The organism is Dictyobacter formicarum, assembly GCF_016587435.1.
The window spans coordinates 1-107,750 of sequence record NZ_BNJJ01000027.1; the positions used below are offsets into that span (position 1 = coordinate 1).

The window sequence follows — 107,750 nt, forward strand, 5'->3', positions numbered from 1 at the left end:
ACGTGACGGGCTATGACTTCGCGTTGGCAAACTATCAACAGGATTTTGTGACACGTGCGCGTAAACAGTCAACCGTGTACGGGCCTGATACCGTGAACCTGGATAGCCGCATACCCTCCTATATGCGCTTTAGCTCCGGTGCCTCGCCGATCTCCTGCCGTATTTATAACAAGACATTAGAAATTGTCCAGAAGTCGCATAAAACCTGGATGTACGATCTCTGGAAGAAAGGGACAGTCGGTCCCTATGGTGGGAAGTGGGACGGCTCCTCTCCTGTCTGGCGCAATGAGTTTCATATCACGCGCTCATTTCTGCATAACCTGGCGGTGCCTATCGAGGGTGCTTATGATCTCCTCAATCATTTCCCTTCGCTGTGGTCGTATGCAGCTGGCCGGGCCGATGGTGACGCTGATGGTGATGCTGACGGCTGGCTGCGCTATGTGATGCCAACAGAAGATAGTAACCGCTCTCGCTGGCCGACACATCCGGCCTGGGTAGTTCTTCAGTCGGCGTTTTCTGAACCATCTGAGCCTGACCTGGGTCCGGTGGTTCGTCGGCGCATACGTGAGAAAAATCTTGAGCGTGGCCTGGCCGGGATTATTGGCTATACATCAACGTTGTCGGCCTGGCTCGGCGGTGAATATGCTGCGCCTGGCGCTGATATGTCTTTGACCTTCCAATGGCTCTATGATCATGGTCAAGAATACCTGGATGAAAAAGGCCGTGATTTCCTGGCAGAAGTTCGGAGGAAACAGCAGATTTATAACTCTGAGGATATTCAGTAGCAAAACCAACCGTTAGGAATGCTTCCCAGGATGGCATCGTATCTAGGCCGGCTAGGACTCGAACCTAACCTACTGGAGCTTCTTTTCACACACGGCTATTACACGAAGCTGTCCTGGGAAGTCACAATGGTTACCCCTTTAGTATAGCTTGTAGCACGATTAAAATCTAGTACATGTACAGAGGTAACTTTATGCTCATACGAGAAGCAATAAAACTGTTTATTGAGTCCCGTGAATTAGACAACTGCACAGCAAAGGGCATAAGAACGTATGATGAGCGGCTACGCTACTTTGTTGGCTGGCTGGAAGCCAATCATGGTATCGAGGATCTTGATGATCTGCGCCTGGATCATCTGCGAGGCTGGATAGCTCATCTGAAAAAACATCCTTCGGAACGAACAAAACAGCCTCTCAGTGATCGGACTATACACAGTTATGGCAAAGCTCTCCTTGTATTCTGCCACTGGATCGAACAAGAGGAAATGATTGACAAGCCAATTAGCACGCGTTTCAAACTGCCGAAGTTCGAAAAGAAATTTATTCCTACATTTAACACAGATGACGTTGAGAAGCTTCTAGCGGCATGCGAAGAGGGAGACGAGACTAAACCGTCGCTGCGTAAGGCATTGACCGCTAGAAACCGGGCTATTGTCAGTCTGTTCCTCGATACCGGGATACGCCTGAAAGAATTGGCGGGTTTGAGGTTGCGGGATATTGATAAAAACGCCTATGTGCTCCTGGTGCATCGCAAGGGGAACAAGTGGCAACAGGTTCCGGTGTCGAGGGATGGCTTTAAACCGCTCCATGTCTACCTGACTAAGCATCGTCCCTTCCTGGCTCAAAGTGATGTCGCTCATAAAGATGATTCTGTCTTCTTGAATAGTGAGGGCGGTGCTCTCAGTTATGGTGGTATTGAGTCTCTTTTTAAGCGACTAAAGACGAGAACGGGTATTGATGGGAAGCGGGTATCTCCGCATAATTGTAGGCGGTATATGGCGACGACCCAGCTGCGCCTGGGCCGCAGTCCTTTGGATGTTCAACGTCAGATGGGACATACCACTTTGTCGATGACGAATGAATATGCATCGCTGACTGTGGAGCACCTGAAAAAGTCCCATGAAATGTATTCTCCACTCCGGGCAAAAGATCAGGATGAGGAGGAAAATATTGATGATGGATACTGGAATGCAGACTAAAAATAGTGCATTTTTGAGACTGCTGACTACGCAAAAAGGCAGTTGTCTCTAGTGTTGTGAACCAGCTTGAGAAGCCGATTTATGGGGTATCTGAAAGCTACTTACTCTGGATCAGTTAATTGGGGTTCGAATCCCTGTACCCCAGCCAGCAGAGGTAGTGAATAACTACCTCTTTTTTTGTTTTTTTTATCTCCCCACCTTTTTCTTCTCGTTAATTTTCTGGCAGCAATGCGTTTATGTAGCATAATGCTTAGTAATAATAACTGAGATGAAATTGAGGTGTATACTGTGGCAAGAGAAACCCGGCTTCTTCCAGAAACAAAAAAATCGGATGTGCAGGCTGCTAAGTGGGCTCGGCGTCTCTATATTCCTCTGGCGCTCCTCGCCTGGATCGCTCTGGCTGCCGTAATTCTATGGGGAGCCAGCCATATTGCGCGTGCTTTGCTATTGCTCATTATTGCTGCCATCCTGGCCTATGCTATCGCGCCAGCTGTCAAACTTCTTGAGCGCATTATGCCGCGCTTTGCGGCTATCGCCATTGTCTATCTGGTCGTACTTGGTGCCATCAGCACCTTCACTTACTTTGCGATTGCGACGACTATCCATCAGGCCGGTTCGCTTTCAAGGGAGTTGATGGATCTGCTCTCCCCTCAGAAGGGACATACTACGCCCCTGGAGCAGACGCTAATTCACTATGGCATTTCGGCCGATCAGATTGCTGAAGCGCGCCGCCAGTTGACTACGTATATTGGCGAGTTTTCTAAGCAGGCGCTTCCATTACTACAAAGTGTTCTGGATTTTGCCATTGACATTATTGTGGTCGCGGTACTGAGCATCTATCTCTTAATTGATGGTTCACGGGTTGCAAAATGGGCCCGCAACAATACTCCAACAGCGACACGGGCCAGTTTCTTTCTGGATACACTACAACGCGTTGTCGGTGGCTACATTCGTGGACAGGTGACGCTGGCTGCCTTGATCGGGATACTGGTATGGATTGGTATGCTACTCCTGCATGTACCTTATTCCGTTCTGCTGGGTGTGCTCGCCTTTGCGATGGCTTTTGTACCGGTCCTGGGAACGCTGGTTTCTGGCGCGGTGTGCGTCCTGCTAGCTTTGACGCAAGGCTGGATCATTGCTATGGGGGTGTTGGTTTACTTTATTGTCATCCATGTTATTGAAGGTGAATTAGTTGGTCCACGCATCGTTGGTAAGGCTATTGGCCTGCATCCTGTTGTGTCTCTCTTTGCATTGATCGCTGGTGGCGAACTCTTTGGTGTCTGGGGAGCGCTTTTTGCTTCTCCGCTCGCTGGCATTATTCAAGCGCTGATTATTACGTTCTGGACCGAGTGGCGTCAGTCTCATCCTGAACAATTTCAGACCGAAGAGGAGCAACTTGAAGATGAGGTGGCAGACGTAGCAACTGAGATTGACGCTCATCCCACAGAAGATATTGAGCAACCTGCCAGATAAATTGCACAATCTTTGTACATACTTTGGACTTAGTATTGCTCTGTTTTTTCCGCCGTTATGTATCATTGAAATGGCTGTGATAACATATCTCAGATATGGTTGAGATAGCCCTAAAAGCCGTTCTATATTAGCAATGCTTACTCTAGAGTAAGCATTGCTATATATCCACCTTCTCATCCTTCCTTCCTGATTCTGTCCTATCTACTAGCTGCCACAGGTCAATAGATGAGCTGGCTATTGCGAAAAACACTGGCGCGTTAACTCTCCTGGATTACAAAATCAAGGCACAAACAATTGCTTTAACTGACTTCTAAAGCCACTTTAGCGCTTGTTAAAATTGTGGGCGGCGGCATTGTTACCTCCTACTAATTTGCTTGCCAAACTGCTCGTATCAGGTTCTGTTTTGTAGATTTGAATAGAGCGACACATGTAAAAATTAGTGAGCATGCACACCTTGTTCACATGTATACCTTATGTTATATTTCTGTATATGGTTTGCACAATAATCTCTACAGGAGGATAAATTCACATGAGCACTGCCCCAGCCCAGCTCGAAATTCAAGAGACAATTTTGGTGATGGATGAGGTGCCCGAATTGGCCACCGTGGAAAATGATGAAAATGAGGCTGACAATCAGGATGCTGAGGATACCAGCGATGCTGAGGATGTTGAGGATCCACTGGACAAATCCGAACTCCTGAAGCAGGAAGCATTGGTGACTCGCGCTATCCTGGGCGATCATGAGGCTTTTGGCGAAATTGTTGATCAGTATAGTACACTTATGTTGCGCACGGCTTCTATGATCGTTGGCGATCGCGATATTGCAGAAGATGTGGTTCAGGATGCACTTATTCAGGCCTGGCATCATCTGGCTGATCTGCGTAAAGCTGGTGCTCTCCGTCCATGGCTCATGCGTATTGTTGTCAATCAGTGTATTAGCTTCAAGCGGCGCCTGGCCCGTACCAGTGCTTTTATGCGTCAGGCTTTATCAGAACAAGAAGCCGATTTGATTGCTCAGGCTGCGGATGATCACAAAGGCCGCATGGAGAGAGATTGGGATCTGGCACGAGCAATCGAAAGCTTGCCGTTGAAGCAACGTGTGGTGATTGTATTGCACTACTATAATAGCATGACGCTTCCCGAAATGTCGCAGACATTGCAAACGTCTGAAAATACTCTTAAGAAACGTATTCAGGCGGCTTTGACAAACCTGCGCCGCATCTTACGCTCTTCTAATATGGAGGATGAGGCAGACTCAGCACGACGCATACCCGGCTTCGTAACTTCTGCAGCGTAAGGATGGTGAAAATACAATGGATAAACAGATCAGGGGCGATTTACATCGCGCATTTTATTTTCCTTGCCGGCGCGATGTCTATAATTGCCCCTTCGTTTTTCTTTAGCGCATACATGTTCTCTGCCAGTATTGTAAAATATCCTCGATTATACTAATTTCACAGTGTACTTGAAAAATATTGCGCCTCACAGCCTTCCGTAAAAGCCCTACTATATCCGCTTCTAATCGCTGCTGCGTTGCCAGCGTGAGAATTCCCCGCTCAGTTCCAATTGGTACACAACGATAACGACAGGCTAATTCATATGGAAATAGCTGTAGTAGGCGTTTCGTTGGGTAGCGGTTTAAAAAAGCCAGGTATGGCCATGGTTCGGATTGGTATCCCAGGCATGTGTTGCTATTGATCCCTGGTGTATTATTCTTCTCTGCTGTTTCTAGCTGGCTGGCTTCGATCATAACCGCCTGCGCTACCTCCCAATCATCTCGAATGCGCTGTATGAGAGCCTGGGCCGCCTCTGCATAAACGATTTGGACATCAACCTGCAGATGGACTAATAAAGCTGAAATACGCTGCGCTACTGCTTGCGCTCCCTCTAAAGGGGTCATAGGTAAGAGTATGGCACAGCTGTGCATGGCTTCAAGTAGAATGATGCTATCATTGCACCGAATAATGCGTCGGATTCCCTGTGCAGCACGCTGCAGCACGTGTTGAGACTGATTCTCTGTTTGAATATAGATCAATGCCGTGCAATTTTTTTGTATATACGCGAGATCAGCCTCGCCGACCTTCTCCACCATCCTGTCCCCTCTACTATAACGATACAAAATTATGCAGTGAAAATCAGATATATGCTAACATCATACAGATCAGCCTGGTCAGCCATACTCATGATCACGGTTGCAATTAGGTTAAAAGCTAATAATACAGGTAGAGAATTTTTTCATATCTTTTTTCTTCAATTCTTAACAATACTCATCTAATATCAACGTGTTCATAACCACACCAGTACCATAAATTCATGGACATACGGCATAATTTGATGCATTATGGTACAATTATAACCGTTTGTAAGCTTTCTGGGTAAAAGAGGTGTAAAAGTTATCTACCCGGAAATGGTCGCCCGCGATGGACCACATATGCTCAGTCGACGAAAGGAGGCGCGCTCCCTCTCCTGTCTGCAGGTAGGGTCTGCGCATGATTTTTATGATGACAGAAACAGATTGGACAATTACCTGGCTGGCACCTTTGATGCCCGAAGCAGCTATGATTCCGGGGGGCGATGTATTTCTTAAGTCGAGTCAACAATCTTCTTTAGTGGCTTTGCATGATCATACGCCAGGACTGCTATTTTCAACCCCGGGTACACTGGTCACCGTTGCGCAGCAGATGGTAGCACGCCAGACTATAGAAGGCGGTGAAGAGACAATCCAGAAGGCTGATACAGTGGCGGAGTCAACAGAAGCGGACTCACAACCAGTGAACGAGGATTTTGTGGCCTCCGGTCCACACATAGATCAGGATTTTGTGGCCTTCCTGGATATGGAGGCGGAATCTTTTATATTATAAAGAGTACATCTGTTGGTAAAGAGTAGCGGGCCGGGAAAAACTATATCTTTCTGTATCTGCAAGGAGTTGCGACATAAGGAAGCATATATATGGTGGGTGGAAGGGATACGTCATTGGCACAATCGCGTACAAATATTGGACAACAGGCATCTACGACGAATCTGCATAATTCTCGTATCTGGCAAAATGTTATCCTCACTGGCTCTACTTTAATTAATATTATTATTTATATGATCATTGCCCACGCATTGGGGCCTCGTTTGTTCGGTAGCTATCTTTTCACACAGTGGTTGGCAACGGTGACGATTCCGGTGATTGGTACTGGGATGTCAACGCTCTCCAGTCGACAAATTGCTGCTACTCAGAGTCGCGAATCTCCACGTTTAATGGCGGGCATTTTTTACTTTTTATGGTATCGCCAGCATCGAAGCATTCTGCTCTATTGCCTGGTCTATGTGGTGCTCTCATTTGCTTTGACGCATATCTTCCATGACTTTACACCGGGATTGTTGTTGCTCTCTAGTCTGGCTACTCTCCCTTTGCTCTTGAGTAGTGTGGCAGGTATCACTTTGAGGAGCCTGCGGCGCTCTGATTTGCTGACAATGTTGCATCTTTTCGGCAATTTGTTGACATTGCTCTTTATTATTATTTCAACCCAGGTAAATGGCGAACCAGTTGAGGCTTTTATCCTGGCGTTTGCGCTGTCGAACACTATTACTCTGGTTCTGGCTGTCGTTTGTGTGATGCATTTGCTGCCCCTGGACCAGGCATTGGCCCCGGGTATTTTTTTGCGCGAGCGGCTGGCGCGTAATATGCACCAATCGCGCTTTCATTTCGCGCTGGATGCGATTGTCTGGCAGAGAAGTGAGTTGCTGTTGCTGGCGTGCTGGTATCATCCAGAAGAGCTGGGATTTTATGCTTTGAGCGCGATCATCAGTACCAGGATTATTGGGCTGGCCCCTTCGCTCTTTTCCCAATGGATATTTCCTCTATTTGTACGCTATTTGCCCCGCCATCGCTATCTCAATCAATATGATGCTTTTGTGCGCACATCATGCTATATCATTTTTCTGGCGGTTCCGATCTGCACCTTGCTGATCCTGCTCAGCCCGGCTATGGTATCCGCTTGCCTGGGTAGCGCCTACCTTCAAATGGTTAAACCATTGCGCATTTTGTTGATTGCGGCTGTCTTTGGCAGCATAGCCACTGTCGGGCTTACCCATATGGCTAGCCATGAACAATACGATTCTCGCCACTTGCAACATGTTCAGCGTGAGTTCAATATCGGAGTGGCAGCCCTCAAAATTCTGCTGGCCATTCCGCTGATAATTTTTTTTGGGATGACAGGAGCGGCGCTCGCCAGCGCGCTGGCACAGATTATTTCTGCATTGATCTCTATTCTGCTCTGCAAAAAATTACTGCTGCGACATAATACCTTGCTCTGATCAAAGAGGAGAGAGTATGACTATCCACCATCCTTTAGCGCATTCCGCCCATATCTCTATACGTACCAGGTCAACAGGAGCTTTTCGGGCCAGTTCTAAGGAGCAGTCTCAAACTGGACAGCATATGCTTAAACCACCTCGCTTTAGTGTGGTGATCTGCACTTATAATCGTCGCAATATGATGCTGTCGTTACTGGCTAGCCTGCGTCGGCAATCACTGCCATTTAAGTATTTTGAAGTCATTGTGGTTGATAATGGGTCGGTTGATGGTACATTTAATGCCGTTCAAACGTACCTCAGTACGGATGCGCTACACCGCCGTTCGTTTGAGGAGCAGTGGAGCGTGCAGTGCCTGCTGGAAAAGCGCAATGGCCTGGCGTATGCGCGCAATACGGCGTTAGCGGCGGCTTGTGGCGAGGTCATCGTCTTTCTCGATGATGATGTGCTGGTCGATCAGTATTTTTTGGAGCAGCTCTGGAGTGCTTATGAGGAAACTCAGGCCGATGCCATTGGGGGACGTGTAGACCTCTATTGGGAATCTCCACGGCCTTACTGGCTTACCAACGATCTGCTGGAGGTCGTTGGCTATTATATGCCGTTTCGCTCACGCACTCGTTTGCCAGATACGCTGAGCTTTAGTAATAGTTGTTTCTCTATTAAACGTACGGCCCTGCAACAGGTTGGTGGCTTCTCGCCATTTTTAACCAAACGGCTGAATAATCCTGTCAATATGGAGACGGCGGATCTGTGCCGGCGGCTACGTCAGCAGCACTATACACTCTGGTATGAACCGGCGGCCCTGGTTCTACATCGCGTGTCCCGGGCACGCCTGAGCCGTCCTTTTCTGGTGGGGCGTGCTTACTGGCAGGGACGTTCTGAAATTCTGGCTCAATATGCCGATGCAAAACATGATCAAGATGCCGGGGGTGGCTCTTTCTTGCAAACGCTACTCTCGCTCTGGCCAGAAACAAAGATACTGCTGCAGATTTTCTTTGCCCATCGTTTACTGCTGGCGCTGGCCCACCAACCTACGAGCGAGCGGCTCATAGCCGCGATGGCCCAGGCACATAGCTGGGGGCGCATCCAGCAGCAATTTATGCTAAGTAACCATGCACCTGCCATGCTACATACACCGTGTGTTCTGTTTGTTCAGGCGCAACCTCAAGATGCGGTCTGGCCAATTCAGGCCTTGCACAAACAGGGTATTCAGTGCTCGAGCAGCATCGCAAGTATTCCTTTCTCCTGGATCTGGCGTCATCGGGCCTATCAGGAAACTGCTCTGGGTATCATCCATTTCTATCAGCCCGGCGCCCTTTCTTTGCACTGGTGGCAGCGTCAGCAGTTGTTCTTCAAATTGTGGTTAGCTCGTAGACTGGGCATAGGGATCGTCAGTACTGATGCGGGCGGCTACTGGCACAATGCGCATGGTCTGCAAGCTGCTGCCAGGCGTGCGTTTGAGAATAAAATATTTGATTGCAGCCATCTTGTGCTTACTTTTACCCGTCACGCGGACCAGTTCTATCAGACACAATCCTGGTGGACGCGCTCTACCTATCTGGCTCACCCGGGTATGCGCGAGATATTACCACAGATAAGCGATATCGCTACGGTACGGCAGCAATTGGGCATTCAATCTGAAGCCAATTATGTGTATCTCTGCCTGGCTTATTTGCATACGGAGCGCGAGGTTATTCAGTGCATGGAGGCCTTTAGCAAATTACGTATCCAGTTACTGAAATCAGAGGAGACGGCCTCGTTTAATCCCCAACTGTTGCTGGTGGGAACACCTGTCGATAAAAAGCAGTCATTCAAAATATTGAAGCGTGCTGCGTTAAATTCGGCTATCCATGTGTTTTTGGAATATCGGCCGGACGACCTTGCGACCTATGTAGCTGCCACCAACGCGCTGGTATTGCCCTATACTACAGTGAAGAGGGCAGGTGTGCCTGAACTGGCCATGCTCTTTTATTCTTATGAATGCATCGTTATCTCCCCTAACCTCCCCCGCTTTCATGGCCTGCTCCCCCACCATGGCGGTATCCTCTACACATCTGGAAGCCAATCTTCATTAGTCCAGGCTATGTTGCTGGCACCAAAACGGGCGTTCAAACATACTGAGAAAGAGGCGGCGGTCCTTCACCATCAATATGGCTGGAGAAATTATGCTTTGCTTCTCCTGGATACCTACAAAACTCTTCTCTCTGGCCTGATCAAAAGAAAAAGCTAAGCTTTTGCCTTAGTACTATATAACCATGAGCTTTGCTTGACTTCATTACATGCTATAAACAATATAGTTACTTTCCATTTTGTCTATTCCTATCTCTAGCCGCTGGTTGCTCTTCACAGCTCACCCATGCTCATTGCAAAAACTCTGCCAAACAGGCTTGTATGGGTGAAAGCAGCATGGTAATCAGCTATAATGGGAACAATATAAAAAACAAGGCAAAGTGGCAATAACCTGGCTGCCGCTGATATTATCTGGGCCAATCAAAAAATAAGAGAGGTTTTGAGTTGAAACGTTCACAATGGATACGTGAGTTAGTCGAAATATTAGCGCTAACGCTATTAATATTTCTGGTTGTTCGCTTTGTAATTCAGAGCTATCGCGTAGATGGACCCAGTATGGAACCTGGACTTGTCAATAACGAATTTGTTATGGTTAATAAAGTCTCCTATCTCTTTCATGAACCCGCTCGTGGAGATGTGATTGTTTTCCACTGGCCGCAGGATACGACAAAAGATTTTATTAAGCGCATCATTGGTGTGCCCGGAGACACAATAGCCACTGATCGCGAACATGTTATGGTGAATGGCAAGGTTTTGAATGAGCCATATATCAGTACCCCCAGTAATCCTGAAGGTCGCACCTGGAAAGTACCTGCCGGTGAGTATTTTGTGATGGGAGATAATCGGCCCGTTAGTGACGACTCGCGTTCCTGGGGATTTGTGCCTAAAGACTATATTGTCGGCAAAGCATCTATTGTCTTCTGGCCGCTTCAAAATCTACATTTCATTAATACCTACCCGGATGTCTTTAAGGACATACCAGCACCAAAGTAAGAGGAAACATAGCATAATGTCAAACTCGGAGCAACACGATCCAGATTCCGTTACATCTAATGATGACTATATTGATGAGAGAGAGTATGTTGAGCCTCCTTCTCTGCCGCCAAATGGCCTGGCGGTAACTTTGGGAGTCGGCTGCGTCGGTGGCGTGGTGGCTGCCCTTATTTCGATTGCTACTACCCTCTTGAATGCATCAGTTTTTCAGGATGTGGCGCGTCTGGGAGATAAGATTTCTTATGGGACTGCCCAGTATGTAGCTGGCCTGACCTGCCTTACCTATACGGTGACATTGATCCTGGCTTTTGTGGCTGGTTTTGTGGTTGGTAAACGAGCGGTACGCCGCCTCTACGGCTTTTATGCCGGTGCCCTGGTTGGCGCTATCTCGTATCTGGGTAGTTCGCTGGTTCAATATATTCCAAATTATCCCGGACACATCAGCAGCACAGCTGTCGCTGCATCTCCGCTAGGGGGCATTTTTGCCCTACTTCTGTTTGCGCTGATCTGGGCTGTTGTGGACGCTTTAATCGGCCTGTGGGGGCCTTTACGGCAACCAAAAGGCATCCCTATTATCTGGCCAGGCAGGCTGCGGCTGAAGAGCAGGCTGCGGTTGAAGAGTAATCAGGAAAAAGCAGGGCGGTTCTGTCCCTGCTTTTTAAGCAAACAGATGTTTCTGATAAGCTCTAATGCGCGTTGATGTTTCTGCTCATCTGTAACCTCACCGTTATTCCTAAGGTTTGTTGATCTCATCGCGCAATAGCGGAATCTCTGAACCAAGCTGCTGCAATAATCCTACCAGACCTCCTCCAGTTATGTTTTCGAATTCGAGTCGGCTGAGCTGGCCATGCTCGACGTGACAGATAAGGTTTGTTTGGGGCAGCACTACGCTGACGCCGGTGGCGGGAATACTTTCTAGCCCGAATAGGGGCAGTGATAGGTCGCGCGTATGGGTTCCGGTCAATGTTACTGAGGCGCGTACAGTATTTGCTTCTTCCGTACGTACAACGTTACCGAGGTTATAAGAGAGATCTGGCATTGCCGCCAGTAATTCATATTGCAGGCTAAGGAACTGGGCCTTATTCAAGCCCTTAGAGGCAAATCCAGTCATTGTAAAGCTATCATTGATTCGCTCGGCGGCAACTTCGAACTCGTTCCCTTGCAGGGCTGTGATAACAGTCCGAACAATCTCAACTCTATTTGTACTCATACATGACACCTCCCATCAACGCTCACAGTATAAAAGGCTGCTTCTCCCCAATTCACCATAGATTTCCTACAACCTCTCTCTATACTTCGTTCTCTCTTCCTATACGTGTGAGACAATCAAGCGGACGTGCATTGATGCGCCCGTATCCTGTTTTTGTGGTAAGTTGCAGGCAATACGCAGTCTTCTCACAGAACATTTTTCACATTAATAATGCAAAAGTGCGCACGCCCCCGGTCGGGAGTGTGCGCACTTTTGCATTATTAATGCTCTTAGCTTTCGACGATTTCGATGAAATGTAGCGTATCGCCGGGATTGCGGTCACGCATTGGATCACGCTCACGCAACGAACGCAATACATCCAGCCCCTTGGAAACCTTGCCGAAAACCGCATGCTTACCATTCAGGTGAGGCTGGCTATCGTATGTGATGAAGAACTGAGAACCATTGGTGTTGGGACCCGCGTTCGCCATTGATAAGATGCCAGGGCCTTCGTGGCGTAAGCGCAGGGCGCTCTTTTCGTCGTCAAAACGGTAGCCGGGGCCACCACGACCGGAACCCTCGGGATCACCACCCTGGGCCATGAAACCACCAATGACACGGTGGAAAGTGGTGTTGTTGTAAAAACCGTCTCGGGCAAGAAAGACAAAGTTGTTAACTGTGTTTGGTGCCTCGGCAGCAAACAGGTCTATGGTGATGTCACCTTTGTCTGTATGGAAAATCGCCGTGTATTTCTTGCTGGGATCGATTTGCATTGCTGGGGGAGTACTATATTGCTTAGCCAAGAATATTTCTCCTTCCATTACTTAAGAGCGACTCGTCAATAAAGCTGCCCTTACAGTTTAAGGGCTCCCTACACTCATAGGAAGCCCTTAACATTTTATTGTATGTTGTCAAGTTATGCGTATGCGTTGCTCTTGCTCAACTTATCAGGAGGCGGCTTTGACTACGACATAGTTCATGGTGTCGGGTTTCGCGCTGCCATTCTCAACCAGTGTGAGCGATTTGGCGACGTTCAGCCCTTGTACGACATGACCAAAGAGGTTGTATTGTTTTCCTAGCTTGGACGAGTTGTCTGCGATATCGATGAAAAATTGGCTGCCGTTAGTGTTAGGACCCGAGTTAGCCATGGCGACGGTGCCATCGGTATATGAGCCCTGAACTGGTTCGTCGGCGAATTGATAGCCGGGGCCACCACTGCCTGTACCGGTTGGGTCTCCACCCTGGGCGACAAAGTCTTTGACAACGCGATGGAAGGTAAGTCCATCATAGAAGTGATTCTGGGCCAGGAAGACAAAGTTGTTGACTGTCTTGGGAGCAATCTTGGGATCGAGCTCTAGCACGATGAGTCCGCGATTGGTGTTGATGCCGGCACAATAAATTTTATTGTTGTCAATTACGTTTTGCGCACTGCTGTATTTGTGATTGATTTTTTTGATGCCGTCCGCACTTGGCGCTCCTGCCTTGGTGACCGCGCTGACCATGGCTGGTTTGGCGCAGACCGATGCGGCATCATTTATTGTGCTCTTCACTGCAGTGGTCGCGGTGGCTGCAGGAGCAGTGGAAGCGGTGGATGTAGCGGCTGGCGTGGCTGTTACCGCTGGTTTGGCGGGTGTGCTATTCTTTGCCTGCGCAAACGGTGGATAGTGGTTAACATAAAGAACAAGAAAAATGCCAGCTACCACCAGACATAAAATAATAACAGAGGCCCAAGGATACCGAGCAATTCCACGAGCCGGGGCCTTGTAACCTGCATCAGTACGTCGATGCTCTGGGCCTTTGTTTCCCAGATCTGGTAGGTGGGTAGAATGTGCCCGCGCTATTTTGGCAGCACGCCTGCTCTCGGCGCGTTTAGTTGTCTTTGGCATGAGATGTTTTTAAATGCTCCTTCTTCATTACGTGACCGACACGGACTCGCGTATTTATTGGTCTATAATAAACCTTACTGTATTTTATGGTCAAGTCCCGCTATGCTGAAGATTCGCACAAATGGACTTGCGTATCTAAAAAAATGGTCGAAGGTCCTTCTTTAATCGCTCCATTTTGATTCTCCATTATAGCGAAAATAGTAGCCCGCCTGGTGCTCGACCATATTTTCGCTAGCCCATGATTCCCCCCTCCTTCCTTGCAATGTATATGAACTTATCCACATCTTTCGACAATTTTGGTGGATAACTCTGTGGATAACTGGGGAAAACTCCCCGTTCTTTGTGGATAAGTTCATAAAACACGTGTGTAAGTCGCTTTTCCGTGCAAAATCAGGCAAATTTTATCCACATATCCACATAATATGCCCATTGGCGTCATTTGATTTCACTCGGATTATTCGTTACACTTTGAACACCGAGATCACCAGATACTAACCTAACACTGCAGCCAGGGATATGGTTTATGACCCTGTGTTTTGCTGTGCTTATGGCATGGAAGAGTGCATTGGAAAGGTCTCGATATGACGGAAAAACCATCAGTTTGTTTATCAGATCAAATGTTCTTGTATATGCTATAATGCTTGTTGCTGCAGTCTAAAATTATTCATACCATGTATATGGAGAGGTCAGTTTCTCTGGTTTTGCTGACCGCTTTTTCTAGTTTGCAGCCGTCTGCTTAAACATTCAGCCGTGTGAGCATAAGCTGCCTGTGCGTGGTGTTCTGATTACTTGTTTCAATTTGTGAAGATACGTAGATGCTGGAGTCGAAGACGTGGAAAAATTGTTACCGCAAAATATAGAGGCCGAGAGTGGCGTCCTCGGAAGTATTATTATCGATCCGGAAGCGATCGTGCAAGTTGCTGATTTCTTGACTGCCGAGGATTTTTATCGCGATGCTCATCGTACTATTTATGAAACGATTATCCAGCTCTATGAACAACGCGAGGCCGCTGACTTTATTACTATTTGCGATGAACTTGAACGCAAAAACAAGTTGGAAGAGGTGGGGGGCGCCAGCTATATTACTTCGCTCATTAATCAGGTGCCAACCAGCGGTAACATTGAGTATTATGGCCGTATCGTTGAGCGCACCGCTATTTTGCGCCGCCTGATTCATGCGGCGGGCGAGATTGCGGCGACCGCTTATGAGGAAGGCGATGCGGCTATTGCACTGGATAAAGCAGAAAAACTTATTTTTGGCATTAGCCAGCGCCATGCACGCGCAGATTTTTCTTCGCTGAGCGAGTTGCTCGGTGACTATATGGCCAAGCTGGATCAGCTTCACGAACGTCGTGGGACCGTTGTGGGCGTTCCTACTGGCTTTACAGATCTGGATCGTCTGACTGGTGGCTTGCAGAAGTCAGATCTAATTATTTTGGCCGCCCGACCTGCGGTCGGTAAGACCAGTCTTTGTTTGAGTCTGGCTTATAATGCGGCCGTCAAGCATAAAAAGTCTATTGCCATCTTCAGCCTTGAAATGAGTAAAGAGCAGCTGGTGCAACGTTTGTTGTCGATGGATGCAGGAATCGATCAGCAGCGTCTACGTACCGGCTGGATCGAGGATGACGAGTGGGAGCGTATCGTTTTTGCTATGGGCACCCTGGCCGAAGCCAGTATCTGGCTGGACGATACGGCTGGTATTTCGACGATGGAGATGCGCAGTAAGGCTCGGCGACTACAGGCTGAACATGGCGTCGACATGATTATTGTTGACTACCTCCAGTTGATGCAATCATCGGCTGGCAAGCGCAATGATAATCGTGTGCAGGAAATTTCCGAGATCAGTCGTAATCTCAAAGGTCTGGCCCGTGAACTGGATGTTCCGGTTATGGCTCTAGCTCAGCTCTCGCGTGCCGTCGAAAGCCGCCAATCCAAAGTCCCGCAACTTTCAGACCTACGCGAAAGTGGATCGATCGAACAGGATGCGGACGTTGTTATGTTTATTTATAGAGACGATGTATATAATCCCGATAGCGAACGTAAAAATATTGCCGATATTATCATAGCTAAACATCGTAATGGACCCGTCGGCGAAGTCAGCCTTTATTTCCAGGCAAGCCAGACCCGCTTTAGTGATCTGGAAGTTTCACCACCAGCAGAAGAATAATTTGGGGGTGGTTTTTGATGTCAACGTTTACCGAATCCTCTGGATTCGCGGGTTTTCCTACGGGCAAAAACCCTTTTGTGCCCATACCAGAGGTCTTTTTTACACAATTGTTGCCCGATATAGAGGATAGCGCAGAACTTAAAGTAACACTGCATATCTTCTATCTGCTGGCAAAGCAGCGTGGTAATCCTCGTTGCGTTAGCGAGAGCGATCTGTTACATGATCGACTCTTGCTGCGTAGCTTGAAGCGTCGTGGCGATCCGCGTCCATCCGAGGAACGCTTACGACTGGGCCTGGAACAAGCCGTTGCTCGCAATACGCTGCTTAAAGTACATCTACACCTGGCCGGTGAAAACGAGGATATTCTGATCGGCTGGTACTTTTTTAATACCGCTCGCAGCCGTAAGGTCGTCGCTGAACTACAGGGAGGTGAAATGATTTCTGCCCATCTGCTCACCCGCGATGAACAGCCTGAACAACAGGTCAATCAAATGGCCGTTGGAGCAGGGGTGTATGCTAGTTCTATAGGCTACAATAATACTATTCGCCCGATGCATGTTGAGGTGGAACGTCCAAATATTTTTGTATTATATGAGCAAAATATTGGCTTATTATCACCAATGATAGCGGATGAGTTAAAAGACGCAGCCGATCAGTATCCTCGAGATTGGATTGAAGCAGCTTTTCGTGAGGCTGTCGAGCAAAACAAACGTAAATGGAGTTATATTCGCGCCATTCTCAGGCGCTGGAAAACGGAAGGCAGGCAGTAATGGAGCGCCTCAATGAAATATTCGATCGCACCGGGCGGCGTCAACCTCTTTCCGAGCAACGAGCACAGCAACGCACGCCACACACACAGGGTTCTTTGACACGTCGTTTTAATACAGAACCTCAGTCTCGCTCTGGCCAAAAATATAATAATACATCGGGAACACCATCTCAGCCCGCTTCTTATTCCAATCATAATTATCCTTCACGGGCTCGGCATTATTCAAATTTTCATCAGGATGCAGGCAATGGCGATGGGCGTTCTTATGTGGAACCTGTCTCGCGCGCGGAACCTATCTCGCGTGCAGATCATCCAACCTATCCATCGTTATATTCACGAAGGAACGTTAGCGATGCGGGCTCGACCTATCAGCCACAACCACACCATGATCAACAGCGTATCCAGCCGTTGCAACCACGGCCAACCAGCGATTATCATCCTATGCATACGTCCGATACCTATACACCTGATTCGCGCGCTGATGTGGTTGAGGAGTGGGAAGAAAATGGACTGACCTATGGCGATTGGGAGCAGGAAGGCGGTGATTATATTTATGAGGATGAGGAGGCGGAGGCCTATGAGGAGCCGGCTCCCAGCACCTATCAACCGCCAACGTATCGCCAACGTTCTCAGTCTGATATAGAGCCGCCTGCACGCGGTCTGCGTAACCTGCATGATAGCCGCCTGGCTTCGGCCATTGCTAGCCAGCAGGCTCGTTCGCAAGAACTGCCTGCGTCGCAGCGCATTACGCAGCCGCTTAATCCGCATGCTGTTTCGGGTATGACAAGAGAACGCAGTCCGCTGTCACGTCCTGGACTCTCAACCTCTTCGCGCCACCTTAGACCGTTGCGACAAGAGACGGCTCCGCCACCACAAGATGTTGCGCAGCCTGCCGCTACCAATATGGTGCCGGATAGAAGTATTTGTCCTAGATGTAAAGGCGCCGGTTTTTTACGGGCCGATGTGCCCTTTGGACATCCTAACTTTGGGAAACCCATTGCCTGTGAGTGTAAGGAGTCCGAGCGCAAAGAGAAACGCCGCCTGCAGTTGCGCGACATGTCAAATATGGATGCCTTTCGCCATCAGAGTTTCCGCTCCTTCAGCCTCCATACGCCGGGTGTGCAGGAGGCTTATGATGCGGCGACTAACTTTGCGAAGAATCCCGAGGGTTGGCTGGTGCTGGTCGGACCCAATGGCTGTGGTAAAACGCATCTGGCGGCCGCGATCGCTAATCTGAGCCTGGATAATGGTGCAGTAGTTCTGTTTGAGGCGGTTCCTGATTTGCTTGATCATTTGCGGGCAGCCTTCGCTCCTACCGCCACCGAAGTCTATGATCAACTCTTCTCAAAGATGCGCGAGGCCGAGTTGCTGGTGCTCGATGATCTGGGTTCACAGCAGAGTTCGCCCTGGGCTAACGAGAAGCTCTTCCAGTTGCTCAACTATCGCTATAATTTATCGATGCCGACGGTGATCACCGCTAATCCCAAAGGCTTGCAGGGAATCGATGAGCGCATTCGCTCACGCCTACGCGATACTTATCTGGTCACTGAGATCATCATGGATCGCGCGCGCGATCATCGGCCACTCAACGGGCGCAAACGCTGAAATATCCTGGGGCTTTTCAATACTAGAGTAGGAGGACGGTCGTCCTCCTACTCTAGTATTGAAAAGCCCCAACTCTTACCCGCCATTTCTTGCACTCGCATCTTGTAAGTGCTATCATAACGTTAAACGTCCCCCATTTGTGGGTTTCCTCTGCACATTCATTTTTTACCAACGGCTTATTTCTAATTGTGAAGAGAAATGACCGTTATAGATAAGAAGGAGCGCACATGACCAAATACGATCCGCGCGATCCAAAATGGATCAAAGAAACTCGTGAGTTTATGGAGCCAAGGGGTATTATCCCAAATGTCATTGAGACGACACCTCGTGGTACCTATGGCTCGGATCTTTTTTCGCGCTTGTTAAAAGAACGTATCGTATTCATTGGTACACCTATCGATGATATGGTCGCCAATAGTGTTGTCGGACAGTTGCTCTACCTGCAAAGCGAAGATTCAACTAAAGACATCAATATGTATATTAATTCCCCAGGCGGAAGCATTTATGCTGGTCTGGCTATCTATGACACTATGCAGTGGTTACGCCCGGATGTCTCTACTGTGTGTATGGGCATGGCGATGAGTATGGGTGCTGTCCTGCTGGCCGGTGGTGCTAAAGAGAAGCGCTTCTGCTTGCCCAACTCGACGATGCTGATTCACCAGCCTCTCGGTGGTGCCGAAGGTCAGGCGGCCGATATTGAAATCACTGCTCGTGAGATCTTACGTCTGCGCCGTAGCCTGTATGAGATCCTTGCTTATCACACCGGTCAAACAACCGAGCGTATTCTGCAAGACTCCGACCGTAACTACTATCTGACCGCACAGCAGGCGGTTGAGTATGGGCTGGTCGATGATATCCTTTCTTCTACCAAGGAGTAAGGTTGCCTCTCTGAGGCAGACGCATCATTGATTACTCTCTATAGTAGATATATAGGTGCTGTATGAAAAGGGCCGGGTAGGTTGCTCTTGTTGCTCCCGTCAGGGTGTATGCAAGTGAAACTACCTGGCCCTTTTATGTGTGCGTAAGCAGGACGCGTTTACACGCCAGCAACGCTTTTATCTTCCGGCCTGGCCTACGAGCAGCAGCGGCGTCATCACCAGTTGAACGTTGCTCCACCAGACCATACTATTGAACAATTGAGTGAGTTGTTGTCTATTTTTACCATAGCAGCCGAGGCTATATCTCATGACACCCAATCTGCGTAAACTGCTCTTTGAAACATTGTACAAAAATCGCTATCTTTATCGCTTTGCCAGTACGGTGCCGTTCGCGGGTCAGTGGCGCACCTGGCAAAATTTGGTCCTTCCACGCCTGCATGGACATGATATTCTGGAATTAGGCTGTGGCCTGGGGGATTTGCTGGCCGACTTGCTGGAGGCTGGCTATATGTGTCGGGCGGTAGAGCATTCGCCCGCCATGGTAGCCGCGGCCCGTACTACGCTGCAGAGACGCCATGCGGGTCCGGCATCCTGGGTCATCCAGGGTTCGGCGCAAAAATTACCTTTCTCGGCCAATTCCTTTGATACGGTGGTTAGCACGTTTCCATCTGAATATATCTATGATCCCGATACTATTTCGGAAATTGAGCGAGTTTTGCGGCCCGGTGGCCGTTTGATTATTGTTGAGGGAGCACACCTGCAGCCCGTTGGCTATCTGCAGCCTTTCCTGCTCCTCATCCATCTCCTGGTTTATGGTTCGCGCTCACTTTCATCCAGTGCGCGCACCTATAAACAGCCTATCTCAACTACGACGACAGTGGATGATGAGGTATTTACCACCGAAGAGTTACCCGGTATGCCATTTGGCGGTCTCATTCCATTAGAACAGTTTGGCTTGCGGCGTCGTTCTCAACGTGTGCGTAGCCGTCGCTGGCAGGTCTTTATTACGTTAGGGGAAAAAGCGGGGATGGACGATAACGATCAATAAGACGATCCTCTGGTAAAATAGCGTATACTGACACGACAACTATTTGACGAGGAGACGATGTAGATATGTCACACTGGTTTGAAGGTCTTGTTTTAGCGAATGATGTACAGCTACACTATTACCGCACCGGAGGAACTGCGAAGCCGCCGCTGCTGCTACTGCATGGTTTCACCGATGCTGGCTTGTGCTGGACATCTGTGGCCAGAGATTTAGAGGCTGATTATGACATTGTAATGCTGGATGCCCGGGGACACGGCTGCTCGGGGGCAGCGGTCAGTGGTTTTACTACCGAGATGCTGGTTGCGGATGTTGTGGCGGTTATTCAGGCCCTACAATTGCCACCGGTAACCTTGCTGGGCCATTCAATGGGTGGACATATGGCAGCTCATGTCACCAAAAAACATCCTGAACTGGTACGCGCGGTGATGCTCGAAGATCCTCCCTGGCGCGGTTTAGAGGCCGAGCCGTTGTCTGGTGAAGAAGAGAACGGCCTGGAGCAGTGGGCGACCAACATGCGCGAACTGCAAAAACAGCCGCTGGCGGAGCGCCTTGAGGATGCGGCTGATTTTAATCCGCACTGGTTGCCAGATGATGTCAGAACATGGGCAGAAGCACAGGGCCAGTTCCAGGTTGAGGTATTTACTCAGGGTCTGTATCAGGTCAGCCGCGATTGGAAAGCCATTGTCCCAGAGCTGGCACGTCCAGGACTACTGATTACTGGCGATCCGATTCGGGGTGCTATTGTGACGCCCGAAGTGGCTCAGCAGGCGCTCGCTACCTGGCCAGAGGGAAGGCTGGCCTACATTGAAGGTACTGGCCATAGCATTCGCCGGGATCAACATGAAGCCTTTGTAACTGCCGTCCGTCAATTTTTAAAAGAAAATTAACGTGTGCAAACGTCTATTGAGCAGTTGGTCGATCAATATCCGCATCTTGCGCAGGCCTTCGCCAGCATTCCACAGGGCGAGCTACACCTGAAGCGTCTGCTAGATCTAAATGCGAGCTGGCAAAATATGCTCCTCTCGGGAGCCAGGCGCAACTATACTGAGGTCGTTGTGGCTGAGGAGCGGCCCCTGGCCGCTGCTAGCCATACGTTTGATATCATCTATGCTGGCGGTGGTTTGAATCTGCTGCATGCTGCTGTGATGACGCAGCGCTATGGTTTTCGAGTCCTTGTCTTTGATCGCTTTACGGTCGGAGCAGTGCACCGCGAATGGAATATTTCGCGAGAAGAGCTACAGGAACTGCTCGATAGTGGTTTGCTAACCCCAGCTGAGCTGGAGTCGGTGATTCAGCGTGAATATCAGGATGGTGTGATTCGTTTCCACGCCCAACATATTCAGGTCGCTCCAGCCGAGCTGCGCCTAAAAGATGTGCTGAATGTTGCCATTGATGCGGAAAAACTTACCGCTCTCTGTGTGCAAAAAATTCAAGAGCATTGTCCCCGCTATGGAGCGCCCAATCTGATCCTGCACAATACAACTTTTGTGCGCTGCGCCGTTCAGCCAGCACGCAATGTGACGGTCGATGTCACCGATAATCAGGGAGCACCCGCTTGCTATCAGGCCCACTTGCTGATTGATGGGATGGGTTCGACCTCTCCCATTGCCTGCCAGCTTAACTGCGGTCGTCCCTATTCCCTGGTCTGCCCCACTGTAGGTACTGTGGCGCACGGCTATAAGCAGGGGCTGGCGCCAGATGCCATTGATCAAGCTAGCGGTGAGGTGCTGATCTCTACGGAAGATAGTCGCAAGGGTCGCCAGTTGATCTGGGAGGCGTTTCCAGGCAAAGAAGATCAGGTGGCCATTTATCTGCTGAGTCCGGCAGCCATGTCGATCTCCTTGAGCTTTTTGATGACTTTTTCGCCTTGCTGCCGGATTATAAAGATACCAGCGCGGTAGAGATTCTGAAACCGGTCTATGGCTTTATTCCAGCTGGCTATAATATCACGCTACCCTGGCAGCCGGAGGCCAAGGTGCTGGCCTATGACCGGGTCCTCTCGCTGGGAGATGCCGCGGCCTTTCAATCGCCGTTGACGTTTTGTGGCTTTGGCTCCTATGTGCGCAATCTGCAGCGTATTACGACCCTGCTCGCCCAGGCCTTGAAGAGCAATTGCTTGAGTGCTGCGGAACTTAACCAGATCCGCGCCTCCGAGGCCGTGCCGGCTGTTGCCAGGGCATTTAGTAAATTTATGATCGCTAAACCTGAGCATGTCGAAACCGCCTGGCAGGTCAATGAGACGCTGAATGTTTTTTGTCGTGTGTTGCAGCAACTGGGCCCCCGCGTTACCAACGATTTTTTTAAAGACCGTGTGGGCTGGCTGGACTATACACGCATTGTATTACATACGCCCCACTATTATCCCAGGATCTATGCCCTGGCGCTCAAGACACTGACGCCGACTGAAATTGTGGGCTGGATCATTGCCTGGTTGCAATTAGGTCGCCAGAGTGCTTCCTACCAGCTTTATTGCTTCCTGCGTCCCTGGCTATATTCACCGCTGGATCAGCTATTGCGAGCAGCTCTGATGCGCTTTCATCCGGCCCTGGCGCTGCGTGGCGCTATCTGGCGCGAGACCATGGCCCAACTGGCACGCAGTCGCAAGGATACGTGGCCGGCCCGCCAGTCCGATCACATTGAACATATCAGGGGCTCCTGGTTCGGCAGGCGCTGGCCCCAGAGCTAAAGAACCGCTATCCTGCATGTTATCACTGGACAAACGAAATTGAAAAACACTTACACCTTTGAGAGGCCGTTATAAACCACCAGAAGCCCAACGTCAAACATCCTCTGACATACCTGGTACTGGTTCTCACAAAAATTTGCAACCAGGGTCCCGATGCTACGTATTACAGTCGAGTAATCATAATAACCAGTCAATGTGTATCACAAATATTGTCCTGGTACATCTAATGCACCAAACAATCACTTATATATAGAAATATAAGAAAGTGTCAGATTCCCGTAGCATCCGCATGCACTATGCATGGGTTTGCACACCTCCCGTGCTCAGGATATCCTTTCATGACTGGTGCAGCAGGTGCGCGAATGCGCACCTGCTGCACCAGTCATGAAAAAGAGAGTGGGGACGCCTGCGTTCCCCAGGCCCAGGGGCGCTCTGATTCCCAGTATGTTGGGAGTCTGACACTTTCTAAGCCGGAGGGGAGGACATTAGTCCTCCTGCCTGGGTGCGAGGACGCCCCACCTCCCCCTTTCTTTCATCGGCCTCCAGCGCCGGTCGGCAAAAGAAAAAAAATTCTAAGTGATGCATTTCCATTAACAGTGAGATATAATATGGGGTGTTACCAAAAAAGGCCTATAGTATTCTCCTTATGCATACAAAAAAACAGTGGTATTGCATGTCAAGGGCCAAGAAAGCAGGTAATTTGCAATGAAAAAACCGCCGGAGAATGTGTACTGGCTACAAAACGGCAACGATAGGCAACAGCAAACGCGTCCTGGCCCTACAGGTCGACCGAACGGGCAAACGCCTCAGCAACGACCATCGAATAATCTCAATAAGTGGCTACTTGCTCTTGTTGGTATTATGCTTGCCTTGTACATATATAGCATCTTCAGCAATAACTTTGGTAGCGGTGGCAACACACAACGTCTGGATGTGTCGTACACCGATTTCATTAATCAGATTCAAGCTAATAATGTAAAAGATGTTACCATTATTGGTAATTCTGATATTGTTGGTACGTTCCAACAGCCGGTAAAAGGTCAGAAGCAGTTCCATACTTACCAACTGCCAAATAGCGATCCTCAATTGTCACAGGTGCTCTATAACCATAATGTGACCTTTAAGTATCAGCCTCCACAGGATAATTCTATCTGGCTTAGCCTGGCGATCAATATTCTGCCATGGGTCTTCTTAATTGGACTCTTCTTCTTCTTTACACGCCGGTCGTCGCAAGGCCAGCAGGGCATTTTCAGCTTTGGCAAGAGCCGCGCGAAAGTGATCCTTGAGGATCGCCCGAGTACGACGTTTGCGGATGTTGCCGGTGTCGATGAGTCAAAATATGAGTTACAGGAAGTCGTTGAGTTCTTGAAGACACCCCAGAAGTTCCAGCGCCTGGGTGGTAAAATTCCCCGTGGTGTGCTTCTGGTGGGACCTCCGGGAACTGGTAAAACGTTGCTGGCTCGCGCAGTAGCCGGTGAAGCGGGAGTGCCTTTCTTCTCGATGTCTGGCTCTGAGTTTGTTGAGGTACTGGTTGGTGTTGGTGCCAGCCGTGTGCGCGATCTGTTCGAGCAGGCTAAGAAGGCTTCACCTAGCATCATCTTTATCGATGAGATTGATGCGGTCGGTCGTCAGCGCGGCTCCAGCATCAATACTAATGATGAGCGTGAACAGACTCTGAACCAGTTACTGGTTGAGATGGATGGCTTTGATGCCCGTCAGGCAGTGGTGGTGATTGCCGCGACCAACCGTCCTGACGGATTAGATCAGGCGCTGTTGCGTCCCGGCCGTTTCGATCGCCGTGTGACCGTCGATCGACCTGACTGGAATGGGCGCCTGGCGATCTTGAAAATTCATAGCCGCAAGGTTCCGCTGGCGAGCGATGTCAATCTGGTCACGGTGGCACGTTCTACCACGGGTATGGTGGGTGCCGACCTGGCTAACCTCGTTAATGAGGCGGCCTTGCTGGCAGCACGCCGAAACCGCGATAATGTGGATCAGCGCTGCTTTGATGAGGCACTGGATAAAATCCTACTGGGTGCTGAGCGTCCATTGGTACTCAGTGATGAAGATTTGAATGTCACTGCCTACCATGAAGGTGGACATGCTCTGACCGGCCTCTTGCTTGAAGGTACCGATCCTGTTACGAAAGTAACAATTGTGCCTCGAGGACAGGCGCTGGGTGTTACCATGTATACGCCCCTGGACGATCGCTACAATTACTCGAAGGAGTATCTGTTAGCACGTATTGTGACCGCGCTGGGTGGTCGTGCCGCCGAGAAAGTGATCTTTAATCGCGTCACAACCGGTGCGGAAAACGATCTGCAGCGTGTGACACAGATTGCGCGTCAGATGGTTACACGCTGGGGCATGAGCGAACGCCTGGGTACGGTCTCTTTTAGCGAACGCGAGAATCCGTTTTCGAGCGGCGGCGATACCGGCGCTCCAACCGATTATAGCGAAGAGACGGCTCAGTTGATCGATGAGGAAGTAGATCGCATTGTACGTACCTCTTACGATGAGGCAATCAATCTGCTTACTACGTATCGCACGACCCTGGATCGTATCGCTCAGGATCTGCGCCGCTACGAAACTATCGATATTAAACAACTGCACACCATTATGGAAGAGACTGGCGCCCCCATTGCTAAGTCTCAATTCCAGGCAGGGCAACAGGCTGTTACAACCCTGGCCCCACCGCCTCCTCCAATCGAGCCGGTGGTCCCGCCCGAAGTCCAATAAGCAGCTTTGATAAAAAGAGAGTCGGCCTACTCACCAGTTACATGGTGAGCGGCCGACTCTCTTTTCTTCTGCTGACTATACGGTGGCGATCTGCATGCACATTTATTCTGCTTTGCTCTCAAAAAAAGCGCGCATCCCCGGGTAATCCTGCATGACTGTGTCTAGTATTTCTGGAGTCAAGGCCATAAATGTTCCCTGCGCTTCTGCCAGCACAACGCTTTCATCTTCCGCCAGCGTTAATTTTCCGCTGGCCTGCACCATGCGACCACGTTGTGAGCTCAAAGAGGCCCGAACACGCAGTAAAGGACCATAGGGAACATAACGTCGATAGCGCACCTCTAGACGTCCTGTCATGGTCCAGGTGGGCTTGTCAGCCAGCACAGACGTTCGATTTAAGGCTTCGTCCAGGACGGTTGCGATAATACCACCATGAATAACGCCTGGGAAGCCCTGATGCTCCTCACGAGGTTGAAAATCGGATACTACTGTATCATTCTCAGTACGAAACATCATGTGCAAGCCGGAAGGATTATTCTGTCCACAGGCAAAACAGCGTTGATAATCTGTCGTATCATTGACATCCATAATATTAAAATTAGCTCCTCTTTATATAGCTTTTCTGAGTCTATCACAAAAATATAACTATGCGAACTCTGAAAGATAGTTTTGCAGAATTGTTACAATGAAATAATAATAATTAGAAAATCATTATTTATAGCACTTGATATTGTATACTGATAAAATATATTTGCCTCTCAGGTCTGACAAATCCAGGCGTCTCCATCCCTACAATTATACGTATCAAAAGTCCTACGTTTAAGGATAGGAATGAGACGGAACCGAGATTTCGTTCGTGTCGTATAAGAGATATTGAGCATATCTTCTATTGCAATTCAAGCACCGTAGCTAGATAAGGACAAGACTATGGCAAAGACATATACTCAGGATGCAACAACACCATCTCAAGATGATGCCCTGAAGAAGCGTAAAAAATTGGCCAAAAAAGAGGCCAAACTGATGCTCAAAGTTGAGCAAGCTAAGAAAGATGTGCAAAAAGGTGAGCAAAAAATTCACAAGGCCCAGGATAATTTAAAGACCCGTACCGACCGTCTTCACGACCTTGAAGATGCACTATCTCAACTTCAGACGTCGATCTCAGCCAGGTCTGGTAAGGCCGGCAAAACCGGCAAGACTAGCAAAGCTAACCAAGTTAGCAAAATCTCCAAAGGCGGCAAGCCAGAAAAAGCGACACAGCCCACTGCTGCTGACGTTATCCAGGCGATAGACATCGGTGATTCTTATCAAGATAATGAGGCAGTCGAGGCGTTTCATTTATCTTCATTAGAACCAGCTGAAGGTAGTAGCGAGTTGACCGATACGGCTGCTACCGTGAACAACCAGCCTGGATCCAATCAGTCAAACGGATATCTATCTGAAGCGCATCATACACCAGCGGTTTCTGAAGAAAAGCATGATAGCAAACCAGAACAGTTGGAATCGACCACCAGCCCTGCAGTTGAAGATGTGACCATCCAATCTGGCGAGGGCAAGATGCCAATCGAGACAACTGATGAGCATGCGTGGCCGCCCCCTCTAATACGCGAAGAAGTGGCAGAAGCGATCGAGGAAGAAGCTAAAAACAAACCATCTACAGTAGAGAGCCATACCCAACCATCGGCCTCGATATCCCATGAAGATCTAAATACAAATAAGCCTACCGATCTTTCGGATACCTCTCCTCGCCATCAGGCGTCGCACAGACGACATACCCATACGTCAGCCAGTCACCAGTCTGATGAGAAGAATCAGGAACCACTACAGGAAAAAACTGAGGATACACACCACGAGGAAAACAACCACTGATCCTTAGTCGCAGGTAAAAATGTGACCTGCTGAAGCATTATTGAACAAAGAAGTGGCCCGTCTTATAACAGACGGGGCCACTTCTTTGTTCAACCTCTAAATGCTACACACATGCTCTCATCTAATTACGATCGAGCGGGTTGATGAGATCCGTGATTTGATGGCTGTGGGTCCAGCATCTGCTCGCCTGGCTTACGCGTTTTTGGAGCTAACACGCCACGGCCCTTCAAAAACATATAGAGCCAGAGTGCCAATCCTAGCAACAAACCACCAAACAGATATCCACCCAGTACATCACTGGCCCAGTGATCTCCCAGGTAGATGCGGGAGGGGCCAACCAGAACCACGAAGAAGGCAGGAATAATCAACAAGGCATAGTTCCACCAGCGGTTTCTTTTGAACAAGATTAACCCTAGCGAGAATATTAACCCCCAGAAGGCAACATAAGACATCACGTGACCGCTGGGAAAGCTTTGTCCTGTAGCTCTTTGAAAAACCTCTACCAGGTTGGCGTTTGGACGCGGTCGACTGACGATATATTTCAGAAGTATATTCAAAAGTGTAGAAACTGCTGAGAGGCCAATGATGAAGAGAGCCTCCAGGCGCAAGCGTACTACCCAGAAGGCCAGGGCGGTCAATACGATCAGTGCAAAAAATAGTATTGACTGGTTGCCCAGATAGCTTACCGCAACCATCAGGTTACTCAGGATCGGTTTTTTGCTCTCCTGGAACTCTTTTGTAATTACAACATCAACCGAAAGAATGGGATGGACGTGTACAAACCAGGCCAGTGCTGAAAAAGCCGCAAAAATAATCAGGTACGCAGCAATGAGAAATTGGGTGCGCCGTGAAACCATATACCATGGTTCTCGGCTCTCGGTTACTTCTTGCTGGACTTTTTCTACCTTGTCTTGCACATTGTTTTGTATCTGCTCATTGGCTGGCTTCTCCTGCTTCATATTTGCCACCTCTCACTAATTAACCCATTTATTATATATCACATGCTTAACTGTTCTTTAAGGACTATAGTTGTCTCGGATACTTTGATTACGCGAGACTCAACTAAACGGTTTCTTAATCACCAGACAATTTTATCATTCGGTGGTATCTTCAAAACTTGCTGTCAGGAGTGCTATCATACAAAGGTATATAAAAAATTACGTGTAGCATTCATCAATTAAATCATTGGGGAGTTTCAATGTCACAAATAGAAATCCGACCGGCGCTGGCTGGTGATCGCGAGCCTGTACTGGCATTTTGTGCCAGTACCTGGGAATGGGGGGATTATATTGACCAGGTCTGGGATGATTGGATGGAAAATCTTGCAGGACAGCTTCTGGTGGCGACGGTGGATCAGCAACTTGCCGGTATAGTGCATATTCAGCTGCTCAATGAGACGGAGTCGTGGTTGGAGGGCTTACGGGTCAATCCAGATTATCGCCGGCAGGGGCTGGCTCGGGCCTTAAATGAAGCGGCGATGGTTGAAGCGATGCGCCGAGGCGCCACGACCATCCGACTGGCGGTTGACTCGCATAACGTGGCATCGATTGAGCTTTCAGAAAGCATGCATATGCGCCGGGTGGGTGATTTTGCTCTATATACAGCCCGGCCTTTCACCACACCTCCTTCTCGCGCACCTCAACAGCCGGTCCGGCTGGCTACGCTGGAAGATCTGGATATGATCATTGACTATTTGAATGCTTCCAACATTTTTCCTCTGGTGGGTGGGCTCTATTATGTGAAGTTTCAAGCACTCCCGATTACGGCCGAGTTTCTGGAGCAAAAAATTAATAGTCAGCAGATCTATCTCTTACAGCGTTGGGAACGCCTGGATGGGCTGGCCATTGCTGAGATTCGCCGGGAGAATCAGCAGCAACGCCTCTCGGTTGGCTATCTGGATGGCACAACTATAGAGGCCATCAGCTTTATTGCCTATAATTTGCGTCGCCATCTCTCTGAGCTACAGTTGGAACAGGTGCGCGTGTATGCCCCGGAAACGTTGCTGATCCATGATGCATTCGCTGGCGTTGAATACGATACCGACCATGCTATTTTCTGTACCTATGAGCGTAGCCTGGAATAGTGCAGCACATACGAGTCGCACCTGCAGTGCTCAGAACAGTGAACGGGTGTGCAGGACGCGCGCAATGCGCGCGTCCTGCACACCCGCTAAAAAAGGTTCAACTGCGCATGCGGATGTCCGCATGGTGATGCCCAGTCAGGTATTATGCTAACTCTAGCGCTGCCTCGGGATGCTTTAAACCATGGAAACGTAAAAGCCAGCAGCCATAGTTCAAGCCGCCACCAACCGCAGGCAAGGCCAGCCATTGACCATCGCTCAGTTTTCCCTGGCGTAAGAGCTCAACCATGGCCAGAGCAATACTGGCGTTTGAGAGGTTGCCATAGTAGCGAAAGTTGTCGACCAGTTTGTCCATCGTCGCTTCGGGCCATCCAAAATCACGAATAAGCAGTTCGCCCATACGGTGCGTAATACGCGAGTTAGCCTGGTGCGGTATAATATACGCCAGCTCTTCATGATTGAGATCGGCATGGCGGCACAATGCATCTACACACTCTGCCATAGCGCGTGGTGCTTCGCGGTAAACCTCTTTACCGTTCATTTTGGTATACCCAACCATGTACTGCGATAGTATCTGGTTGAGTTCCTCACCACGACCCTCGTTGTATAGCTGGCAGATCTTCATATCTACTTCGGCCATCTCAACAGAATCTTTGCGTAGTGGAGTTTGATAGAGGAGCGCCTGTGCCTGGCGGGCATCCGAACCGTTGATGACATAGGTGTCTTCGTCGCCACGCTCAATAACAAAGGCTGCGGCCCCTTCTCCAAATAGAGAACTGGTTTTCCAGTCTAATACATGCATAATATTGGGCAAGAGGGCCTCGGTAGCAACCAGTAGGACGCGCTTGGCCGTGCTGGCGGCCAGAATTTCAGCTGCTACCTGGAAACCTTCTGCCTGACAGGCACAGGCACCTTTTAACATGGTTGAGCGTAAAGGCCCTAACCCTAACCGGTGCGTGACCATACCGGCAATGGTAGGAAAAGCGTCGTTGTCGGAAGATGAAATACCAACGACCGTATCAATATCACTGGCCTGTAAACCCGCGCTGGCCAGGGCCCGCTCGGCCGCATTCACTGCCATATCCACCAGTGATTCTTCCTGGGGGGCAGTTTTGTCCTCAATCAAACCAGGTGCGTCCGCACCAGCCATTTCACGGCATAATGCCAGTGTGCTGGTACGCACATGGCGGGTTTCTAGACCCGTCACGCGCTCCAGATCCTCTGCTCGACGCGGACTCCCAAGGCGCGTAGAAATATAGGCAAAAAATTCATTGGTAATCACGCCTTTGGGCACATAGGTACCGAGACCCACCAGTCGCACTTTAGCCTGGGTAAAAATATGCGGTATAACAAATGAGTAATGTGGCCACTGGCCAGCATCGGTGCGTGTCATTGAATACAAAACCTCCAATAGTGAGGATAATAAGAGCCTGTAAATTCCCACTTAGTATACCATATTGTGCGCAATTGAAATAAAAACTATGCCCAAAAGTAAGAAACCAGGCGCCCTTTGGCACCTGGTTTTGGGAACAAATACGTTAACTATTCTGTTTGGGATAATAAATTACCAGCGATCCCGGCGATCTCTACGGTCGCGGCGGTCGCGGTCACCACTGTAGCTATTGCTGCTACTGTAGCTGCGGTAGTCATCCCGGCGTGGCTGTGAGGCACGCAGAGACTGAAAACAATCACTACAATAAACTGGTCGATCTTCGCGTGGAATAAACGGTACGGTCGTTGTGCGTCCACAAGTGGCACAGACCGCTTCGTGCTGCTCACGTGGGGCGCGTGGAGCACCGGATTGCTGGCCGCCTCGGCGTGCTGCGCGGCAGCTTGGGCAACGGGATGGAGAATTGGCCAAACCTTTGCTAGCGTAAAATTCCTGTTCACCGGCTGTAAATGTAAACTCACTACCACAGTCACGGCAAACAAGCACACGATCCCGATAGCCCTCGTTAAACATCATGGGTATTACTTCCCCTTCTTCGGTTACACACGTTCCATCTTATACGACTTATACTACAGCGCAGCGGCATATAGAATAGGAGTGTACATATTTCTTCCACACATAGAAATAACGATATACATCTCCTGGTGGTTGTCAGGTTGTGATTCCTATGCTACCGGAAGACGGAACGGGAGCCGGGGGCTGGATTTACATACCAAACGGGATTTTTCCCTAACCACTTATTTCATTGTAACATATTCACTATAAAAATGCAGTATATCCTTGACCTCAATGCTAGGATATAATTATATTTCTATTGTGGGTGCCGGAGGAATACCTTGAACTCTGACTACACTGACTATTCATCAGACAGGGAACATATGCTTCACGCACGCCGGGTCCATACTATTACTGATCGTTTTTCGATGGCAAATACCTACCTGATCGATGAAGAACGTATGGTGGTGGTAGATCCCGGTACTGAACTTAATGTGCAGCAGTTACAGTTCTATCTGCAGCATTTTTTGCATCGCCCGTTGCAGCAGATCGATCTGATTGTGCTGACCCATCTTCATCCAGATCATACTTCGGGGGTTGAGATGCTACGCAGAATCTGTGGTGCTCCTGTCGCGGCTTCTGCGGTGGCGCGTAATTTGATCCTGCAACAACACGGCGAATTGCATAGCTCTTCGATCGCTCATCTGGCCGAGCATATTTTAGCCGGGCCTCTACAACATGTAGATCTGTTCCCACCTGTGTATGAGCGCCAGTATAAACTGGTGGATATCTGGTTGGAAGATGTGGCGGGGTTACCTGGACATCCTGAGTGGCGCGTTATCTCTAGCCCGGGGCATACTCCTGATAGCCTTTGTCTCTATAACCCTTTTACTCAGGAGCTCTTATGTGGTGATACCGTAATTACAATTCAGGGAGGAGCCCCTTTATTGCGTGGCAGCGCTAATCGCCGGCAGTTGAATGAGACGCTGCGTGTCTTGCGTAGTTTACAGGTTCACTATCTCTATCCCGGCCACGGCCGTCCTATTCTAGCTCTGCACCCTCTCACCAATATAGATGTGGAATGGTAGCTCCGATAGTCTATTGGGGCTTCATGCGACTGGGCAGGCGCAACGGCACGGGACCATTTGTTGATCTGGCAACCGGGATGGGTGGCATAGTAGTATTGCGCAGGTGTGCCGCTTTTCCATATTCCAGGCGAATCGTGCCTATTTTGATGATGTCTCCAGCATTGAGCTTACAGGGCTCGCTGACAATCTCTTCGTTCACAAGGGTGTTGTTGCGCCCGGCCATGTCCTGCAAGTAGAACTCACCCTCCTGTTCATAAAGCTGCGCGTGTACTTGAGCTACTGAAACGTCATTCAACATGATAGTACATTCCAGGCTACGCCCGATCGTTATCTCTGTACCATCCAGCGAGAGGCGTTGTCCCATGCGCTCGCCGTCCTTGATCAGCAAGTAACCTATATTTACTGTTGGATTGGAACTGGAAAAGGTGAAGTCTGATTCCTGGAGGATCGCCTTCTGACTGGCGATGATGGCGGCCGGCAGAGGGCTGCTGGTGTCTCCTTCAGCCTGCAAATCGAAGGTGGAGCGCCAGGTGTGGTTGATCAAAGGATCATACTGATCAGCCAACAACTCTTTTTGTTCAGCGAGGATAAAGCTAAATTGCTGGCGACCAATCTCTATCAGATCCTGCGAAGATAGAGGGACGCTGCCCTGTACTTGCTGCCCGTTTAACAAGATACCATTCAGGCTGCCACAGTCTGTTAAGTATGCCTGACCTTCGTGCCAGGCCAGTTCGGCATGGTGGCGCGAAGCCATCTCGTCGTCCAACCAGATATCACAGTCTTCTTCACGACCTAGTGCGGCAACGACACGCTTTAAGGCCAGGCGCTGACCCTGAAAGTTACCATTTTTGTATTCAAGCCAGCCCCATGGGATATCTTCGCGGAAAACATAGGGCGCCTCTATGCCTTTCTGATAACGAGGCAAAGACGGTATGCTGTTCGCATCCGCCACTGTCCCTGGTTGAGAAGTCTGGTCAGGGGCCATTACTGCCTGCTGCTGTGGGTGCGAAAAGAGCCAGTGCAGTACTGTTGCGACAATTGGATTGATCCAGCCACAAATCAGTATATACACAACAATACCCCAGCTCTCCAATATGCTTAAACGCGTCTGAGAACTGCTAACACGGAAATGATGCCAGATAAAAACGGGCAGTAATAAAAGCGCGGAGCACAAACACGCTACAACAGTGATGGTGAACTGATAATTGGTCCCTCTATGGCGCACAAATCTGTTGCCTGCACTGATCGCGATCGCCAGTGCACAACACAACAGGCCTCCATAACTTATAGAGTTAAATAAGGGAGAAAAATTTAATGCGTTCGTAAGCTCGTTCCTCCCTCTATAAGCTGAATATTGTGATAAATATCCATTTACAAGCGTCCTTTTCTGGAAGCCCCGGGCGGGGAAGAAAGACGCCTTCTCCTCTTGTATTCGTCGAGGCTACTTTCGTGACAATCATATCATTTTGTATCAGGACGAGCAAATAAATGGGACTTGTGGGGGAGCTTTTATTGGATATTTTCTTCGGTATGACGTCTTTATAAGCATGAGAATTTGATCTATAAGCAAGCATACATATATAAATTTGAAAGGTATTTTATGCTTTATGGGTGCAATTGAAATAGTTATTATCCTGGCCATCTATTGTATGGTTGGTATAGTAGCCCTGCTAGGTTCCGTCTTCTGGATCTGGATGATCATAGATTGCTTGAAATTTGAACGGCCCAATAGCAACGACAAAATCATCTGGATACTAGTCATCCTTTTTACACACGCGGTGGGTGCCATCATCTACTTCTTTATGCGCCGCCAGCCCAGGGTCCGTCAGAGTCAACCATATAATCTCCCCTGAATGAAAATGCCTCCCCTTGTATATCATCTAAAAAGGGAAGGCACTTTTATTTCTGCGATGCGTTTAATGGATTTGAACATCCTGCGCTCCTTGCTGGCGCAGGATCTCGCTGACTTCTTGCGCACGCTCGGTGTCTTTGACGGTGACGACGGTGCGACCTTCTTTGACGTCCTGAGCATACTGCCTGGCATGTTCTTTAGGAATACCCATGTCCGTCAGGGTGCCCAGAAAGCTTCCAGCCACGCTACCGACGGCGCCCCCACCTAATGCGGCCGCTACAATACCTCCGGCCACAATAGGACCAATGCCCGGCAAAAACAGGGCTGCCGCAGCTGCTCCCAGGGCACCTCCGACTACGCCGCCAGTAACTATGCTCGTGCGTTGTTCTGACCGCTTATGAGCCTGCTCTTCCGTCTCTTCAACAGGAGTTGCCTCCTGCTGTGGGATTGGTGCTACATCACCCTGAAGTCCGCTAACAGGCTTATCTGTACGGAAGGCGTCATCGGGCCGCTGTACTGGTCCCCTGTGTTCCTTAGAGCCTGGGTATGGCAGGTTATCGAGGGCCTCTTCCGTAATTGGCAGCGCCGTAGCCAGCACGTTTGAGGCATCCGCTGGACCAATAAAAGGAACCAGCAAAATATCGGCGGCGCCAATAATACCTCCGATAATGCCACGAGCGATGGCTTTCGGACTATGCCCATGCTGGACATGATGCTTTGCTTGAGCTACGTGCTCTTCGGATGTACGCGCCACAAAACCGAGTTGATCTTCTTTAAAGCCTGCTTTGATCAATGCATCCATTGCATGAATGACTGCTTCGCGGTCTTCGAAAACTCCTACGATAACAGTCTGTTCTGCTTCAGCCATGGTAACTACATTCCCCTTTATTTTCTCTCTATCTATGTTGTATACGTCTCAATAGGTCCTCTACATATACAACAGCTTTAACGCCAGCCCAGATTCATGGCACTACTATCTACAATATCATGCCTTTCAACATGATCCTTCAATACAAATCCTTCAGCATGACTATCCTATAAGAAGGTGCTATAATACACAGCAATAAATTTAGGGTTATCTGATGAGAGAAGTAGTCCATGCGTGAACAATTAGAGACACTCACAGAGGGAAATGAAACAAGCGAAAGCTCTTCGCGCAACACGTTACGCTATATCATGCTGGGCCTGCTGTGGGCACGCCCCATGAGTGGCTATGATATCAAACAAACCTTTGAGCGGGCCATTGCCAGCTATTGGAATGCTGGCAATAGTCAGATCTATACCACGCTGAAGAACTTGCATAAGGCCGGATTGATTGATGCCGAGATAATCGTTCAAACCAGTCGGCCTAATCGTAAGGTGTATCGTCTGACTCGGGCCGGTGAGGAGGAGCTGTCACACTGGTTGCAAGAGGATGTGCCAGAACGCTTCACAAAGGATGAGTTTCTGGCCAAACTCTTCTTCTGTGGCGCAGCCAGCGATGATGTGGCCCTGGCCCATTTGCAAAGCCACCGTGAAAGCTTGCTGAAGCAACTGGCGCATATGGAGTGGGCGCGCCGCGAGTATGGTTCACGTCCGGTGCGTCGACCACACTTGCTTGAATATCAGTTGCTGGTACGCGAATATAAAGAAGCCATCCTTAAAGCCGGTTTAGAGGTAACCGAAAAGGCCATCGCGCGCCTGGAGCAGCGTCTCAATCCTCAATCTTAGACCCTGGCAACCCGGTTAGCGACCATTGATCCTATCCAGGCTGCCAGCCATGGGTGCGGTAGATATCCAGTGTCTGCTGGTCACCTGGTACATAACTGACCATGGAATATGTAGAGAGATTGGTAAATACCGTGGTCGCGGTACGCAGCGTGAGCCGCCCCAGTTCGCTATGCTGAATCTGAAATACAAATGAGGGCGCAGGCTTGCTGCGTCCATAGACAGAAGAGGCAATGCGCCGATATTCTGGATATTCACGCAAGGCTTTAATCAGGGCTTTGTATTCTGCCAGGTGCGTCAAAGTGCGCGTATTGTAGAGGAAATCTCCTACCAGGCGGCGAGCCAGGTTTTCCCAGCCGTGAAAGCGCTTGCGCATGTCTGGATCAAAAACTAATCCCAACAGGTGAAGGCGCTCGGCGCTCCCTAGTATCTCTTGCGTTTCAAATAAATAGATGGCAGCTTTATTCCAGGAATGTAAAAACCATAAATGGTCCAGCGAATGCGCTGGATACGACGTATTATGTACCAGTAGGTGCGCCAACTCCCCTAGATCCAGTAGCGTGCTCTCTAATTGATCGACATCGACAAATTGGCCTGTTTGCTGTCGATAGGCTTCGAAAAAATGTAATCTGTCCTCTGTTGATAACTCCAGTACGCGCGCGATGTTTTGTACAACTTGCGGTGAAGGATTCGCACGCTGCCCCGTTTCCAGATGATATACATACGTTCGTGACAGTTGTGTCGCCTGGGCGAGCTGCCCCTGCGAAATACCTCGCCGCAAGCGATATTGTGTTACCAACTGAGCAAACGTTGAAAGTTCTCGTGAGTTGTCAGGCATCCTTATATCCTCAACAGTTACATTTCGTTAGCTATCTGCACATTATGACGTAAAAATTGTTAGCTGGCAACATGGTCATCTTTACATGGGTACCATATAATTGGATCAGTGGGTTGTTGCTTGTAGGTAGCGACAGAGTTGTCGCCCAGGTATCCCATACTGGATGCCCCTATGGAGAGGAGCTATTACCGAATGTCTGATCCGTCGTTAATACACAACACACAAGCAGAACAGCACTCCATCGAACGAGCGCAGGAAGCATCTTCTTATCCCTGGTTCCACCATTACGATCATGGTGTTCCTACCCACCTGAATATACCTGAGCGACCTCTCACATCATTATTGGATAATGCGGCAAAACGCTATCCTAATCAGGCCGCTTTCGTTTATTATGGAAACAAGATTACCTACGCTCAATTTTCAAATCAGGCCAACCGCTTTGCAATTGAGATGCAACGCCTGGGAGTGCAAAAAGGGGATCGCGTTGCCATTGCTCTCCCCAATATTCCTCAGTTTCCAATTGCTTTTTATGGCACCCTGCGCGCAGGGGCCGTGGCAGTACCTACCAATCCTTTGTACACTGAACGCGAGATGCAACATCAGCTCGCGGATTCAGGGGCCAAAGTTCTGGTCGTGCTGGATATGTATTATCCTATTATACGTAATATCCGCAACCAGACCGCACTAGAACATGTAATTGTCACGAGCCCGGCCGATTTTCTGCCGCCATTGCTGCAAAAGCTTTATCCACTAAGTCAGAGAAATACAAAATTGCCACAACCCCTTCTGACTAAAAAAGAATTGGAGAGCGATCCTGCCTTACACAGAATGCAGCCGATGCTGCATTCTCATGCTAAAGGGGGAATCGAGCTGTTTAATCTGCCAATCCATGTGCAGTCTAATGATCTGGCAGTATTGCAGTATACAGGTGGTACCACCGGTCTTTCTAAAGGAGCCATGCTGACCCATCGTAATTTGCTCGCGAATGCGATGCAAACGCGCTATTGGGTGCCGAAGGCTAATGATGCGAAAGAAACTTCACTCTGCGTCGCACCATTCTTCCATGCGTATGGACTGAGCGTGGGCATGAATTTATCTATTCTGGCCGCCGCTACGATGGTCTTGTTGCCACAATTTAAGGCAAAAGATGTTCTGGATGCGATCCATCAGTATCATCCTACGATGTTTCCTGGTATTCCAACTATGTATATCGCCATTATGAAAGAAGCGGGTAAGCATACTGAGTATCTTCAGTCAATCAAGTATTGTATCAGTGGTGCGTCTCCTTTGCCGGCAAAAATTCAGACGGACTTTGAGACGATTACTGGTGGTAAGCTGGTCGAGGGCTACGGTCTGAGTGAGGCAGCTCCAGTTACACATTGTAATCCGCTTTCGGATAAGTCGCGCAATGGTAGTATTGGTCTGCCGCTACCTTCAATAGAGTCTGCAATTATCGATCGGACAACCGGTGAACCTCTGCCAGTAGGCGAGGTGGGTGAACTGGTGGTCAAGGGACCCAATATTATGCAGGGTTACTGGCAGCGCGATGAAGAGACCAAAGCGATTTTTGTCAATGGTTGGATGCGTACTGGCGATATTGGCAAGATGGATGAAGATGGCTATTTTTATATTGTCGAGCGTGCTAAGGATATGATCATTGCCAGTGGCTTTAATGTGTATCCACGCGAGGTTGAAGAAATATTATACCATCACCCGGCCATTGCTGAGGTTGCCGTTGCCGGCATTCCCGATTCGTATCGTGGCGAGACAGTGGCGGCATTTATCGTGCTCAAACCCGAATTTAAACCCTCGGCTGAACTTGAACAAGATGTCATTGCTTTCTGCAAACAAAAATTGACTGCCTATAAAGTACCTAAACGTATAGAGTTCCGTGATAATTTACCAAAATCATTGGTGGGCAAAGTTTTACGTAGGGAACTACGCAAGCTATTGTAGCGCCTTTGGCCTCATTGACGTGCATGCGCTTGAGGTTTCTTGTATGTGATACACAGGCAAAAATTTCTAGCGCTGTACGCCTGTACGTGCCACGATGCACGTCTATGTTCGTAACGACTAGCAACTCGAAGGAGATTTTTATCATGTCGACGACCATGAAACCCACTGAGCCAGGTACAGCATTTCTTACGACTTCGGTCAGTGAGAGTGCTTCTAAAATATTTACTCTGGAAGAGCGGGATGATGAGCAGCGCTGGATTGAGGAGTCTGCTGATACTTTTGTGACCCGTGAGGTGTTGCCAAAGGTGGAAGCAATTGATCGACAGGAACCAGGAGTTATGCCCGCTCTGGTGAAACAGGCCGGCGAGCAGGGACTCTTGATGATCGATGTACCTGAACAATATGGTGGCGCTGAATTGGGCCTGTTGACCAGTGCCCTGGTTGCTTCTCAGTTGCGCGAGGCTTCGTTTAGTGTGGCCTTTGGCGCCCATACTACCATCGGTACGCTGCCTATCGTGTATTACGGCACCGAAGAGCAGAAAGAACGCTATCTTCCTAAACTGGCCTCTGGTGAATGGATCTCTGCCTATGCTCTGACCGAGCCCGGTGTGGGTTCGGATGCGATGGGCTTGAGCACGCGAGCTACCCTGTCGGAGGATGGTAAATATTATATCCTCAATGGCACGAAACAGTGGATCTCTAACGCCGGTTTTGCCAATGTGTTTGTGGTTTTTGCGCGTATCGGGAACGAGCGTCCGTCGGCCTTTATTGTGGAGGCTGATTGGCCAGGCATTTCCACTGGCCCGGAAGAGAATAAGATGGGCATTAAGGGCTCTTCAACACGCCAGGTTATTCTGGAAGATGTTAAGGTGCCGGTGGAAAATCTGCTGGGCGAAATCCATAAGGGCTATAAAATAGCATTCAACATCCTCAATATTGGCCGCTTAAAATTAGGGGCTGGTAGCGTTGGTGGGTCACGCTCCGCCTTGCATCTGGCCGCGACATATACGACTGAGCGCAAGGCCTTTGGCAAGTTTCTGCATGAGTTTGGCATGATTAAGAAGAAACTTGCTCGTATGGCGGCGGAAACGTATGCTGCGGAGAGCGAGATCTTCCGTACAGCCAGCAATATCGCCCAGGCGCAGAAGAGCGCAGGCGCAGATACGGAGACGGTCTTTAAGTCCATTGAGGAATATGCTATTGAGGCTTCAATCGCCAAGGTTCATGGTAGCGAGGTGCTCGCTCAGGTGGTCGATGAGGGCGTGCAGATCTTTGGTGGCTATGGATTTATGCATGAGTATCCTATTGAGAAGGCTTATCGTGATGCCCGTATTCAGCGCATCTTCGAAGGTACCAATGAAATTAACCGCATGGTGGCTGTGACGACGCTATTCCGCCGTGCCCTGGCCGGCAAAATTGATCTGATGACCAAATATGCCGAAATTGAGGCACGCATGAAAAACGATCAGACTCCGACTGGCGTTGGCGAAGAGATGCCGGTGGATCTGCGCGATGGGGCCGATGCGATTGAGCGTGCCAAGGATGCCACCATCTATGCCACTATGCAGATTGCACTCAAGTATATGCAGAATCCTCAGGCTCTGGCTGAGGAACAGGAGTTTATTGAATACCTGGCCAATTTGATGATCGATCTGTATGCCGCCGATAGCGCTCTGGCACGCGCTGCTAAAGTTACAAAACAGGGCGCTGAAAATAGCGGTACCCATATTAAACTTGCTCAACTGGCTTCATGGACGGCGTTGACGCGTATCCGTGGCAACCTGGATCAGATGATTCAGACATATGTGGATGAGAAACGGGCTGCCAAGGTGCTCGGCCGCGTGCGCTCTTATGTGGGCGACTATATGCTCAATGCTGTACAGGTGCAGCGTGAGATAGCCGCACTGGTGGTTGAGAAACAAGGCTATCCGCTCTAAGCATATGTCTGAAGTTCATCACCATGCCAGAACTTCTCCATAGGAGAGGAGCCAAACTCTTCCATGTAGTGTGTAGTGGCGCATCGGGTGCGCTTTGCGCACCCGATGCGCCACTACAAAAAAACGGGACGGCCGCGCATGCGGACGCCCGAACGGGGGAGCTCAACTTCCCCTGCAAGATGAGAGCCTGACACATTGCCAAAAGTCGAGAAAGAAGTTCTACATTCGAAAATTTTCCATACAGTAAGCGCTAGCGTGCTAGCTACTGTATGTGCATTATGCAAAGGAGCAAAGGATCATGGCAGAAGCCGTCATTGTTAGTGCTGTGCGCACGCCTATTGGACGTGCCAGTAAGGGTGCCCTGAAAGAGGTTCGGGCCGATGATCTGGCTGCGTTGGCGGTAAAGGCAGCGGTTGAGCGTGTGCCACAACTCAATCGTTCTCTAATTGAGGATGTAATCCTGGGCTGTGCTTTTCCTGAAGGTGAGCAGGGAATGAACCTGGCACGCCTGGTGGGTGCGCTGGCCGGCCTGCCCGAGACCGCTGGCGGCGTTACCGTTAATCGCTTCTGCGCTTCTAGTCTGCAGGCCGTGAATATGGCTGCCCAGAATATTATGCTGGGGCTGGGCGAGATTGTGATTGCGGGCGGTGTTGAGAGTATGTCGCGCGTACCAATGGGTGGTTTCAATCCTAGCTATAATCCTCGCCTGGTGAAGCCGCAGAACGAGAAAGATCAGCAGAAGTTAGCTGCCTCTGCTTTTCCTCCCTGCGAGCTAGAGTATGGCTATTCCAGCTATTTACCGATGGGCATTACCGCTGAAAATGTGGCCCGCGAATATAATATCAGTAGAAAAGATCAGGATGCGTTTGCTTTCCGCAGCCATCAGCGTGCTATCGCCGCTACCGATCAGGGCATCTTCCGCAACGAAATTGTACCCGTTCCATTGCCAAATGGTGGCACGTTAGAGGTGGATGAGGGTCCTCGCCGAGATACGTCTCTGGAGCGCCTGGCTAACCTGGAACCTGCATTTATCAAAGGCGGTAGCGTCACTGCCGGTAACTCCAGTCCCTTGAATGATGGTGCTTCAGCGGTAGTGCTGATGTCGGCTGAGCGCGCCCGTGACCTGGGTATTACGCCTCTGGCACGCATCCGCACAATGGCGGTAGCGGGTGTCCGACCAGATGTGATGGGCGTTGGGCCCATACCCGCTGTGCGCAAGCTGCTGTCACGCGCGAATCTTCAGCTTAGCGATATCGACATCATCGAGCTGAACGAGGCTTTTGCGGCTCAGAGCCTGGCGGTGGTACGCACGCTGGGGATCGATGAGGAGAAGCTCAATCCTCATGGCGGTGCCATTGCTCTGGGTCATCCACTGGGATGTAGCGGTGCGCGCTTGATCGCTACCCTGATTAATGATCTTCAAACAAAGGATAAGACGCTGGGTATCGCCACGCTCTGTGTCGGTGGGGGCCAGGGCCTGGCCACATTGATTGAGAGGATATCGTAGTCATGCCATACGCTATTCGTAAAGCCGCTGTGATCGGAGCAGGCGTGATGGGTGCTGCAATTGCGGCCCACCTGGCCAACGTGGGTATTCCTAGCCTGCTGCTGGATATAGTGCCAGCTGATGCTAAGGATCGCAACGTTATTGCTCGCACAGGGTTAGAAAAGACGCTCAAGAGCAAGCCGGCATCCTTCTATAGTAAACGTGGTGCCAACCTGGTGACCATTGGCAATATTGAGGATGATCTGCCAAAGTTGGCTGAAGTTGATTGGATTATTGAGGCCGTTGTTGAACGACCAGATATTAAACAGTCGCTTTACAGCAAAATTGAGCAGGTGGCACAGCCCGAGACGATTATTAGCTCAAATACGTCGGGTTTGCCTGCCCACCTATTGATTGAGGGACGTTCGGCGAATTTCCGCCGCCATTTTATGATCACGCACTTCTTCAATCCGGTGCGCTATATGCGCTTGCTGGAATTGGTCCCCACGCCCGATACCGATCCGGAGTTGCTGTCATTCATGCGGCAATTTGGCACTGAGGTCCTTGGCAAGGGAATTGTGATCTGTAAAGATACTCCTAACTTCATCGCGAACCGTATCGGTGTCTACGGCTTTCTCTCAACCATTCACCATGCACTCGCTGAGGGTTATATGGTCAGCGAGGTCGATACCATCCTTGGCACCAATATGGGACGCCCTAAGTCGGCTGTCTTCCGCACCGCAGATCTGTCTGGACTGGACACACTGATGCATGTGGCCAATAATTTGTATAAGAATGCGCCTGAGGATGAGCAGCGCGCGACATTCCAGATTCCTGAAGTGGTTCAAGAAGTGATCAATCGCGGTTGGCTGGGCGAAAAAAGCGGCCAGGGATTCTATAAGCGGGTGAAAAATCCTGATGGTTCTTCAACTATTCTGGAGTTGAATCTTAAAACCCTGGAGTATGAGCCACAACCAAAGCATCGCTTTGATTCAATCGGTAAGGCGCGCAATCTGGAAACGCCAGAGCAAAAGCTGAGCACGGTATTAAATGGCGAGGATCGTGCCAGCCAGCTGGCCCGTGAGACGACTGCCGATGCTTTGATCTATGCCGCCAATCGTGCTCATGAAATTGCTGATACCATCGTGGATATCGATAATGCAATGCGCTGGGGCTTTAACTTTGATCTGGGTAGCTTTGAGACCTGGGATGTGTTGCTTGCAGATCAGGCGCTGCTGGATAAGGTTTTTGCGCAGCGTGAGTTGCCTGCCCTGGTACAACAGGTACGCAATCAGGGACAGGGCACTTTCTATCGCGTGATAGATGGTCAGAAACAATACTTTGACTACCACACCGGGACCTACCAGCCGGTTCCAACTGCCCAGGGCGTCATTTCACTCAGTACCCTCATAACCGGTCCTTCATCCACTAAGGGCTCTGCGGTGGTCCGTGACAATGGTTCAGCCTCGTTGATTGACCTGGGTGATGGGGTTGCCTGTCTGGAATTTCATACCAAAATGAACTCGATCGACGAAGGTATCGTCGAGATGATTCATTATGCCATCAATGAGGGCTCAAAACAATTCCGCGCTCTAGTCATTGGCAATGAAGCGCCCGACTTCTCGGCCGGCGCCAACTTGTTCCTGGTTTTGATGGGGGCACGGCAGGGGGCCTGGGATATGCTTGATACGGCCATCACAGGACTTCAGCAGGCTCACCAGCTCTTAAAGTATAGTCCGATGCCTGTGGTATCAGCTCCAACAGGCCGCGCTCTGGGCGGTGGCTGTGAGATGATCCTGCATACCCATCATACGCGTGCCCTGGCTGAGACATATATCGGCCTCGTTGAGGTGGGAGTTGGACTCATACCGGCCGGTGGCGGCTGTAAGGAGTTCTTGCTGCGCCAGGGGGCCAGCGTTGAAAGTCAGAAGCCTGGCAAATCAAGCGGACCATTTACGCCTGCGCGGCGCGCCTTTGAAATTATTGCGGTGGCTACCGTTTCTACGAGCGCTACGGAGGCTCAAGAACTGCGCTTCTTGCGCAAAACAGATGCCATTACGGTTAATCGCGATGTGCTCTTGCGCGATGCGAAGGCAGATGCCATCAAGCTGGCAGAAGCCAGAGCAGCAGGCAACTGGCAACCACCGCAGCCGCCAATGCTGCTGCTACCTGGTGCGGGAGCGCGCCTCGTCCTCGAACAGCAGATCGAAGGCATGCTGCTGACCGGCAAGATCAGTGAGCACGATGCCGTCATCGGCAACCACCTCGCCAGGGTCCTCACAGGAGGCGACTGCTCACCGGTTACGCCCGTCACCGAGCAATATGTCCTGGACCTCGAACGCGAGGCATTCCTCAGTCTTTGTGGCATGGAAAAGACCCAGGACCGCATGCAATCCATCCTGCAATCAGGCAAACCCCTGCGCAACTAGGCGCGCCAGCGCCCTCCGCAAGAGTAAGGCACAAAAAAAGCGACCACGCCAACTTCTGGCGCGGTCGCTTCATTCCCTATTGCAATGCTACTCCTCACATTGCATGGGAGCAAGTATTGCTTAGAAAATAGCTTCGCCGGTATCGGAATCGAACAGGTGGATCTGATCGCTATCAACGTACAGACGCACTTTGTGGCCAGCAGATACGCGAGAACGTGGGTCGAGGGTAGCAACGATGTTTTTACCACCGGTGGTGAGGTAAACCTGCAGCTCATTACCGAGGTTCTCAACCACGTCGACAGAAGCGTCGATAGCTGACTTGACTTCGCCGTTTCCTTCGCCAACCAGGGCAGCATCCTCCAGGTGAACCGGGCGAATACCAAATGTGAGGTTGCGACCAGCAGCGGCACGAGCACGCTCAGCATAAATCTGAGGAACGGCGACATGGCCAATGCCATCCAGCACGACCGATGTAGCATTACCTTCGGTGGAGATTTTTGCCTCTGGGATAAAGTTCATTGCAGGCGAACCGATGAAACCAGCTACGAACATGTTCGCAGGATGATCATACAGTTCTTGTGGGGAACCCAGCTGCTGGATCACGCCACCATTAAGAACTGCAATGCGGTCACCCATGGTCATGGCCTCAACCTGGTCGTGGGTCACATAAATCATTGTGGTCTGGATACGCTGGTGCAGTTTGATGATCTCAGCACGTGTAGCAACACGCAGTTTAGCATCCAGGTTGGAAAGGGGCTCGTCCATCAGGAAGACTTGTGCTTCACGGACGATTGCACGACCCAGAGCCACACGTTGGCGCTGTCCACCAGACAGCTCTTTTGGCTTACGCTTGAGCAATTGCTGCAATCCAAGGATTTCAGCAGCATCTTCTACGCGCTTCTTAATTTCATTTTTGGGGAAGTGACGCAGTTTCAAACCGAAAGCCATGTTATCAAATACGGTCATATGGGGATACAACGCGTAGTTCTGGAAAACCATAGCGATATCACGGTCTTTGGGGTCTACACCGTTTACGATGCGATCACCAATGTAGATTTCGCCATCAGTTGGCTCTTCCAGGCCAGCGATCATACGCAAGCAGGTACTTTTTCCACAACCAGAAGGTCCAACCAGTACGAGGAACTCTTTGTCTTGAATATCGAGGCTGATGTCATGCACGACTTCCACTTTGTTGAAAGTCTTATAGACGTGATTAAAACGCACTTGTGCCATGAAGGACTACTCCTTTTCGCTTCTGTAACAGGTCCATTCCTGTCACCCTTCACATTATATAGAGAAGCATTTGCTTAGTGCCAACATTGCTTCTAATATCATATCAGAAGGGAGTCAATGTGGCTTCTTAACGTCAATACATTAAGCATGTAAAGTTTTAAAACTCTTGCTTGGTAGACGTTAAGCTAGAGTATACCATAACTTTTGCTGAAAGTGAAGAGCATCGATACACAAATTTCTCATTTTGTATCACGCGTCTAAAATTTTAATTGCATCTTTTATTACAATAGTATACCTGACTACCACATTCTTCCTTACCCCTTCACATATGTTTTTGCGCCTTCGGTGCTCAAACACTCTCTAAAAACAGCTCGGGCGCGGATGCTCCTGCCCACAAAAGAGCAACACGCTCAAAGGGATTCAATCTCTCTCATATGCATGTCGGCAACATACATATGAGATGAAATTTTAATATCTTTTTAAGCAAGTCACATATTGCAGTCTATGTTAGTAGGAGGGCATAAAGAAAGTATTAAAAACAGCACCAAAAACCGGCAGGTGTAAATTTTTTAGTGTTACACAGGTCTAGGCAGCTTTTAGATATTACAAAAGTACTAAGCACCCGGTAACATTTTTTTGCATTTGTGTTTACAACAAGAAATCGGCATGTTACACAAAATCACACATCAGCGAGCCTGGGATGCATTATAACATAGTGCGATCTTGTAATTACCAAGCTGTATGGCATCAAAATTGTATAAAGATGGTTATATTTTATGTAATTATTAGCATTTCACCACTAGACAAGAAAGGGCCTCTTCGTGCATACTAGTGGTGTGCATTGTTAATGTTGTTCTTACAAACGATGTACAATGTATTTACATCGAGAGTGAGTCTGTTGTACGGAACACAACATAGAAATACACTTACCCATGGGTTCAGGGTTAGGAAGGAACGGGATATCATGCTTGGAGCACACGAACAACGCAGCGAAGTTGCCCGCCTATTATCACAAATCAGTGCTGAATATGAAGCTGCACACCGTGGTCTCGCGGGTCTAGCTTATGGGATGTCGCAGCATGAATTTATTACCGCACGTATGGAAAATATGGGGCAATTACATACTCAGTTACAATCTATTGTAGGAGATGTTGCAATTGCGATGATTGCGGATTGCTTAAATGCCGTTCATTCATAACAATTAACTACATTCAATGACAGATTTTTTGCTATATACCTTTATGATGTGGCTGCGGCATACTCGTCAGACAGTATGCCAGGCACATATGCACATCATATCCCTATTGGCCAATTTCCTCTCTCAATAATAAGGGCGCCTGTTTCCAGGCGCCCTTATTTGATGCGATTATTCGTCTGATGGCATATACATGATAAATAAATAAGCAACCCTCCTGATCATCTTGATGCAAAATATGTCAGAAGGGTCGCCAACATTTTTCAATTTTATTAATGTATATGATGCAAACAGTATTAATCATTCGCCACTAAGAGCGGCTCTCTATGCGGAATTTCGATATGCATATCAACGTAAAAACGTGGCGCTGCACCATCCCACCTACCAGCAACTACGTACTCAGTCTCTTCACTTGCAAAATCAGGCTGATCCAATACGCTGTTTTCTTCATCTGTAAAACATTGTAACCAATTTGTCACATCATCAAGCGACAAATATGGAGCCCCCTCACACACAAACCACTCTGCAATACCCTGTAAATAGAAACGAAAATCAGCGGGCAAAACATGATGTCGCACAATACGGTAAGCGTTCTCCTGGATATCTTTATAACCAGCTGCTTGCAAATAATGCGCGAGCTTTGAACCAACCCAGCTATCCTCATAAGCATAATCGTGATCTACACGTTCAGCTTCCCACAATGCCCGCGCCTGAAAGACACGTTTTTGCAGAAGAGGATCAATGGAATGAAATTTCATGGTGCCAAAGTCGATATCTTTAATCACTATTCGCCCATCTTGTTTTAAGTATGGGCCCATGGCAGCAAAAGTTGCCACTGGATCAGGTAAGTATTGGCTGACATTGGCGCTAAAAATGACATCCGCCGTTCCTTGTTCAACAGGCAATTGCTCTAAGGTTGCACGCTTATATTGTACTTGTTGACGATACCAGGTATTATGATTTCTTCTTTGGGCGGTAACCAGTGCCTCGGTCGAAATATCAATACCTAAAATTGTTCCTGTCACCCCGATCGCCTGAGCAAGAAGTGGAGTCCATAAACCAGGACCACATCCGGCATCTATGACGAAGCATCCTTCCTCAAGTTGCAAGTCGCGAATCATTTGGGTGCGCTCGTGGATTTTGCTCTGATGATGCTTCACTAACCACGCAATTGCGTTCAGTGGAAGCCCGCATTCATTAACATGCACAACATTGTTGACCGCCATCTTCTGCCTTATCCTTCCAGCCATCAAGTGTACTAGATTTGCTTAATCACTATTCGTGATGATCATTAATATACATGTTATATTATAAAAAAGCAATATATTGTTCGACATTGTAGGACTTCCGTTTAAACATTGTAATGTATTAACGTTTGAGATTGAAAATATTAAAAATAATTAATAATGTTTGAACCTCATGAGAGGCGGCATATCTTATCAATTTGGGTGTTTATGGTTTTTACATTTCTTTGTCATGACAATAAAACATTTGTTACATACAGTTATTACATAAATAACCAATTGGGATTTTTCAAATTTATATAACATTTTATATACCAGCTATGTTATAATAGTAACCATGCTGCTCGTGAAAATTGTACTATTGCAAAATTCATCATAATTCATCATAAGGAATATATCATGGGTAATGGGTCGGTCCCTGATGAACCACCAAAAAAGAAGCGTGGACGTCCACCGGGCGCGCGTAAGATGGCGTCGGAAACCACTGCCAAAAAAGTGGGGCAACGCCATAAGGGTATTCCTGATACGTCGGCCCGGACCGTAGTAAAAGAGTCTGTGACCAGCACTCAGACGCTTCGAGATCAGACAATACAAGACGCGGATGATAATTCAGCTACTCCTTTCAGCTCTTTGTTGCATACTATTATGTATCGCGATCGAGTGGAGTTGTCGCGCGTGGCCAGAGAATTGGCCGTAGCAGAAAATACTGTTTATCGCTGGATGAATGGTACCTCTGAACCTCGTGCAACCCATTTAAAACGATTGCCCGAAGTGCTACCCGAGCATCGCATACCATTGATTGCGGCCATTCAAGAAACTTTTGGCGATGTTCTGGGAAATCCGGCGCCAACTATCAAGGAAATCAGTAAAGAAATCTATCAACGCGTTCTGGAACAGATGGCCCACAGCCAGGATGATGAAACACGCTTCTGGCATATCTCTGAAATCCTTTTTGAGGATATATTAGAGCGATTAGATGCAAATCATCATGGGTTAGCCGTTACTTATGCGAAGTTGATGCCGGCACATCAAGATGGTATCCATTCTTTGCGGGAAGTGAAAATGCGTGGTCATGTTCCCTGGCCCGATACGGTCGATAGTAAAGCCTATCTGGGTAGCACAACATTGGTAGGCGCGGCTGCCGTTCTGCAACGCATTCAAACATGGAATGATATGGATAATAATCGCGCCCTGGTTGAAATTGATGAGCATGAAAGGAGTGCCTGCGCCGTTCCAGTACTACGGGGAGGCATGCTCGCTGGTGTGCTGGTTGTCTCCAGTACCCAACCAGATTTCTTCAAAGATACTACTGCTTGCCAAGCGGCGGCAGAATATGCCTTACTGATAGGAGTAGCGCTGTGCGATCGAGAATTTTATCCTTCGGCGCTCTTACATCTCAGACCGATGCCTCCATTACGCTGGCAGCGGGAAGAAATCAATCGTAAATATCTAAATCGTATTATTGCTTACGCCCATCAGCACTCGACTTCGCGTCGTGAGGCCGAGTTTTGGATTCAACAAGAGATGGAATTAGAGTTCGAGGACGAAGCACATAAGTTAGTAGAACAAAAATAGTCCTTGAAATTTCTACTCCATTCGATTATTCACGATTCTTTGGATAGAGTAATTTAATTATGCAGAGTTCCGATCAATCACCAGAAGATAAGCAGTCGCCTACCACCAGTGACCATACGTTAGAGTCTAGCGCAGCAGATGCTTCGATCCCTGAGACACAACGGGAACAGGGGCCTCGAGGCACAAATGCGCGAGAGGATGTAGCCCTACCTGCTGAGAATAGTGATGCTCTTCGCCAGGGGCAGATCTATCCACCTCCACCATCATTTTATGAAAAAGAGTTGGCAAAATTGGCACCTCCAGCTACTCCACTTCCATCTGTAGCGCACCCAGATCCTATACCATCGGCTCGCCCACATGAACCACAGAACCGGCAACCTCAGCCCGGTTATGGTGTCCCATATCCACCAGCGATGACCAACCAGCCCGGCGGTGGTCAGATACCCCCTCCAGGCTATCCGGCCTACCCACAGGGCCAACAGTATCCAGGCATGCTGCCGCCACCATTTGTGGCAGGCCCACCTCCAGCCAAACAATCGCGTAAGTGGATCTGGATTCTCATTTCGGTGCTGGCTGTAATCGTGATTGCCAGTTGCGGTTTGTGCGCATGGGCCAGTTCTTCATTAATTGGCAAGACGTATAGCCAGACGTTTAACGCTGTCATCAATAGTAATCAGCTTATCAATGATTATTATAGTGCAGTGCAGAATAAACAATATACCCAGGCCTACAACTATCTTAGCCCTCAGGGCTCACTTAAGGATATGTCGCGTGATCAATTTATTGCGCAGGCGATTAAGCGTGATGAGCTCTATGGCTCGGTCTTGCGCTATACACCTTCTCAACCGCAACTTAATCCTTATAATGGCAGTAATCTGGATAGCCTGAGCATAAATGTTGATATTGCCCGGCAAAAGAAATCTTATACTGCACATCTACAATTAAAATTAATTAATAATCAGTGGAAAATTGTTAGCTACGACCAGTTCTAACGCCTCACAACAAAGAAGAGAAGCGGTCTGAAAAGATCGCTTCTCTTCTTTTATGATTCCATTTTTTTAAAGCTCTCAATGAAGGAGATAGGTATTTTCTGATGTATAACGTATAAAAAATGGAGAGATAAATATTAATTTACAGAATCTGATACCGTCCCCATTGGAACTTCACGTCCAACACAAGCTCGGAGATCTTCGCGATAAAAACGCCATGTGCTCCCAACCTTATGTCCAGTAAGCTGCCCTGACCACATAAGGCGATAAAGAGTTGAGCGGCTAACACGCAGGTAGCCCATTGCTTCTTTGAACGTCAGCAGGACATCTTCCTGAAGCATCTGTACAACCATGGATCTTCTCCTTAAAAAATAAACTAATAAATAAGTGCACTTGACACTAACGATGTAGCGCTGAGAATATCACGAATGATACTGTTATTGTCTCATTGCATGTTATAGTAACCAATGTTGATACGCTTTCATGTTAAGGAACAGTTGCGATCTGGTTAATTTTATTCTCAGCCTGGTTCGATCTTCACTACCTACCTATCTAAAAGGCCCAGGACTTAGTTGTCTTCTTTGTACTCTTAATCATAACATAAAGTCTCTTTGCATTCCATCCTGCCTTATTATGTTTTAGAGTTTTCTCCTTTCTTTTTAGCTGCTTTGTTAAGGTTTTTTTACCAGCTACTTCTCAATAAATTGTTTAATTCCTGTTCTTCGCAGGCCACAGGAAAAATCGAGCAACCAGTCATCTCCCTCAGGAGCGCAATAGTAACAGCATTGGTCGGTTCACGCATCGCTACGGTCAGATATTGGTGCTCGCGGCCGACAGGCACGCATTGCAGCTCACAGGCCACAGGATACGGTATCAATCGCACTAAACGATCTGGTAGGACGTGTGGCAATTCCATATATGGTATTCCCGCTTCTTTGCCGGTTTCCTCTTGCTGCTCATAAGCAGTATAAATGGGCGATAATTCAACTATTGGCATAGGTTTAACCCCGCGAGTATGGGCACTGATAATCGGGCGCAAGGTCAATGTATGTTGAGCTTTGCCGAGCTGGTAATACATTTGCTCAAATGAAACAACTGCCCGGGGCGGGTAGGTAACGCCCCCCAGAGAGATAGTCGTCTCCCGGGTCAGTGGTGGATCGGTTGTTTCAGCTTGCATTAAACAAACACTATGATAAATACGCTCCAATATCTTTTGCTTACCGGCCTGGTCTACATCCGGGAAAATAATAGCTGCCCCCGAGACGTCATAAATGAACATTTTGTCATCAATGCGTAAGACGCGACGTACATGGGTCAGCACCTGGTTTAGCAGGCTAGCCGCAACATGGTAACTTTTGCGTCGATACAAAGCCTCAGATTGAGGTGCAAGCGGCGGCGCTTCTCTCTGTACAACGTGTAGTAAAAGTACACTGATCGGCTCTTGCGCAGGTAAGAAGTCATTCAATACGCCCCGAACTTTATTGCTTAGCTCTACTGAAACAGGCACGCATTGGTTTTCATTGCAGTCCTCCTCCGTTGACATTGTGCCCATCTGACAAATCTTGTCAAAGGCAACACATGTGCATATCTCATAGGCATCTATGGCCGGATCGGTACGCCGCTTTATCCTGGATGAAATCTGCGAGATATTTGATGCCTGAAGAGGAATAGCTTTTTTCTTCTGCGTCATTCTGCTGTCCACACTTATTCTATTCCTGGCACAGCCAGAGAGTCTCTTTTATTTAACCATTACATCTGCACATATAGATACAAAAAGGCACTTCTTAATGTAAGTATAGGCACTTTTCTCGGTGAAAGGCGTAGCCATTCTGTTATGGTATGGTTAAAATACACTGGTTATGGTTAAGTTCCTATCAATTACAGTTTGCTTGCCAAAACAGGGGCAAGGATCCTGTTTTAAGCTCGACCTTGCAATCTGAACTTCTTTGCTACCCGCTGGTGCACTCTCTGTGCTGTGCCAAAAAAGCTACCTACGGTTCAATTGAGATAGGAGCGGTAAAGGTATAGCCAACACCTGGTACAGTCATGATGTATTGAGGCGAGTTGGGATCGGGCTCGACTTTTTGGCGTAAGTGCCGAATGTGTGTCTTGACCAGGCCAGAATCGCCGGCCTCGTCGTATCCCCAGACACGTTCAATAATCATGTCAGTGGTTAATACCTGGCCTGTATGCGAAATCAGCAAATGCAATAGGCGGCTCTCTGTAGGCGTCAGACGCACTTTGGTTCCATCACGAGTGACTTCGTGCCTCATGGCGTCTAGCGTAACAGGACCTACAGTGATAGCCGATGAGCCAGTCGTGCCACGCGTGTTAGAGGCCCGGCGCATGACCGCTTTGATCCGCGCCAACAATTGGCGTGGGCTAAAGGGTTTGCGCAGATAATCGTCGGCCCCCATCTCCAGACCTCGCACTTCGTCGTCCTCACGGTCATGCGCTGTCAGGATCATTACCATGGAATTTGTTTCTGTGCGCATCTGGCGACAGACTTCAAAACCATCAAGCTTGGGCATCTGAATATCTAAAATTACCAGGTCTGGTAAGGTCTCTCGCCAACGTTTGATGGCCTGTTCTCCATCAAATGCTCGAACGACATCATAACCGTGACCTTTGAGCCAGTAGCTGAGCATATCTACCATGTCGCGGTCATCGTCCGCCACCATGATCTTCAATTCTGCCTCCTACCTGTCCTACATTACAATACTAGGATGTACCAATGTTGCATAAAAATATAAATTCTGGATATGCTTCCGTTTGTAGTAACGGGACGGTACGAAGGCCAGTAACATCATGATACAAAATGGGCTATAGAATGACAAAATTATGCCTCGTGTCTATCTATAAAACATGAATCGTTCCGCGCTGCTCTACGGCTCTCAAAAGCCTTAAGTTTCAGGAGTGGGAATCTTCTGTCTATACGTGACGCACTATCCAGAGCACGCTCGTCTGATAGACTTGTCGAACGTCATGGCGTATAGTTTGGGTGATTTGTGCCCGGTGATAAGGATAGGCTTGACGAAGGTTGGCAAAAGAGTTAGATTGTAACAACGCGCAAATATGCATCTGGTGCATACGCTTCTGTTGTGATGAGAGAGCTAAGTAGCAGGCACAGGAGAGCCGGCGCAATAAATAATAAAAGGATAAGTTGTTGATGGAAAGAGAAACGTTGTTGGCTCTGGCTCGCGAAACAGCCCGGGGAGCACATTGTCCCTATTCCCATTTTCATGTAGGGGCCGCTCTGGTGGCGGATGGACAGGTTTTCGTTGGGGTAAATATTGAGATCTCTAGTTTTGGCCTGACTCTGTGTGCGGAACGCTCCGCTCTTTCGGCGGCGATGACCGCCCAGGCTAAACATATTACTCAGATCGCCATTGCCTGTATCGATGCTCCTGACGATGCTCCCGACTATGAACGCATGCCCTGTGGCGCTTGTCGTCAGTGGATCGCCGATCTGGCCCCTCAGGCAACAGTTTATATTGATGGGTGCACGCGAGATTTCCAGGTCTCTGATTTGTTGCCGTTTGCCTTCAAATTGTGACCGTTTTGTGTTGCTCTACCCTCTTGACATATACATATCCCTTGTGTACGCTATAAGTCCCAGTACTTTTTTAGTGTAGTGCCTAATCTAGTGCAACCTGTGCTTGAAAGCGTTCTATATAGAGGTGCTTTTATGCTGGTCTGGCGCAAGCGCGCACAATGGCCTTTACAACAATACGTTCTCCTGCCGGCGGTAGCTACCTTTCTTTCTTCTGCCGCAACTTCTCACTTCCGTTTTTCCCTGCGTTCTTCTTCTCCTGTAGGCGGCCCCATGTATATTCGTTCGACATCTGCACGCTGATATGATCCGAAAGGAGAAAGCGATGTCACCACGTTTTACTCTCGGCGTCGAAGAAGAGTTTCAATTGGTCGAAAAAAATACAGGACAGCTGGTGTCTCACGTCCATACAGTTCTAGATAAAGGTATACCGGTCTTTGGTGAACTCATTAAGGCGGAGATGCTGCAATCTATGGTGGAAATTATTACGGGAGTCTGTAATGATATTCATGCCTTGCGTCAGGATCTATTTACGCGCCAGCAAAAGTTAGCACAGATCCTTGAAGGGGAAGGCCTGGCTATGATTAACGCAGGGACCCATCCCAGTGGACATTGGCGCGATCAACAGCGAACTATTAATCCCCGCTACGAGGAGCTGGAAGAGGAATTTCAAGATGTGGGTCGCTCGATTTTGATCTGTGGCTTGCATGTTCATGTTGGTATTGATACACATGAGCTGGCGGTTCCGTTGATGAATCAATTGCGCGTCTGGATCCCCCATCTGCTTGCTCTCTCGTCTAATTCACCTTTCTGGGTGGACCGTTATACAGGCTTAAAATCTTATCGCTCCATTGTGTGGCGGCGTTTCCCTCGCTCTGGCATTCCTAACATCTTTTCTTCTACCATGGAGTTTGATTGCTATGTGTCTGATTTGATGCGTAATGGTTGTATTGATAATGCCAAGAAGATCTGGTGGGATATTCGTCCCCATCCGTTCTTTGATACGATCGAATTTCGCATTTGCGATATGCCCGGTACATTTGAGGATACGATAGCGATCGCGGCCCTCTGCCAGGCGCTGGTCTGTAAATTGACCCAACTCTATGAACATAATATGCAGATCATGGCGCTACCTAATAACTATATCGAAGAAAATAAATGGAAGGCCGCACGCTATGGATTGGATGCCGTAATCGTTGATTTCCCTCAGAATCGTCGCCTGACTATGCGCGAGTCATTGTATGAAACGCTGGATTTTGTGGAGGATGTGGTGGATCAATTGGGCATTCGACGCGAAATCAATTATTTACGTACCCTCCTGGACGATCCTTATGGGACGGGGGCCGATCGCCAGATTGCTGTTTATAATGAGACGCAGAGCATTCAGGCGGTCACGAAGTATTTGATACAGCGTTCGCTGCAGCATATCTCACCTGGCTCTATCGTGAGTACATCGCAATAACATAATCTTTTCTGGCTGGCGCCCTCCTCTCAGTTGCCAGAATAAAATAACATAATAGTATGCATACATATGTCATACAATGGTGAGAAGGCCGCAGCGTCGCGGTCTTCCAGGTTTTTTTCTTAACATGAGGGTATGCTTGTCTCTTTAAGCCTGATCATCAGCCATCAGATTATTGCCTGCGGTTACCACCCCATTCTAGTTGAAACTGGCGCTCCTTACACCTTTTATTTAGTATAAAAATTGTAAAAAAATGTCGTCTCCAGACTAATGCATCTGTCCGCTGTTCCTATGCTTTTTAGCTCCAATGGAGCAAAAAAAATAATCTTATGCATCGCAAAGAATGTGCGATGCATAAGATTATTGGTGCGGACGCGGCTGCGCCCGTCCGCAAAATTAGTAGTGTATAACACCCTCGAGAATAGCATCGATACGCTGCAAGTCGCTATCGCTCAGCTTAATGTCTACTGCTTTGATATTCTCTTCGACCTGCGCCGGGCGCGATGCCCCGATGATGGTTGAGCTGACATTCTTCTGGCGCAAAATCCAGGCCAGCGCTAACTGGCTAACCTTATAGCCTCCTTCTTCGGCCAGTTTCTGCAATTCCTGAACGGCCGTCAAGGTCTTGTCATTAAGCATATCTCCCATGAAACCGTTGATCTCGCTGTTGCCGGCACGAGTATCCGCACCTGGTTGCTGGCCAGGTTTGTATTTACCCGTCAGAACACCCTGCGCTAATGGTGAGAAGACTACTTGCCCAATACCTTCACGCTCACACAGAGGTATTATCTCGCGCTCAATGTAGCGATTTAACATGTTGTAGATTGGCTGATTCGAGACGATTTTGTCCAGGTTCAGCTCACGAGCAGTGTAGACCGCATCAGCAATATTGGTCGTCGACCATTCGGAGACGCCCACGTAAAGAATTTTGCCCTGGGTGACCAAGTCGTCTAGTGCACGCAGGACTTCGTCGATCGGAGTCTCTGGATCATAGCGATGGCATTGATATAGATCAATATAATCAGTACCTAGCCGCTTCAAGCTGGCGTTACATTGCTCGATAATATGCTTGCGCGAAAGCCCTCGATCGTTGGGGCCTTCACCCATGGGGAAAAATACCTTGGTTGCCAGGACATATGAATCACGACTGTATTCGCTCAGAGCACGTCCGACAACTTTCTCAGCTTCGCCGCGATTATAAGCATTAGCTGTATCAAAGAAGTTGACGCCGCTTTCATAAGCACGGTGGATACAATCGATCGCTGTCTGTTCTTCGGTTGAATTGCCGTAAGTTAACCAGCTTCCAAGAGAAACGGCGCTGACTTTTACGCCAGCACGTCCTAAATGACGATATTCCATGGTAAATGTCCTTCTAGTACCATCGCCCTGGCAGGCGATCTCTATCTCCATCATGTGATGGAGATGCTTTACTTGGTCTTGAACGTAATATCTTTTACATTATACAATAGTGCAGAGTGTTTAGTTGCGCTTGCAAACTTTATAAGATAGTGCAAAAGATATACGTTGAACGCGTGTTTAAATAATCTGCATTTCGTGCCTTTGGTGCTCAAAAATTATGATGTGGTGGTAGAAAATGTGTGCTCGGCGCACATTTTCTACCACCACATCATACCACATCATGGAAAAGAGTGCGGGCGCGCATGAGGCCGCCCGCACGGGGCGCTTTGATCCCTATGATTATGGGAATCTACCATGCTCTGACGCGTGTTGAAGAAATAAAGTTGCTTGCAGCCTGGAGCTGCTGTCAGGCCCGAGCCAGTTCACGTATTCCTTCATAACGCTCTGGATAGCGTAGTTTGCGCAGGGCCTTCACTTCAATCTGGCGAATACGCTCTCGCGTCAGTCGGAAGATGGTGCCAACCTCGTCCAGGGAGAGTGAGTGTCCTTCTTTGAGGCCATAGCGCATTTCAATAATGGTGCGCTCACGCGGACTGAGTACGGTTAGCGCTTGCTCGATCTGCGCTTGAAGTAGCTGGTTGGCGCTCTGGTCGACGGGGATAGCAATATTGGTGTTCTCGATAGCATCAGCCAGGTGATACTCTTCATCGTCTGCCATAGGAGCATCAAGGGAGATTGGCTGCTCAGAGGCGTTGAGGAGCTCTACGATACGCTCGCGCGGTAGGCCCATTTCGGCAGCAATATGCTCTGGTAGGGGCTCGATACCTTGCTCTTGATACATACGACGGGCAATGCGCTTGATTTTATAAATAAGTTCGACCACATGCACTGGAATATGAATGCTACGCGAGTGTTCCGCGATGGCCCGACTGATGGCCTGGCGTATCCACCAGGTTGCATAGGTACTGAAGCGAAAGCCACGTCGATAATCAAATTTTTGTGTTGCTCGCATCAACCCGATATTGCCTTCCTGGATCAGGTCTAACAATGGTAAGCCTTGATTTGAATAGCGCTTGGCGATACTTACGACCAGGCGCAGGTTGGCTTCAATCAGATGCTGACGGGCCTGTAAATCACCACGGGCCACCCGTTCAGCTATCTGCAATTCTTGCTCAGAAGTCAGCAAAGGATACATGCCTATTTCTTTTAAATATTGCTTTACGGCATCATCCACCGCCATACGCTGATCTTCTTCTATATCAGGTAGCTCTTCTTCGCAATCATCGAAAAAATCTTTTTCGTCTTCAAGTGGAACTTCATCAAAAACGACTTCCTTGGTCCGGCGTTTCTTTTCTACTTTTTCAGAAACGAGCGCCTCAGTATTTCTTGTTGCATTGACTGTTCTTGCCACCATACCACCTAACTCCTTCTTCTCATGCATCGTAGTGCATGCGCACAATTCCAAGAAAATCCTATGCCGGCTGCTTTCAGCCTTTCTCATTGAATGTCTGTCATCCAATGTTTTTTGTAGATTGCTCTCTTGCTATTACTATTTGCAAGATCCATGCCAAATGCCTTTAGCGTAGCGCAATTATACAAATCATATAGATACTCATTATTTTTTTCGCTAAAAAACAGATCTCCAACTTTGCTTATAAGCTTGATAAGCACAGAAAAATAGATTTTGAAGTGATGGGGGTTCAATCAAAAAATCGAAAGGTGTATCGGTAAAAGCTGAAGATATTTCGATTACTGCGGAAATTCACTCACTATAGTGGAATGAGAAATCTATGAGGGAATCATCCATGCAGCCGGGACAGGCTAACTTCTGGATGGGTATATTAAATATAAATGAATGCATGTACCATGGGCAACTTATTGACTACAATCCTCGCGCCTGGTTAGGATTTGTGGATGTACCTGCGGCAGGCACATCCACAAACGGACAGTGCTTTGATGATGCAAATCGCACAGGATACAGTACATTAGATAAAAGCCAGTACGGTAACCACCAATCCATAAATACAAAGAGGGATACCAATATAAAAGTTCTGCAAATAGGCCTCTGTCTTATCTGAAAGATGCTGAATCATCAATATGCCTTCCGAGGCCAGCAGTATCAGAAAACTTAATACCGAGGCTACCAGAATCCATACCGCGCGCCATCCGCTCCGTATACGCGCCTGCTTATAATAGATCAGCAATAAAATCAGCGCAATGACTCCAATTATGACGACGCCTATCAGTATAACCGCATCGGCGTCAGAGGGGAGATCCTCTGAAAAAGTGCCAAATAAACCCAAAGCTACCCAGAACAGACCCCATAAATAAAATAGACTGCTGACGACAGAGCCGGCTGCGCTACGCTCTCTGGTAGGCTGAGGGGTGAAGGGCATTGCCCCTGCAAAGTTGCTGCCATATGGATTGTTATCGGGCGACGAATAACTATAAGGTCCATTAGCTTGATAGTTTTCTGGAGCCAGCGAAGTAACGTAATTGATGCTCTGTGGCGGTGAGTAGCCGGAGAGAGGCGGCGGCGGTGGCGAAACTTGAGCCTCATTGTCGATGGTGGTATACATTGACTGTGAGGGAACAGTATAGTCCATGGTAGTGTATATATGATTTAGCGGGGCGCCACATTTCTCGCAGTACATACTCTCCTGAGCGTTTTCATGCTGGCAGGTCTTACAACGCTTCATGCATTTCTCCTCTGAATCCTTTTTCTTTGCTTATTTATGATAACCTGCGATGATTTCTTTATATGGAAAAATAATGTGTCACTACTTGTCATTCTTTTTAGCTTAAAAATAAGGGAGCAGCTTCGATGCTATTCATTGAGGCCGCTATGCTTCAGAAGTAATCGCAGGTCAAATCCATATTCCTGATATATTCTATATTAAAGCATTATTTTTGGAAAACTCCATTAGCGTCCTTGATGATTGGCCTTGCTGAGAAGTTGATGCTAGAACAGACCAGATCATATAGCTTTGTGCCAAAAATACAAAATCTCTAACGGTACATACTAAATAATGATGAGAGTATGGGAGCCTCTAGCAGGCCCTAATCATAATTTACATTATCCATATGTCTACATTGCTGCTTCACAATAATGGTTATTATGTGTGCTCCCTTAAATGTATACAATCAGGAATATTGTCTACTTGTACAATGAAACCAGGGCTCACCATCGTTCGCGATGACTATAGTAATACTTTCCAGGTCTGTATTGCCTACTTTTGCATATTTCACACCACTATATCAAGGAGGTTGCACCACATATGTCCGATCAGATGCTGGCAGAGGCGTACCAACTCGGTAAACACCATAAGTTGGATCAATTTGTGGTTACACTGAAAGTAAACTACAAACTTTCGGATCTTTTCTATGCCTTCTATTTAATCGCGGCAATTCCAACTATCATCATTCTGCTCATCTTTGGCTTCTTTTTTTCCACCAACATTGCTATGAGCAGTACCGCTTACTATGCACTGGTCAGTACTGTTTCTCTCCTGTATCTATCGATCCTGTTGGTTTGCTGGTTGCGCAAATATAAGCCGTTGCTGCTACCTTTACGCAAAGATCTGCATGTACATATTTATACTGCAGGTTTTATCTGCGTTATGAAGAGCCAGGCTGAGGTGGTGCGCTGGGAACAGATGAAGAGGGTGAGCTATAAACGAGCCACCATTTTTAGAAGCAATGACACGGCCTCTGTAGTTAAAATTTGGCGTCAGGATGGGAAGAAATTTGTCTTTAATGCTATGATGAAGCATATCGATATTCTGGGGCAACTGGCTGAACGTGAGTACCAGAAGCGGAACCAGCAAGCACAAGCTACGATCAAGAAGAAAAATATCAGCCTCTTTTTAAATGATGAGCAAATGCTATTCTAGCTTGCCCGCTCTTGTTGACGCCTGGGAAGCCAGCAGGCTTCCCGAGTGAAGTCTTTTGCAGAGCGAGAGTGTTGCTGCACAGGAAGGTCCGTGTCATAATGAAGTATATGCCTACTTTGTCAGAAATATGAAGGAGATTATAGCTATGGCTGACGGACGTAGCACACTTAGGCGCCTTAATTTTTCCAGTGTGATTCCCAGCAATATTTTACAGACCATTGCTATCGATGTGGTTTTTCCTTACATGGCATACCAGCTATTTATGGCTCGACTGGCCGCACCGCTCGCATTGTTGCTGGTGGCCCTGCTTCCTCTCGGTCATGTGTTATGGCAATACAATCAGCAGCGCCGCCTGGACCTGATCGGCCTGGTAGCATTGTACATCCTGTTCTGGATAACGCTTGGCGCACTGGTGCCAGATGCTTCGCCTTTGCTCTTGACTGTCCTCCACTATGTGCTGCCAATTGGTATTCTAGGCATCGTAACTTTGCTTACACGCTGGCTGCGTAGGCCACTGCTCTTCTACGTTGATCGCTACTGTCATGCCCATACCCCGGATCATATGGCAGACTATATAGATTACTGGCAGGAAAGCGCAAGCTATCGTCAGATGATTCTCCGCATGAATACGGGCTGGGGCCTTGGCCAGTTGCTCTTCTCTTTCTTTGTGCTGCTGCTTTTCTTTCTGATCCCCGTCGCTTTCTCTGCCTCTATTATTCTGGTGACGACCTGCCTCTTCTATATTGTGCTTACCATGTGGAGCGTACAACAAGAAAGTAAACAGGCCGCCGAGTGGGATAAGATGAATAGCGAACAAGATCCTCCAGCCATTGGTTCTTAAAGCCCCTACGATGAAACAACAGTCACTTAAGTGACCCATGATATGAAGTTCCACTCATCAATAGCAAAGAGAGCCTGGCTTCTCTATGCGCATCAGCGTTAAAACCAGGCTCAATTATAGCCTCGATAGCATATATACAATTATTACAACTTTTCAATATTTAAAGAGTTAAGAATAATTAAACAGGAAAATCATAGATTTTCCTGATACCACATGCTATACTCTCAGTGGGGTTGGGGAAGAAGCAATTGCCACTTGTCACTACTTGTTCAAACCATCGTCTCCATTGCTCTTCGCTCATCCCGTTTTTTCAGTCTATATCGTACATTTGGATGAGCACAGTCGCCTGGAAAACCAGCGTTGCCCTTACGAGTTGCTTCATTCAAATGGCTCGGTAGGGGCGGCGTTTCCGATTGCTTTTTTTAGCATTACTATAGCAGCAATGGATTTGAGTGCGGGGGAATGTGGTAGAGGGCACTACTGGTCATCAACATATACGGAACGATGACACTTCCTCGTTCTCTAACAACGAGCACGTAAAGCAATCTGACTCAGATGGAGTGTCTGGTTGCCTACTCTGGAAGTTGGGTGGGGATCGCGAGTGGAATGGTGCGGCAGCCAGCATGGGTGAGGTGAAGGGATGCAGGGAGTATCCAGGAGTTTTGATTGCTGGACGTGACTTTCCCTGGCAAGGAAAGTTTGAAGTTTGGCTACAGGTGGGGGTTGTTGGGTTGTGTAGGAGTAGCCAGTAACACCGTCCCGTTATTATGGTCAGGCACACCGGATGTATCTTCGGTGTGCCTGATACTATTTCATGTGGTGGAACAATTTCTCTTCCAGTTCTTGCCAGGCGATCTTCTCAGCTTGAAGCCGGGTCAGGGTACGGTTTTCCCGGGCGGCCAGTACAATCTGTTGCGTCACATGTGATTGAAAAGTAATGAGCACTGGTAATTGTTGCTCGCGTAATGGCATTACTCCCAGGGAAATATCAGATAGTAGGTAAAATTCATTCTTATCAAAAGCCAGGCACATCAGTTCAACGTATTTTTGGATTAAAGATAAATGGGCGTGTGAAAAAAAATCCACCTGCGTACTGGCTATGTATATCGCGCCAACGGTTTGATTAGCCAGCAGGATAGGCGAGGCCGCCGCGCTCCTCACATCATCAATCTGATCATATGGAAAAATGCGCTGAATCTCATCCTGTGTCTGCAATGCAGTTAGATGTCCGGAAGAAACGGCATAGCCCACCAGCGACTCGGCGCCAAAGAATTGCGGATGGTATTCAACATAAGTACTCCACGGAGCGGTACCATTGCCAGACATCATACGCAAACTACGCACCTTCTGCCCTTTAGCTGGAGGTACACATTGCGCTACATAAACTAGCATTCCATTCAGATCAGGATCAAGGTGCTTCAGGATTTGCTGTAAAATCAGGCTGCTGACAGTCGCAGAACGCATGTGTTGCGAAACACCAACATATGTACTCATGACCTGCTCATAAAAAGCGGTTGGGATCAGGGCATTCTGTTCCTCCTGGAGTGAAATCTCCTGGCTGAGAAAAGGAAATTCCATTGTGAGTAACAGCAATAGTTGTTTTCGATGCTGCGGTAGTGCATTCAGAAGCAAGCGCAGGTTTTGTGGACGAGGATTGGTCTCACCATTAATCCAGCGTTTTAAAGTCATAGCGTTAATATTCAAGCTATCAAGGATTTTTTGCTGCTCCAAGGGGTCACTGGCTATATTTCTAAGTAGTTCACGCCACGTCATTTCCATGTTTTTACCACCAACAAATAGAAGGTTTTCACACCCTATTAATTTTTAAATATGCTATTATATTAGATAATATCACACTTTCTATGCTAGTGTGTGTCAGGATTCTTTTCTCACCATTCCATTAATTGCCCGCTCAAATAATATGACTGGCAATTTACTTTAATACTTTCGGGCAACTTGATTGCTCTTTCGTTTCTCTTGCTAACTACAGGAATCATCTATATACTACTTTATTCTCCCTGTTGCGTTCATTATCTCTATAAAGACGCTCTACTACTCTTGCCCGGGTAGCTATACCTTGCTAACAGACATAGTAGCGCTTGTAAATAGGCAATGTTGGCGGATCCGCCTATTAGTTGACTTAGTTGGTCAATTTAGTCATGATAAAGTCTTGACAGACTGCCTTGCTATAGATTATGCTCTTAATAACATAGAAATATGATCGCAGTGCCCAGAAGAGGCTATTATTGACAATTCCTGCTATTTATATATTGTTGGGTAATTGATGCGTGACAAGAATCCGTCGTCCGCTCATGTGGATGAGAGTACATATACAGATACATCAGTAGTGCAAAAGAGGCGCGTCTGGTAGTGAACCGACACCATGGTAGATAATTTCCCGGTTCACGCTTGTGTCTCCTCTGTTCGTGCTTGTGTCTAACGGAAACGGTCAGGATGGTAACGATTGGAGGTACCATTCTGACCGCTTCTTTTGTCTCCATGCCTGGATGAGACTGGAATATACGAGCTGTTTTGTGGTGCGCCTATTTCAGGCTTGCCAGCTCAGTATGCCGGGCTTGCAGTTTGCTAACGCGCTCTTCCTGCCCCGCTAGCTTTTCACGCTCTTTCTCTACTACCTCGGGTTTGGCCCGGGTGACAAAGTTTTGGTTGGAAAGCTTGCCTTGCAGGCGCGCAACTTCTTGCCTGGCCTGAGCTATCTCTTTATCCAGCCGCTCTAGCTCTTTGTCAATATCGAGCAAGCCTGCCAGTGGCAGGTAGATCTCCACTGCGCCTGCGAGCAGGCTCATGGCTTGTTCAGGTTTCTGAGTGAGCTGCGCATGCAGTTGTGGCCGCTCGGTGGTGGCCAGGAACTCGATCAGCTGAGACTGGGCGGTGAACATTTCTTCGTCGTTGCCAACCGCCATGATGACGGGGATGCGACGAGATTGCTCAACGTTCATCTGGTTGCGCGCGTCACGAATCAAGGTGACAACGTGCTGGATCAGGCTGAATTGCCGTTCGGCCTCTTCATCCACCAGGGCCTCGTTATATTGTGGCCAGGGTGCGACGATCAGCGCGGGAGATGGCCAGGCAGTTTTGTCAGGCTCGCTGAAGTGATACAGGTATTGCCAGACCTCTTCGGTCACAAAGGGCATGAAGGGGTGCAGGAGGCGCAAACTTTGATCCAGTACGGCGCGTAAGATTGCAGCGGTACTCTGCTTTGCCTGCTCGTCTCCTTGCATCTGCACTTTGGCGCTCTCTACATACCAGTCACAATAATCTGACCAGAAGAATTCGTGAATCTGGCGGCCCGCTTCGCCAAACTGGAACTCATCAATCAGTCGTGTAACGGACCTGGTTAGTCGCTCGAAGCGGTTGAGAATCCAGCGATCAGCCAGGGTCTGTGGCTGCAAGGCATCAATGGTGGGTATGCCGCCACTGATTTCGGCCGTCTTCATTAGCACAAAGCGTGAGGCGTTCCAGATCTTGTTGGCGAAGTTGCGGTTTCCTATGATGCGCTCGTCTATTAGCTTCATGTCGTTGCCTGGCGTACTACTGGTCGCCAGGGTGAAACGCAGGGCGTCGGTACCATACTTGTCCATGACTTCCAATGGATCAATGACGTTGGCCTTGGACTTACTCATCTTTTCGCCTTTGGCGTCACGTACCAGACCGTGCAGGTAAATGGTTGAGAATGGCGCGTTGCCCATGAAATGGATGCCCGACATGACCATGCGAGCGACCCAGAAGAAGATAATATCGTAGCCTGTCTCCATAACTGAGTTTGGATAGTAGCGCTGCAAGTCAGCTGTATTGTCAGGCCAGCCCAGCGTGCTAAATGGCCATAGCCAGGAGCTAAACCAGGTGTCCAATACGTCCTCTTCCTGCCGCAGTTGGGTGCTCTCACAATGTGAGCAGACGGTTGCGTCTTCACGGCTGATCGTCATTTCTCCGCAGGCATCACAATACCAGACGGGGATGCGATGTCCCCACCAGAGCTGACGCGAGATACACCAGTCGTGAATGTTTTCTAGCCAATCAAAGTAGGTTTTGTTGAAGCGCTCGGGTATGATCTTGATCTGGCCATACTTGACAGCGTTGAGCGCCGGTGTGGCCAGTGGTGCCATTTTGACAAACCACTGCTTTGAAATTAGAGGCTCGACCACCGTATCACTGCGCTGGCAGCGTCCCAGAGGTACGACGTAGTCTTCAACTTTGACTACCAGACCCATGTTCTCTAGATCGGCTACCAGATTTTTGCGCGCCTCATAGCGGTCCTGGCCGACATAAGGTCCAGCTTCGCTGGTCATTTTGGCGTCAAAACCAATGACCTGGACGCGTGGTAGATTATGGCGTGCGCCGATTTCAAAGTCGACTGGATCATGAGCAGGCGTGACTTTGACAGCACCGGTACCAAATCCAGCCTCGACAGCCTCGTCCCCTACAATTGGAATCTCACGATTGACGACCGGGACAATCGCGATACGGCCTATCAGGTTTTTGTAGCGCGGATCGTTGGGATTCACGGCAATGCCAGTATCGCCCAGAATTGTCTCTGGACGCGTGGTAGCTACGCTGATATATTCGGTCTCGCCGCCAACCTGTCCATCCAGTGGTTTCAAGGGATAACGCACGTAGGTCAGTTTACCTGGGGTGTTGACATGGTTGACTTCCAGGTCCGAAAGCGCGCTCATGCAGACAGGGCACCAGTTGATGATACGCTCGCCACGATAAATCAGCCCCTCTTCATAGAGACGTACGAACACTTCGCGTACGGCTTTAGAGAGACCTTCGTCCAATGTGAAGCGCTCACGCGACCAGTCACAGGAGGCGCCCAGCCGGCGATGCTGGTCCTGGATGCGGCTCTTATATTGGTGCACCCATTGCCAGACACGCTCCAGAAAAGCTTCGCGACCAATTTTATGGCGATCAGTTCCTTCTTTTATCAGCAAGCGTTCAACGACGGTCTGGGTTGCGATGCCAGCATGGTCCTCGCCAGGTACCCAGAGGGTCTCGTCACCCTGCATGCGATGATAACGGATCATAATATCTTCAAGCGTCGCGGTGATCGCATGCCCCAGGTGTAGCGCACCTGTCACATTGGGTGGTGGCATGGTAATCACAAACGGTTTGCGTGCAGGGTTAGGACGGGGCTTAAAGTAGCCACCTTCTTCCCAAAAGCGATACCACCTGGCTTCAACTGCCTGGGGCTCATATGCCTTGGGCAATGCTGCAACATCAGTGATCGGCGTTGTCTCTACTGTCTTTTCCTGCTCGATCATATCCACCTCTCATAACACATAAAAAAAGCCCTTCCCGTCAAGGACGAGAAAGGACGTAACTCGTGGTACCACCTTGTTTCGATCAACTGGCCTGCACACATATGTGGCGCTTTTCAAGTTGATCCTCAGCAGTGCTGTATCGGGCACCCCCGTGGAAATTATGTAATACATTGGTTTCCAGGCTCACAGGCGACCTTCGTTGCGCTCATTCCGAGGAAGACTTTCAGCCTCTAGATCTTCCCTCTCTAACGGGAGTCGCTCCTACTCCTCCTGATCATAGCCAGTATACATTCTTGTTTACATCAGTCTATCGAGTTAGAGCACAAATGTCAAGCCCATGCGCAGCTTTTCAATTTTTAACTACATGCTTATCGTGTTTCTCTGGCAATTGAGGAAAGGAGACTATCTTCAAACGTCATTTTGCTATAGAGAAATTTGACCATCACATAGCAACCTACTGCCAGACCAATGGTGGCCCCACCTATTAATAATGGCAAGAGTGGCAAGGGCTTTTGACCTATCAGCGATCCTATATACAGGGCCGTCATCAGTGGAATGCTAGCCAGCAAAAATGATCCGAGAAAGGCCAGTAAAGCGTAAACTATATAATCCAGTAATATCAGCCATGCATTGTAGCTGCAAGCCTCAGCAGGCCTTTTTTCGGCCAGCAATCGCAGTTTGTGTATACGCAGCCCGCAAAAAATAATGGCCGACAAAATAGAGATCATTAAAATAGCTCCACCAGTAAAATAAAGCAGCTGTTGTGTCAGGAAACTTGCATCTGCAAAAACGTCCATGTCGCTCGTTATCCTTTGCAATGTCGGTTCAGAGCTTGCCCTCGATTTCCTCCACATAAGCATATCATACTTCTTCAATTTTACACCATTAAATAAAAACTGTTTTGAGCACCGCAGGCACGTAGCGTCATAGGTGCTGACGAGAATGTCGGGGACATTACGAGCATGCTGGGGGCATGATCTCTTCCTCCTCCTTGCCTCAGCTTGAAGGCGCGAATCCTATGGCTTTCGGACACGCTCTGAAAGAGTGTCAGGCTCCCATAGCATCCGCATGCACGGTGCATGGGTTTACACACCTCCCGTGCTCAGGATGTCCTTTCATGACTGGTGCAGCAGGTGCGCGAATGCGCACCTGCTGCACCAGTCATGAAAAAGAGAGTGGGGACGCCTGCGTTCCCCAGGCCCAGGGACGCTCTGATTCCCAATATGTTGTAAGAAAATTCGCAATAAAAAAAGCATACATCAGAGCAGCTTTTTCTGCTGCTCTGATGTATGCTTTTTGGATAACACTACATCTTCTTGAAGGTACAGGTTATCTTGCCAAATTGTAGGGTATCACCGTCATTGATCGGCGTGGGAGTGTCTGGCTCCAGGCGCTTACCGTTGATGCGCGTGGAGTTGGTACTATTCAGGTCGGTAAGTGTGTAGCTGTTCCCGCTACGCTCAATGGCTGCGTGGAGACGGGAGACGGTGTCGGCGCCGTCAAAATTGCTCAGATCAACTTCTGGCTTGACACCACCCAGGTCATGGTCATAGCGTCCGACAGCCGCTCGTTCGCCACTCAGTTGGATCTGCTGTCCATTGTTGCCAAATGTCAGTGTACCCCATGGCTCGGTGGACCGGTTGGCAGCATGTGCTTGCTGGGCGGGCTGCATGGGTTGGGCCGCAATCGCCTGGGATGCTGAACTTGGCAGAGTGGATTGCGCCATCGCCTCCTGCTGCGCCTTAAGGGCATCTGGATTAGATGGAACGTAATATTGTTTCTGTGGCCGTGGCTGCTGCGGTGGCGGTGGGGTTTGATGGGGCGTGCTGGGCACCATCGTTACCTTCGGCTGCGGCTTAACAGACGGCTCCTGGGTGGTTGGCGGCACATAGTATTGCTCAGGCGGCTGCTGCGGCTTTGGCTGAGCATCGGCCGGCGGCTGACTGGATGGCGTATAGTATACCTGTGGCTGCGGTGGTGACGCTGGCGTTTGAGTTGTCGGCGGCGTATAAACAGGTGCCGGCGGCGGTGTATACGCTGGCGTCGGTGGCGTATACGTTGGCTTTGCTGGTTGAGCAGCTGGTGGCGTATACGTTGGCTTTGGCGGTTGATACACCGGTGCCTGAGGTGCCGCTGGCGGTGGCGTTGGTGGCGTATATCTTGGCGACTGCGGAGCCGGATTCGGCTGCGGGGTCGCGGACTGAGAAGCTGACACGGTACTGAATGTTGAAGCACCGCACTTTGGACAGAAAGAGGTACCAGCTTTCAACTCAGAGTTGCAGTTGGAACAGTAGAGTTTAGGAGCGGTCAGGGCGCGTCCACAGCCTGAACAGAAGGTGTCTCCTGGCTCATAGGGTGTATTACAGTGCGCACAGCGCAAACCCGCGGGCGAGGCTGCCGGGGCTGGCATCGGCGATTGTAATAGTGGTTGGGGCGCCTCTTCAACGACTGTGTTTGAAGGAATATAGTAAGGAATCTGCTGCTGCGGCTGGTTAGGCTGTCCCCACTGCTGCTGAATCTGCGGTACAAGGTAGGCAGGGATCGGACCTGCCTGGATTCCTGGGCGCTGCTGGCGTACCAGGCCGTCCACGATATTCAAGGCCTGATTCCCCAGGCTGGCCTGGCGTAATGCGCCTGCGCCCGCTGTCAGCGCCAGTGGCCACAGGACCGGAAAAGCGACCAGCCCGACCGCGCCGACCGCTGCTTTGTCTACCCAGCGCTGTCGACCAATCATCGCGAGAATACCACCCGCTGTACGCTGGATGGTCAGCGAGATTGCTGCCTGCATACCAATAATTGCCTCGAAATCACCGCCTTTTTTTAGCTGAATCAGCATTTGATCTCGATTGCCAAAGTGCTGCGCTTGATAACCCTGGGCAATATAGACATTGGAGATGTCAATCGCTAAACGCTCCACGTCTATATCATCTGAATTGTAAAAGCGGGCATCCATCCGTTATCCTCCAACGTAGCTTTATTTCTTATCTGCTTGCTCAATGTATTTATCGTATGAGTACAGCCATCTGCTGGCTGATGCATTGCTCGAATACGATTTGTATCTGGCCTCAATGAACGAACCTTAAGCACTCTGCCAGTGCTGGCCATCTACTCTTATCTACGTATCTGCCGGCTGAGAGTTGAACAATAAAAAAGTAGCTTTGCCCTCTTCCCGATAGAGTATACCATACTTCCTTTGACGTTTTTTACCTGGCAAAAAGATGTGCCTTCCTTATTTTTGAGCGCTGAAGGCGCGTAGCGTCAGGAGCCGCAGGCACGAAACTCATGCGTTCCAAACGTGCTCTGGCTGCATCTATATAAGAAGCAGGTGTATGCATTTTTTCAGCATACACCTGACTGGCATGGTCTGTATCTGCTGTAGCTTCCTTAGAAGGCGCTTCCCTGGGCGGTAGGATTAACCTGTACGTCTGGGTACTGCTGACGCACCAATCCATCCAGCATAGTGAAAATTTGTCCGGCCAGGTTAAACTGGCGGAAGGCGCCAAAGCCGGCGGTAAACAGCAAGGGAGCCAGTACCGGAACAAAGACGCTGGCTGCGCCTATGGCCAGTTTATCTACCCACTTCTGCTGCCCAATAGTCGCCATTATGCCGCCACTGGTGCGCTGCAATGAGAGCGAAAGAGCCGCCTGCAGACCAAGGACGGCCTCGATGTCGCTACCCTTCTTAAACTGCACCAGGACATGGTCCTGATTGCCAATATATTGTGCTTTATATCCCTGAGCTTGATAAGCATTAACCAGATTATTTGCCAATGTTTCAATATTAATTTCCTGATCGCGTAGATTATAGAAACGCGCATCCATGACTTAATCCTCCAATAATTTTATCTTCTATTGTATAAAGTATGCGTTAGATGGTATTTAAGAATTCTTCCGTATTTATCTACGCTTTTACTGCCAGAAAGTTGGATATGTTTTCAGCGTGCCGGGAGTCTGGCACGCTGAGTCCTGTCATGGCTCACCAGCCTGGGGGCGCGGCGCCCCCAATCTCTTTTTCATGTTAGTGCAAGAAGTGCTCTTTGTGCACTTCTTGCACTAACATGAAAATCCTTTTGAGCTCCGCAGGAGCGTAGCGTGAGGCGGAGAGACCACGATGGGCAAGGGAGTCAGGCACAGTTTGAGAAGGTCAGGATGTGGCGCTGGTCTTGACAACAGCCCAGCTTTTGCCGCCATCGGTGCTCTGGTAGAGTTGTATGGTGCCAGCCTTTGTGGTACCAATAGCCCAGCCGTTGCCGGCCGACACAAACTGCAGAGACTCAATTGTGACCACGTCTCCACCTAATTGCGTACCCCGATGCCAGCTTTTACCACCGTCGTTAGTATTGTAGATATTGCCTCCATTATTGTTACTACCCACCGCCCAGCCTTGATTGGCATTGATGAAACTGACAGTTGTAGTGATGTCAGAGGCGACTGGATTGCTTTTCCAGGTTTTCCCTCCATCATGCGTGTTGTAAATGACGACCGCGTGACTGTTGTCGACCAGTTGCGCAGGCAGAATACCATCATTCTGTCCGAAAAAAACTGGTGGAAAAGTACGGATGGCGCTCTTGCCAGGCAGTGTCAGGGGCTGAACGGTCCAGGTATAGCCAGCGTCAGTACTGGCGTAGAAGATGGGCGTATTCTGCTCGGCAGTATATCCGGTCACCCAGCCCTGTGTAGTGGATTTAAAGCTGATGCCTGTTTTTTCGTTGTTGGCTGGCAAGGCGCTAAGATTGGCGCTGCTCGACTGACTGGCGTTATCTATTTGATACCAGTTATTGCCACCATCGGTAGTTGATAAAATAGCCACTGGCTCACTGTCAGGCTTGCTGGCACCGTTTTTGAGTAGCAGCCATCCATGTAGTGGATCAATAAAGTTGATATTAATGACTCCCTGACCTGATATGGCTAGTGGAGATTCTAGCCATAAATCCCCTCCGGTATAAGTACGCCAGATGGAGATTTTGTCATTGACCTGCCCCGCAATCCAGGCGTTTTGAGCATCCAGGAAAGTCGCAGTGCTAAAGGTTGGTTGTGGCGCACCTGCTGTTGGGGTGATGTCCTTCCATTGCGCCACTCCTTGCGTAGTATGCAGTACATGCCCGTCTGGGGTAACCGCCCAGCCATTTTTGTCGTCGATCATATGGATAGCTTGTAGCGAAACTGGTTGACTGACTCCAGGGGTCGGCGTGGGCAAAACTACAATCGAATTGTCATCTGAGGTTCCGCCGTTCGCAGCTCCACAACCAGCCAATGCCAGCAAACAAATAATGCCAAGCAGACTAAAAGAGACCAGAGGCCAGAGGCGCCGGCCAGAGGCCGGCCCAGGCTTACGGTAGCGTGAAGTATGCATATGTTAATTCCTCTAGAGATATATGTTGTCTGTAGAAAGTAATAACTCCTCCGTATTGTATGTGCCATCGCACATAATTACAACGTCTCCGACCATAATTTATGCAAAGCTGAAAACAATAAAAAATATGACTTATAGAGCGTGATGTATATGGTACAGCGCACACCATATACATCACGCTCTATAGAAGATAAAAAAAGTGTTTGAAAGCCATATATTTCGCGCCTTCGGCCCCTGACGCTTCGCACCTGCGGTGCTCAAAATTATTTTTTATGATGTGGTGTGAAACCTGTGCTCAGCACAAGTTTCACACCACATCATAAAAAAGGCTCGGCCGCGCATGCGGACGTCCGCACGGGGTGCTTTGCTTCCCATGACCATGGGAAGCATGCATCTCCCTTTTAAACTATGGTTTCTTCTTCGTCGAGGATGGCTTTGCCAAACTGTTCGTTGTAGAGGCGCGCATACATACCGCCTGCTGTTAGGAGCTCCTCGTGCGTTCCACGCTCGACGATTTCTCCTTTATCAACTACCAGGATGATGTCAGCGGAAAGAATGGTAGAGAGGCGGTGCGCGATGGCCAGGGTGGTGCGTCCCTTCATTAATGGCTCCAACGCAGCCTGAATCAGGCGTTCGGAGTGCGTGTCCAGGGCGCTGGTGGCCTCGTCAAGAATCAGGATGCGCGGATTCTTAAGGATCACGCGGGCGATGGCGATGCGTTGTTTTTCGCCGCCTGAGAGCCGGTAGCCGCGCTCGCCTACGATGGTATCGTAGCCATCGGAGAGCTCCATGATACGATCATGAATGGCGGCAGCTTTGGTGGCCGCGATCATCTCTTCCTCGGTCGCATCCGCACGCGCATACAGCAGATTGTCGCGTACCGATGAGTGTAACAGATAGGTCTCTTGCGTAACCACGCCGATGAGCTCGCCAAGCGAGGCCAGGGCAATATCTTTGACGTTGTGGCTATCGATTTCTACTGATCCTTCATCGACATCATAAAGTCGGGGCACCATATAAGTTATGGTCGTCTTGCCAGCCCCGCTGGGTCCTACCAGCGCAGCAAGTTGGCCGGGCTGAATCTCGAAAGAGACGTTCCGCAGCGTCTGGCGTGGCTCTTCTGGAACTTCCAAAACAGCTGCGCTGGACTTGCCATTGTGCCCATTCTTGCTCTCTTCTGCAGCCGCTCCGTTATCAGTTGGCAGACGACGCAGAGAGAATAAGCCGCGTTTACCGTTACTGCCATTTTTGGCTGCGGCTTCAGGCAAAGGAATCAGTATGTCTGGAAGATCCTTTTTGTAGGTAAATGAGACGTTATTGAAGGTGACACGACCACGAGACTGATCAGTCGTCAGGCGCAAAGCGTTGGGCTTGTCTTTGATTTCAATCGGGATGTCCAGATACTCGAATATGCGATCAAAGAGGGCCAGGGAACCCTGGACATCAACTTGGATCGATAAGAGCTGACCGATTGGGAAGAAGATACGGCTCTGAAGGGTAGTGAACGCCACAATCTTACCGAAGGTCATGAAGGGGTCGCTATGCGAGATGATCTGTGCTCCAGCCACCAGGTAAACAACGGCTGGGATGATCGAGAAGAAGATGTTGATCGACATGAAGAACCAGCGTCCAATCATTTGCTGGCGTACTTCGAGGTCGGTTAGCTTCTGGTTCTCTTTCTCGAACAGCTCTTGTGCGTATTTCTGCCGACCAAAGGTTTTCATGAGCAGGATGCCGCTGACGGATAGGGTTTCTTGCATCATGGCGGTCATAGAGGCCATAGTCTGCTGGGTCTCTTTGCTGGTGATGCGACGAATACCACCAACTTTGACGGTGATCCAGAGAAAGAGTGGCAAGAGCCCTAATGAGATAAGGGTCAATATGGGACTGAGTAGCAACATGGCGATGATGGTGCTGACAACGGTTGAGATATTTGAGACGATGCTGGTAGCGGTGTTGGTGACCACCGATTGCACGCCGTTGACATCATTGGAGAGCCGCGACTGAATCTCGCCGGTACGCGTGGCGGTAAAGAAGCGCAGGGACATATTCTGGAGATGCTGATAGAGACGGTTGCGGAAGTCTCGCATCACGCGCTGTCCGATGATGTTATTAAGATAGGATTGCCAGACGCCAATCAGACCTGTGATAATCGGTGTAATGATCATGATGCTGACATAAATGATCAGCAGGGGCATATTCTTTTTTAAGATGGCATCGTCAAAGACACGCTCAATCAATAAAGGATTGATTAGCCCCAACACCGTGGTCACAATAATAGCGATCAAAACGAGCACAACCTGCCATTTGTACGGCTTAAATGCTTCAACAACGCGCCTGACTGTGCGAGCATCGGTCTTACGGCCCCGAAGCTTCTGCTCCTCTAAGTAGGAGGACATCCCCCTCCCATGCGATGAAAACCCATACCTGTTTCTCTCCCAGAAAGATTCTTTCTTAACTGCTTTGTAACTTTGCGCGCAAAGTCTGAAGTATAATCATCATAAATTCTTCTATTAAGATAGTATAGTAGATTTTTTTGTTGAGCGCACTGTCCAAGAAGACGGTTTTTCAGCCTGTCGATTTTACCAGGATGTACCAACGCCGTAGGTTCGGCCCTCGCGCCCGATTTCTCTCTCGACGCACGTTAACATTTCCTGGTGGAGAAAATAACACCGGATCAGTCGTTATAAATATAGGAAAACTCAGCGACCACTACTGACTGGTTACAGCCTGTAAAGAGCAGACTGAGCCATTTGTACTATTAAACAGGACCTTAACCAGGCAAACACCGTATCTTCACCATCACCATGGTATACTTCAGTACATGATTATACGTAGTTGTTTCTAGTAGCGCATGGGCCGGGCTAGAGGAGGAAGCCCGGTTGACGAGGAGGAGGCTGTTCGGAATTATCAGCGGGGAGCCTCCAGGGGTTATCACGTCCCTGAGAAGAGAACACACAACGCCTGCCGGTAACGACCAGGACAAACCGTTCTCAGTGATGTAGTAGAACAATCTAGTTTTATTACTACAATATAGAAAGGTACCCGACACCATGTGCGGTATCATAGGCTACGTCGGCTCAAAAGAGATCGATGTCACTTCCATATTGCTTGATGGCCTCTCCAAGCTCGAATATCGCGGATATGACTCCGCTGGTATTGCGGTTTTAAATTCCACCGGTACGATTGATCTCCATCGCCAGGCAGGCAAAATTGCTAATCTTGTTGCGACCGTTGAAAATGGTTCTCGCCCTGGTGATAGCACGCTCGGTATTGGCCATACGCGCTGGGCAACCCATGGGCGACCAAACGATACCAATGCCCATCCCCATCCCGATTGCAGTGGCAGTCTGACAGTTGTGCATAATGGCATTATCGAAAATTATGCTGAACTGCGGCGTGCGCTACAGCAAGATGGCCACGTTTTCCAGTCCGAGACCGATAGCGAGGTGCTGGCCCATCTGATTGAACGCGAATACTTTGGTGCGGCCAATCATGACCTGGTGCTGGCTGTGCGCACAGCCCTGCAACACGTGACTGGCGCTTATTCTATCGGCGTGGTGAGCCGCGAACATCCCGATCTGTTGGTCGGAGCCCGTTGTGCCGGTCCCTTGATTGTAGGATTGGGAGAAAACGAGCAGTTCCTGGCCTCCGATATTCCCGCCATCCTCAAGCATACGCGCCGCATCCTGATTCTCGAAGAGGGAGAAGTAGCCGAGCTGCGTCCTGAGGGCGTGAAATTGACAACTCTGTATGGAACGGCTATCGAGCGTGCACCCTTGACGATCGATTGGGATATTGAAGCGGCTGAAAAAGGTGGCTATCCGCATTTTGTGATCAAAGAAATCAACGAGCAGCCAGAGGCTCTGCGCCGCGCATTGACCGGTCGCAGCCGCGATGGTCAGCTTCACCTGCCTGAACTTGAACGCATGGAACATGCAGGGCTGCTCAATAATATTCAGCGTATCCTCGTCGTCGCCTGCGGCACCTCCTACCACGCCGGAATGATCGCCAAATATGCTATCGAGAAGTGGGCGCGTATCCCGGTTGAGACCATCACGGCCGCCGAATTCCGCTACTGCGATCCCATCGTCGGACCCGAGACCCTCTGTATCGCCGTCACCCAATCAGGTGAGACAGCCGATACGCTGGTCGGTATCCGCCAGGCTCGCGAACATGGGGCCCCGGTGATCGCCGTCACTAATATAGTCTCCAGCGCCATCACCCGCCTGGCCGATGCAGTACTCTATCTGCAGGCGGGTCCTGAGATTGGTGTGGTCGCCACCAAGACCTTTGTCAGCTCGGTTGCGGTCCTCTACATGCTGGGACTCTACCTGGGTCAATCGCGTGATCGCATCCACGAAGATCAGATGCGCGAATTCCTGACTTCTCTGGATCAACTCCCTGACCAGATTCAGCGTATTCTCGACCAGGCCAACAGCGAGGGCGATATCATCGAGCCTCTGGCTAAAAGCATGGCGACAGTCAACAGCATCATGTTCATCGGCCGTGGCGTTGGCTATCCTACTGCCTTGGAGGGCGCCCTAAAGCTCAAGGAGATCTCATACATCCACGCCGAAGGCTTCCCGGCTGGCGAGCTCAAGCACGGCTCAATCGCTCTGCTCGATCCCGCAACGCCACTGATAGGTATCGCCACCACCTCTCATGTCTATGAGAAAGTGGTCAGCAACATCCAGGAAGTCCGCGCGCGCGATGCCCATATCATCGTCGTTGCCACCGAAGGAGACGAAAACATTCGCCAGCACGCCAACGACATCATGTACGTCCCGGCCACGCTCGAAGTCTTCAGTCCCCTGCTGGCCTCGGTACCATTGCAGCTCTTTGCCTACCACGTAGCCGTCGCCCGTGGCTGCAACGTCGACCAGCCCCGCAACCTCGCCAAATCCGTCACCGTCGAATAAAAAACACCGATGGGGCATGCACGCATGCCCCATCACCATAGGTTCGGGTCTTGCACCCGATTTCCCTCTCACCCCACGAAAACGTTGGATAAATTCGAGCCTCAGGATCGCTTATCTCAGAAACCCTACCTTGCTCAGCTTCATTGCCATGCATCCAATGGGCCATCCCCTATTCGTCGTCGCGGTCAGGCTGACGCTTCAGACTCCACAGGTCGTTCCAGGTATTCTTCCTTAATTTCTTTGGGACCAAAAGGCCAGGTGTGTTCAACGAAACGAGCCCAGAAGAGGTAAGCAATGATACCTAATACTGTCCATGCGACAGCCATTAGCATCGGATTCGTCCATATCGGCAAGATAAACTGGGTTCCACTCAGGCCCGATGACACAAAGACATAAACCCAGCCAATCAGCGCAAGGATGCTGAACAGTGGATAAAGCCACATGCGATAGGGACGCTTCAGGTCAGGCTGTCTGCGGCGTAAGACTGTCAATGCGGCTACCTGGCCCAGCGCTTGCACAATCACAATAACAGCGGTAAGGATAGCAATGATAGTTCCAAGAGGGAGAATGGAAGCAACGGCGGTAATTATGCACATAACAATTAAGGCGACATGTGGAAAGTGATAGCGTGGATGCAACTTACCAAATTGCCGCAGGAAGACACCATCACGAGCAGCATTATATGGTACACGCGAACCTCCCAGAAGCCCAGCAAAGACCGAGGCAAAGGCCGTGATAAGAATAAGAACTGTCACAACGCTTGAAATACCTTTTCCCCAGGCCGTCTCCAGAACAAGAGAAGCAACAGAGTTTGACTTCGCCACAACTTGCCAGGGAACAACGCCCATAACCCCGATGTTGAGTGCGAGATAAAGCAACATCATGCCAAAGATAGAGATCATAATGGACCAGGGCACAACACGCCCGGGATTGCGTACCTCGGCTCCCATGTAAGCTGTCGTATTATACCCCAGGTAATCATAAATGCCGATGATCAGGCCTGCACCCAGCCCACCAAAGAAGTGGCTGTCTAAAGTGAAGGCATTCGATGGATAGCTAAAAGCCAGCGTCGGGTTAAAATGGGTGAATGATGCCACAATCACTGTACCGATGGAGATTAGCATAATTACAAACAAGACATTGCTAAGGATACCAATCGACTCGATGCGGCGATAAAGAGCAAAAAGAACGACGCCGGTCAACGCGAACGAGACAAGATCGATTTGCCACCAGGTCATATTGGGCCAGAGATAGCCGAGGTATGAGACCAATCCATTGATACCGGTCGACATAATAAGAGGAATGAAGAGAACCGCGGTCCAGGTAAAAATGAACGGCATTAAACGACCAGTTCGATACTGAAAAGCTTCACGGAGATAGATGTAGGTGCCTCCTGCTCCAGGCATGGCAGCTCCAAGCTCAGCCCAGATCAATCCATCGGCCAGGGCTAGCAGTGCTCCAGCAATCCAACCGAGGATAGCCTGCGGGCCGCCAAAGGCCGCTACCATGAGGGGAATTGTGATGAACGGTCCAATGCCACACATCTGGGTCATGTTAATCGCTACTGCTGTTCGCAAATTAACACTACGTACAAACCCGACATTCGTTCGGTCTGCTGCTCCACGTTGTGCAGTTCCTGTGGAATCTCCCTTTGCTTCCTCATTCAGACTTGAAGAACTCACGGTTTACCTCCTTTTGCAGCTGTTTATAGATGATAGGCAAATAGTGTGATATTATATTATAGTCTTATAGTTAGTATAGTTTCCTAACTTTAGCGTGTCAAGATGGTTGATCGCTTTCTCGCTGCTTTGTCTCTATTGTTTTACAACGTGGTCAACATCATTTAGAATATACAAGTCCTTTCGTTACTGCTAAGGAGCCAATCTATGTCAACGACCGAAAGCAACCTGCACAACGAGTATCAAACGGGAACTCCATCCTTGTTGCGATCCATCAACGAACGAACGTTGCTAGAATATTTACGCAGCCATAAACCGACGTCTCGGGCCCAGCTTGCACGCGCCACCGGCCTATCGAAGCCAACTGTATCGCAAGCCCTCGCTAGCCTCGAGCGTGCAAGCCTTGTTCGAGCTGTTGGGCAGTCGATATCGGGTAAGGGAGGACGTACAGCTATACTATATGAGCCACACCCAGATGCTGGTTATGTGGTTGGTATCGATCTAGGCCGTGGTTGGGTACGTGCCGCAGTAGCAAACCTGACCGGTCAAATTCTTGTGCGCATGAATAAATCAAACGATGCCCAGAACGCATCTGCCCTTGTTACATTGCTAAGCCAACTGGCTCGTGATCTTGTCGCACAGGCCGGTCTGTCCTGGTCACAGGTAGTACATGCAGTCATTGGCACACCGGGAGTCTTTGATGAGCAAAGTAAGCGCGTGCTTTTTGCGTCGAATCTGCCCGGGTGGGGACGACATGGTTTGGTAACAGAGCTACAAGCCGCATTTGGTTTGAGTCTTTCAGTGGAAAACGACGCGAACCTTGCAGCGTTAGGTGAGCGCTCATTTGGCTGGGGCTCCAGTGCCGGTACATTTGTGTATATTACCCTGGGTACGGGCATAGGCATGGGTATTATTATTAACGGCGCACTCTACCGAGGAGGACACGGTGCAGCAGGCGAGATAGGTTTCTTACCGTTCGGTTTGGACGAGATCGCAGAGGAAACCGAAAAAATCAGTGATGTCTATTTAGGTATGTTCGAGGAGGCAACCGCCGCCAAGGCTATCGTTCGCCAGGCGCAAAAATTTGGTTTGCCTGCATCCTTTTCTCCTAAGCAGATCTTTGACGCGGCGCAACAGGGCAACAGTAAAGCGCTTGCCTTGATTGAACAGGAGGGATATCGTCTGGCTCTGGCAGTTTCAACCATCACTGCTATTCTGGATCCAGAACTAATTGTGCTCGGTGGAGGTATCGGTCAACGTGACACGTTGCTGCTTCCGGTACTGGAACGTAGGTTACAGCAACTCACTCCCTTGAAACCACGCGTCGTTGCTTCCAAGCTAGGGGATGATGGCATACTTCTCGGTTCCATTGCTACAGCACTAGAAATAGCACACAAGCTCGTCTTCCAGCATTACGTCAACAGTAATTATGGCGCTTCAAAATGAAAACGCCAGCCAATGAGCTTCGTCGCGTACTCTACTGCTTTATTTCATCTGTTTATTTTTCGTGCGGACGCGCTCGTAGAATTCTTCCATAGTATGAATGAATGAGGCGTTTTTATGCCAGAATGCTGGATAATCCCCCTGCTTTTTGATCAGGAGAGCTGGGACGGCGGGTTGGGATGCTGCTGGCTGTGGAGCTGGTAGGCGTGTTGCACCAGTCCAGAATTCTTTGTGGCTGGCAATTTGTACCGGTTTGGTAATTGGGTGGGTGTAATAGGATTCCGCCGGTTGGACATTGGGCTCTTTGATCGTGAGAGCGGAGGCCAGGGTCGCTCCGAGTGGGGTTTTGACCAGTTCAGCTTGTAGATCTTCCCTGGAGAGTCCACGTAAGGCAAACATGACAAAGGGATCTTTGTCCAGAGCGGAGGCCAGAAGATAGTAGACTCCGGCGATGTGTTTACAGGGGTTGGCATAATCTGGACATGAGCAATCGGTCTCGAAATCGCGTGCGCTGTGCGGCAGCAGGTGCAGGTCCAGTTCTATGAAGGCGTCCTCGATAGTGTCGGGCATCTCATTCATCAATAGTTTAGTGAGCAAATCGGCCCGTGTCGCAATGTTTTGAATGACCTTGCTCCAGTCCCTGGCATTGATGGCTTTTAAGATAATCGAGGTTTTGTAGATGGGCTCTTTATAGACTCCAAAATAGGGATTGACGGAGCCACGCACTTTGGCTTGAACCATGCCATGGTCTAGCTTATAGCTAATGATGCGCCCATTAGTGGCATATGAGCGCCCACGGCTAAGGCGGCCTACGTCGGTAAATTGTTCCAGGGCCTGGATAAAGCGCTGACCCCACCAGGTTCGGCTGAACTGTGTCATCGTTCTTACTCCATGATAGCACTGCGGCGCAATGTGATAAGCTCTTTAAAAGTATTATTATCTAGTTCCGTCAACCAGGACTCATCGGTTCCTACGACCAGTGAAGAGAGCCGCTTCTTGTCTTCAATCATGGTATCGATGCGCTCTTCCATGGTCCCCATGGCGATAAATTTATGCACGAAGACGTTTTTGCGCTGGCCAATACGGAAAGCGCGGTCGGTGGCCTGATCTTCGACGGATGGATTCCACCAGCGATCAAAGTGAAAGACGTGGTTGGCTTTGGTGAGATTTAAGCCAACGCCGCCCGCTCGCAGTGAGAGGATGAAGAGTGATGGCTCGGTCGCAGGATCCTGAAACTCGGTCACCATTTTTTCACGCCTGGCCACATTGGTCGCGCCATGTAGATAATATGTATTGTAGTACTTCTTGTGTTCAAGGTAACGCTCCAGTGCAGCACCTATTTCTGTAAACTGGGTGAAAATCAGCGCGCTCTCTCCGCTCTCGATCACCTCCTCAACCATCTCTGCGAGCCGTTGCAGCTTGTGAGAGCGCTCGGTAGTAAAGGCACTGCCGTCCTGTAGAAATTGCATTGGATGGTTGCATATCTGCTTGAGCTTGAGCAATGTCGATAGGATCAAACCTTTGCGCTGAATGCCCTCAGCATCATCCAGTTGCTCCATCACGTCTTTGACCACGGCCTCGTACAGCGAAGCCTGCTCGGCCGAGAGGGTGCAGTACATTTTTTGCTCGATCTTGTCTGGTAGATCGTTGATGATACGTTTATCGGTCTTTACGCGCCGTAAGATAAACGGTTCGACCAGCTTTTTGAGGGTCGTGGACTGGGCCGCGTCGTTGTCTTTGTAGATCGGGATCTCGAATTTTTTGCGAAATTGTGCTTCCTTGCCCAGATAGCCGGGATTAAGGAAGTTGAAGATGGACCAGAGGTCTCGCAGGCGGTTCTCGACCGGGGTGCCGGTCAGGGCTAGCCGATGGATAGCGTCCAGTTTAAGGATGGCGCGGGTCTGGGCCGCCTGTGGATTCTTGATGTTCTGGGCCTCATCGACAACGACGCGATGCCAATCAATACTCTGCAACAACTTTTCATCCAGGCGCGCCAGGGCAAATGAGGTCAGGACCACGTCTTGCTCTTGATACATCTCCAGGAACGCCTTCTTATCTTTGGGTCGCGTGCCACCTTGATGTACCAATACCTGCAATTGGGGAGCGAAACGCTCGATCTCTTTGCGCCAGTTGCCCAGTACCGATGTCGGGGCAATAATCAGGGTTGGCCCGACAGCCTCAGCCCCTTCGCGCTCTTTAAGCAGACAGGCAATTACCTGCAGGGTCTTGCCCAGTCCCATGTCATCTGCCAGGCAGGGATGCAAGCCCAGACTTTCTAAATAGTATAGCCAGGCTACGCCGCGCTTCTGATACTCACGCAAAGTCCCCTGTAAGGCCACGGGATCAGTGATGGGGGCAATAGCATTTTTATCGCCGAGCTGAGATAGCATATCCTGTAAGTTCTGATCATGCTCCCATTCCAGATCCTCGACTCCTTCCGCGCCAAGCTTCAGCATATCCATCAGTGAGATCTCGGCGGATTCATTTTTATGCATCTGCCAGAACTCAAGCATTTGCTGCATTTTTTCGCGATCAAGCTCCATCCATTGGCCACGAAACTGAACCAATGATGATTTGGCATTGACCAGCTGTCGCCATTCTTCTTCCGAAACCACCTGTCCACCAATCGACAATTCATAGCTATAGTCGACGACTTTTTTGAGGCTTAAATGACCACCCCCTGCAGCCGATGTTGATCCTTTGGGTGAGCGTAGCGATGTTTTGAGGCGCACCTTGCTGCGCCGCCTGCCCTCGGGAGTCCACCAGGAGGGAACGATCACGATATAGCCGGCATCCTCAAGTACCCAGGCGCCCTCCTTCAAAAAAGTGAAGGCCTCGTCAAGCGTGAGATGAAAGCCGATCGGCTTATCTGTGGTCAGGCCCTTCCAGATCTTTGGATAGATGCGCGCGGCATAGCCCAGGGCCAGCAAGAGGTTTTTTTCAAAATCAGCGCCAAAAGGGCGTGCAGCCTCAGCGCGTTCCTTCGGCCTGAGATCCCAGTATTCACTCAAACTCAATTGATGAGAGGGATCGCGCCTGGACGCCACCAGAAAGTGCATGTGCCAGCTGTCGACATCCGTAGAAGTAGCCTCTTCTAGACGTAGGCAGAGCGTAAAGCCGGCTTCCGTATGCGCCTGGGTCAGGTTGTTGCGCCAGGCGAGCCAGTCTTTATAATCCTGAAGCGTCTCCGTGGGATCTTGCGTGGGCGCGGGGCGATATGGATAGATGCACCTGTAGAGCAGTGTATCGGCGATCTGATGGTCAAATGTACCGGTAAAAGGAGTACCTGTAACAACATTGTGGAGCAGACATTCAGAAAAATGGCGCAATAAAGGCTCTTTATCAAAAAGATCGGTGTTATCCGGGTTGTTTGAGCCGGCTGCACACGCCCCCGGCATAGCGGCAAGATAGCGCTGGATGGTCGTCTCATAGCTATCTGATATCAGTTCCCAGCCGGGATGAAGCACAAAACGGGCCTCTTTTTTTGTCGCCTTTTTGCTACGTGTCCCCTTCTCCCCGGCCGCTTCAAGTGCCTGATACTTTAACGCTGGGATGTACTGGTCTTTAGCGATGATCGCTTTGATGGCCTGGGTGTATTGCTGCCAGAATAAAAGATCTGCTCCCAGTTGGAAATCTTCAGCCCCATTGAGCGCCATAAAATGGATCGTGTTCAGGATGGTAATGATGTCTGTCACCCGATAGCAGCAGACCTGCCAGGGCTTCAGCTCAAATTCCAGTGGCTCTTCCTCCTCAACATAGCGCAACAGTTCAAAAGAGGGCGCTGGTCTACCATCAGTAGTAGGTAGCAGTACGTAGCGACTGCACAGGGTATTCACCAATGTGCCAGGAAAAAGCTCTTGCAGGCCCAATTTCTCCACGAGAAATGTTGCCAGGGCAGTCTGCGACAGATGTCGTGGATGAACAGTATCCGGACTCTTCTTCGCTACATCTTGCGCCCTATCAGTCTCGACCCAGAGATAGAAGCTTCCATCCTGTATGAACTCCTGTGAGTCATCAGGAATCCAGATTCCATGGATGATATGCATGCGGTACTCCTAAGATGAGTCACGATATGATTGGGGGTATCACTCGTCCTCACTACACGGCTGTATGAAAATTTTTCGTACAGCATAACATATCAGCTCACTTATTGTCGAATATCTATTAAATTGATGCCTTCATCGTTATTCTTTCTCCATCCCGTAATTTCCCAGATTGTAATCCTGTATTTTCTTTCAGATGGACCGTTCCAGTGCAGCGCGGTCCCAGTGAGCGAGATTGGCGGCGGCTTCATAGGTGCTTTGGAAGAATTCCAACAAGGCTTGCTCGGGATTGCTCTCCTGCCGCATGTCGTCGTAAAGGTAGAAAGATTCTGCCATCTCGGGGCTGTAAAAAGCTTTGGCGGGCCTGATAGGTGCACTTCCAAGTCCAGGCGGTTCGGGAGCCGCATAGGCGTAAAACGCTGGTTTGGGCGAGCTGGCACTACCCGGCCAGAAACCACAGCTGATGACTTCATGCGAGTAGGCTTCACGCGTGATCCGATCGGCTCCTTTTCTTTCAGGGGCTTTTCTACCGGAGAAGCGTGTTACAGCTATATCAAAGCTACCCCAGAAGAAATGGACTGGACTGCATTTGCCAATAAAGCGGCCACGAAATTCCTTCATGATAGTATCTATCTGGAATAAGGTGCGCCAGAAGCGTTCTACATATATCGGATCATAGGTATCATGGCTGAGATCCTGATTGAAAGGAATGGCGTTCGGAATTTCACAGGGGCGTGGATCAATAGTGACCTGGATATTCAGGGCGTGTAATGCTGCCATGAATTCTTGATAGAAGTTGGCCACTGAGCGTGAGTACAGAGGTAGTGTTTTGTTGGTGTCTTCGCTGGTAACAATCGACAGGTTGTGATCAATAAAATCAAAGCTAATCTCAAACTCACCGTGCGCATAGGGAATTGGCGAGGTCGTCAGACCGCGCGCTGAGACGTAGAGGGGTACCTGCCACCAGTGATTGATGTACGGGCTTAATGCCAGCCGCACCTTGCCAACCATCTGTGTCCATAGGTGCAGCGTCTCACAGGTCTCTTTCCAGTCTTCAAATGCTAACACAGGCCATTTCTCATCAACCGTACGCACAAGATTACTGTTCAGCATGATTACTCTTCTCCTCCCATCACAAACAGGCATATCATATTTCGTCAGGACTACTCAGCTAATATCTCCTGGTATGCCCCCATCCTATCATATTTTTTATTTCAACTACTATAAGTCTATACTCTACAAAAAGGTTGGGCACCACCTGGTTCTGCGAACCATCGATCTGTATATAAAGTTATTTTAAGAAACCACATAAAACTGCACGTAATTTTTTTACACCAATATATTTCTATATTTATGCTTAAAAAGAAATCATTGAAAGTATGTAACATATAAGATATATCTAGACTCATAAATGCAGAAGAGCTTTAAATTACATCTTGATACTGTATACTTATTGGGCAGGGTTTCGTGTTGTATGTATTACGTTCCAACCATATTCGTTGCAAGGAGGCGTTTTCCATGTCCCTGCAATCCCATAACTTCACTATTGGTGTTGAAGAAGAATATCAGATTATCGACCCTCATACACGCGAACTGGGTCAGCAGGCCCATTTGATTTTGCCAGAGGCCCAGACGATATTAGGGGATGAGGCGGTACAATTTGAGATGATTTTGTCTCAGATTGAGGTCGCAACCCCGATTTGTCATTCGTTGACGGAGGTACACCATGAGTTGATGCGACTACGTGGCGGCGTGATTGCTGCCGCCGGCAATGTCGGACAACGCATTGGCGCCGCGGGAACTCATCCTTTCTCACATTGGAATATACAGCAGGTAACCCCAAAAGAGCGCTATCAAACCTTAATCGAGACGTATCAGCAGTTAATTCGCGAGCAGGTCATTTTTGGTTGCCATGTCCATATTGGTATACCAGATCAAGAAGTTGCCACTCAGATTCTCAATCATGCCCGCGCCTGGCTTACTCCAATTATTGCTTTGACCGCCAATTCTCCTTTCTGGCTGGGAGCGGATACTGGCTATCAGGATTATCGTACCGGCCTCTGGTGGACCGTTCCACTGGCTGGCCCTCCCCCTTCTTTCTCTTCCTATGATGCGTACCGCGATACGATTCAGCGTTTAATCGCTACAGAGAGCATTGACGATGCGACAAAGATCTATTGGGACTTGCGCCTCTCAGAACGCTTTCCTACGCTTGAGTTTCGTGTCATGGATGTCTGCATGACTATTGACGAAGCCGTCATGGTTGCTGGCTTGATCCGGGCCCTGGTTCGAACTGCGTATGAGCAGGTAATGCGGAAAGTTCCTTTTCCAGATGTGACTACTGACCAGTTGCGAGCAATGCATTGGCGCGCGGCACGCTATGGTCTGGATGATCGCTTGTTTGATGTGCAGGCGCAGCACAGTGTACCGGCCCGGCAGTGTATTGAGCAGTTCCTGACCTTCTTACGGCCAGCGCTCGAAGCTGAGGGCGATTGGCACCGCGTCTCAACCAGTACCTACCGGGTGTTACAAGAGGGTAATGGCGCTCGTCGCCAGCGCGATATCTATCGGCGCGCTGGCGATTTTCGCGCTCTGGTAGATTATATTGTCGCCCAAAGCTGTAGCTTTTAAGGCTGGCGCTCTTACCAGCCCATAGCTCCAGGTCCTCCCAGGATGATAAGAGCTCTTGACCAGACCCTGCGCTGTATTGCTCCGCTGGCAACGTCGGCACGGAGCATTCTTATTTGCAGTGTCGCCTCGTCTACAGCTGTGATCATTACGCAGCCACCTTTTTCTCTTTGACCAGCTTCGGCGTTTTCTCTTTGCGTAAACGCGGATCGGCGATTTCATCAATTCCAAAGTTGATCAGGGATAAGCCTGCACCCAGAACAGCAATGCAGACGCCGGGTGGAATAAACCACCACCACAGGCCCGAGAGCAGGGCGTTGGCTTTCTGTGCCCAGTAGAACATGCTTCCCCAGCTGATGCCGTTTGGATCTCCCAGTCCCAGAAATTCAAGTGAGGCGGAGGCCAGAATGACGTACAGGGTGGTGCTGACAAAATTGGCGGCCACGATAGAGATCTCGTTGGGGAAAATCTCGAAGAAGATGATGCGCCAGGTGGTCTCGCCGTTGGCGCGCGCCGCCGTAACAAACTCGCGGCTCCGCATAGAAAGGGTCTGCGATCTCAACACACGGGCTCCCCATGACCAGCTGGTAAAGGTAATCACCAGCGCAACGGTAACAGGTCCACGCGGAAAATAGGAGGCCAGTACGATCGCCAGTGGCAGCGCCGGTAGCACCAGGAATACGTTGGTGAGCAATGACAGTATCTCATCGATGAAGCCGCCAAAGTAGCCGCTCACCAATCCAACGGTAATCGACAACAAGGTCACAGCAATACCGGTTATAAAACCCCAGAATATTGAAGACCGTGTCCCCACCACTAGCTGGCTGAAGATATCCTGTCCAACGGCGGTGGTACCTAACCAGTGGGCCGCCGATGGCGCGGCCTGCGCATCATTTGATAAGCGACCCGGATCGGTATGGATGAACAGGGGACCAAAGGCTGCAACCAGAATAAAGAAGAACACAATCACCAACCCAATGGCGACCTTCTTGTTTTTAGTCAGCTGGTACCAGACGATCTGGAGCCCGCGCCCCAGGCGCTCATACCAGGGTCGGCGCAGGGCATTGATGGTGGCGGCATCTGGTAATGGCTGCTTCCCGCGCTTAAAACCATTGGTCACCGATCCGCTAAACTGCGATGAAGATGTACCCATTTAAGCGCTCCTCTCCTGGCGTACACGCGGATCTAGCGCGACATAGACCAGATCAGCGATAAAGTTAGCGCCCAGTACTGCCAGCGCAATGATCAAAAAGATGCCTTGCAGCAGCGGATAATCCTGTCCCTGTACCGCCTGTAAAAGTGAGAAACCAATACCGGGATAAGAGAAGACGATTTCGGTTAAGAGCTGGCCTCCGACGATTGAACCGATCGCCAGGGCAAAACCGGTTACATTGGGTAGAATGGCGTTGCGCGCGGCATACAAGAACATCACCCGCCACCTGGCCAGTCCTTTGGCGTTGGCCATTAAGACGTAATCTTCTGAGAGCGTGGTAATCATCGAGTTGCGCATGACCAGCATCCAGCCAGCGATAGAGGAAAGCACAATGGTCAATGCCGGTAGAATAGCATGATAGATGGCACTGAAAATAAAGTCAGAATTCCAGCCAACGTCCAGTGTGGTATCGTATCCATCGGCGAAGGGGAACCAGTTGAGGGTAAAGCCAAAGAAATACAGGATGATCAGGGCTAACCAGAAATAGGGGATAGCCGAGAGGAAGGTCATGGCGGGCGAGAGCATTGTATCGAGCATGGAGCCGCGCTTCCATGCCATCACGATCCCAAACAGACAGCCGAGAATAAAACTGATCATTACCGCTACCGCACCCAGGATAATGGTCCAGATGATGTTCTGAGCGATGATCGAGGTGACCGGGATCGGGTATTGCACGTATGAAATGCCAAAATCACCATGTAGCATGTTACTCAAATATTTGAAGTATTGTATCCAGATGGAATCGCTGGTGTTGACGCCAAAGGCTGCCTCAAGGGCTTTCTCGGCGGCGGGGCTGATGGGACCACGGCGCTCCAGGCGCGTGAGCATCGCTTGCGCTGGATTTCCAGGGGCCAGCCGTGGAATAAAAAAGTTGAGGGTGACGGATATCCAGATCGCCACCATGTAGAAGAAAATGCGACGAAATAAATGGCGCATTCCAGTACTCCTTCGATACGTACCTTTGTAAAAGGGAATGCAGGGGCGGCACTACCGGGTCCAAAAAGGCAGCGCCTTGCCCCTACCTCTTCATACGCCCTTCCTTTTATGAATAGCAGGAAGGGCGCCAACAGGACGTTTTAAGCGGCTGGTTTCAGGTTGAGGACAACCATTAGATTGTCAGGGGTTGAGTAGGCTGCACCAACGGCATAGGGATCATCCTTGCTGGGCCAGCCGGTGAAATTTTTGGTGCTGTATTCATACCATGAAGCTGCATTTACCAGTGGAATGTTTGGCAGTTCGCTGGCGTAGATTTTTTCCAGTCCCATGATTGCCTGCTTCTGTTTGGCAGGATCTACGGTGCTGGAGTAATCTTGCAGCAGTTTGTCGGTTGCGCTGTCTTTCCATTTACCCCAGTTGAAACCTTTTGGCGACAGGTTAACGCTGCTCAGATGGGTATTGTACAGGTAGTAGGGGGTAGGTCCACCAAAGAGACCACCAATCAGAGCGTCAAAGTTGCCATTATTACGGGCATCGAAGTAGGCGGTATCCTGAATGTCATCGACTGTGGCGTCAATACCAGCATCTTTCAGATTCTGCTTGATCACCGAGGCCATGGTTTCCCAGTCGGTCCAACCGTTGACAACTTTAATGCTGAAGCTCAGCTTCTTGCCATTCTTCGCATAGATACCATCAGGTCCTTTGGTGTAACCAGCGCTCTGCAGATACTGGGCAGCTTTGGCCATATTAGATGTAGACTGCACATCCTGGTAGCTGGGGTCCAGATAAGCCTGCGCATTCGGCAAGATCAATCCAGTCGTGCTGGCTGGAGCTACATAGCCGCTTTCGGCCTGTTTGGAAAGCTGTGAGCGATCGATGGCGGCGCTGATAGCCTGGCGCACATTGACATCGTTGAATGGAGCTTTGGTCAGATTAACGTACAGGGTAAAGATATCGGTTGGAGCCATCCAGTAGTGGTTGTGGGTCGAATCTTTCTGCACATAGGTTTTGTCCAGGTCAGGTGCAAAGAAGCTGCCCCAGTCAATCTCGCCCTTCATCAATTTTAGCTGCAGGGTCTGATTATCTTTGACCGCCGGGTAGCGCAGTTCGTCGACCTGGATTTTGTCGGCCTGCCAGTAGCCTGGATTCTTAGTGTAGGTGAGCAGTTGAGGTGCAAATTTGGCAAACTTGAAGGGTCCGGTGCCGACGGGATTACTGTTGTCGAACTTGGTTGGATCAACGTTCTGGAAAATATGCTCTGGAACGATGAATGTTTGTCCACCAATATACCATAGCAGGGGAGGATTGGGAGTCTTGAAGTTCAGGACCACAGTTTTGGAGTCGGGAGCCGAGACGTCGCTCAAATATGTCCACAGGCCTTTGGAGTCGGCGGCCGGATATTTCTTGAGCATGTTGAAGGTGAAGGCTACGTCGGCGGCGCTGAATGGTTTGCCATCCGACCATTTGACATTATCACGCGTGGTGAAGGTCAACTGTTTTTGATCAGAGCTCCATTTGTAGTCGGTGGCCAGCAGGTTGGTTACTTTGCCATCGTTACGATTAAAGAAGAGGAGAGTCTCATATACCATGCCCTGAATACCTTCGTTGACGAGGGTGGGATTGTAAGGGCTCAGGGCTTTGGTGAAGTCTCCACCAACATGGGCACCAATCGTTAAAATATGTTTCTTGCCGGTCGTGCCTGTGCTGCCACTGCCATTTCCGCACGCGGCCAGCGCCAGAGCCAGAATAACCAGGAGCGAAAATAAGGCCATTCCGGCCTTGCTTTTCTTTCCATTGATCGATGAGACGAGAGTTGGAGCCACGCTAAACCTCCTGAAGGTTATAAAAAACAGCGCGTCAAAGATAATAAAACCATATGCCTATCCAGGCAAAAGCATGAGAGGATATACTTTACATCCGGTTTCTCAGCAGTCTGAATCGTCACCATTGACAGGGCAAATCTACCAGTCATCTAGACTACTAGACCATAAGTGTGGCATATCAAGCCACTCCAACTAACAAAAAAATGTAACATCGGTCTGAGTATAAAATATATGTTGGATACAACTTTCGTTCTTCATGTCCTATCTGCATACATGCAATGCTATCACATAGCTGAAAGTCTATCTACGTTCTTTGTCTCTCTGAGATGAAACAAATACAATGAAAAGCATATGAAAAATATGCATTCAGGCTAAGAGAAATATCAGTGATGTATCTACGAAAAACATACACTGAATTAGCAGCATTGTCAAGACATCTAGACCACTAGACCAAAATTCATTATAAAACCTGAAAAAAATGTGCATTCCAGACGAAAAAGTGCGGCAAGTATTTACTATTACACTCCGATATAAACAAATTCCTCAATGTAGAAAGGGCTTCAATAGAGCTTACTCAGGTGGCGTATTTAGCGAAGTATTGCTGTAGCTGGTCTTTGATATGCAGGGGATTACGCAAAATATCTTTCAGGCTGAAAAAGATACTACCATGAACCTGCTCATAGCGTTGGTTGGTCCTGAGCTGTGCTAGCAGTTGATCAGGCTTCGACCAGGGTCCGGTTCCCGCTGGATTAACGCGGTAGGCTGCCTGGCCGATATAGAGCTGTACCCGACTGCCTTTAACTTCGTTGGCCCACCAGCGTACCAGCGTCTCGTAATCGGCGACCGCAAAGCCAATGTTCCAGTAGATCTGGGGCGCAATATAATCGATCCAGTGTTGCTTGATCCAGGTACGTGTGTCTGCATAGAGGCTATCATAATCCGTTACGCTCGCGTGGGTAAACGAGCCAGTAGCATCTGCCAAGTGGTTGCGCCATACGCCAAAGGGGCTAATTCCCAGCGCTACATTTGGCTTTATCTGCTTGATGCGCTGTGCCAGTCGATGGATAAACTGGTTGATGTTGTCGCGCCGCCAGTCAGCCTTGCTGGCAAAAATATGCGCTCCATAGCGTTGATAGGTGTCTTGATCGGGAAAATCTCGCTGACCTACGGGATAGGGATAGAAGTAATCATCCAGGTGCACGGCGTCGATCGCATAGTTATGCACAACCTCAACAATGCTGTTTACAATAAAGTCACGCACAATGGGTAATCCAGGATTATAGTAAAGCTGGCCGCCATAAGTAATGAGCCAGTCAGGATGCTGGCGGGCGGGATTATTGGCCGCCAGCGCCTGTACATCCTTACGCGTACTGACGCGGAAAGGATTAAACCAGGCATGAAAGGCGAGCTGGCGCTTATGGGCTTGCTCCGCCATGAAAGCCAGAGGATCATAACCAGGATTCTGCCCCTGTGTACCTGTGAGGTACTGTGACCACGGCTCATAGGTGGAAGGATAGAAAGCGTCGGCCATTGGCCTCACCTGCACGACAACCGTATTTAAGTGCAGCGCTTTCACCTGGTCCAGTAAGGCTATGAATTGCTGTCGTTGGAGCTCAGCCGGCAATCCAGTGTGTGAGGGCCAGTCCAGATTTGCTACCGTCGCCAGCCAGACGCCGCGCATCTCTAGTTGTCTGTTCGGTGCTTCTGTATGTTTGGATAGCAGCGCTGTCTGCTGCTGCGTTGAGGAGGGGAATGTAGCCAGCACGGCCAACGATTCGTGTAGTAGCACAAAAAAGGCTATGCATCCGACCAATATGCCGATCTGTGTTCGCGTCGGCCATTTCTTCCACCACATACATCTCTCCGTGCCATTTCCCCTAGGTGCGCCTCTTGTGGGTGCTTGCTTGCTTCGAGTGAGAAGCAGAAGCACCCACAAGAGGCGCATCTACGTTTTTTTCTTTCTTTGTGCTTTATTTTACCATCTTCGCTGAAATTTAATGTATGACCTACAAGGGGCCTACAACTTCTTGATAGCGTCGAGGGGCATCAGACGTTCAGCCGCTGGCGCCAGGCGTCGGTAGCATAGCTGATCTGTCCGCGGCAGATTGTGGCCTGGAGTTGTAAGGAACGATCGTAGATTACCAGGTCAGCATCGTAACCCGCTTTAAGCAGTCCTTTGCGGTCCGTAACGTGGGCTGAGCGGGCCGGATTAAACGATAACATGCGGGACATTTCAGAGAGGGAGACATGCGTAATGTCCAGCATATTGCGCAGAGCCTGGTCCATGGTGAGCACGCTACCGGTCAGTGTGCCGTCCTCCAAGCGCGCAGCTCCACAAATAACACGCGCCTGCTGGCCCGCAAACTCAAAGGTGGCATCGGCAATACCAGCTCCAGCCAGAGCATCGGTTACCACCACTGTGCGCTGTGGACCGAGCACGCGCACTAAAATATCCATCATCGCTGGATGCACATGTACACCGTCGCAAATCAGTTCGCCCAGTACTTGCTCGGCCTGAATAATCGCGGCCAGCGGTCCCGGATTGCGGTGCTCAAGCTGGCGCATCGCGTTGAAGCAATGCGTTGCGTGGGTAATACCCAGTTGGATCGCTTCGCGGGCCTGATCATAGTCGGTATCAGTATGACCGATGCTAACGGTGACGCCCGCCTCTACCAGTCGCCGAATCATGTCGTGCGCACCAGGCAGTTCTGGGGCGATCGTCAGCAGTTGCAGATGCCCACGCGTCACTTCCAGGATATGCTCAGTCTCTTTTTCATCAGGAATACGCAACCAGATCGGCGGGTGGGCGCCACGCTTCTTGACACTGATGTAGGGGCCCTCAAGGAAAATGCCGACCGGCTCAGCACCAGGCTCAGGCGCATGCTGCTGAGCCTGCTCAATCGCGGCCACAGCCGTCTGCAACTGTGCATCGGGTAGAGCGTTTGGCGTCCCAACCACAGTTACGAGAAAAGAGGTTACACCGGTCGCTGGAATCCAATGTCGATATGAGCGAATCTCTTCAACATCGGTCGTGTGCAGATTAAATCCACCACCACCATGTGTATGTACCTCGATAAATCCCGGCAGGATAATACTATCGGAAGCATCGATATGCTGCGCCTCCGAACTCTCACTCTGCCCTACAGCCTGGATCTGTGTACCGTCAACAACAACATTTCCTCGCTCAACATCCATTGTTGCGTCTACAATATGAGCACCATGTAATGTAAACCGCATTGAGTCTCCCTCTTTTCATAGATTTTCTCTTCACGCACATGCCGTCTTTAGCATGCAAATATATCAGCTCTTAGTGGTCTATACAATATGCCAATTATACCACCTCTCTCGCCATCTCTACACCGGTCCAAAATAAAAAATCACGCTTGTGCCTTTCAAGTTGATTTTTTTAAGTTTCGTCTCAAAGCTTGACGTTTGCGAGAATATCTGTGATTATCTAAGATAGAGATGTGGTATAGACGATATACCAATTATACCAGCATGTTTTCGCTCATGGGAGCTTCTATGGTCGCCTATTCCACGCTTCAGGGATAAATTAACTATTTATTGCCACGAAAAGACCATTTTGTGCGTATCTGTTACTATAGAACAATATATCGGAACAGAAGCAGCAAAGGATTGGAAACGGTACATGAGCACAGTTTTTCGCAAAGGTCCGCTCCCTCGCTACTATCAGTTGAAAGAGATTATGCGCGAGAAGATTCGTCTCGGTGAGTGGAAGCCGGGTGATTTGATTCCTTCTGAACGTGAACTCGGTGAACAATATGGCATCAGTCGCATGACTGCTCGCCAGGCTATTACGGAACTGGTCAATGAGGGCCTTTTCTATCGCGAGCAGGGCAAAGGCACGTTCGTGAGTCGCCATAAAATCACGCAGCAGTTGCTTCATTTGACTGGCTTTACGGAGGATATCCGCGCCCGTGGTCAGCGACCAGGTACCAAAGTCCTGACTGCTAAGATGAGTCCGGCAGACGAAACAACGGCTGAGCGCTTGCGCATTAAGCCTGGACAACCCATTTTTTATCTACAGCGCCTGCGCCTGGCCGACGGTGAGCCGCTGGCGGTCGAAATCTCTCATTTGAGCTTCATGGGGTGCGAGAAGTTGTTGGAAGAGGATCTGGAACAGAATTCTCTTTATCGCTTGCTTGAAACTCGCTATGGGCTACCCTTGATGGAGGCGGAACAAGAGATTGAGGCCGGGCTGTTTGATGAGGCGTCGGCCCAACTGCTGAAGGTACCTGTCAATAGTGCCGCCCTCTTTACACGCCGTACGACCTATACTGAACGGGATACCCCGATCGAGTATGCCCGGGCTATGTATTGTGGCAATAAGTATACCTACTATACCAATCTAAAACGTGAACAGTTGATGCCTTAAGCCGCTGCTGTGCTTACAATCTTTTCACTATGCGACGATAACCACGCTTTTTTTGCATGACTTCTTTCATAGGGGGATGAATATATGTCAGACGTACCTCAATCAGAGGGGATACCCGCCATTAGTGCCCTGGCTACTGAAACGAGTAATCCGGCCACCGCTGACATCGATCGCATGAGTCCATTGGAGATTGTCCAGGCCCTTAATGCAGAGGATGCCAGGGTGGCGCAGGCGGTTGAGCTGGTGCTGCCGGCCGTCGCGCAGGCCATTGAGGAGATCGCGACGCGCATGCGCCAGGGCGGACGCTTGATCTACATCGGCGCTGGTACATCTGGTCGCCTGGGTATCCTGGATGCCTCGGAATGTCCTCCCACGTTTGGCACTGCGCCGGACCAGATCGTCGGCTTGATCGCTGGTGGCCCTATCGCCACTGCGAACGCCGTTGAAGACGCCGAGGATAGTCCTGTCGCTGGTCGAGGAGAATTGGAACGCTTGCAACTGGTAATGCTGGATACCGTGGTTGGCATCGCTGCCAGCGGTCGTACCCCCTATGTCTTAGGTGCTATAGAATATGCTAAAAGCCAGGGTGCTCTGACCATTGGTATCGCCTGCAATCAGCATTCTCCCCTTGAGCAGCAGGTGGATATTGCCATTGTGCCGCTGGTTGGTCCCGAAGCCATTACGGGCTCGACGCGCTTGAAATCTGGTACCGCCCAGAAGATGGTGCTCAATATGCTCAGTACGGGTACGATGGTGCTGCTGGGTAAGACCTATGGCAACATGATGGTAGATGTAGTTGCTACTAATTATAAGCTGGAACAGCGAGCCAACAATATTGTTCAATGGACAACGGGTCTGGATCGTGAACAGGCCGCAGCCCTTTTACGTTCAACACAAGGGGAGACGAAAACAGCGATTGTGGTTAGTCGCTTGCATGTCTCGCCTGAAGTTGCCAGGGCCCAACTGGCGGCGCATAACCATAATTTGCGTATTACACTTGAGGCAATGCAGTCATGACTATATATGATGATACTTCTTTACAGGCAACACCACCTGAGTCTTACTATTTGGGGTTAGATGGTGGGGGCAGTAAAACGCTGGCCGTGCTGGTTAATGCTCAGGGCGAGGAGGTCGGGCGTGGCGTGGCTGGTAGCTCGAATTATACCGGTGTGGGACTGGAAAACGCCGTCTCTAATATTTATACAGCGGTGCAACAGGCGCGAAGTTTCCTTGATTCCGATACAATTATTACAAAGGCCTGGCTGGGAATTTCAGCGGTCGACCGACCTGCCGATCATGCTGCGCTGATGCCCCTGCTAAAGGATCTGGCCGCAACGGTCTATCTCACAAATGACGCCGAACTGGGATTAAGCGTGCTACCAGATGCCGTTGGGGTGGTGTTGATCGCGGGTACCGGCTCTATTGCGTTGGGTCGCAATACAAGAGGTCTGACCAGCCGCGCCGGCGGTTGGGGCCATCTGCTGGGTGACGAAGGTAGTGGCTACGCCCTGGGTATCCAGGCCCTGCAAGCCGCCGTCCGGGCCGCCGACGGTCGCAATCCGCACACGCTTCTCCTGGATCGTATTTTGCAGTCGTGGGGTCTCACAAAGGCTGAGGAGTTGATTGGTGCGGTCTACTTCAATGAGGATAAGGCGAAAATCGCTCGTCTCTCGACCTGTGTCTTGCAGGCCGAGCGAGATGGGGATGTGATGGCTGCGGCATTGGTGCAGAACGCTATCTCTGAACTAGTTCTGGTAGTTAAGACGGTTGCCGCCAGACTCGATTTTTCTATTCAGCAAGCCCTACCTGTCGCTCTGGGTGGTGGCTTATTGCTGAATGAGGCCAATTTTCAGGCCCGCTTCCTCGAACAATTAGAAATTGCGCAACCATTGGGTCCGGTGGTTCATATCGAGCAACCAGCCTTGAGCGCGGCCCGCACAGTTATCCACTTAACCGGCTTCCAGAATTGGATTCGCGTATAGACAGGGAAGAAAGAAACACGCTATGCAACAATATCTTACCGATGGTTTGAGCCTTGAAGAGCAGATCGGCCAGTTATTTGTCGTTGGGCTGCCTGGTCTAACGGTGACGCCCGAGATCGTTGAGTTGATCCAGCGCTATCATGTGGGTGGTATTGTGTTGTTTAAACGCAATCTGCAGGATATCCAGCAGATTCAGGCGCTGACACAATCTTTACAGCAGATAGCTCGTGAGGCCGGCCATCGCTATCCACTCTTGATCAGCATTGATCAGGAGAATGGTATGGTGCGTCGCTTTGGGGATAGCACAACCGTTTTTCCTGGAAATATGACCCTGGGGGCGATCAATTCGACGGCGTTGACGCGTGAGGTGGCCCAGGCCACGGGTCGCGAGATGAAAGCACTGGGCATCAATATGAACCTGGCTCCGGTGGCGGATGTCAATAATAATCCGGCCAACCCGGTCATCGGTACGCGCTCTTTTGGGGAGAATCCACAGCGCGTGGCCCGCCTTGTGGCAGCGATGATACAGGGCTATCGGGATATCGGCGTGATTACCAGCCTCAAGCACTTCCCTGGTCATGGCGATACCGCGGTTGATTCGCATCTGGCCCTCCCTAGCCTTCCCTATACCCTCGATCGGCTGGAAAGCCTGGAGCTCATCCCATTCTATGAAGGCATTAAAGCGGGGGCCGATAGCATTATGATCGGCCATCTCTATCTGCCTGCTCTGATGCCTGCCAATGGGATGCTGCCCGCCACTGTTTCACCGGCCATTGTCCGCGAGCTCCTGCGCCATAAGCTTGGCTATCAAGGACTGATCATTACTGATTGTCTGGAGATGAATGCGGTTGCGGAAACGATCGGTGTCGAGCGTGGCGCGGTCATGGCTCTGCAAGCAGGTAATGACCTGGCGTTGATTTCTCATCAATATACGCGTCAAAAGGGCGCGATTGAAACGACAAAGCAGGCGCTGGAAGCGGGCGAAATGACGCCGCAGGCCATCCAAGAGTCCTGTGAGCGGGTTCTACAACTGAAAGCTCGCATGCTGTCATGGAATACGCTGCCGACAACCGAGCAGTTATCCACTATCGGTCAACCTGACCATCTTGAGCTGCGCGACCGAGCGTATGCGCTTTCCACTACTGTGGTGCGCGATACGCCACAGCTCCTGCCACTGACCTTGTCTCCCGATCAGCGTCTGCTGGTCACAATCCTGCAGCCCTCCAGTTATACTTTTGCGGCCGACAAAACGCAGGCAACCGAGTCATTCGTCACCGAACTGCATCAGCGACACGCAAATATCGAAAGTTTGACGATTACAACACAAAATGCTGTGGAAAGCATGCAAGGGATTGACCAGCGGGTTAGTGATTTTGCTATGATTATAGTAGTGACAGTGAATGCAAATCTGGATCACTATCAAGGAAAGTTTGTCCAACACATGCTGCAATATGGAAAACCGACTATAGGATTGGCTGTGTATAATCCATACGATCTGCTGGCGATGCCGCAGTTGGGAACCTACCTTGCTACGTATGAATGTACACCGCCCGCCCTACGTGCAGCGGCAGGCGTGCTCTTTGGCGAGATCACCGCCCAGGGACAACTTCCTGTTAGTATCCCAGGCATGTACACTCTGACTCCGTAATCTGCTGTTTAGATCACTGTTAGATAGGACACACAAAATGCAAGTCACAACTGAACATATTCAGCCTTATGACGCGAACCGCGATGCCGCGGATGTCTATGCGCTCTGGCAAGCTGCCCTCTCATCTGAATGGCCTCTTACGCAAGAACGCTTACAAAAAGTGCTCAATGGAAACGAACCGCAGCATTTTGTAGCCCGCATCAACGGCAAAATCGTTGGTTTTGTTGCCACACTTAAACGCTCTTATGGCGCCGAAAAAGTAGGACAACTGCTTGCGCTGCTGATCCACCCCGATGTACAGAGACAGGGCATTGGCACAGCGTTACATGCCGCCGCCCTGGAGCACTTTCGCTCCCATGGCTTGACGTCAGTACGGTTGGGTAGCGTAAGTCCACGCTTCTGGTGTGGGGTTCCCGATAATCTTCCTGGCGCCCTGGCTTTTTTTCAGGGCCGAGGCTGGGACCTCTCTACAACGGTCTACGATCTGGCACAGGATCTGACCACCTACCAGACTCCTGAGCGCGTCATTCAGCGTTTACATCAAGAAAAGATCACAATTGCCAGCGCGCAAAACAAGAATGTTACAGATGTTCTGGCCTTTGAGGCCAAACATTTTGCTAACTGGCTTCCTCAATATGAGATTTGTGCCGACCTGGGTGATTATCGTGACTTGCTGGTGGCACGGGATGAAGATGGTCGTATCCTGGGTACGCTGATTATGTACTCGTCGACCCAATCGCATCCTGAACGTACCGATCTGATCTGGCAGGATCTGCTAGGAGAACAGGCGGGGGCGATGAGCGCGGTGGGCGTGGCCGAAAGCGAGCGCGGACGCGGTATCGGCATTGCTCTGGTAGCTGGCGCTTCAGAGATACTGAAAGAGCGCGGCACCACCAACTGCTTCATCGACTGGGTCGAATTAACAGATTTCTATGCCAAACTCGGCTACGACAAGTGGCGCTCCTACCATCCTAGCGTACGCGACCTCGCCAATCTCTAAGATCTCTACAACCTCTACTCTGCGAGGAGACGGTGCCGCTTGCCAAGAGAGCAAATCGGGCGTAAGGCCCGAACCTATTGGTATCATTATTCTTGATACGTTTCGATGGCCATGCGATGAAACCTTCAAAAACATAATTTAACAATAGGTTCGGGCCTTGCCTCCGATTTTTTCGCTCACGCGTGAATATGTTCAAGAGACGATGTCATGTTTCCCCTCATCAGCCAGCAGAAAAACAAAAACCTCTACCTGTAGGGACATCAGCACCCCCAGGCTGGCGAGTCACAACTTCCTGGTGGGGGATGGAAGTCTGACACACTCTACGGAGTCAGACGCTCAGCCAGGTATTTCAGGCTGATGGGATAACGATATTCGATGGCAGAGTGGGTACCATCAAATAATTCAAAGAAAACGCCGTTCACGCCGAGCTGTTTCAGAACGTTATAGAAGGCTCTGGCTCCCAGGTCCAGGAAGTACTGGTCGCGATTGCCAGCGTCGATATAGATGGCCTTCATGCTGCGCAGAGACTCCGCGTGCTGAGGCGCCATGCGCACTGGGTCCCAGGCCAGCCAGCGCTCCCATACCTCAGGAATTACCTCGCCTGTTTCCAGGTCATATGGCAGACGTACAGTTCCATCAGGATCTGCCGAGTAGCAGGCGGCCATACACCAATCATTCATGGGCGATTCGTCACCAGGCTGAGTGAAAGGGATGCGGCGGCGGAAGCTTTCCCAGAACTTTTCATAGGATCCTTCGTAGCGGCTCTGCAGGGTACGAATAGATTGGCGGAAATCTGGTAAATAGCACATTTCGAACAATGCGTCTCCAGCATGCGTGGCCAGCCCACCCCATAGGTCGGGACGCAACATGGGGGTGATCATCGCACCATAGCCGCCGCTTGATTTTCCGGCGATACCGCGATGCTCACGAGCAGGCAAAGTACGGTAATGGGCATCTATCCAGGGCACAATTTCATCGCACAAATAGGTATGATATTTGCCGGTCGCTGGAGAATCCACAAACTGGCTCCCTCCATATGAGGTCCAGCAATCTACCCACACAATAATACAGGGTGGCGCCTCTTTGCGCGTAAACAATTCATCGGCCAGTTCAGGAAAATTCTTACGAAACGCAGATCGGTTGCGCCACATATCTAGCTGGCCTGTCAGTCCCTGGATCATATATACCGACGGATAGCGTCTCTCTGGCTCCTCATCATAGCCAGGTGGCAGGTAAATCCATAACGGACGCTGATAGGGATCATGCAAGGGATTATCTTTGAGGACGTCGCTCTCAAATACTACTTCATCAAAACGCCCGCTCAACGGTGCGGACCATGGCAACATAATGGTCTCCTCTCATGGATACGTCTATCACGTGTCAGTAATTTCGTTATTGCCCTTTCGGCTCTTATCCCTTTAAGCATAGCACCTGCACCTTGCTGCTGACAAAAAAGCTGCGCCTTTACCGGTTATCAGTAAAAATGAGATATGTATGCTGTTTTTCTTTAGAATGTGTCTGAAGTCTATCACCATAGGAAGCAAAGCGCACCCCTACGGGCAGGTGCATGCGTACTCGAGCCTGTTTTAAGTGTTGGTGCAACCTGTGCGCAAAGCGCACAGGTTGCACCAACACTTAAAACACCTATTGAGCGCCGCAGGCGCGTAGCGTCAGGGGCCGAAGGCGCAAAACCTCTGGTTTTCGGACACAACCACCAATGGTTGTGTCCGAAAACCGCTAGTTTCTGGCGGATGTGAGGAGTATGATTGTTAGTAGCAACTTTCTCTGAAAGGCAAATGAAGATGAAAGAACTACACTACGATACACTCGACTCGCCGATTGGGACTATTGTGCTGGTAGTGGATGGAGAGCAGATGTGCTCATTGGATTATACAGATTATGAACCGCGCATGCTGACCCTGTTGCGGAAACGCTATGGGGAGTTCCATCTAACACGTGCGGCAGATCCCTGCGGCTTCAGCAGTCAGCTGCGCTCATATTTCGCTGGTGATTACCGCTGCCTGGATGCGATTCCGGTCAATACAGGGGGCACAGCCTTTCAGCAACAGGTATGGTCGGCCTTACGTACCATTCCCGCTGGCGCTACCAGGAGCTATGGACAGCTGGCAGCTCAGTTAGGTAAGCCTACGGCCTACCGCGCAGTTGGAGCGGCTAATGCGCTTAATCCTGTCGCCATTGTCCTCCCCTGCCATCGCGTCGTGGGTGCAGACACTTCCCTGACAGGCTACGCCGGTGGCTTAGAACGTAAACACTGGCTGCTACAACATGAGGGTAAAACGCTATTATAAACCTGGATAAACAGAGAAATAAAAAGGTCATGTCCTCCATTATAGATTGCAAGACATGACCTTTGATAGAGCGTATTACACCATCTTATCGCTAAGATGGTTCACCTGTCTGTGGGTCCAGGAACAGTTTGTTATCATTTCCTTCGCCAGGAGCTGAGAAATTAAACATGTTCGACAGGCTGCCGGCGATTGAGTCGAAAGACTGATCACCAATGCGGCCCAGCTGCCAGTTGTCTTCGATGAACTTCAACACCGAACTCTGGTCGGTGACAGAATGGTCAACAAAATTCTGTTTGGCATACGGTGAGATGACCATTAAGGGCAGGCGTGGACCGTATCCACAGCGACCAGAATAAGTGCCCGCTTTCTGTGTGCCACACTGTCCGGCACCAGTTAAAGCATCATTGGGATCATTTGACTGGCTGACGATTGGCCCCATGACATGATCATACCAGCCATCTGAGTCATCATATGCCAGGACAACAGCGGTATTTTTCCAGGTAGGCTGCTTCTGCAGGCGATTGATGGTATCCACCACAAAATGCTGCTCATCCAGGGGATCAGAATAGCCAGCATGGCCATCCTGGTAGGCACCAGCCTTCAGGAAACTAACCGCGGGCAGATGACCGGCATTGACAGCAGTCCAGAAGTTCTGCAGGTCATACTGGTGGTTCGCCTGGTCGGTTTTACCAATCATCGCCGCCGAAGTCGGAGGCAAATGATGAGGATTGGCAGTAGACTTGTAATACTGGAATGGTTCATGATGCGGGATATAGTCCTTGACCGATGCTCCGCTGATATTGTTATGAGCTGTGCCACAAACCACTTGCCCATTAGTAGTAGATGATGGCGCGAAACCACCCTCAAACCAGCCCCAGGTAAGGTTTTTCGCATTGAGCAGATCACCCACGTTGCGGCCAGACATAGCTGCGGTCGTGCCTTTCGCAGAGCAGTCATCATAGGCTGGATCAATGTCGTTCAGCATCGTGCCATTGGAGGTTACCGGGTAGCCAGGATAGCCGAAGTCTGCTGGAGTTGCACCATGAGTCTGCCCAGAAACCAGGTTTAACGCACCAGGTGTTGAAGGACCAAAGGTGGTACCAAAAGAATTATCGCTCATGGCATAGTGTTGGGCGTAATTCCACATACCTGTAACGGTGTTGCCGTCATAATAGTCCATAACAATAGATTTATCTTTACAACTTCCACCACTCGCCGATTCCACGAACTTATCCATCAAACCATGATCAAAAGCTTTCTGCTCATCTGTATAAGCATGATCCTGGTCGCAGGTCAGGGCCTGTGAGCGATCCAGGCGCTGTGGATTGGCAGAATTAGGATTGTTGGTGAGCAAGCCAGCCGTTAAACCATTCACAGATGGTGTGTTTTTAGCTGCTTTGAAAGCGGGCTCACCAGCAGGGTTAGTTGCATTAGGGTAGGTGCCAAAGTAGTGATCAAATGATACATTCTCTTGAAAAATTACCACTACATGTTGAATTGGCGTAGTGGTCGTTGTCTGTGCTTGAGGATCTACAGCTGCCGATTTCGCGGCTACATTCGCCACAGCGACGCCGCTCACCAGCACTGATCCTAAAGCCAGGGCAGAAACTGCCGTGCGCCAAAATTTAAACACTATAAATATCCCTCTTTTTTTAAATATCATTATGCTTACATCTATTCTATTGGGGGCTCTATCGCTCACAGTATAACATTTAAGTGTTAACTGACAGTAAATCTATGTTTAAGTACATCTAAAATTTATACCATAGTAATTCTTATTCAATCTCTTTTAGCATTGAGAACACATAGTAACTGTTGCACTTCCCTTTTATATGGCTAGAATGTTGACAAGCCAACGACTCTTCCTCAACTCCCTGACGCGAAGGAGTTGAGGAAGAGTTTTGTACACTCAACAGGATAGCCCAGGTGAACTTAAGCAGAGCCAGCAGGGGCCGCCACATAAGGAACCATCACCGGCCCTTCAGGAAGTATGGCAATGGAGGGATGCGGTCCGTAGCGTTGGATTAGCTGGTCGAGTGTAGCCTGGAGATCGGGCGCCGGAAGTAGCTGAGCAGCTCGTACAACATCATCTGATAAGCTCGAATGCAGATAAACATCGGCCTGAATCTGGACCAGTGCTTGCTTCTGAGCCTGCCATTGATCGTGCATCTGGAAATCCGGCTGATTAATCATTTCCAGCAAGGCGGCTGGATTTTCACGCATCTGTAACAGCGCCTTGAAGTTACCATGTTCAGGCAAACCGTCGCGGCACTCTGCGACCGCGATGATGGCTCCCCCCTTGCGCACGATCTGGGCTGCCGCCGTCATACCTTTAACACTCTGATAGAGGTTCTGGTCGAGTGGATAGCCATTGTTACTGGTAACAACGATATCAAATGGCTCTGCAACGGCCTGCGTGGCGTTTCGCGCCACTTCTGCGCATCCCACATAATGGGCACGAATATAGTCGCCCGCAAAGACTGCCGTGATCTGCCTCTCCTGATCCAGCGTCACATTGACCAGGAATTCTGGTGGACATAACCTGACCGCAGCTTGAATCCCCTGATGAATAGGATTCCCTTCGAGCAGAGCCCAGGTTGAATGCTGGTCCCCAATCAAGGGCGCACTATGCAGCGCCTGAATGGTCTGGATACCAGCCAGGCCTGGAATAATGCCCTTGGGACCTCCTGAAAAGCCTGCGAAGAAGTGGGGCTCGATAAAACCGGTAACGATGCGGAAGTCAGCATCTAGATAGCGCCGATTAACCAACACCGGCACCCCGAAGGAACTGTTTCCCAGCGAGACAAGTTCCTCGGGAGCAAAGGCGTTGTGGTTGACTATCTCGACGCTATCGACAATCTCCTGACCCAGCATCTGAATCAGTTCTTCACGCGTGTTAGCCCGGTGTGAACCCGTGCCATTTAAAATGACTATCTGTGAGCGCGGGATAAAAGATAGCGCCTCTAATAACCAGGGCACAATGCGCTCATTTGGCGTAGGGCGGGTGATATCCGAGATGACAATGGCGACACGATCGTTTGAGCTCAGCCTATCGACCAGGGGCACACTCGCAATCGGGTTATGCAGAGCCTTGAAGAAGGCTTCTCGCTCATCCTTCAAGGGCGGAATAGGATGTGAGTGTAATACAACTGCCTGTTCTGGCACAGTGATAGTACGGGCATCACTTCCATATGGAATCTGGACATGCATAAGCAATCCTCTTTTCGGCTATGCAAAGCACATAAGCATACTTAACCGGCAAATTTGTATTTAGCTAATCCTTTAATACCAACCTTAACGCGAAATAGATCTCCTGACAGTGGATAGGTTTCTCGCTGGTCCTCTTCAGGGAAGGCCGAGGTGATGTACAGCTCATCCAGATACTGGCCCCCAAAGGCCGGAGCAGTCGGTCGCGGCACGGGCATTTGAATAACCTGATCTACCTGTCCCTGTGGATCATAACGCACTACTTTAGAACCGTTCCAGTATGCGCTCCAGACGTAGCCCTCGCTATCCACGCTCAGCCCATCGGGATCACCTTCTTCAGCAGGCGTCTCGACAAAAATACGGCGGTTAGAAATATTCCCTGTCTCGGCATCAAAATCATACGCCACGATAGTGTATGTTGGGGAGTCGGTAAAATACATGGTCCGATTATCCGGGCTCCAGCCAATGCCATTAGAGACGCCGATATCGCTAATCATCTCATGGACAGAACCATCGGGATCCAGGCGATAGAGCGCGCCGCGCGCCTGCACATCGTCCCCGTCAGCCATGGTGCCAGCCCAGAAGCGTCCTCGACAATCGACAGCCCCATCATTGAAGCGTAGATCGGGATTCTCTCCAAAGGGACGAGCAATATAGGTGAGTTTCCGTTCAACCTCATCCCATAAGGCAAAGCCTTTTTTAGTGGCCATCACCAGACCACCAGCGTCGCGCAATGCCAGCACACCAATGGATACACCTACAGGGATGACGTCGTGTTTGTCGGACAGCGGGTCCAGGCGATGATAGCAATCATTCTCAATGTCAACCCAGTAGAGAAGCTGCTCGTCTACGCTCCAGACGGGCCCCTCCCCCAGCTTATTCCTACATGGTAAGATATGCTCTACACTGTTCATAGTGTAACTCCCTTTCAACGCCAATGCTGACACAATACATATGTAACAATACACTAAGCCATGATTATGCTATCCAGCCCGCTCGGCTGTATTATTGGCATGCTTCTCTATACTGGCGCGCCAGTGTAGTCAGTCCTGCCCAATCTTTGTTATTGACAATATCTTTGCTGACCAGCTGACTGCCCACCGCTACGCTATAAGCACCGGCTTTTAAGAACGCGCCACAGGTCTGCAGGTTGACCCCTCCGGTTGGGACCAGCTTCAGCTCAGGTAACGGGGCCAGAATATCCTTGAAATAGGTCGGGCCCAGCTGGCTGGCTGGAAAAACTTTTACCAGGGCGGCACCAGACTTCCAGGCGGTCCAGATCTCAGTCGGAGTGTAGGCACCACAAACAACTGGAATATCATGCTCTTTCCCCTTCTCAATCACGTCCAGGGCCAGGATCGGTGTGACCAGAAACTGAGCTCCAGCGTCGATGGAGGCCTGAGCCATGGTGCCATCCAGGACTGTACCGGCTCCGACAATCAGGCGATTACCAAATTCTTGCCGCACTTTGGTAATGATTTCGTTCGCTTTCGCATTGGTCAATGTAAATTCAAGGGTATCAACGCCTCCCTCCAGCAATGCGGCGCTGATTTCAAGTGCGTTATCCAGATTAT

At 49.6% G+C, this 107,750-nt stretch carries 83 protein-coding genes and 1 pseudogene; 43 read left to right on the top strand and 41 right to left on the bottom strand.

All coding sequences use genetic code 11. The features are described 5' to 3' along the window. The 4 genes and pseudogenes from JMI88_RS32925 to JMI88_RS32940 all read left to right on the top strand — a co-directional run. Positions 1–785 (top strand): annotated as a pseudogene (locus tag JMI88_RS32925) (hypothetical protein); the annotation flags it as partial. A 191-nt stretch (positions 786–976) separates the two neighbouring features. Beyond that, the gene (locus tag JMI88_RS32930; protein ID WP_201366273.1) at positions 977–1,981 is read left to right on the top strand and encodes a tyrosine-type recombinase/integrase; all 1,005 of its coding nucleotides are present in this window, start codon (positions 977–979) and stop codon (positions 1,979–1,981) included. Between the two features lie 288 nt (positions 1,982–2,269). Further along, positions 2,270–3,454 (top strand): AI-2E family transporter, encoded by a 1,185-nt coding sequence (locus tag JMI88_RS32935; protein ID WP_201366274.1) that lies wholly within the window; start codon positions 2,270–2,272, stop codon positions 3,452–3,454. Positions 3,455–3,983: 529 nt separating this feature from the next. After that, a complete protein-coding gene (locus JMI88_RS32940; protein ID WP_201366275.1) occupies positions 3,984–4,751 on the top strand; it encodes an RNA polymerase sigma factor in 768 nt (255 codons plus the stop codon). Between the two features lie 102 nt (positions 4,752–4,853). Here JMI88_RS32940 and JMI88_RS32945 read toward each other — a convergent pair whose 3' ends face one another. Beyond that, positions 4,854–5,546, bottom strand: coding sequence for a hypothetical protein (locus tag JMI88_RS32945; protein ID WP_201366276.1), 693 nt, complete (start codon positions 5,544–5,546; stop codon positions 4,854–4,856). Positions 5,547–5,952: 406 nt separating this feature from the next. Between JMI88_RS32945 and JMI88_RS32950 the strand changes: the two genes are divergently transcribed. The 5 genes from JMI88_RS32950 (at position 5,953) to JMI88_RS32970 (ending at position 11,520) form a co-directional block, all read left to right on the top strand. Then, a complete protein-coding gene (locus tag JMI88_RS32950) occupies positions 5,953–6,315 on the top strand; it encodes a hypothetical protein (RefSeq protein ID WP_201366277.1) in 363 nt (120 codons plus the stop codon). A gap of 89 nt (positions 6,316–6,404) precedes the next feature. Beyond that, positions 6,405–7,760: a lipopolysaccharide biosynthesis protein gene (locus JMI88_RS32955; RefSeq protein ID WP_201366278.1), complete on the top strand. Its 1,356-nt coding sequence runs from the start codon at positions 6,405–6,407 to the stop codon at positions 7,758–7,760. A 16-nt stretch (positions 7,761–7,776) separates the two neighbouring features. Continuing rightward, entirely contained in the window at positions 7,777–9,987 is a 2,211-nt protein-coding gene (locus tag JMI88_RS32960) for a glycosyltransferase (protein WP_201366279.1), read from the top strand. A 284-nt stretch (positions 9,988–10,271) separates the two neighbouring features. Continuing rightward, the gene (lepB, locus tag JMI88_RS32965) at positions 10,272–10,820 is read left to right on the top strand and encodes a signal peptidase I (protein WP_201366280.1); all 549 of its coding nucleotides are present in this window, start codon (positions 10,272–10,274) and stop codon (positions 10,818–10,820) included. Positions 10,821–10,836: 16 nt separating this feature from the next. Continuing rightward, complete coding sequence (locus tag JMI88_RS32970; protein WP_201366281.1) at positions 10,837–11,520, top strand: YrzE family protein; 684 nt, start codon at positions 10,837–10,839, stop codon at positions 11,518–11,520. Between the two features lie 33 nt (positions 11,521–11,553). Here JMI88_RS32970 and JMI88_RS32975 read toward each other — a convergent pair whose 3' ends face one another. The 3 genes from JMI88_RS32975 to JMI88_RS39825 all read right to left on the bottom strand — a co-directional run bounded on the left by JMI88_RS32975 (position 11,554) and on the right by JMI88_RS39825 (position 13,895). Beyond that, positions 11,554–12,030 (bottom strand): hypothetical protein, encoded by a 477-nt coding sequence (locus JMI88_RS32975; RefSeq protein ID WP_201366282.1) that lies wholly within the window; start codon positions 12,028–12,030, stop codon positions 11,554–11,556. Positions 12,031–12,299: 269 nt separating this feature from the next. After that, positions 12,300–12,812 (bottom strand): peptidylprolyl isomerase, encoded by a 513-nt coding sequence (locus tag JMI88_RS32980; RefSeq protein WP_308438875.1) that lies wholly within the window; start codon positions 12,810–12,812, stop codon positions 12,300–12,302. A gap of 144 nt (positions 12,813–12,956) precedes the next feature. After that, positions 12,957–13,895, bottom strand: a complete 939-nt coding sequence (locus JMI88_RS39825; protein WP_236023168.1) for a peptidylprolyl isomerase — start codon at positions 13,893–13,895, stop codon at positions 12,957–12,959. An 832-nt stretch (positions 13,896–14,727) separates the two neighbouring features. On the opposite strand from JMI88_RS39825, the gene dnaB reads away from it, so the two are divergent. The 9 genes from dnaB (at position 14,728) to ftsH (ending at position 25,787) form a co-directional block, all read left to right on the top strand. Then, a complete protein-coding gene (gene dnaB / locus JMI88_RS32990) occupies positions 14,728–16,062 on the top strand; it encodes a replicative DNA helicase (RefSeq protein ID WP_201366283.1) in 1,335 nt (444 codons plus the stop codon). Positions 16,063–16,079: 17 nt separating this feature from the next. Continuing rightward, positions 16,080–16,832: a DnaD domain-containing protein gene (locus tag JMI88_RS32995; RefSeq protein ID WP_201366284.1), complete on the top strand. Its 753-nt coding sequence runs from the start codon at positions 16,080–16,082 to the stop codon at positions 16,830–16,832. Next, positions 16,778–18,436, top strand: coding sequence for an ATP-binding protein (locus JMI88_RS33000; protein ID WP_201366285.1), 1,659 nt, complete (start codon positions 16,778–16,780; stop codon positions 18,434–18,436). The genes JMI88_RS32995 and JMI88_RS33000 overlap by 55 nt, the downstream gene beginning before the upstream one ends. 281 nt (positions 18,437–18,717) lie before the next feature. After that, positions 18,718–19,314 (top strand): ClpP family protease, encoded by a 597-nt coding sequence (locus tag JMI88_RS33005; RefSeq protein WP_236023176.1) that lies wholly within the window; start codon positions 18,718–18,720, stop codon positions 19,312–19,314. Positions 19,315–19,621: 307 nt separating this feature from the next. Next, positions 19,622–20,362, top strand: coding sequence for a class I SAM-dependent methyltransferase (locus JMI88_RS33010; protein WP_201366287.1), 741 nt, complete (start codon positions 19,622–19,624; stop codon positions 20,360–20,362). 65 nt (positions 20,363–20,427) lie between these two features. Next, positions 20,428–21,249 (top strand): alpha/beta fold hydrolase, encoded by an 822-nt coding sequence (locus JMI88_RS33015; RefSeq protein ID WP_201366288.1) that lies wholly within the window; start codon positions 20,428–20,430, stop codon positions 21,247–21,249. Between the two features lie 3 nt (positions 21,250–21,252). After that, the gene (locus JMI88_RS33020) at positions 21,253–22,263 is read left to right on the top strand and encodes a hypothetical protein (RefSeq protein ID WP_201366289.1); all 1,011 of its coding nucleotides are present in this window, start codon (positions 21,253–21,255) and stop codon (positions 22,261–22,263) included. Continuing rightward, a complete protein-coding gene (locus JMI88_RS33025; protein WP_201366290.1) occupies positions 22,230–23,048 on the top strand; it encodes a hypothetical protein in 819 nt (272 codons plus the stop codon). Before JMI88_RS33020 ends, JMI88_RS33025 begins: the two co-directional genes overlap by 34 nt. 705 nt (positions 23,049–23,753) lie before the next feature. Beyond that, complete coding sequence (gene ftsH / locus JMI88_RS33030; protein WP_201366291.1) at positions 23,754–25,787, top strand: ATP-dependent zinc metalloprotease FtsH; 2,034 nt, start codon at positions 23,754–23,756, stop codon at positions 25,785–25,787. Positions 25,788–25,889: 102 nt separating this feature from the next. On the opposite strand, the gene JMI88_RS33035 is transcribed toward ftsH, so the two are convergent. Next, positions 25,890–26,372 carry a PaaI family thioesterase gene (locus JMI88_RS33035; RefSeq protein ID WP_201366292.1) on the bottom strand — a complete coding sequence of 161 codons (483 nt, stop codon included), beginning with the start codon at positions 26,370–26,372 and terminating at the stop codon, positions 25,890–25,892. 339 nt (positions 26,373–26,711) lie between these two features. On the opposite strand from JMI88_RS33035, the gene JMI88_RS33040 reads away from it, so the two are divergent. After that, positions 26,712–27,650, top strand: a complete 939-nt coding sequence (locus tag JMI88_RS33040; protein WP_201366293.1) for a hypothetical protein — start codon at positions 26,712–26,714, stop codon at positions 27,648–27,650. A 125-nt stretch (positions 27,651–27,775) separates the two neighbouring features. Here JMI88_RS33040 and JMI88_RS33045 read toward each other — a convergent pair whose 3' ends face one another. Continuing rightward, positions 27,776–28,609: a phosphatase PAP2 family protein gene (locus tag JMI88_RS33045; protein WP_201366294.1), complete on the bottom strand. Its 834-nt coding sequence runs from the start codon at positions 28,607–28,609 to the stop codon at positions 27,776–27,778. 239 nt (positions 28,610–28,848) lie between these two features. Between JMI88_RS33045 and JMI88_RS33050 the strand changes: the two genes are divergently transcribed. Then, complete coding sequence (locus JMI88_RS33050; protein ID WP_201366295.1) at positions 28,849–29,733, top strand: GNAT family N-acetyltransferase; 885 nt, start codon at positions 28,849–28,851, stop codon at positions 29,731–29,733. A 142-nt stretch (positions 29,734–29,875) separates the two neighbouring features. On the opposite strand, the gene JMI88_RS33055 is transcribed toward JMI88_RS33050, so the two are convergent. Beyond that, positions 29,876–31,123 carry a 3-oxoacyl-ACP synthase III family protein gene (locus JMI88_RS33055; RefSeq protein ID WP_201366296.1) on the bottom strand — a complete coding sequence of 416 codons (1,248 nt, stop codon included), beginning with the start codon at positions 31,121–31,123 and terminating at the stop codon, positions 29,876–29,878. Between the two features lie 171 nt (positions 31,124–31,294). Continuing rightward, complete coding sequence (locus JMI88_RS33060; protein WP_236023169.1) at positions 31,295–31,696, bottom strand: zinc-ribbon domain containing protein; 402 nt, start codon at positions 31,694–31,696, stop codon at positions 31,295–31,297. A 362-nt stretch (positions 31,697–32,058) separates the two neighbouring features. On the opposite strand from JMI88_RS33060, the gene JMI88_RS33065 reads away from it, so the two are divergent. Beyond that, the gene (locus tag JMI88_RS33065) at positions 32,059–32,763 is read left to right on the top strand and encodes an MBL fold metallo-hydrolase (RefSeq protein WP_201366297.1); all 705 of its coding nucleotides are present in this window, start codon (positions 32,059–32,061) and stop codon (positions 32,761–32,763) included. Between the two features lie 10 nt (positions 32,764–32,773). Here JMI88_RS33065 and JMI88_RS33070 read toward each other — a convergent pair whose 3' ends face one another. Next, complete coding sequence (locus JMI88_RS33070) at positions 32,774–34,033, bottom strand: FHA domain-containing protein (protein WP_201366298.1); 1,260 nt, start codon at positions 34,031–34,033, stop codon at positions 32,774–32,776. 337 nt (positions 34,034–34,370) lie between these two features. Here JMI88_RS33070 and JMI88_RS33075 point away from each other — a divergent pair, with 337 nt between their 5' ends. Next, entirely contained in the window at positions 34,371–34,616 is a 246-nt protein-coding gene (locus tag JMI88_RS33075; RefSeq protein ID WP_201366299.1) for a PLD nuclease N-terminal domain-containing protein, read from the top strand. A 63-nt stretch (positions 34,617–34,679) separates the two neighbouring features. On the opposite strand, the gene JMI88_RS33080 is transcribed toward JMI88_RS33075, so the two are convergent. Then, positions 34,680–35,483 carry a hypothetical protein gene (locus JMI88_RS33080; RefSeq protein ID WP_201366300.1) on the bottom strand — a complete coding sequence of 268 codons (804 nt, stop codon included), beginning with the start codon at positions 35,481–35,483 and terminating at the stop codon, positions 34,680–34,682. A gap of 230 nt (positions 35,484–35,713) precedes the next feature. Between JMI88_RS33080 and JMI88_RS33085 the strand changes: the two genes are divergently transcribed. Next, positions 35,714–36,325, top strand: coding sequence for a PadR family transcriptional regulator (locus JMI88_RS33085; RefSeq protein ID WP_201366301.1), 612 nt, complete (start codon positions 35,714–35,716; stop codon positions 36,323–36,325). A gap of 31 nt (positions 36,326–36,356) precedes the next feature. Here the strand turns inward: JMI88_RS33085 and JMI88_RS33090 are convergent, their stop codons facing one another. Beyond that, on the bottom strand, positions 36,357–37,160 hold the full coding sequence (locus tag JMI88_RS33090; RefSeq protein WP_201366302.1) for an MmyB family transcriptional regulator: 804 nt from the start codon (positions 37,158–37,160) through the stop codon (positions 36,357–36,359). Between the two features lie 192 nt (positions 37,161–37,352). On the opposite strand from JMI88_RS33090, the gene JMI88_RS33095 reads away from it, so the two are divergent. The 4 genes from JMI88_RS33095 (at position 37,353) to JMI88_RS33110 (ending at position 44,968) form a co-directional block, all read left to right on the top strand. Next, on the top strand, positions 37,353–39,116 hold the full coding sequence (locus tag JMI88_RS33095; RefSeq protein WP_201366303.1) for a long-chain-fatty-acid--CoA ligase: 1,764 nt from the start codon (positions 37,353–37,355) through the stop codon (positions 39,114–39,116). A gap of 143 nt (positions 39,117–39,259) precedes the next feature. Next, positions 39,260–41,053, top strand: a complete 1,794-nt coding sequence (locus JMI88_RS33100; RefSeq protein ID WP_201366304.1) for an acyl-CoA dehydrogenase FadE — start codon at positions 39,260–39,262, stop codon at positions 41,051–41,053. Between the two features lie 298 nt (positions 41,054–41,351). Continuing rightward, positions 41,352–42,560, top strand: a complete 1,209-nt coding sequence (locus JMI88_RS33105) for a thiolase family protein (protein ID WP_201366305.1) — start codon at positions 41,352–41,354, stop codon at positions 42,558–42,560. 2 nt (positions 42,561–42,562) lie between these two features. Further along, complete coding sequence (locus JMI88_RS33110) at positions 42,563–44,968, top strand: 3-hydroxyacyl-CoA dehydrogenase/enoyl-CoA hydratase family protein (protein ID WP_201366306.1); 2,406 nt, start codon at positions 42,563–42,565, stop codon at positions 44,966–44,968. A 120-nt stretch (positions 44,969–45,088) separates the two neighbouring features. Here JMI88_RS33110 and JMI88_RS33115 read toward each other — a convergent pair whose 3' ends face one another. Continuing rightward, on the bottom strand, positions 45,089–46,201 hold the full coding sequence (locus JMI88_RS33115) for an ABC transporter ATP-binding protein (protein WP_201366307.1): 1,113 nt from the start codon (positions 46,199–46,201) through the stop codon (positions 45,089–45,091). A gap of 964 nt (positions 46,202–47,165) precedes the next feature. On the opposite strand from JMI88_RS33115, the gene JMI88_RS33120 reads away from it, so the two are divergent. After that, positions 47,166–47,399, top strand: a complete 234-nt coding sequence (locus tag JMI88_RS33120) for a hypothetical protein (RefSeq protein WP_236023171.1) — start codon at positions 47,166–47,168, stop codon at positions 47,397–47,399. 293 nt (positions 47,400–47,692) lie between these two features. Here the strand turns inward: JMI88_RS33120 and JMI88_RS33125 are convergent, their stop codons facing one another. Continuing rightward, complete coding sequence (locus tag JMI88_RS33125; protein WP_201366308.1) at positions 47,693–48,622, bottom strand: methyltransferase domain-containing protein; 930 nt, start codon at positions 48,620–48,622, stop codon at positions 47,693–47,695. Between the two features lie 417 nt (positions 48,623–49,039). On the opposite strand from JMI88_RS33125, the gene JMI88_RS33130 reads away from it, so the two are divergent. Both JMI88_RS33130 and JMI88_RS33135 read left to right on the top strand, forming a co-directional pair. Then, a complete protein-coding gene (locus tag JMI88_RS33130; RefSeq protein ID WP_201366309.1) occupies positions 49,040–50,215 on the top strand; it encodes a GAF domain-containing protein in 1,176 nt (391 codons plus the stop codon). Between the two features lie 59 nt (positions 50,216–50,274). Further along, positions 50,275–51,207 carry a hypothetical protein gene (locus JMI88_RS33135; RefSeq protein ID WP_201366310.1) on the top strand — a complete coding sequence of 311 codons (933 nt, stop codon included), beginning with the start codon at positions 50,275–50,277 and terminating at the stop codon, positions 51,205–51,207. A 134-nt stretch (positions 51,208–51,341) separates the two neighbouring features. Here JMI88_RS33135 and JMI88_RS33140 read toward each other — a convergent pair whose 3' ends face one another. From JMI88_RS33140 to JMI88_RS33150, 3 genes are all read right to left on the bottom strand, one after another. Continuing rightward, a complete protein-coding gene (locus tag JMI88_RS33140) occupies positions 51,342–51,557 on the bottom strand; it encodes a helix-turn-helix domain-containing protein (protein ID WP_201366311.1) in 216 nt (71 codons plus the stop codon). A 329-nt stretch (positions 51,558–51,886) separates the two neighbouring features. Next, positions 51,887–52,894, bottom strand: coding sequence for a GspE/PulE/PilB domain-containing protein (locus JMI88_RS33145; RefSeq protein WP_201366312.1), 1,008 nt, complete (start codon positions 52,892–52,894; stop codon positions 51,887–51,889). A 301-nt stretch (positions 52,895–53,195) separates the two neighbouring features. After that, entirely contained in the window at positions 53,196–53,885 is a 690-nt protein-coding gene (locus tag JMI88_RS33150; protein WP_236023178.1) for a response regulator transcription factor, read from the bottom strand. Positions 53,886–54,373: 488 nt separating this feature from the next. Here JMI88_RS33150 and JMI88_RS33155 point away from each other — a divergent pair, with 488 nt between their 5' ends. Further along, positions 54,374–54,760 (top strand): cytidine deaminase, encoded by a 387-nt coding sequence (locus JMI88_RS33155; RefSeq protein ID WP_236023172.1) that lies wholly within the window; start codon positions 54,374–54,376, stop codon positions 54,758–54,760. Positions 54,761–55,082: 322 nt separating this feature from the next. Continuing rightward, on the top strand, positions 55,083–56,219 hold the full coding sequence (locus tag JMI88_RS33160) for a carboxylate-amine ligase (protein WP_236023173.1): 1,137 nt from the start codon (positions 55,083–55,085) through the stop codon (positions 56,217–56,219). Positions 56,220–56,615: 396 nt separating this feature from the next. Here the strand turns inward: JMI88_RS33160 and JMI88_RS33165 are convergent, their stop codons facing one another. From JMI88_RS33165 to JMI88_RS33175, 3 genes are all read right to left on the bottom strand, one after another. Further along, positions 56,616–57,578 (bottom strand): aldo/keto reductase family protein, encoded by a 963-nt coding sequence (locus tag JMI88_RS33165; protein ID WP_201366316.1) that lies wholly within the window; start codon positions 57,576–57,578, stop codon positions 56,616–56,618. Positions 57,579–57,984: 406 nt separating this feature from the next. After that, positions 57,985–58,992: a sigma-70 family RNA polymerase sigma factor gene (locus JMI88_RS33170; protein WP_201366317.1), complete on the bottom strand. Its 1,008-nt coding sequence runs from the start codon at positions 58,990–58,992 to the stop codon at positions 57,985–57,987. Positions 58,993–59,563: 571 nt separating this feature from the next. Next, a complete protein-coding gene (locus tag JMI88_RS33175; RefSeq protein WP_201366318.1) occupies positions 59,564–60,277 on the bottom strand; it encodes a zinc ribbon domain-containing protein in 714 nt (237 codons plus the stop codon). Positions 60,278–60,856: 579 nt separating this feature from the next. On the opposite strand from JMI88_RS33175, the gene JMI88_RS33180 reads away from it, so the two are divergent. Continuing rightward, complete coding sequence (locus JMI88_RS33180; protein WP_201366319.1) at positions 60,857–61,471, top strand: DUF6585 family protein; 615 nt, start codon at positions 60,857–60,859, stop codon at positions 61,469–61,471. Positions 61,472–61,616: 145 nt separating this feature from the next. Beyond that, positions 61,617–62,312 carry a VC0807 family protein gene (locus tag JMI88_RS33185; protein WP_201366320.1) on the top strand — a complete coding sequence of 232 codons (696 nt, stop codon included), beginning with the start codon at positions 61,617–61,619 and terminating at the stop codon, positions 62,310–62,312. A gap of 807 nt (positions 62,313–63,119) precedes the next feature. On the opposite strand, the gene JMI88_RS33190 is transcribed toward JMI88_RS33185, so the two are convergent. The 7 genes from JMI88_RS33190 to JMI88_RS40295 all read right to left on the bottom strand — a co-directional run bounded on the left by JMI88_RS33190 (position 63,120) and on the right by JMI88_RS40295 (position 75,346). Further along, positions 63,120–64,091, bottom strand: a complete 972-nt coding sequence (locus JMI88_RS33190) for a GAF domain-containing protein (protein ID WP_201366321.1) — start codon at positions 64,089–64,091, stop codon at positions 63,120–63,122. A 764-nt stretch (positions 64,092–64,855) separates the two neighbouring features. Then, on the bottom strand, positions 64,856–67,594 hold the full coding sequence (locus JMI88_RS33195) for a valine--tRNA ligase (protein ID WP_201366322.1): 2,739 nt from the start codon (positions 67,592–67,594) through the stop codon (positions 64,856–64,858). A 368-nt stretch (positions 67,595–67,962) separates the two neighbouring features. Then, the gene (locus JMI88_RS33200; protein WP_201366323.1) at positions 67,963–68,391 is read right to left on the bottom strand and encodes a hypothetical protein; all 429 of its coding nucleotides are present in this window, start codon (positions 68,389–68,391) and stop codon (positions 67,963–67,965) included. A 509-nt stretch (positions 68,392–68,900) separates the two neighbouring features. After that, a complete protein-coding gene (locus JMI88_RS33205) occupies positions 68,901–70,547 on the bottom strand; it encodes a double zinc ribbon and FHA domain-containing protein (RefSeq protein ID WP_201366324.1) in 1,647 nt (548 codons plus the stop codon). Positions 70,548–70,978: 431 nt separating this feature from the next. Further along, positions 70,979–71,416, bottom strand: a complete 438-nt coding sequence (locus JMI88_RS33210; protein WP_201366325.1) for a hypothetical protein — start codon at positions 71,414–71,416, stop codon at positions 70,979–70,981. Between the two features lie 322 nt (positions 71,417–71,738). Next, positions 71,739–72,947: a WD40/YVTN/BNR-like repeat-containing protein gene (locus JMI88_RS33215; protein ID WP_201366326.1), complete on the bottom strand. Its 1,209-nt coding sequence runs from the start codon at positions 72,945–72,947 to the stop codon at positions 71,739–71,741. Between the two features lie 401 nt (positions 72,948–73,348). Continuing rightward, entirely contained in the window at positions 73,349–75,346 is a 1,998-nt protein-coding gene (locus JMI88_RS40295) for an ABC transporter ATP-binding protein (protein ID WP_201366327.1), read from the bottom strand. A 654-nt stretch (positions 75,347–76,000) separates the two neighbouring features. Between JMI88_RS40295 and glmS the strand changes: the two genes are divergently transcribed. After that, positions 76,001–77,869 (top strand): glutamine--fructose-6-phosphate transaminase (isomerizing), encoded by a 1,869-nt coding sequence (gene glmS / locus JMI88_RS33225; RefSeq protein WP_201366328.1) that lies wholly within the window; start codon positions 76,001–76,003, stop codon positions 77,867–77,869. A 185-nt stretch (positions 77,870–78,054) separates the two neighbouring features. Here the strand turns inward: glmS and JMI88_RS33230 are convergent, their stop codons facing one another. Next, positions 78,055–79,551 carry an APC family permease gene (locus tag JMI88_RS33230; protein ID WP_201366329.1) on the bottom strand — a complete coding sequence of 499 codons (1,497 nt, stop codon included), beginning with the start codon at positions 79,549–79,551 and terminating at the stop codon, positions 78,055–78,057. A 204-nt stretch (positions 79,552–79,755) separates the two neighbouring features. Between JMI88_RS33230 and JMI88_RS33235 the strand changes: the two genes are divergently transcribed. After that, positions 79,756–80,994: an ROK family transcriptional regulator gene (locus tag JMI88_RS33235; RefSeq protein ID WP_201366330.1), complete on the top strand. Its 1,239-nt coding sequence runs from the start codon at positions 79,756–79,758 to the stop codon at positions 80,992–80,994. 39 nt (positions 80,995–81,033) lie between these two features. On the opposite strand, the gene JMI88_RS33240 is transcribed toward JMI88_RS33235, so the two are convergent. From JMI88_RS33240 to JMI88_RS33250, 3 genes are all read right to left on the bottom strand, one after another. Beyond that, positions 81,034–81,870, bottom strand: coding sequence for an SWIM zinc finger family protein (locus tag JMI88_RS33240; protein WP_201366331.1), 837 nt, complete (start codon positions 81,868–81,870; stop codon positions 81,034–81,036). A 5-nt stretch (positions 81,871–81,875) separates the two neighbouring features. Further along, positions 81,876–85,037, bottom strand: a complete 3,162-nt coding sequence (locus JMI88_RS33245; RefSeq protein ID WP_201366332.1) for a DEAD/DEAH box helicase — start codon at positions 85,035–85,037, stop codon at positions 81,876–81,878. Positions 85,038–85,226: 189 nt separating this feature from the next. Continuing rightward, complete coding sequence (locus tag JMI88_RS33250) at positions 85,227–86,147, bottom strand: DUF5996 family protein (protein WP_201366333.1); 921 nt, start codon at positions 86,145–86,147, stop codon at positions 85,227–85,229. A gap of 405 nt (positions 86,148–86,552) precedes the next feature. On the opposite strand from JMI88_RS33250, the gene JMI88_RS33255 reads away from it, so the two are divergent. Then, on the top strand, positions 86,553–87,665 hold the full coding sequence (locus tag JMI88_RS33255; protein WP_201366334.1) for a carboxylate-amine ligase: 1,113 nt from the start codon (positions 86,553–86,555) through the stop codon (positions 87,663–87,665). An 11-nt stretch (positions 87,666–87,676) separates the two neighbouring features. Here JMI88_RS33255 and JMI88_RS40300 read toward each other — a convergent pair whose 3' ends face one another. From JMI88_RS40300 to nagA, 6 genes are all read right to left on the bottom strand, one after another. Next, positions 87,677–87,811: a hypothetical protein gene (locus tag JMI88_RS40300; protein ID WP_268906046.1), complete on the bottom strand. Its 135-nt coding sequence runs from the start codon at positions 87,809–87,811 to the stop codon at positions 87,677–87,679. Next, positions 87,811–88,815 (bottom strand): ABC transporter permease, encoded by a 1,005-nt coding sequence (locus tag JMI88_RS33260; RefSeq protein WP_201366335.1) that lies wholly within the window; start codon positions 88,813–88,815, stop codon positions 87,811–87,813. The genes JMI88_RS40300 and JMI88_RS33260 overlap by 1 nt, the downstream gene beginning before the upstream one ends. Beyond that, positions 88,816–89,811, bottom strand: coding sequence for an ABC transporter permease (locus JMI88_RS33265; protein ID WP_201366336.1), 996 nt, complete (start codon positions 89,809–89,811; stop codon positions 88,816–88,818). Between the two features lie 140 nt (positions 89,812–89,951). Continuing rightward, positions 89,952–91,634 (bottom strand): ABC transporter substrate-binding protein, encoded by a 1,683-nt coding sequence (locus JMI88_RS33270; protein WP_236023174.1) that lies wholly within the window; start codon positions 91,632–91,634, stop codon positions 89,952–89,954. A 574-nt stretch (positions 91,635–92,208) separates the two neighbouring features. Further along, a complete protein-coding gene (locus JMI88_RS33275) occupies positions 92,209–93,489 on the bottom strand; it encodes a glycoside hydrolase family 10-like protein (RefSeq protein ID WP_201366337.1) in 1,281 nt (426 codons plus the stop codon). A 191-nt stretch (positions 93,490–93,680) separates the two neighbouring features. Further along, positions 93,681–94,871: an N-acetylglucosamine-6-phosphate deacetylase gene (nagA, locus tag JMI88_RS33280; protein ID WP_201366338.1), complete on the bottom strand. Its 1,191-nt coding sequence runs from the start codon at positions 94,869–94,871 to the stop codon at positions 93,681–93,683. A 412-nt stretch (positions 94,872–95,283) separates the two neighbouring features. Here nagA and JMI88_RS33285 point away from each other — a divergent pair, with 412 nt between their 5' ends. The 5 genes from JMI88_RS33285 to JMI88_RS33305 all read left to right on the top strand — a co-directional run bounded on the left by JMI88_RS33285 (position 95,284) and on the right by JMI88_RS33305 (position 100,660). Next, positions 95,284–96,030: a GntR family transcriptional regulator gene (locus tag JMI88_RS33285; RefSeq protein ID WP_201366339.1), complete on the top strand. Its 747-nt coding sequence runs from the start codon at positions 95,284–95,286 to the stop codon at positions 96,028–96,030. An 84-nt stretch (positions 96,031–96,114) separates the two neighbouring features. Next, positions 96,115–97,047 (top strand): N-acetylmuramic acid 6-phosphate etherase, encoded by a 933-nt coding sequence (gene murQ / locus JMI88_RS33290; RefSeq protein ID WP_201366340.1) that lies wholly within the window; start codon positions 96,115–96,117, stop codon positions 97,045–97,047. Then, positions 97,044–98,012: an N-acetylglucosamine kinase gene (locus tag JMI88_RS33295; RefSeq protein WP_201366341.1), complete on the top strand. Its 969-nt coding sequence runs from the start codon at positions 97,044–97,046 to the stop codon at positions 98,010–98,012. The genes murQ and JMI88_RS33295 overlap by 4 nt, the downstream gene beginning before the upstream one ends. Positions 98,013–98,034: 22 nt before the next feature. Then, positions 98,035–99,660: a beta-N-acetylhexosaminidase gene (nagZ, locus tag JMI88_RS33300; RefSeq protein WP_201366342.1), complete on the top strand. Its 1,626-nt coding sequence runs from the start codon at positions 98,035–98,037 to the stop codon at positions 99,658–99,660. Positions 99,661–99,697: 37 nt separating this feature from the next. Next, a complete protein-coding gene (locus tag JMI88_RS33305; protein ID WP_201366343.1) occupies positions 99,698–100,660 on the top strand; it encodes a GNAT family N-acetyltransferase in 963 nt (320 codons plus the stop codon). A gap of 320 nt (positions 100,661–100,980) precedes the next feature. On the opposite strand, the gene JMI88_RS33310 is transcribed toward JMI88_RS33305, so the two are convergent. Further along, a complete protein-coding gene (locus JMI88_RS33310) occupies positions 100,981–102,006 on the bottom strand; it encodes an alpha/beta hydrolase (RefSeq protein ID WP_201366344.1) in 1,026 nt (341 codons plus the stop codon). Between the two features lie 456 nt (positions 102,007–102,462). Here JMI88_RS33310 and JMI88_RS33315 point away from each other — a divergent pair, with 456 nt between their 5' ends. Next, positions 102,463–102,969, top strand: a complete 507-nt coding sequence (locus JMI88_RS33315; protein WP_201366345.1) for a methylated-DNA--[protein]-cysteine S-methyltransferase — start codon at positions 102,463–102,465, stop codon at positions 102,967–102,969. 91 nt (positions 102,970–103,060) lie between these two features. Here the strand turns inward: JMI88_RS33315 and JMI88_RS33320 are convergent, their stop codons facing one another. From JMI88_RS33320 to JMI88_RS33335, 4 genes are all read right to left on the bottom strand, one after another. After that, entirely contained in the window at positions 103,061–104,632 is a 1,572-nt protein-coding gene (locus tag JMI88_RS33320; protein ID WP_201366346.1) for a phospholipase C, read from the bottom strand. Positions 104,633–104,901: 269 nt separating this feature from the next. Next, positions 104,902–106,179: a nickel-dependent lactate racemase gene (gene larA, locus JMI88_RS33325; protein ID WP_201366347.1), complete on the bottom strand. Its 1,278-nt coding sequence runs from the start codon at positions 106,177–106,179 to the stop codon at positions 104,902–104,904. A 41-nt stretch (positions 106,180–106,220) separates the two neighbouring features. After that, positions 106,221–107,090 carry an SMP-30/gluconolactonase/LRE family protein gene (locus JMI88_RS33330; RefSeq protein ID WP_201366348.1) on the bottom strand — a complete coding sequence of 290 codons (870 nt, stop codon included), beginning with the start codon at positions 107,088–107,090 and terminating at the stop codon, positions 106,221–106,223. A 91-nt stretch (positions 107,091–107,181) separates the two neighbouring features. Continuing rightward, on the bottom strand, positions 107,182–107,750 hold a 569-nt coding region (locus tag JMI88_RS33335), incomplete at its 5' end, for a bifunctional 4-hydroxy-2-oxoglutarate aldolase/2-dehydro-3-deoxy-phosphogluconate aldolase (protein ID WP_201366349.1).

Coding starts and splice junctions, on each gene's coding strand:
- JMI88_RS32930 (WP_201366273.1), top strand. CDS start 977: ATGCTCATACGAGAAGCAATAAAACTGTTTATTGAGTCCCGTGAATTA.
- JMI88_RS32940 (WP_201366275.1), top strand. CDS start 3,984: ATGAGCACTGCCCCAGCCCAGCTCGAAATTCAAGAGACAATTTTGGTG.
- JMI88_RS32945 (WP_201366276.1), bottom strand. CDS start 5,546: ATGGTGGAGAAGGTCGGCGAGGCTGATCTCGCGTATATACAAAAAAAT.
- JMI88_RS32950 (WP_201366277.1), top strand. CDS start 5,953: ATGATGACAGAAACAGATTGGACAATTACCTGGCTGGCACCTTTGATG.
- JMI88_RS32955 (WP_201366278.1), top strand. CDS start 6,405: ATGGTGGGTGGAAGGGATACGTCATTGGCACAATCGCGTACAAATATT.
- JMI88_RS32960 (WP_201366279.1), top strand. CDS start 7,777: ATGACTATCCACCATCCTTTAGCGCATTCCGCCCATATCTCTATACGT.
- JMI88_RS32970 (WP_201366281.1), top strand. CDS start 10,837: ATGTCAAACTCGGAGCAACACGATCCAGATTCCGTTACATCTAATGAT.
- JMI88_RS32975 (WP_201366282.1), bottom strand. CDS start 12,030: ATGAGTACAAATAGAGTTGAGATTGTTCGGACTGTTATCACAGCCCTG.
- JMI88_RS39825 (WP_236023168.1), bottom strand. CDS start 13,895: ATGCCAAAGACAACTAAACGCGCCGAGAGCAGGCGTGCTGCCAAAATA.
- JMI88_RS32995 (WP_201366284.1), top strand. CDS start 16,080: ATGTCAACGTTTACCGAATCCTCTGGATTCGCGGGTTTTCCTACGGGC.
- JMI88_RS33000 (WP_201366285.1), top strand. CDS start 16,778: ATGGAGTTATATTCGCGCCATTCTCAGGCGCTGGAAAACGGAAGGCAG.
- JMI88_RS33005 (WP_236023176.1), top strand. CDS start 18,718: ATGGAGCCAAGGGGTATTATCCCAAATGTCATTGAGACGACACCTCGT.
- JMI88_RS33010 (WP_201366287.1), top strand. CDS start 19,622: ATGACACCCAATCTGCGTAAACTGCTCTTTGAAACATTGTACAAAAAT.
- JMI88_RS33015 (WP_201366288.1), top strand. CDS start 20,428: ATGTCACACTGGTTTGAAGGTCTTGTTTTAGCGAATGATGTACAGCTA.
- ftsH (WP_201366291.1), top strand. CDS start 23,754: ATGAAAAAACCGCCGGAGAATGTGTACTGGCTACAAAACGGCAACGAT.
- JMI88_RS33035 (WP_201366292.1), bottom strand. CDS start 26,372: ATGGATGTCAATGATACGACAGATTATCAACGCTGTTTTGCCTGTGGA.
- JMI88_RS33040 (WP_201366293.1), top strand. CDS start 26,712: ATGGCAAAGACATATACTCAGGATGCAACAACACCATCTCAAGATGAT.
- JMI88_RS33045 (WP_201366294.1), bottom strand. CDS start 28,609: ATGAAGCAGGAGAAGCCAGCCAATGAGCAGATACAAAACAATGTGCAA.
- JMI88_RS33050 (WP_201366295.1), top strand. CDS start 28,849: ATGTCACAAATAGAAATCCGACCGGCGCTGGCTGGTGATCGCGAGCCT.
- JMI88_RS33055 (WP_201366296.1), bottom strand. CDS start 31,123: ATGACACGCACCGATGCTGGCCAGTGGCCACATTACTCATTTGTTATA.
- JMI88_RS33060 (WP_236023169.1), bottom strand. CDS start 31,696: ATGATGTTTAACGAGGGCTATCGGGATCGTGTGCTTGTTTGCCGTGAC.
- JMI88_RS33065 (WP_201366297.1), top strand. CDS start 32,059: ATGCTTCACGCACGCCGGGTCCATACTATTACTGATCGTTTTTCGATG.
- JMI88_RS33075 (WP_201366299.1), top strand. CDS start 34,371: ATGGGTGCAATTGAAATAGTTATTATCCTGGCCATCTATTGTATGGTT.
- JMI88_RS33080 (WP_201366300.1), bottom strand. CDS start 35,483: ATGGCTGAAGCAGAACAGACTGTTATCGTAGGAGTTTTCGAAGACCGC.
- JMI88_RS33085 (WP_201366301.1), top strand. CDS start 35,714: ATGCGTGAACAATTAGAGACACTCACAGAGGGAAATGAAACAAGCGAA.
- JMI88_RS33090 (WP_201366302.1), bottom strand. CDS start 37,160: ATGCCTGACAACTCACGAGAACTTTCAACGTTTGCTCAGTTGGTAACA.
- JMI88_RS33095 (WP_201366303.1), top strand. CDS start 37,353: ATGTCTGATCCGTCGTTAATACACAACACACAAGCAGAACAGCACTCC.
- JMI88_RS33100 (WP_201366304.1), top strand. CDS start 39,260: ATGTCGACGACCATGAAACCCACTGAGCCAGGTACAGCATTTCTTACG.
- JMI88_RS33105 (WP_201366305.1), top strand. CDS start 41,352: ATGGCAGAAGCCGTCATTGTTAGTGCTGTGCGCACGCCTATTGGACGT.
- JMI88_RS33110 (WP_201366306.1), top strand. CDS start 42,563: ATGCCATACGCTATTCGTAAAGCCGCTGTGATCGGAGCAGGCGTGATG.
- JMI88_RS33115 (WP_201366307.1), bottom strand. CDS start 46,201: ATGGCACAAGTGCGTTTTAATCACGTCTATAAGACTTTCAACAAAGTG.
- JMI88_RS33120 (WP_236023171.1), top strand. CDS start 47,166: ATGCTTGGAGCACACGAACAACGCAGCGAAGTTGCCCGCCTATTATCA.
- JMI88_RS33125 (WP_201366308.1), bottom strand. CDS start 48,622: ATGGCGGTCAACAATGTTGTGCATGTTAATGAATGCGGGCTTCCACTG.
- JMI88_RS33130 (WP_201366309.1), top strand. CDS start 49,040: ATGGGTAATGGGTCGGTCCCTGATGAACCACCAAAAAAGAAGCGTGGA.
- JMI88_RS33135 (WP_201366310.1), top strand. CDS start 50,275: ATGCAGAGTTCCGATCAATCACCAGAAGATAAGCAGTCGCCTACCACC.
- JMI88_RS33140 (WP_201366311.1), bottom strand. CDS start 51,557: ATGGTTGTACAGATGCTTCAGGAAGATGTCCTGCTGACGTTCAAAGAA.
- JMI88_RS33145 (WP_201366312.1), bottom strand. CDS start 52,894: ATGACGCAGAAGAAAAAAGCTATTCCTCTTCAGGCATCAAATATCTCG.
- JMI88_RS33150 (WP_236023178.1), bottom strand. CDS start 53,885: ATGGTGGCGGACGATGACCGCGACATGGTAGATATGCTCAGCTACTGG.
- JMI88_RS33155 (WP_236023172.1), top strand. CDS start 54,374: ATGGAAAGAGAAACGTTGTTGGCTCTGGCTCGCGAAACAGCCCGGGGA.
- JMI88_RS33160 (WP_236023173.1), top strand. CDS start 55,083: ATGTCACCACGTTTTACTCTCGGCGTCGAAGAAGAGTTTCAATTGGTC.
- JMI88_RS33165 (WP_201366316.1), bottom strand. CDS start 57,578: ATGGAATATCGTCATTTAGGACGTGCTGGCGTAAAAGTCAGCGCCGTT.
- JMI88_RS33170 (WP_201366317.1), bottom strand. CDS start 58,992: ATGGTGGCAAGAACAGTCAATGCAACAAGAAATACTGAGGCGCTCGTT.
- JMI88_RS33175 (WP_201366318.1), bottom strand. CDS start 60,277: ATGAAGCGTTGTAAGACCTGCCAGCATGAAAACGCTCAGGAGAGTATG.
- JMI88_RS33180 (WP_201366319.1), top strand. CDS start 60,857: ATGTCCGATCAGATGCTGGCAGAGGCGTACCAACTCGGTAAACACCAT.
- JMI88_RS33185 (WP_201366320.1), top strand. CDS start 61,617: ATGGCTGACGGACGTAGCACACTTAGGCGCCTTAATTTTTCCAGTGTG.
- JMI88_RS33190 (WP_201366321.1), bottom strand. CDS start 64,091: ATGGAAATGACGTGGCGTGAACTACTTAGAAATATAGCCAGTGACCCC.
- JMI88_RS33195 (WP_201366322.1), bottom strand. CDS start 67,594: ATGATCGAGCAGGAAAAGACAGTAGAGACAACGCCGATCACTGATGTT.
- JMI88_RS33200 (WP_201366323.1), bottom strand. CDS start 68,391: ATGGACGTTTTTGCAGATGCAAGTTTCCTGACACAACAGCTGCTTTAT.
- JMI88_RS33205 (WP_201366324.1), bottom strand. CDS start 70,547: ATGGATGCCCGCTTTTACAATTCAGATGATATAGACGTGGAGCGTTTA.
- JMI88_RS33210 (WP_201366325.1), bottom strand. CDS start 71,416: ATGGATGCGCGTTTCTATAATCTACGCGATCAGGAAATTAATATTGAA.
- JMI88_RS33215 (WP_201366326.1), bottom strand. CDS start 72,947: ATGCATACTTCACGCTACCGTAAGCCTGGGCCGGCCTCTGGCCGGCGC.
- JMI88_RS40295 (WP_201366327.1), bottom strand. CDS start 75,346: ATGTCCTCCTACTTAGAGGAGCAGAAGCTTCGGGGCCGTAAGACCGAT.
- glmS (WP_201366328.1), top strand. CDS start 76,001: ATGTGCGGTATCATAGGCTACGTCGGCTCAAAAGAGATCGATGTCACT.
- JMI88_RS33235 (WP_201366330.1), top strand. CDS start 79,756: ATGTCAACGACCGAAAGCAACCTGCACAACGAGTATCAAACGGGAACT.
- JMI88_RS33240 (WP_201366331.1), bottom strand. CDS start 81,870: ATGACACAGTTCAGCCGAACCTGGTGGGGTCAGCGCTTTATCCAGGCC.
- JMI88_RS33245 (WP_201366332.1), bottom strand. CDS start 85,037: ATGCATATCATCCATGGAATCTGGATTCCTGATGACTCACAGGAGTTC.
- JMI88_RS33250 (WP_201366333.1), bottom strand. CDS start 86,147: ATGCTGAACAGTAATCTTGTGCGTACGGTTGATGAGAAATGGCCTGTG.
- JMI88_RS33255 (WP_201366334.1), top strand. CDS start 86,553: ATGTCCCTGCAATCCCATAACTTCACTATTGGTGTTGAAGAAGAATAT.
- JMI88_RS40300 (WP_268906046.1), bottom strand. CDS start 87,811: ATGATCACAGCTGTAGACGAGGCGACACTGCAAATAAGAATGCTCCGT.
- JMI88_RS33260 (WP_201366335.1), bottom strand. CDS start 88,815: ATGGGTACATCTTCATCGCAGTTTAGCGGATCGGTGACCAATGGTTTT.
- JMI88_RS33265 (WP_201366336.1), bottom strand. CDS start 89,811: ATGCGCCATTTATTTCGTCGCATTTTCTTCTACATGGTGGCGATCTGG.
- JMI88_RS33275 (WP_201366337.1), bottom strand. CDS start 93,489: ATGTGGTGGAAGAAATGGCCGACGCGAACACAGATCGGCATATTGGTC.
- nagA (WP_201366338.1), bottom strand. CDS start 94,871: ATGCGGTTTACATTACATGGTGCTCATATTGTAGACGCAACAATGGAT.
- JMI88_RS33285 (WP_201366339.1), top strand. CDS start 95,284: ATGAGCACAGTTTTTCGCAAAGGTCCGCTCCCTCGCTACTATCAGTTG.
- murQ (WP_201366340.1), top strand. CDS start 96,115: ATGTCAGACGTACCTCAATCAGAGGGGATACCCGCCATTAGTGCCCTG.
- JMI88_RS33295 (WP_201366341.1), top strand. CDS start 97,044: ATGACTATATATGATGATACTTCTTTACAGGCAACACCACCTGAGTCT.
- nagZ (WP_201366342.1), top strand. CDS start 98,035: ATGCAACAATATCTTACCGATGGTTTGAGCCTTGAAGAGCAGATCGGC.
- JMI88_RS33305 (WP_201366343.1), top strand. CDS start 99,698: ATGCAAGTCACAACTGAACATATTCAGCCTTATGACGCGAACCGCGAT.
- JMI88_RS33310 (WP_201366344.1), bottom strand. CDS start 102,006: ATGTTGCCATGGTCCGCACCGTTGAGCGGGCGTTTTGATGAAGTAGTA.
- JMI88_RS33315 (WP_201366345.1), top strand. CDS start 102,463: ATGAAAGAACTACACTACGATACACTCGACTCGCCGATTGGGACTATT.
- JMI88_RS33320 (WP_201366346.1), bottom strand. CDS start 104,632: ATGATATTTAAAAAAAGAGGGATATTTATAGTGTTTAAATTTTGGCGC.
- larA (WP_201366347.1), bottom strand. CDS start 106,179: ATGCATGTCCAGATTCCATATGGAAGTGATGCCCGTACTATCACTGTG.
- JMI88_RS33330 (WP_201366348.1), bottom strand. CDS start 107,090: ATGAACAGTGTAGAGCATATCTTACCATGTAGGAATAAGCTGGGGGAG.